At 45.9% G+C, this 115,343-nt stretch carries 95 protein-coding genes, 1 tRNA gene, 2 rRNA genes, 1 pseudogene and 1 riboswitch (1 of these 100 running past the window's edge); of the genes and pseudogenes, 46 read left to right on the forward strand and 53 right to left on the reverse strand.

Annotated features, from left to right (window positions below):
* Positions 1 to 254 precede the first annotated feature (254 nt).
* The 5 genes from LDX50_RS29090 to LDX50_RS29110 all read left to right on the forward strand — a co-directional run bounded on the left by LDX50_RS29090 (position 255) and on the right by LDX50_RS29110 (position 6,180).
* Positions 255 to 3,147, forward strand: a 23S ribosomal RNA gene (locus LDX50_RS29090).
* A 119-nt stretch (positions 3,148 to 3,266) separates the two neighbouring features.
* Positions 3,267 to 3,378 (forward strand): 5S ribosomal RNA (gene rrf, locus LDX50_RS29095).
* Positions 3,379 to 3,570: 192 nt separating this feature from the next.
* Positions 3,571 to 4,737, forward strand: a complete 1,167-nt coding sequence (locus tag LDX50_RS29100; protein ID WP_225699826.1) for an extracellular catalytic domain type 1 short-chain-length polyhydroxyalkanoate depolymerase — start codon at positions 3,571 to 3,573, stop codon at positions 4,735 to 4,737.
* An 82-nt stretch (positions 4,738 to 4,819) separates the two neighbouring features.
* On the forward strand, positions 4,820 to 5,566 hold the full coding sequence (locus LDX50_RS29105) for an SDR family oxidoreductase (protein ID WP_225699827.1): 747 nt from the start codon (positions 4,820 to 4,822) through the stop codon (positions 5,564 to 5,566).
* A gap of 32 nt (positions 5,567 to 5,598) precedes the next feature.
* Positions 5,599 to 6,180, forward strand: a complete 582-nt coding sequence (locus tag LDX50_RS29110; protein ID WP_225699828.1) for a TetR/AcrR family transcriptional regulator — start codon at positions 5,599 to 5,601, stop codon at positions 6,178 to 6,180.
* A 2-nt stretch (positions 6,181 to 6,182) separates the two neighbouring features.
* Here LDX50_RS29110 and LDX50_RS29115 read toward each other — a convergent pair whose 3' ends face one another.
* On the reverse strand, positions 6,183 to 6,851 hold the full coding sequence (locus LDX50_RS29115) for an HAD family hydrolase (protein WP_225699829.1): 669 nt from the start codon (positions 6,849 to 6,851) through the stop codon (positions 6,183 to 6,185).
* Between the two features lie 74 nt (positions 6,852 to 6,925).
* Here LDX50_RS29115 and rocD point away from each other — a divergent pair, with 74 nt between their 5' ends.
* Together rocD and hemB are read left to right on the forward strand one after the other, a co-directional pair.
* The gene (gene rocD, locus LDX50_RS29120; protein WP_225699830.1) at positions 6,926 to 8,209 is read left to right on the forward strand and encodes an ornithine--oxo-acid transaminase; all 1,284 of its coding nucleotides are present in this window, start codon (positions 6,926 to 6,928) and stop codon (positions 8,207 to 8,209) included.
* Position 8,210: 1 nt separating this feature from the next.
* Positions 8,211 to 9,182, forward strand: coding sequence for a porphobilinogen synthase (hemB, locus tag LDX50_RS29125; protein WP_225699831.1), 972 nt, complete (start codon positions 8,211 to 8,213; stop codon positions 9,180 to 9,182).
* On the opposite strand, the gene LDX50_RS29130 is transcribed toward hemB, so the two are convergent.
* Genes LDX50_RS29130 through LDX50_RS29150 form a run of 5 tightly spaced genes read right to left on the reverse strand, consistent with a single transcriptional unit; the run spans position 9,179 to position 13,900 of the window.
* Positions 9,179 to 9,385 (reverse strand): hypothetical protein, encoded by a 207-nt coding sequence (locus tag LDX50_RS29130; protein WP_225699832.1) that lies wholly within the window; start codon positions 9,383 to 9,385, stop codon positions 9,179 to 9,181. The genes hemB and LDX50_RS29130 overlap by 4 nt on opposite strands.
* Entirely contained in the window at positions 9,385 to 9,765 is a 381-nt protein-coding gene (locus tag LDX50_RS29135) for a co-chaperone GroES (protein ID WP_225699833.1), read from the reverse strand. Before LDX50_RS29135 ends, LDX50_RS29130 begins: the two co-directional genes overlap by 1 nt.
* Positions 9,762 to 11,096, reverse strand: a complete 1,335-nt coding sequence (locus tag LDX50_RS29140; RefSeq protein WP_225699834.1) for a DNA recombination protein RmuC — start codon at positions 11,094 to 11,096, stop codon at positions 9,762 to 9,764. The genes LDX50_RS29135 and LDX50_RS29140 overlap by 4 nt, the downstream gene beginning before the upstream one ends.
* A gap of 10 nt (positions 11,097 to 11,106) precedes the next feature.
* Positions 11,107 to 12,264 (reverse strand): homogentisate 1,2-dioxygenase, encoded by a 1,158-nt coding sequence (locus LDX50_RS29145; RefSeq protein WP_225699835.1) that lies wholly within the window; start codon positions 12,262 to 12,264, stop codon positions 11,107 to 11,109.
* Between the two features lies 1 nt (position 12,265).
* Complete coding sequence (locus LDX50_RS29150; RefSeq protein WP_225699836.1) at positions 12,266 to 13,900, reverse strand: S41 family peptidase; 1,635 nt, start codon at positions 13,898 to 13,900, stop codon at positions 12,266 to 12,268.
* A gap of 155 nt (positions 13,901 to 14,055) precedes the next feature.
* Between LDX50_RS29150 and LDX50_RS29155 the strand changes: the two genes are divergently transcribed.
* Genes LDX50_RS29155 through LDX50_RS29170 form a run of 4 tightly spaced genes read left to right on the forward strand, consistent with a single transcriptional unit; the run spans position 14,056 to position 16,584 of the window.
* Positions 14,056 to 14,796: an iron-sulfur cluster repair di-iron protein gene (locus LDX50_RS29155; RefSeq protein WP_225699837.1), complete on the forward strand. Its 741-nt coding sequence runs from the start codon at positions 14,056 to 14,058 to the stop codon at positions 14,794 to 14,796.
* 1 nt (position 14,797) lies between these two features.
* Positions 14,798 to 15,211, forward strand: a complete 414-nt coding sequence (gene ruvX / locus LDX50_RS29160) for a Holliday junction resolvase RuvX (RefSeq protein ID WP_225699838.1) — start codon at positions 14,798 to 14,800, stop codon at positions 15,209 to 15,211.
* A gap of 35 nt (positions 15,212 to 15,246) precedes the next feature.
* Positions 15,247 to 15,801 carry a peptide deformylase gene (gene def / locus LDX50_RS29165; protein ID WP_225699839.1) on the forward strand — a complete coding sequence of 185 codons (555 nt, stop codon included), beginning with the start codon at positions 15,247 to 15,249 and terminating at the stop codon, positions 15,799 to 15,801.
* A 3-nt stretch (positions 15,802 to 15,804) separates the two neighbouring features.
* Entirely contained in the window at positions 15,805 to 16,584 is a 780-nt protein-coding gene (locus LDX50_RS29170; RefSeq protein WP_225699840.1) for an amidohydrolase, read from the forward strand.
* A 31-nt stretch (positions 16,585 to 16,615) separates the two neighbouring features.
* Here LDX50_RS29170 and LDX50_RS29175 read toward each other — a convergent pair whose 3' ends face one another.
* The 5 genes from LDX50_RS29175 to rimO all read right to left on the reverse strand — a co-directional run bounded on the left by LDX50_RS29175 (position 16,616) and on the right by rimO (position 21,533).
* A complete protein-coding gene (locus LDX50_RS29175; RefSeq protein WP_225699841.1) occupies positions 16,616 to 16,921 on the reverse strand; it encodes an isoamylase early set domain-containing protein in 306 nt (101 codons plus the stop codon).
* 144 nt (positions 16,922 to 17,065) lie between these two features.
* The gene (locus LDX50_RS29180; RefSeq protein ID WP_225699842.1) at positions 17,066 to 17,989 is read right to left on the reverse strand and encodes a DUF2167 domain-containing protein; all 924 of its coding nucleotides are present in this window, start codon (positions 17,987 to 17,989) and stop codon (positions 17,066 to 17,068) included.
* 96 nt (positions 17,990 to 18,085) lie between these two features.
* Positions 18,086 to 18,658, reverse strand: a complete 573-nt coding sequence (locus LDX50_RS29185; RefSeq protein ID WP_225699843.1) for a 5-formyltetrahydrofolate cyclo-ligase — start codon at positions 18,656 to 18,658, stop codon at positions 18,086 to 18,088.
* On the reverse strand, positions 18,648 to 20,213 hold the full coding sequence (gene bshC / locus LDX50_RS29190; protein ID WP_225699844.1) for a bacillithiol biosynthesis cysteine-adding enzyme BshC: 1,566 nt from the start codon (positions 20,211 to 20,213) through the stop codon (positions 18,648 to 18,650). Before bshC ends, LDX50_RS29185 begins: the two co-directional genes overlap by 11 nt.
* 6 nt (positions 20,214 to 20,219) lie before the next feature.
* A complete protein-coding gene (gene rimO, locus LDX50_RS29195) occupies positions 20,220 to 21,533 on the reverse strand; it encodes a 30S ribosomal protein S12 methylthiotransferase RimO (RefSeq protein WP_225699845.1) in 1,314 nt (437 codons plus the stop codon).
* Positions 21,534 to 21,621: 88 nt separating this feature from the next.
* Between rimO and LDX50_RS29200 the strand changes: the two genes are divergently transcribed.
* Both LDX50_RS29200 and LDX50_RS29205 read left to right on the forward strand, forming a co-directional pair.
* Positions 21,622 to 22,068 (forward strand): DUF6452 family protein, encoded by a 447-nt coding sequence (locus LDX50_RS29200; RefSeq protein ID WP_225699846.1) that lies wholly within the window; start codon positions 21,622 to 21,624, stop codon positions 22,066 to 22,068.
* Entirely contained in the window at positions 22,043 to 22,762 is a 720-nt protein-coding gene (locus LDX50_RS29205) for a DUF6048 family protein (RefSeq protein WP_225699847.1), read from the forward strand. Before LDX50_RS29200 ends, LDX50_RS29205 begins: the two co-directional genes overlap by 26 nt.
* On the opposite strand, the gene LDX50_RS29210 is transcribed toward LDX50_RS29205, so the two are convergent.
* From LDX50_RS29210 to LDX50_RS29260, 11 genes and pseudogenes are all read right to left on the reverse strand, one after another.
* Complete coding sequence (locus tag LDX50_RS29210; protein WP_225699848.1) at positions 22,731 to 24,302, reverse strand: nitrilase-related carbon-nitrogen hydrolase; 1,572 nt, start codon at positions 24,300 to 24,302, stop codon at positions 22,731 to 22,733. The genes LDX50_RS29205 and LDX50_RS29210 overlap by 32 nt on opposite strands.
* Positions 24,303 to 24,343: 41 nt before the next feature.
* The gene (locus tag LDX50_RS29215; RefSeq protein WP_225699849.1) at positions 24,344 to 25,477 is read right to left on the reverse strand and encodes a helix-turn-helix domain-containing protein; all 1,134 of its coding nucleotides are present in this window, start codon (positions 25,475 to 25,477) and stop codon (positions 24,344 to 24,346) included.
* Between the two features lie 18 nt (positions 25,478 to 25,495).
* Positions 25,496 to 26,323, reverse strand: a pseudogene (gene ftsY / locus LDX50_RS29220) (signal recognition particle-docking protein FtsY); the annotation flags it as partial.
* Positions 26,324 to 26,548: 225 nt separating this feature from the next.
* Positions 26,549 to 26,704, reverse strand: a complete 156-nt coding sequence (locus LDX50_RS29225; RefSeq protein ID WP_225699851.1) for a DUF4295 domain-containing protein — start codon at positions 26,702 to 26,704, stop codon at positions 26,549 to 26,551.
* Between the two features lie 2 nt (positions 26,705 to 26,706).
* Positions 26,707 to 26,889: a 50S ribosomal protein L33 gene (gene rpmG / locus LDX50_RS29230; protein WP_225699852.1), complete on the reverse strand. Its 183-nt coding sequence runs from the start codon at positions 26,887 to 26,889 to the stop codon at positions 26,707 to 26,709.
* A gap of 27 nt (positions 26,890 to 26,916) precedes the next feature.
* Positions 26,917 to 27,156 (reverse strand): 50S ribosomal protein L28, encoded by a 240-nt coding sequence (rpmB, locus tag LDX50_RS29235; RefSeq protein WP_225699853.1) that lies wholly within the window; start codon positions 27,154 to 27,156, stop codon positions 26,917 to 26,919.
* Positions 27,157 to 27,256: 100 nt separating this feature from the next.
* On the reverse strand, positions 27,257 to 28,513 hold the full coding sequence (locus tag LDX50_RS29240) for a M16 family metallopeptidase (RefSeq protein ID WP_225699854.1): 1,257 nt from the start codon (positions 28,511 to 28,513) through the stop codon (positions 27,257 to 27,259).
* A 1-nt stretch (position 28,514) separates the two neighbouring features.
* A complete protein-coding gene (gene porV / locus LDX50_RS29245; protein WP_225699855.1) occupies positions 28,515 to 29,678 on the reverse strand; it encodes a type IX secretion system outer membrane channel protein PorV in 1,164 nt (387 codons plus the stop codon).
* Positions 29,679 to 29,710: 32 nt separating this feature from the next.
* A complete protein-coding gene (gene porU, locus LDX50_RS29250) occupies positions 29,711 to 33,079 on the reverse strand; it encodes a type IX secretion system sortase PorU (protein WP_225699856.1) in 3,369 nt (1,122 codons plus the stop codon).
* Between the two features lie 38 nt (positions 33,080 to 33,117).
* Entirely contained in the window at positions 33,118 to 33,825 is a 708-nt protein-coding gene (gene pssA / locus LDX50_RS29255; RefSeq protein WP_225699857.1) for a CDP-diacylglycerol--serine O-phosphatidyltransferase, read from the reverse strand.
* 1 nt (position 33,826) lies between these two features.
* Entirely contained in the window at positions 33,827 to 34,474 is a 648-nt protein-coding gene (locus LDX50_RS29260; RefSeq protein WP_225699858.1) for an MBL fold metallo-hydrolase, read from the reverse strand.
* Here LDX50_RS29260 and LDX50_RS29265 point away from each other — a divergent pair.
* From LDX50_RS29265 to LDX50_RS29275, 3 genes are read left to right on the forward strand one after another with little or no spacing between them, the layout of a single operon-like run.
* Positions 34,466 to 35,596, forward strand: a complete 1,131-nt coding sequence (locus LDX50_RS29265) for an NAD(P)/FAD-dependent oxidoreductase (RefSeq protein WP_225699859.1) — start codon at positions 34,466 to 34,468, stop codon at positions 35,594 to 35,596. The two genes, LDX50_RS29260 and LDX50_RS29265, sit on opposite strands and share 9 nt — an antisense overlap.
* 19 nt (positions 35,597 to 35,615) lie before the next feature.
* Positions 35,616 to 38,858 carry a TolB-like translocation protein gene (locus tag LDX50_RS29270; protein WP_225699860.1) on the forward strand — a complete coding sequence of 1,081 codons (3,243 nt, stop codon included), beginning with the start codon at positions 35,616 to 35,618 and terminating at the stop codon, positions 38,856 to 38,858.
* A 13-nt stretch (positions 38,859 to 38,871) separates the two neighbouring features.
* The gene (locus tag LDX50_RS29275) at positions 38,872 to 39,750 is read left to right on the forward strand and encodes a YicC/YloC family endoribonuclease (RefSeq protein WP_225699861.1); all 879 of its coding nucleotides are present in this window, start codon (positions 38,872 to 38,874) and stop codon (positions 39,748 to 39,750) included.
* Here LDX50_RS29275 and LDX50_RS29280 read toward each other — a convergent pair whose 3' ends face one another.
* Positions 39,751 to 41,031, reverse strand: coding sequence for a UDP-N-acetylmuramoyl-tripeptide--D-alanyl-D-alanine ligase (locus tag LDX50_RS29280; RefSeq protein ID WP_225699862.1), 1,281 nt, complete (start codon positions 41,029 to 41,031; stop codon positions 39,751 to 39,753).
* Between the two features lie 82 nt (positions 41,032 to 41,113).
* On the opposite strand from LDX50_RS29280, the gene LDX50_RS29285 reads away from it, so the two are divergent.
* From LDX50_RS29285 to ypfJ, 3 genes are all read left to right on the forward strand, one after another.
* Positions 41,114 to 43,249, forward strand: a complete 2,136-nt coding sequence (locus tag LDX50_RS29285) for an FG-GAP-like repeat-containing protein (RefSeq protein ID WP_225699863.1) — start codon at positions 41,114 to 41,116, stop codon at positions 43,247 to 43,249.
* Entirely contained in the window at positions 43,249 to 43,623 is a 375-nt protein-coding gene (locus LDX50_RS29290; protein WP_225699864.1) for a hypothetical protein, read from the forward strand. The genes LDX50_RS29285 and LDX50_RS29290 overlap by 1 nt, the downstream gene beginning before the upstream one ends.
* Positions 43,624 to 43,689: 66 nt before the next feature.
* Complete coding sequence (gene ypfJ, locus LDX50_RS29295) at positions 43,690 to 44,547, forward strand: KPN_02809 family neutral zinc metallopeptidase (protein WP_225699865.1); 858 nt, start codon at positions 43,690 to 43,692, stop codon at positions 44,545 to 44,547.
* A gap of 4 nt (positions 44,548 to 44,551) precedes the next feature.
* Here ypfJ and LDX50_RS29300 read toward each other — a convergent pair whose 3' ends face one another.
* The 6 genes from LDX50_RS29300 to LDX50_RS29325 form a co-directional block, all read right to left on the reverse strand.
* Complete coding sequence (locus LDX50_RS29300; protein WP_225699866.1) at positions 44,552 to 46,018, reverse strand: glutamate synthase subunit beta; 1,467 nt, start codon at positions 46,016 to 46,018, stop codon at positions 44,552 to 44,554.
* A 1-nt stretch (position 46,019) separates the two neighbouring features.
* Positions 46,020 to 50,531 (reverse strand): glutamate synthase large subunit, encoded by a 4,512-nt coding sequence (gltB, locus tag LDX50_RS29305; RefSeq protein WP_225699867.1) that lies wholly within the window; start codon positions 50,529 to 50,531, stop codon positions 46,020 to 46,022.
* A 265-nt stretch (positions 50,532 to 50,796) separates the two neighbouring features.
* Entirely contained in the window at positions 50,797 to 53,868 is a 3,072-nt protein-coding gene (locus LDX50_RS29310; protein ID WP_225699868.1) for a T9SS type A sorting domain-containing protein, read from the reverse strand.
* Positions 53,869 to 53,994: 126 nt separating this feature from the next.
* Positions 53,995 to 54,660 carry a tRNA (5-methylaminomethyl-2-thiouridine)(34)-methyltransferase MnmC2 gene (gene mnmC2 / locus LDX50_RS29315; protein ID WP_225699869.1) on the reverse strand — a complete coding sequence of 222 codons (666 nt, stop codon included), beginning with the start codon at positions 54,658 to 54,660 and terminating at the stop codon, positions 53,995 to 53,997.
* On the reverse strand, positions 54,657 to 55,136 hold the full coding sequence (gene ispF / locus LDX50_RS29320; RefSeq protein ID WP_225699870.1) for a 2-C-methyl-D-erythritol 2,4-cyclodiphosphate synthase: 480 nt from the start codon (positions 55,134 to 55,136) through the stop codon (positions 54,657 to 54,659). Before ispF ends, mnmC2 begins: the two co-directional genes overlap by 4 nt.
* Positions 55,137 to 55,138: 2 nt before the next feature.
* On the reverse strand, positions 55,139 to 56,374 hold the full coding sequence (locus tag LDX50_RS29325; protein WP_225699871.1) for a M16 family metallopeptidase: 1,236 nt from the start codon (positions 56,372 to 56,374) through the stop codon (positions 55,139 to 55,141).
* A 77-nt stretch (positions 56,375 to 56,451) separates the two neighbouring features.
* On the opposite strand from LDX50_RS29325, the gene LDX50_RS29330 reads away from it, so the two are divergent.
* The 3 genes from LDX50_RS29330 (at position 56,452) to ytxJ (ending at position 60,939) form a co-directional block, all read left to right on the forward strand.
* Positions 56,452 to 58,431 (forward strand): alpha-ketoacid dehydrogenase subunit alpha/beta, encoded by a 1,980-nt coding sequence (locus tag LDX50_RS29330; protein WP_225699872.1) that lies wholly within the window; start codon positions 56,452 to 56,454, stop codon positions 58,429 to 58,431.
* Between the two features lie 145 nt (positions 58,432 to 58,576).
* Positions 58,577 to 60,595 carry a hypothetical protein gene (locus tag LDX50_RS29335; protein ID WP_225699873.1) on the forward strand — a complete coding sequence of 673 codons (2,019 nt, stop codon included), beginning with the start codon at positions 58,577 to 58,579 and terminating at the stop codon, positions 60,593 to 60,595.
* A gap of 2 nt (positions 60,596 to 60,597) precedes the next feature.
* Positions 60,598 to 60,939 (forward strand): bacillithiol system redox-active protein YtxJ, encoded by a 342-nt coding sequence (gene ytxJ / locus LDX50_RS29340; protein ID WP_225699874.1) that lies wholly within the window; start codon positions 60,598 to 60,600, stop codon positions 60,937 to 60,939.
* Here ytxJ and LDX50_RS29345 read toward each other — a convergent pair.
* Positions 60,930 to 61,349 carry an OsmC family protein gene (locus tag LDX50_RS29345; RefSeq protein ID WP_225699875.1) on the reverse strand — a complete coding sequence of 140 codons (420 nt, stop codon included), beginning with the start codon at positions 61,347 to 61,349 and terminating at the stop codon, positions 60,930 to 60,932. The two genes, ytxJ and LDX50_RS29345, sit on opposite strands and share 10 nt — an antisense overlap.
* Positions 61,350 to 61,435: 86 nt before the next feature.
* On the opposite strand from LDX50_RS29345, the gene LDX50_RS29350 reads away from it, so the two are divergent.
* Both LDX50_RS29350 and lipA read left to right on the forward strand, forming a co-directional pair.
* A complete protein-coding gene (locus LDX50_RS29350) occupies positions 61,436 to 62,158 on the forward strand; it encodes a hypothetical protein (RefSeq protein WP_225699876.1) in 723 nt (240 codons plus the stop codon).
* Positions 62,159 to 62,221: 63 nt separating this feature from the next.
* On the forward strand, positions 62,222 to 63,100 hold the full coding sequence (lipA, locus tag LDX50_RS29355; RefSeq protein ID WP_225699877.1) for a lipoyl synthase: 879 nt from the start codon (positions 62,222 to 62,224) through the stop codon (positions 63,098 to 63,100).
* 203 nt (positions 63,101 to 63,303) lie between these two features.
* On the opposite strand, the gene LDX50_RS29360 is transcribed toward lipA, so the two are convergent.
* Positions 63,304 to 64,815: a M28 family peptidase gene (locus LDX50_RS29360; RefSeq protein ID WP_225699878.1), complete on the reverse strand. Its 1,512-nt coding sequence runs from the start codon at positions 64,813 to 64,815 to the stop codon at positions 63,304 to 63,306.
* Between the two features lie 188 nt (positions 64,816 to 65,003).
* Here LDX50_RS29360 and gcvP point away from each other — a divergent pair, with 188 nt between their 5' ends.
* The gene (gene gcvP / locus LDX50_RS29365) at positions 65,004 to 67,895 is read left to right on the forward strand and encodes an aminomethyl-transferring glycine dehydrogenase (RefSeq protein WP_225699879.1); all 2,892 of its coding nucleotides are present in this window, start codon (positions 65,004 to 65,006) and stop codon (positions 67,893 to 67,895) included.
* 62 nt (positions 67,896 to 67,957) lie between these two features.
* Here the strand turns inward: gcvP and LDX50_RS29370 are convergent, their stop codons facing one another.
* Positions 67,958 to 68,971 carry a M28 family peptidase gene (locus LDX50_RS29370; RefSeq protein WP_225699880.1) on the reverse strand — a complete coding sequence of 338 codons (1,014 nt, stop codon included), beginning with the start codon at positions 68,969 to 68,971 and terminating at the stop codon, positions 67,958 to 67,960.
* A 148-nt stretch (positions 68,972 to 69,119) separates the two neighbouring features.
* Between LDX50_RS29370 and LDX50_RS29375 the strand changes: the two genes are divergently transcribed.
* The 5 genes from LDX50_RS29375 to LDX50_RS29395 all read left to right on the forward strand — a co-directional run bounded on the left by LDX50_RS29375 (position 69,120) and on the right by LDX50_RS29395 (position 75,957).
* A complete protein-coding gene (locus LDX50_RS29375) occupies positions 69,120 to 69,590 on the forward strand; it encodes a ribosome maturation factor RimP (RefSeq protein ID WP_225699881.1) in 471 nt (156 codons plus the stop codon).
* Positions 69,591 to 69,599: 9 nt separating this feature from the next.
* Positions 69,600 to 70,841: a transcription termination factor NusA gene (gene nusA, locus LDX50_RS29380; protein WP_225699882.1), complete on the forward strand. Its 1,242-nt coding sequence runs from the start codon at positions 69,600 to 69,602 to the stop codon at positions 70,839 to 70,841.
* Positions 70,842 to 70,883: 42 nt separating this feature from the next.
* The gene (infB, locus tag LDX50_RS29385; protein ID WP_225699883.1) at positions 70,884 to 73,628 is read left to right on the forward strand and encodes a translation initiation factor IF-2; all 2,745 of its coding nucleotides are present in this window, start codon (positions 70,884 to 70,886) and stop codon (positions 73,626 to 73,628) included.
* Positions 73,629 to 73,839: 211 nt separating this feature from the next.
* A complete protein-coding gene (locus LDX50_RS29390) occupies positions 73,840 to 74,604 on the forward strand; it encodes a DUF2975 domain-containing protein (RefSeq protein WP_225699884.1) in 765 nt (254 codons plus the stop codon).
* 621 nt (positions 74,605 to 75,225) lie between these two features.
* Entirely contained in the window at positions 75,226 to 75,957 is a 732-nt protein-coding gene (locus tag LDX50_RS29395; RefSeq protein WP_225699885.1) for an SIMPL domain-containing protein, read from the forward strand.
* A gap of 16 nt (positions 75,958 to 75,973) precedes the next feature.
* Here LDX50_RS29395 and LDX50_RS29400 read toward each other — a convergent pair whose 3' ends face one another.
* Positions 75,974 to 76,231: a hypothetical protein gene (locus tag LDX50_RS29400; RefSeq protein ID WP_225699886.1), complete on the reverse strand. Its 258-nt coding sequence runs from the start codon at positions 76,229 to 76,231 to the stop codon at positions 75,974 to 75,976.
* A 112-nt stretch (positions 76,232 to 76,343) separates the two neighbouring features.
* On the opposite strand from LDX50_RS29400, the gene LDX50_RS29405 reads away from it, so the two are divergent.
* Complete coding sequence (locus LDX50_RS29405; RefSeq protein ID WP_225699887.1) at positions 76,344 to 77,573, forward strand: redoxin domain-containing protein; 1,230 nt, start codon at positions 76,344 to 76,346, stop codon at positions 77,571 to 77,573.
* 88 nt (positions 77,574 to 77,661) lie between these two features.
* Here LDX50_RS29405 and LDX50_RS29410 read toward each other — a convergent pair whose 3' ends face one another.
* The 4 genes from LDX50_RS29410 to LDX50_RS29425 all read right to left on the reverse strand — a co-directional run bounded on the left by LDX50_RS29410 (position 77,662) and on the right by LDX50_RS29425 (position 82,780).
* Positions 77,662 to 78,120, reverse strand: coding sequence for a DUF4199 domain-containing protein (locus LDX50_RS29410; protein ID WP_225699888.1), 459 nt, complete (start codon positions 78,118 to 78,120; stop codon positions 77,662 to 77,664).
* Between the two features lie 118 nt (positions 78,121 to 78,238).
* The gene (locus tag LDX50_RS29415; protein ID WP_225699889.1) at positions 78,239 to 79,024 is read right to left on the reverse strand and encodes a glycosyltransferase; all 786 of its coding nucleotides are present in this window, start codon (positions 79,022 to 79,024) and stop codon (positions 78,239 to 78,241) included.
* Positions 79,024 to 81,093: an ArnT family glycosyltransferase gene (locus LDX50_RS29420; protein WP_225699890.1), complete on the reverse strand. Its 2,070-nt coding sequence runs from the start codon at positions 81,091 to 81,093 to the stop codon at positions 79,024 to 79,026. The genes LDX50_RS29415 and LDX50_RS29420 overlap by 1 nt, the downstream gene beginning before the upstream one ends.
* A 106-nt stretch (positions 81,094 to 81,199) precedes the next feature.
* Entirely contained in the window at positions 81,200 to 82,780 is a 1,581-nt protein-coding gene (locus LDX50_RS29425) for a M1 family metallopeptidase (RefSeq protein WP_225699891.1), read from the reverse strand.
* Positions 82,781 to 82,914: 134 nt separating this feature from the next.
* Here LDX50_RS29425 and LDX50_RS29430 point away from each other — a divergent pair, with 134 nt between their 5' ends.
* Both LDX50_RS29430 and LDX50_RS29435 read left to right on the forward strand, forming a co-directional pair.
* Positions 82,915 to 84,762: an outer membrane protein assembly factor BamB family protein gene (locus tag LDX50_RS29430; protein WP_225699892.1), complete on the forward strand. Its 1,848-nt coding sequence runs from the start codon at positions 82,915 to 82,917 to the stop codon at positions 84,760 to 84,762.
* Positions 84,763 to 84,842: 80 nt separating this feature from the next.
* A complete protein-coding gene (locus LDX50_RS29435; protein ID WP_225699893.1) occupies positions 84,843 to 86,174 on the forward strand; it encodes a hypothetical protein in 1,332 nt (443 codons plus the stop codon).
* A 58-nt stretch (positions 86,175 to 86,232) separates the two neighbouring features.
* On the opposite strand, the gene LDX50_RS29440 is transcribed toward LDX50_RS29435, so the two are convergent.
* Positions 86,233 to 87,720: a YfcC family protein gene (locus LDX50_RS29440; RefSeq protein ID WP_225699894.1), complete on the reverse strand. Its 1,488-nt coding sequence runs from the start codon at positions 87,718 to 87,720 to the stop codon at positions 86,233 to 86,235.
* A 121-nt stretch (positions 87,721 to 87,841) separates the two neighbouring features.
* Complete coding sequence (locus tag LDX50_RS29445) at positions 87,842 to 88,246, reverse strand: hypothetical protein (RefSeq protein WP_225699895.1); 405 nt, start codon at positions 88,244 to 88,246, stop codon at positions 87,842 to 87,844.
* Between the two features lie 145 nt (positions 88,247 to 88,391).
* Here LDX50_RS29445 and LDX50_RS29450 point away from each other — a divergent pair, with 145 nt between their 5' ends.
* Complete coding sequence (locus LDX50_RS29450) at positions 88,392 to 88,958, forward strand: Crp/Fnr family transcriptional regulator (RefSeq protein ID WP_225699896.1); 567 nt, start codon at positions 88,392 to 88,394, stop codon at positions 88,956 to 88,958.
* Positions 88,959 to 89,024: 66 nt separating this feature from the next.
* Entirely contained in the window at positions 89,025 to 89,888 is an 864-nt protein-coding gene (locus tag LDX50_RS29455; protein ID WP_225699897.1) for an acyl-CoA thioester hydrolase/BAAT C-terminal domain-containing protein, read from the forward strand.
* A gap of 276 nt (positions 89,889 to 90,164) precedes the next feature.
* Here the strand turns inward: LDX50_RS29455 and LDX50_RS29460 are convergent.
* A tRNA-His gene (locus LDX50_RS29460) sits at positions 90,165 to 90,240 on the reverse strand.
* Positions 90,241 to 90,333: 93 nt separating this feature from the next.
* Positions 90,334 to 91,677, reverse strand: a complete 1,344-nt coding sequence (locus LDX50_RS29465; RefSeq protein ID WP_225699898.1) for a dihydroorotase — start codon at positions 91,675 to 91,677, stop codon at positions 90,334 to 90,336.
* 72 nt (positions 91,678 to 91,749) lie between these two features.
* On the opposite strand from LDX50_RS29465, the gene LDX50_RS29470 reads away from it, so the two are divergent.
* From LDX50_RS29470 to LDX50_RS29485, 4 genes are all read left to right on the forward strand, one after another.
* On the forward strand, positions 91,750 to 93,030 hold the full coding sequence (locus LDX50_RS29470) for a DEAD/DEAH box helicase (RefSeq protein WP_225699899.1): 1,281 nt from the start codon (positions 91,750 to 91,752) through the stop codon (positions 93,028 to 93,030).
* Positions 93,031 to 93,384: 354 nt separating this feature from the next.
* Positions 93,385 to 94,758 (forward strand): M20/M25/M40 family metallo-hydrolase, encoded by a 1,374-nt coding sequence (locus tag LDX50_RS29475; RefSeq protein WP_225699900.1) that lies wholly within the window; start codon positions 93,385 to 93,387, stop codon positions 94,756 to 94,758.
* Positions 94,755 to 95,735: an NAD(P)H-dependent flavin oxidoreductase gene (locus tag LDX50_RS29480; RefSeq protein WP_225699901.1), complete on the forward strand. Its 981-nt coding sequence runs from the start codon at positions 94,755 to 94,757 to the stop codon at positions 95,733 to 95,735. The genes LDX50_RS29475 and LDX50_RS29480 overlap by 4 nt, the downstream gene beginning before the upstream one ends.
* Positions 95,704 to 96,993 (forward strand): Nramp family divalent metal transporter, encoded by a 1,290-nt coding sequence (locus LDX50_RS29485; RefSeq protein ID WP_225699902.1) that lies wholly within the window; start codon positions 95,704 to 95,706, stop codon positions 96,991 to 96,993. Before LDX50_RS29480 ends, LDX50_RS29485 begins: the two co-directional genes overlap by 32 nt.
* Here the strand turns inward: LDX50_RS29485 and LDX50_RS29490 are convergent.
* From LDX50_RS29490 to nqrF, 3 genes are all read right to left on the reverse strand, one after another.
* Entirely contained in the window at positions 96,980 to 97,729 is a 750-nt protein-coding gene (locus LDX50_RS29490) for a DUF6503 family protein (RefSeq protein WP_225699903.1), read from the reverse strand. The genes LDX50_RS29485 and LDX50_RS29490 overlap by 14 nt on opposite strands.
* Positions 97,730 to 97,736: 7 nt before the next feature.
* Complete coding sequence (locus LDX50_RS29495; RefSeq protein ID WP_225699904.1) at positions 97,737 to 98,894, reverse strand: formimidoylglutamase; 1,158 nt, start codon at positions 98,892 to 98,894, stop codon at positions 97,737 to 97,739.
* Between the two features lie 445 nt (positions 98,895 to 99,339).
* On the reverse strand, positions 99,340 to 100,641 hold the full coding sequence (gene nqrF / locus LDX50_RS29500) for an NADH:ubiquinone reductase (Na(+)-transporting) subunit F (RefSeq protein ID WP_225699905.1): 1,302 nt from the start codon (positions 100,639 to 100,641) through the stop codon (positions 99,340 to 99,342).
* Between the two features lie 192 nt (positions 100,642 to 100,833).
* On the opposite strand from nqrF, the gene LDX50_RS29505 reads away from it, so the two are divergent.
* Both LDX50_RS29505 and LDX50_RS29510 read left to right on the forward strand, forming a co-directional pair.
* Positions 100,834 to 102,000 (forward strand): pyridoxal phosphate-dependent aminotransferase, encoded by a 1,167-nt coding sequence (locus LDX50_RS29505; RefSeq protein ID WP_255647450.1) that lies wholly within the window; start codon positions 100,834 to 100,836, stop codon positions 101,998 to 102,000.
* Positions 101,997 to 102,842 (forward strand): prephenate dehydrogenase, encoded by an 846-nt coding sequence (locus LDX50_RS29510; RefSeq protein WP_225699906.1) that lies wholly within the window; start codon positions 101,997 to 101,999, stop codon positions 102,840 to 102,842. The genes LDX50_RS29505 and LDX50_RS29510 overlap by 4 nt, the downstream gene beginning before the upstream one ends.
* Positions 102,843 to 102,845: 3 nt before the next feature.
* Here LDX50_RS29510 and LDX50_RS29515 read toward each other — a convergent pair whose 3' ends face one another.
* The gene (locus LDX50_RS29515) at positions 102,846 to 103,874 is read right to left on the reverse strand and encodes a homoserine O-acetyltransferase family protein (RefSeq protein ID WP_225699907.1); all 1,029 of its coding nucleotides are present in this window, start codon (positions 103,872 to 103,874) and stop codon (positions 102,846 to 102,848) included.
* Positions 103,867 to 105,186, reverse strand: a complete 1,320-nt coding sequence (locus LDX50_RS29520) for an O-acetylhomoserine aminocarboxypropyltransferase/cysteine synthase family protein (RefSeq protein WP_225699908.1) — start codon at positions 105,184 to 105,186, stop codon at positions 103,867 to 103,869. Before LDX50_RS29520 ends, LDX50_RS29515 begins: the two co-directional genes overlap by 8 nt.
* Before the next feature lie 190 nt (positions 105,187 to 105,376).
* Positions 105,377 to 105,493, reverse strand: a riboswitch (SAM riboswitch).
* Between the two features lie 301 nt (positions 105,494 to 105,794).
* Here LDX50_RS29520 and LDX50_RS29525 point away from each other — a divergent pair.
* The 4 genes from LDX50_RS29525 (at position 105,795) to LDX50_RS29540 (ending at position 108,602) form a co-directional block, all read left to right on the forward strand.
* Positions 105,795 to 106,421, forward strand: coding sequence for a DUF4136 domain-containing protein (locus tag LDX50_RS29525; protein ID WP_225699909.1), 627 nt, complete (start codon positions 105,795 to 105,797; stop codon positions 106,419 to 106,421).
* A gap of 3 nt (positions 106,422 to 106,424) precedes the next feature.
* The gene (locus LDX50_RS29530; RefSeq protein ID WP_225699910.1) at positions 106,425 to 107,012 is read left to right on the forward strand and encodes an OmpW family protein; all 588 of its coding nucleotides are present in this window, start codon (positions 106,425 to 106,427) and stop codon (positions 107,010 to 107,012) included.
* 23 nt (positions 107,013 to 107,035) lie between these two features.
* The gene (locus LDX50_RS29535) at positions 107,036 to 107,683 is read left to right on the forward strand and encodes a hypothetical protein (protein ID WP_225699911.1); all 648 of its coding nucleotides are present in this window, start codon (positions 107,036 to 107,038) and stop codon (positions 107,681 to 107,683) included.
* A 187-nt stretch (positions 107,684 to 107,870) separates the two neighbouring features.
* Positions 107,871 to 108,602, forward strand: coding sequence for a porin family protein (locus LDX50_RS29540; RefSeq protein WP_225699912.1), 732 nt, complete (start codon positions 107,871 to 107,873; stop codon positions 108,600 to 108,602).
* Between the two features lie 9 nt (positions 108,603 to 108,611).
* Here the strand turns inward: LDX50_RS29540 and LDX50_RS29545 are convergent, their stop codons facing one another.
* The 5 genes from LDX50_RS29545 to LDX50_RS29565 all read right to left on the reverse strand — a co-directional run bounded on the left by LDX50_RS29545 (position 108,612) and on the right by LDX50_RS29565 (position 112,822).
* On the reverse strand, positions 108,612 to 109,268 hold the full coding sequence (locus tag LDX50_RS29545; RefSeq protein WP_225699913.1) for an arsenate reductase/protein-tyrosine-phosphatase family protein: 657 nt from the start codon (positions 109,266 to 109,268) through the stop codon (positions 108,612 to 108,614).
* Positions 109,269 to 109,270: 2 nt separating this feature from the next.
* Complete coding sequence (locus LDX50_RS29550) at positions 109,271 to 110,107, reverse strand: arsenite methyltransferase (RefSeq protein ID WP_225699914.1); 837 nt, start codon at positions 110,105 to 110,107, stop codon at positions 109,271 to 109,273.
* Positions 110,108 to 110,147: 40 nt separating this feature from the next.
* On the reverse strand, positions 110,148 to 110,477 hold the full coding sequence (locus LDX50_RS29555) for an ArsR/SmtB family transcription factor (RefSeq protein WP_225699915.1): 330 nt from the start codon (positions 110,475 to 110,477) through the stop codon (positions 110,148 to 110,150).
* Between the two features lie 110 nt (positions 110,478 to 110,587).
* On the reverse strand, positions 110,588 to 111,802 hold the full coding sequence (locus tag LDX50_RS29560) for a BamA/TamA family outer membrane protein (RefSeq protein WP_225699916.1): 1,215 nt from the start codon (positions 111,800 to 111,802) through the stop codon (positions 110,588 to 110,590).
* A 96-nt stretch (positions 111,803 to 111,898) separates the two neighbouring features.
* Positions 111,899 to 112,822: a helix-turn-helix domain-containing protein gene (locus LDX50_RS29565; protein ID WP_225699917.1), complete on the reverse strand. Its 924-nt coding sequence runs from the start codon at positions 112,820 to 112,822 to the stop codon at positions 111,899 to 111,901.
* A 581-nt stretch (positions 112,823 to 113,403) separates the two neighbouring features.
* Here LDX50_RS29565 and LDX50_RS29570 point away from each other — a divergent pair.
* The gene (locus LDX50_RS29570; protein ID WP_225699918.1) at positions 113,404 to 114,168 is read left to right on the forward strand and encodes a J domain-containing protein; all 765 of its coding nucleotides are present in this window, start codon (positions 113,404 to 113,406) and stop codon (positions 114,166 to 114,168) included.
* A gap of 319 nt (positions 114,169 to 114,487) precedes the next feature.
* Here the strand turns inward: LDX50_RS29570 and LDX50_RS29575 are convergent, their stop codons facing one another.
* Positions 114,488 to 115,087 carry a hypothetical protein gene (locus LDX50_RS29575; protein WP_225699919.1) on the reverse strand — a complete coding sequence of 200 codons (600 nt, stop codon included), beginning with the start codon at positions 115,085 to 115,087 and terminating at the stop codon, positions 114,488 to 114,490.
* Positions 115,071 to 115,343, reverse strand: partial view of a DUF6588 family protein gene (locus LDX50_RS29580; RefSeq protein WP_225699920.1) — the 3' portion only. It continues 654 nt past the right edge of the window; the window shows 273 of its 927 coding nt (coding positions 655–927); its start codon lies off the right edge, out of view — the gene reads right to left on this strand; the stop codon is at positions 115,071 to 115,073. Before LDX50_RS29580 ends, LDX50_RS29575 begins: the two co-directional genes overlap by 17 nt.

Here is a 115,343-nt window from a genome sequence, read left to right on the forward strand (position 1 = left end):
AATGGCAGAAGCAGATTGGTTTTATCGAAAGAGTATTGGGTTGCCCGGAAGGGGTAACCGCATTGCGTTGCACCTGGCTTAAGGATCCTATGTGAGGGATGCTTGACCTTTGGTGGATAACGGCGCAAAAAAGTTCATTGACATGTTGTGAAAGAATTACGAGCCAGTAATACGAGAGTATTACTGAAATAGGTAGTAACGAAAAAGAAATCTAGGGTTGCGTTGAATTATGCAGACGCAACCGTAAGAAACTAGAGAAAGTAGAGAAGGGCGTATGGGGAATGCCTAGGCTCTCAGAGGCGATGAAGGACGTGATAAGCTGCGATAAGCTGCGGGGATTGGCACATACGAGTTGATCCGCAGATTTCCGAATGGGACAACCCACTTAGTTGAAGACTAAGTATCCGAGCAATCGGAGGCAAACCCGGAGAACTGAAACATCTAAGTACCCGGAGGAAGAGAAAACAAGAGTGATTCCGTCAGTAGTGGCGAGCGAACGCGGAACAGCCCAAACCCATTATGTTACGGCATGATGGGGGTTGTAGGACTGAAAAGAGTATACGTAATAGAACCTGAACCGGTTGGGAAACCGGACCAGAGAAGGTGAGAGTCCTGTAAGGGTAACCTTACGTATGCGATCAGTATCCTGAGTAGGGCGGGACAGGTGAAATCCCGTCTGAACCAGCCGGCACCATCCGGTAAGGCTAAATACTCCTGAGAGACCGATAGTGAACCAGTACCGTGAGGGAAAGGTGAAAAGTACCGTGAATAACGGGGTGAAATAGAACCTGAAACCATACGCTTACAAGCGGTCGGAGCCAGCAAGACTGGTGACGGCGTGCCTTTTGCATAATGAGCCTACGAGTTACTCCTCATTGGCGAGGTTAAGTCTTTTTAAGGACGCAGCCGGAGCGAAAGCGAGTCTGAATAGGGCGCATAGTCAGTGGGGGTAGACGCGAAACTTGGTGATCTACCCATGGCCAGGGTGAAGGTGCGGTAACACGCACTGGAGGCCCGAACCAGTACACGTTGAAAAGTGTTTGGATGAGCTGTGGGTAGGGGTGAAAGGCCAATCAAACTGAGAAATAGCTCGTACTCCCCGAAATGCTTTTAGGAGCAGCGTGGAGAGTGTTTACTAGAGGTAGAGCTACCAATAGGACTAGGGGGAGTCACATCCTACCAAATCCTGATGAACTCCGAATGCTAGTAAATGAATCTCTGCAGTGAGGGCAAGGGTGCTAAGGTCCTTGTCCGAAAGGGAAAGAACCCGGACCAACAGCTAAGGTCCCCAAATCTATACTAAGTTGAACTAAGGCGGTCCAGTTGCCGAGACAGCCAGGATGTTGGCTTGGAAGCAGCCATTCATTTAAAGAGTGCGTAACAGCTCACTGGTCGAGCGACAGGGCATCGATGATAATCGGGCATTAAGTATAGTACCGAAGCTATGGCAGTAGTAATACTGGGTAGGGGAGCATTCTATTTGCGGCGAAGCTGTGGCGTGAGCCATGGTGGAGCGGATAGAAAAGCAAATGTAGGCATAAGTAACGATAAGGCAGGCGAGAAACCTGCCCACCGATAGACTAAGGTTTCCTGATCAACGCTAATCGGATCAGGGTTAGTCGGGACCTAAGGCGAACCCGAAGGGGGTAGTCGATGGACCATTGGTTAATATTCCAATACTACCGTTAACAGCGATGGAGTGACGGAGAAGTGAAAGGCTCGCGTACTGACGGAATAGTACGTTAAAGGGTGTAGGTATTGGACTGGTAGGCAAATCCGCCGGTCTAGCTGAACCTGATAGTACCGCAATCCTTCGGGAGCGCGGATAGTGGCCCTAATCAGGCTTCCAAGAAAAACTTCTAAGTAATGTTAATGGTACCCGTACCGCAAACCGACACAGGTAGTCAAGGAGAGAATCCTAAGGTGCTCGAGTGATTCATGGCTAAGGAACTAGGCAAAATAGCCCTGTAACTTCGGGAGAAGGGGCGCTTCCTCTGTGCTTGCACAGAGAAGCCGCAGTGAAAAGGCCCAGGCGACTGTTTAGCAAAAACACATGGCTTTGCGAAATCGAAAGATGATGTATAAGGCCTGACACCTGCCCGGTGCTGGAAGGTTAAGGGGGGATGTTATTCTAATTTATTAGGAGAAGCATTGAACTGAAGCCCCAGTAAACGGCGGCCGTAACTATAACGGTCCTAAGGTAGCGAAATTCCTTGTCGGGTAAGTTCCGACCTGCACGAATGGTGCAACGATCTGGGCACTGTCTCAGCCATGAGCTCGGTGAAATTGTAGTCGCGGTGAAGATGCCGCGTACCCGCAACGGGACGGAAAGACCCCATGAACCTTTACTATAGCTTCACATTGACATTGTGTAAATGATGTGTAGGATAGGCGGGAGACTATGAACCGGCGTCGCCAGGCGTTGGGGAGTCGTTGTTGAAATACCGCCCTTTATTTATGTGATGCCTAATCCGGCAATGTCGGAGACAGTGTGTGGTGGGTAGTTTGACTGGGGTGGTCGCCTCCAAAAGAGTAACGGAGGCTTCCAAAGGTTCCCTCAGTACGGTTGGTAATCGTACGCAGAGCGCAATAGCATAAGGGAGCTTGACTGTGAGGCCAACAAGCCGAGCAGGGACGAAAGTCGGGTATAGTGATCCGGTGGTTCCGCATGGAAGGGCCATCGCTCAAAGGATAAAAGGTACTCTGGGGATAACAGGCTGATCTCCCCCAAGAGCTCACATCGACGGGGAGGTTTGGCACCTCGATGTCGGCTCGTCACATCCTGGGGCTGGAGAAGGTCCCAAGGGTTGGGCTGTTCGCCCATTAAAGTGGCACGCGAGCTGGGTTCAGAACGTCGTGAGACAGTTCGGTCCCTATCTGTTGTGGGCGTAAGAAGTTTGAGAGGATCTGACCTTAGTACGAGAGGACCGGGTTGGACTAACCTCTGGTGTACCGGTTGTGGTGCCAGCTGCACCGCCGGGTAGCTACGTTAGGAAGAGATAAGCGCTGAAAGCATCTAAGCACGAAACTCACCTCAAGATGAGACTTCTTTAAAGGGACGTTATAGACGATGACGTTGATAGGCTGCAGGTGTAAAGACAGAAATGTCAAAGCCGAGCAGTACTAATTACCCGTACACTTTCTCTGGGGCTACTGCCCTTCTTAATTCTTTCACAACACTGTCATGATTAAAAAATTGTCCCGGGTCTGACCCGGGCACCCTGTAGGTCCTGAAACAAGTTCAGGACGTTGCCAGGGCAACGCTTTATGGTGATTATAGCGTAGGGGTCCACCTCTTCCCATTCCGAACAGAGAAGTTAAGCCCTACAGCGCCAATGGTACTGCAGTAACATGTGGGAGAGTAGGTCGTTGCCAGATTTTATCAAAACCCTGTGAGGTGTTCCTTGCAGGGTTTTTTTATGACTGATATGAAACAGTAAGAACATCAGCGAACATTATTACTTACCAGGAAAGCCAACAACGATTGTTGGTCTGCTACAATAGGGGTTAACGAGACAATATTCAGCCTTTCATCGCAAGATGATTTAATTAATATGTGTATTTTAAGGAATGATTCGTCGCAATATACTCCTCCTCCCCCTGTTAATTCTGCTGTGGACCAGCTCATTTGGCCAGTTCATCCGCAAGACCGTTCAACATGACGGTGAAACACGTACCTATCTGATTCACCTTCCATCCGGATACAACGGTGAAACCAATCTGCCGCTGGTAATCAATCTGCATGGCTTTGGCTCCAATGCAACTGAACAATCAGTGTATTCCCGGTTCAACTTTCTTTCCGATGTAAATGACTTTATAGTAGTCTATCCGGAAGGACTTGTTGCAACTTTACCGCTTGGGACCGGCCAGCATTGGGATGCGTATTTTGGAACAGGGGTTGACGATCTCGGCTTCATTGATTTAATGATTGACCTCCTATGGAACGAATATTCCATTGATCTTTCCAGGGTATATGCAACAGGAATGTCGAATGGCGGCTATATGTCTTTCATGCTGGCTTGTGAATTAAGTGACCGAATCGCGGCAATCGGATCAGTTACCGGCTCGATGGTCAGGGACTCATTCACACAATGTGATCCTCAGAGACCTGTTCCGGTTATCCAATTTCATGGAACTGATGACGGTGTTGTGGCATATGACGGTTCTGATTTTGGATACAGTATACCTGATGTTATGAACTATTGGGTAGAACAGAATACCTGCGCGGGTGATCCGGTCATTACAGAATTGGAAGATACAGATCCGGATGATAATTCAACCGTCACACGAACAGTCTATTCGAATTGTGAAGGTGAAGTGGCGGTCGACTTCTATCGTATCAATGGCGGTGGCCATACCTGGCCGGGAGCCATTATTGATCAACCACAACTCGGTGTTACCAATAAGGATATCAGCGCCCATACACTCATATGGGAATTCTTTACAAATTATACGCACCCTAACCCCAGGGAACCGCGTATTATCACAAGCCTGGACGAAGCGATCGCAAAGGGGACAGCCATATATCCTACACTGGCCTCTGATAGGCTCCGCATTCATATCGAACAACCGGCAGTGCTCTCCATTATAAACCTGAAAGGATCCACCGTTACACAGGATCAGTTATCACCCGGTGATCATTCACTCAATATCATCTCCTGGCCTCAGGGAGCTTATATAGTCCGCCTTATTCAGGCCGACGGATCCGTTTTCTCTGAACGAATTATCAAAATTTAAATTCATCCTGAAAAAAATCGGTATTCATCCGCAACCTTTTATTGGAACGAACGTTCCAATTAGAAACTAAACATTAATATCCATGAGTAATTTCAAAAACAAGATCGTAGTGATCACCGGCGGGAACAGCGGTATTGGATTATCAGCAGCGGTTCAGTTTAAAAATCAGGGAGCCATTGTAGTCACGAATGCCCGGAATGAAGAACGCAAAACCGAAACCCTCAGGGAGTTTCCCGACCTGTTTGATCAGGTGATTACCGCTGATCTCTCAGATCTTGAACAAACACGCCATTTTATTACGGCGGCAGGTGACCATTACAAGCAGATTGATGTCCTCTACCTGAATGCGGGCATCGCCAGGTTCAGCCCGCTTGATCAGATCGATGAGTCACATTATGACGAGCAGTTCAATCTTAATGTAAAATCGTTATTGTTCTCAGTCAAATATGCATTACCCTACCTGCGACACGGCTCTTCCGTATTGCTTACAAGCTCAATTGTGAACCAGATAGGAATGCTCAATTCAAGTGTATACGCTGCTTCTAAAGCGGCCGTCAAATCCATTGCACAGACATTGGCCGCCGAACTCGTTGAACGCGGAATTCGCGTCAATGCAATTAGTCCCGGACCTATAGAAACTCCCATTTTCAGCAAGATGGATCTTTCTGAAGAACAGTTAAAAGCTACTGCAGAAGGAATACTTTCCCAGATTCCTTTGAAGAGATTCGGAACATCCGCTGAAGTGGCCTCACTCGTTCTTCAGGTTGCCGGAAATGGATTTATCAACGGACAGGAATTGGTGATTGACGGCGGTATGGCCGCAAAATAATTTTTATTATATTTGGAATAATCATTCCGAATATGACTCGCACCAAAGCCTTCAATGAAACAGATGCATTGGAACGTGCCATGGACCTCTTCTGGATGAAAGGGTATCATGGCACTTCGATGCAGGACCTTGTCGACGCCATGGGTATCAGCCGGTCCAGTATGTACAGCACCTTTGGTGACAAACATGCCATTTTCCTTGCTGCATTCCAGCATTATAAGCGGGGTCAGCAGCACGCGTTCGACTTTCTTCAAGAATCATCGGGGTTTACCGCAGCACTCGCCTCCTTTTTCAATATGCTGCTCCGTGACATAGTTACAGACGAAGAAAAAAAGGGTTGTTTTATTGTGAATTCATCCACCGAAATGGCGTGGCAAGACAACGCCGTCAAGGCAATCATCCAGGAAAACTACGATGAGTTTGAGTCGCATTTTCTCCCGTTCTTTGAAAAGGCCATAAGCCGTGGTGAAGTAAGGGATACCAATGACCCCCGGGCAATGACCAGATTTTTATACGTGAATATGGTAGGTCTGCGTGCCGTCAGCCGTGCGACTGATGATATTACTTTTCTGAGGGATGCTGCAAAAACTGCATTAAATGCCCTGATCTCCTGATATTATTCGAACAGTTTGCTTACGTCAGCCAGGGTAATAGCAGAGAAATCATCAATTATCATTGATACATTTTCAAATTCTTCATGGCTATGGGTCGTAGCCACTGCGATAACCTTACAACCTGCTCGTTGAGCTGCTTCCACCCCTGATAACGAATCTTCGAAGACAACGCACCCGCCTGGTTCAAAGCCAAGCAATTCACTCGCTTTCAGATAAATCTCAGGATCGGGCTTACCTCGTTTCACATGGGAATCATCCAGAACCAGCCCAAAATAGTTGCCTATCTCGGTATGTCGAAAAACAAAATCAACATTCATGCGGGGAGCGGATGTGGCAATGGCGCGGGGTACATTTTCTGATTGCAGTTCTTTGAGAAATGTAATCAAGCCGTGGAGTGATTTTACATCCTTTTCAAAAATCTTCTGAAAATGAAGCTCTTTTTCCCGTGCAAAACGATCAATCTCCTCGAAAGTCATCTCGCGGTCAAAAAGATTGGGAATCCATTCCTTATTCTGCCGGCCATAGATCTTTTCCCGTAATTCCTGCTCATTCAGATTGTAGCCGTGACTTTTCGCAAAAGCCTTAAGTGATTTCTTATGATAAGGATTGCTGTCGATAAGTACGCCATCCATATCGAAAATTGCCCCAAATGTGTTCGCTTTATGCATCATTCAACTGGTGGATTCAAATTTTTTATGAAGGCCCAATTTCGTAGCTTTGATGTCTGATCCTAAACACAAAATTTATGTCAGTTACCATAACAAAAAGCCAGGAAGCCATCGCTCTCGAAGATAAGCATGGAGCACATAATTACCATCCTCTTCCGGTAGTTTTGTCGCGGGGCGAGGGTGTATTCGTCTGGGATGTTGAAGGGAAAAGGTATTTTGACTTTCTGAGTGCGTACAGCGCGGTAAATCAGGGGCATTGTCATCCAAAAATTATTGGCGCGCTGAAGGATCAGGCTGATCAGCTTACACTTACTTCCCGTGCGTTTTATAACGACGTTCTGGGGCCGTTTGAGGCCTATGTTACTGACTATTTTGGTTTCGACAGAGTTCTGCCTATGAATACAGGTGCTGAAGGAGTGGAGACCGCCATAAAGATTTGCCGTAAATGGGGTTATGAACGAAAAAATATTCCTGAAAACCAGGCGAAGATTATCGTATGTGAAAATAACTTTCACGGGCGCACGACAACCATTATTTCGTTTTCAAGCGATGATAATGCCCGGGATAATTTCGGGCCATACGCACCCGGATTCATACGAATACCCTACAACGATGTCCAGGCACTGGAAAATGCTCTGGAAGATGATAACGTGGTTGGATTTCTGGTAGAACCGATTCAGGGCGAAGCAGGGGTTTACGTACCAAACGATAATTATATTCAGGCGTGCGCCGAATTGTGCCGTTCAAGGAATGTGCTTTTTATCGCAGATGAAATACAAACAGGTATTGCACGAACCGGCAGCCTGCTCAGGATTTGCGGCGACTGCACATGTGAAAATAAATGTGAACGTCAGGCGACATATACTCGCCCTGATATTTTGATACTGGGGAAAGCCATTTCCGGCGGGGCCTATCCTGTTTCTGCCGTTCTTGCCGATGATCATATCATGAATGTGATCAGACCTGGTCAGCATGGAAGTACCTTTGGTGGAAATCCGTTGGGATGTAAAGTAGCCCTGGCAGCACTGGAGGTCGTTTACGACGAAAAGTTAATGCAAAATGCACGCAAATTGGGCGTCATCTTCAGAGAGCGAATGAATACACTCTCAGCAAATTCAGATCTTGTAAAACTGGTTCGTGGTAAAGGTCTCCTGAACGCGGTGGTTATCAACGACAGCGAAGAAAGCAGCACCGCATGGGAAATCTGCATGAAGCTAAAGGAGAACGGACTTCTCGCAAAACCAACTCACGGCAATATCATACGCTTCGCTCCACCCCTTGTTATGACCGAGGATCAGCTGCATGAATGCTGTGATATTATTGAGAAAACAATTCTCAACTTCACCAAATCGACTGATTGAAATGTTTATCAGACCCAGAAGAAACCGGAAATCGGCTGTCATTCGTGACCTTGTTCAGGAAACTCATGTCACCACCAATGATCTGATCTATCCCCTGTTTCTCCTTGAGAGGCCGAACGCTACGCTTGAGGTTGAATCTATGCCCGGCATTTTCCGTCTGGGGATTGATCAAATGCTCATGGAAATTGAATCGTGCATGAAACTGGGGGTTCGTGCATTCGACATATTTCCGGTAGTCGATGAAAAGCATAAGGATAAAATGGCTACCAAAAGCCAGGATCCTGGTTTCTTTTATTTGAAGGCCCTCAGGCGGATCAAACAGGAGTTTCCCGAAGCATGCATCATGTCTGATGTTGCCATGGATCCCTACAGTTCTGATGGACATGACGGGATTGTCGATGAAAATGGCGTGATATTGAATGATGAGACCCTGGAAGTACTTGCTGCAATGTCGGTAGCACAGGCGGAAAGTGGAGTGGATATCATCGGTCCTTCAGACATGATGGACGGACGTGTGGGTTATATTCGACAAGCTCTGGACAGGGAGGGATTTACAGATGTATCCATTATGAGCTATACTGCCAAATACGCAAGTGGTTACTATGGCCCTTTCCGCGATGCGCTCGATTCAGCTCCTAAAAGCGGTGATAAAAAAACATACCAGATGAATCCTGCCAATCAGCGCGAAGCCCTATATGAAGCCTATCTCGACGCAGAGGAAGGGGCAGATTTTCTGATGATAAAGCCTGCATTGCCCTACCTGGATATTATAAAACTTTTGAAGGAAAATGTGCAGCTGCCCATCGCAGCGTATCATGTGAGCGGAGAATATGCTATGGTTTCGGCGGCTGCCGAAAAAGGATGGCTTGACAGGAAGACCGTAATGAATGAACAGCTGCTTTCAATCAAAAGGTCTGGAGCAGATATCATTCTTACTTACTTTGCGAAGGAATTTGCCGGGCAGCAGGACTAACGCAATTCGTCAAAATCAAAATCATTCCCTTTTCCCCATCGGATCAGGTCGTCGAGCTCATATGATTCAAGGGTATATAAATCCTTCAGTCGGTAGTTCTGGTCATGAAGGCGCGACATAACCTCAAAATCGAAAGTCTCGCCAAAGTTTGTCAACCGGTATTTCTTTCCCACCCGGATCGTATCAAATGATCTTGCGGCCATTAAAGATCCTCTTCCCTTTCGAGCATTAAAATGGATGATTGGGGTACGATGAAATACTTTTCACCTTCATATATCACCTCAATGGCCCCTTTTTGTATAAAAATAGCAAGATCGCCCTCCCTGGCCTGTAATGGAAGGTATTTTACCTGTTCTTCCGAACCCTTCCAGAATTCATCCTCATCAGATGGCAACGGCAGAGGATACCCGGGCCCTGTCTTAATTACGTAACCGGTTTGAATTTTTTCCTTTTCCTGAACCCCGGGAGGAAGGAATAATCCGCTTTCAGTTTTTTCCGTTTGTTCCTTGGGCTTGATCAATACCCTGTCTCCAACCACTATGAGCTTCTTGAACCTGTTTTCGGGCGTAAGTTGTGTTGTCATTCTTCCAAATCATCGTTTTCTTCATCACCGGCCCGGTCAATCAGCCGGTTATCCATATTTTTGCTCGTCTTTGCGCCAAGCTCGCGCAGTTTTTCCGCCTTGCGGACCAGGTTACCACGACCTTCACTCAGCTTCTTCATCGCCTCCCTGTAATTTCCCTGCGTCTGCTCAAGATTCTTTCCAACCTTCACAAGGTCATCGGTGAATGCCGTGAATTTATCATACAGCGAACCCGCCTGGCGTGCAATTTCCAGCGCATTCTTGTTCTGCAGATCCTGTTTCCATATGTAGGAAATGGTGCGCAGTGTGGCCATCAGTGTGGAAGTTGAAACCAGCACAATATTATTTTCCAGCGCCCGCTCATAGAGATTCGGGTCCTCCCTGAGGGCAATGGTAAGGGCTGGTTCATTCGCAATGAACATCATTACATAATCCGGCTGGTTGATATCGTAGAGATTCTGATAATTCTTGGAGCTGAGTAGTTTTATATGGCCGTTAATGCTTACCATATGTTTTTGTAAACACTCCTTACGAATATTTTCATCATCTGTATCGAAATACTGTGAATATGCCGTTAGCGATACTTTTGAGTCGAGTACCAGATATTTATCGTCCGGCATGCGGATAATAAAATCAAGTCGCTGGTTTCGGCCTTCCTCGTTTTTGAAGTTCTGTTCGGTAAAGTAATGAATATCCTTCTCCAGTCCGGTCTTAGACAGAATGGCCTCCAGTTGCATTTCACCCCAGTTACCCTGGGTCTTGGAATCACCCCTGAGGGCCTTTGTGAGATTAACTGCTTCCTTTGTAACCTGTTGATTGAGGTCTTTCAGGTGGTTTAGTTGTTCTTTAAGCGCGGTATTCCATTGAATGGATTCCTTGCTTGATCGCTCCACCTTTTCCTCAAATTTTTCAATCCGTTCCTTAAGTGGATTCAGCAGGTCACCGATGTTGCTGCGGTTTTGCTCTGTGAATTTTTTACTCTTTTCTTCGAAGATCTGATTAGCAAGATTCTTGAACTCCAGGGAAAATTTCTCCCGAATGTTTTCAAGTTCCTCCTTCTGTTGCTTCAGCCGTTCTTCGAGGTTCCGATAGTTGGCCTCTGATGTTGACAAATCCCTGTTAAGATCGAGTACTTTCTCCCGTTCTCCGGCTACCTCCTTTTTCATTCCCTCAAGGTCATTCAAAGCGTCTTCATAACGAACACGGTAATTTTCAGCAGCACTTCGTTCCTTGTCGACTTCTTCAGAAAGCCTGTTTTTTGTCCATAGCCATGCCACAATGCCGCCAATCAGCAAACCAACTATTCCAATGGCTATAAGCGTTACATCCATAATTTCTCTTCTATTCTGTCCAACTCATCGGATATTTCTCATCCACGAAAGGCATCGCCTCCTCTGTGAGATAAAGGGGCCTGAAGGTATCTACCATTACGGCAATTTCATGCGTTTCTTTGGCTCCAATGCTTTTTTCGACAGTTCCGGGATGCGGACCATGCGGCAGACCACCCGGGTGAAGGGTGAATGACCCCCGGTCGATTCCCTTTCTGCTCATAAAATTTCCTTCGGCATAGAAAAGTACCTCATCAGAATCTATATTCGAGTGATTATAGGGAGCCGGAATTGCCTGTGGGTGATAATCGAAAAGCCTTGGCACAAATGAACAAATCACAAAATTGTGTGCCTGGAATGTCTGATGTACCGGAGGTGGCTGGTGAATGCGTCCCGTGATGGGTTCAAAATCATGAATTGAAAAAGCATAGGGCCACAGGAATCCGTCCCAGCCGACGATGTCGAACGGACTGTGTTCGTAATAATACGTATGGTGATGATCATCTTTTTTGATGATCACCTTAAATTCACCTTTTTCCGTTTCCGTAATCAAATCATGTGGTGGCCTGATATCCCTTTCGCAAAACGGAGAATGTTCTTCAAGCTGTCCGAGTTCATTTCTGTAACGTCTCGGGGTTTCCACAGGGCTTGCGGATTCCACAATCAAGAGACGAACAGGACCGGATGACCATTCCAGCCGGTAGATCACCGTCCGCGGTATTACCACATAATCTCCCTTGCGAATCTTCAATGCGCCCATCTGGGAATGAAGGATTCCCTCACCATCATGGATAAAGATAACCTCATCGGCTTCGGCATTCTTGTAGTAATAATCCATTGAGAGTTCATCCGGATAGCACAATCCAATCGCGACATCCGAGTTTTTCATCAGGATTTTCCGGCCGGAAAGAAAATCACCCCCTGTACTCTTCAGACCGGATGTATTCAGATGTGTCTGCTTCAGTCCATAATCCTTCATGAGTTTCACAGCCACCGATTTGCTATCACCAACGCGCTTGATCCGTGTTGGCGGATGTATGTGATACAGGTTGGAATAAACACCTGAAAAGCCTTTGGAGCTAACTAATTCCTCAGCATACAGAGAACCATCGGGTTGTCTGAATTGTGTATGCCTTTTGGGCGGTATATTTCCTAATTTGTGATAATACATATTACATCTTTGTTCGGTCCAGTTTGGTGCTCTCGTCAAACAATTTGATGGCTTGTTGCAGCACTTCATTTGTTTGATTGTATATGGGATAAAATCCCTGGTTATCCCAGATCTGCCGTGCGATCTGTGCCTTTATCTGCAATTTGAACAGGTCCCGGTTTTCGTTCAGATCGGAAAGATCAGGCTTCGCACCGTTGGTCTGCCCGATCGAAACCAGTTGATCCAGCATGGAGTTGGACACGGTGAAATTCTTGTAAAAATTCTCGTAGCCCATTGCTTCCAGTTTTTCCTTATTTTCAGCTACATATTTAAAGGTAAATTCCTGTGCCGAATTGTTTGCAAATAACCGGTTCAGATATGCACTTGCGTTCATCGTATCCAGTGGCACAAAATAATCCGGCATAATACCTCCGCCCCCGTACACGGTGCGCCCTGTGCGGGTAGCGTATTTCAGTGAATCATTGAAATGTATGCTGTCGGCACTGAAAAATTCACCCTGTTCATAACGAACCATCATATCCTTCGCATAGTCTTCCCGGTCATCATAGGGTTTCTGAATCGACCTGCCCGAAGGGGTATAGTATCTTGATATTGTAAGCCGTAACTCTGAACCATCTGTTAGGTCGATGGGTGCCTGAACCAGTCCTTTTCCGAAGGTGCGCCGGCCGACAACCAATGCCCGGTCGTTATCCTGGAGAGCACCGGTAACAATTTCTGATGCTGACGCACTGCCTTCATTCACCAGTACGATCAGGTCGCCTTTTTCAAACAATCCCTCCCTTTCGGCATAAAGTTCATCATCATACCTTTTTTGCTTGCCTTTGGTGTAAACGATCTTTTGCTTGTCCGGCAGAAACTCGTCGGTAATCTCAACAGCCCGGTTCATATAGCCACCGGGATTCGACTGGAGGTCGAGCACCAGCTTGGTCATCCCTTTTTCCTTCAGGTCGACAAGTGCAGTTTTGAACTCATCATAGGTTGTCGCCGAAAAACGGCTGATTTTGATATATCCAATGGCATCATCGATCATGTAATGGGCATCGACGCTGAATTGGGGAATCTTGTCCCTTTCAATCTCATAGTCGAGCAGATCCCTTGTTCCAGGACGTTTTACTGTAACCATTACCAGTGAATTCTTCGGGCCCTTGAGGTTCTTACGAACATCCTCATTGGTGAATCCCACACCAGCAACATTTTCACCATCGATCTTTACAATGCGATCTCCCGATTTCAGCCCAACCTTTTCACTTGGGCCGCCGCTCAGTGGTGTTACTACCACGATGGTATCCTTAAATATGTTGAACTCGATTCCGATTCCCTCAAAATTTCCCTGCAGCTCCTCATTAGCAACAATCCTGTCTTTTGCTGAGATATACGCACTGTGCGGGTCCAATTCGGTTAACATGTGTTCAATAGCATTTTCAACCAGCCCGTCCATGTCCACCTCATCCACATAACTGCGGTCGATCAGTGTTAATACCTCCCGGAATTTCTGGACATTGTCACCCAGGTCATTTTGAACTTTCGGACTGTCGGAAAATGTGGCGCCGATAAGAATTCCGCCTGCCAGGCCAATGGCCAGAATAATCGGAAGACTTATTTGATATCGGCTGTTCTTTTTATTTTCTGAATCCATATTACAATCTTCTTCAATAATCAAAAATACGCAAATATTACCTCTATAACGAAGGGTGCAATTTTTTGTTGGTAGTACCGGGTGATCGGTAGAAATATGCTATTAATCAGTCAAATATTTCTTACAATTTACCGCAGACTTCTGTAAATTTGAAAATGGCTTCGGATGTAAAGAAAAAGATAGGCGAGATCGTTGGAGAAAACTATGTTTTCGGAGCCGTTCTCTATTATTTCGGTATTGAATTTTATAACTACAGTAACAAGACCCTTTCACAGGCTTGTGCTGAGCGCGGTCTCGATACCGCCAAAGTAATGGCCCGGCTCGAGTCGGTAGGAAATGTTTCGTGTGAAGAAAAGGTCAGCCTGCAGAATTATCCCATTGAGCTTATTATCGAATATCTGAAGCACACGCATCATATGTTTGTGAAAGAGCGTTTGCCTTATCTGGCCTCACTCATACATAACCTTCCGTCCAGGGAGGAAATAAGTCATGACCTGAAGCTGGTTTTTCCACTTTTTGTGGAAGATTTCATCCATCATATTTATGAGGAAGAAGATACTCTTTTTTCCTATGTGCACGCATTGCAGCAGTTTTTACATGGAAAAGGCAATCCTTCCAGAATTTATTATTTGATGGAAAAACATTCCCTTCAGAAATATGCCATGGAGCATTATGAGCATGACGATGAAATGAAGGGTATTCGTAAACTCACTTCCGATTATCACCTGGCCCCGGACGCATCCCTCCATCTGAAGGTGATTTATTCTGAACTTGGGCTTTTGGAGGATCAGCTTATCACACATGCCCGGGTGGAAAATGAAATTTTATTTCCAAAGGCGCTCATGATGGAGCATAAGGCCCGGAAATTATTCTCAGAGAAAATAAACCTCAACTAGTTTGGGCAGGATTCTGGCCGTCGATTATGGCAAAAAACGATGTGGCCTCGCCGTTACCGATCCCCTTCGAATTATTGCAAATCCATTGGAAACGGTCCCTTCGGATCAATTAATGGAATACATAAAAAAATACCTTTCAACAGAATCTGTTGATATTATAGTATTTGGTATGCCGGCAGATCTGCAAAATCGTGATACACATATTACCCAGGAAGTGCGTGATGTAATTATGACCTATCGAAAAACGTTTCCCGGAGTGCGCGTGGAGTCAATCGATGAACGTTTTACCAGTAAAATTGCGTTTGATAGTATGTTGGCAGGAGGGCTGAACAAAAAGAAAAGGGCAGAGAAAGAAAGACTTGACCGGATCAGTGCGACATTGATCTTACAGTCTTATCTGGAGCAAAATTCCTGATAAATCTTTAATTTTGTACGCTTAGATTAAAAGGTATGATTTATCCCATAGTTGTTTACGGTGATCCGGTGTTGAAGAAACGTGCGCGCGATATAGAACCCGGAGAATTGGATTTGGAAGAGTTAATTACAGATATGTTCGAAACGATGGCGGCGGCACAGGGAATCGGGCTGGCAGCGCCACAAATCGGCAAAAGTATCCGTGTATTTATTGTTGATGGCTCTCCTCTGGAAGAGGAAGGGATGGAGGATTTCAGAAAGGTATTCATCAATCCGGAAATTCTGGAAGAGACGGGCGATAAGTGGCCGTTTGAAGAAGGCTGCCTAAGTATTCCTAATATCCGTGAAGAGGTTCAGAGAAATGCACAACTCACAATTCGATACCTTGATGAGAACTGGGAAGAACATACCGAATCCTATGATGGCATGAAGGCCCGCATCATTCAGCATGAGTATGATCATCTCGAGGGAGTTCTGTTTACCGACTACCTTTCTTCATTGAAAAAGCGCATGCTTAAGGGAAAACTGCAGAATATTACTAAAGGTAAAATGAAAGTGGAATACCGCGTAGCACTACCTGTGAAACGTTGATCCATGGATGACCTGCGGATCACGCTTGTTCAAATTCCCCTTTACTGGAAAACACCCCAGGCCAACCATTCCATGCTGGAAGAAAAAATCACCGATGTAAAAACGGATCTGATAGTACTTCCTGAAATGTTCACAACCGGATTTACCATGGATGCTGAAGAAGTGGCTGAGCCGGAAAATTTCACCACATATCGCTGGATGAAACAGATGGCTGCCCGCACTAACGCCGTAATAACCGGCAGTTGTGTGATCCGGCAGGGTAAGCAATTTTATAACCGGCTATTATGGGTAGAGCCTTCGGGCCACATCCTCCATTATGACAAACGACATTTGTTTCGCATGGCAGGTGAGCATAGTCATTATACCGCAGGAACACAAAAACTGATCTGTGAACTGAAAGGCTGGAAAATAGCACCGTTCATATGTTATGATCTTCGTTTCCCGGTCTGGATCCGCAATACATATACGAACGGATTCGAATATGATCTCGCATTATTTGTGGCAAACTGGCCGGCTCCACGTGCCAATGCCTGGGATTTGCTGCTAAAAGCACGTGCGGTCGAAAATTCGTCCTATGTCGCAGGGGTTAACCGGATCGGCGAAGATGGAAATGGTGTGCACTACCTGGGAGAATCCCAGGTGGTTGATCCAAGAGGAAAGGAAATACTTCAGATGAAGGGGGAGGAAGACGTTGCAACAATCTGGCTAAGCAAGTCTGGACTGTATGATTATCGTAAAAAGTTTCCTGTTCAGGAAGATGCAGATTCCTTCAAAATAGAATAAAAAAAAACGGGCCGAGCGGCCCGTTCATTTTTTAAAGTACAATCACTGAATTTTCTTCCAGTGAAATACCGTTGCTAACGTATTTGTCAGCATCCCAGTCATTTTCCCAGACCTTGTTATCGATCAGGTAGCGGAATTGATACTCAGTTTCAGGCTCGAGGTCGAGCGTAACTTTGTAATTTCCATTTTTCAGTTTAGTCATCGGTACACCTTTTTTCCAATCGGTGAAGTCTCCAACAACCTCTACCTTCTTCGCATTCTCGGCGGCCTGCTTGGGCAGCGTCAATGTAACTTTTACATTGGGCTTGCTCTTAAGGTACTGTTTCTTAATAGCCATTTTCTCTCTGTTTGTTTAACGAAAAATTTCGTACTGCAAAGCAATCAAAGAATATTGAATTATGGTAGCTTTTTTGTAAAGAATTCCGCAAACGTATGCGGTAAACCTTTCTTTTTGAGCGATTTAGGAAGATTTCCCTTTTTCTCAGGAGAGAGCATCCTTTTTTTCCTTTCCGCCACCCGTTAAAGCACGCCGAATAAAGGCACCCGCTGCTGCCAGCGCAAGCAGTATAAATTTCCAGCCCTTGGCAAAAAAGGCCATGGCAATTTTAAAAAAGCCTGTTTTCGCAGCCATTTTTCCTGCTACCAGGGCACCTATCCCATAGGTTGCAGCACGGTCGAATGAAGGGTCGTAATCGCTGTATTTGTTGCCCTCTGCGAAGGAAGTAAAATTCTGTATATCTGTCATGTGTTCACGAACTTCCGTAAACTGCTCCATCCCGGCAACAGCGTTCAATACCAGAACTCCCTCACGACCCAGAATACGCACATTGTAATTGAGCGTTGAAACGGCTTCGTCTTCATGGCCGAATTGTAATTCGAGTGCCCAGTATAATTTATGTGTTGCAGGGTCATAGTGCGGCTGCTCGGCCCATCCTCCCAGCTGATAGGGTTCATAACCTTCCCGAACGCGAATTTCATTTTCGTCCTGAACATCCTCCTGCATGGTCTCGAGTAAATCCTCAAAGTCAATATCAGAAGCATCCTCATCCTCGATATGGCCATCTTCCTCATAGGTGATAACAACGCCCCAGCCTTCAAAACTGTATGGATTTACGCCCGCAGGCACAATCATACCCAGCGTGGTTGTGGGCGGGTTTCCCCAGCTGTCGACAAGAATTTTATTTGTTTCCTGTGGATTGAGATATCGATAGCCCTCAGGCAGAGCAGCTGTTGCAAGGTATTCTCCCAGCAAAACCATTCCGGAATCATATGTGAGCTGTTCTTCCAGCGAATCCACATAGGCATAGTATTCTTCGTATTCCTGAAGAAATACCGAGTCAATCCCGTCCTGAGCCCATGAATTAAAAGTTACTACAGACAATAGTAAAATAAGAATTGATTTCACGTAGACATGAATTAGTGGTCGATTGGCAATTTAGGGACTTCAGTTTTCCGCGAACCTACATTGTAAGGATTCTTCGCTTTCCTGATGAAATGTAAACTATTGAAAGAACTCTGAAAGGTAGGGACCAATACAGGCTGAAAGCCGAACATCGTGATCCTCAGCGGTTTTGATCTCGTCGAGCGGCGGACTTAACGTGAGGCCTACCTGATGAGTGCTGGAAACCTCATTCAAAAACCGGTCGTAATATCCCATGCCATATCCGATACGATGACCGGATCTGTCTGAAATGACCAGAGGGACCAGGATAATATCTACATGACCAGGTGTGATCGGTTCGTAACCGTCCGGCTCCGGAATGCCCCACGGACTTACCCGCAACCGGGTGTCTTCCTCCAGCAGGTAATGATGCAGAATTCCATTCTTCAGACTTTTTGATACATAGATCTGAATATCCGGATTTCGTTTGCGCACTTCATGAATAATCAACCAGGTGTTGACTTCTTTTTTTTCTGTAATCGGAAGGAAGACATGCAGCGATTCGAACGATTCAGGAGGGTAGGTGCGTAGAAAATTTTCGCGGACAAGTCTGGATCGTAGTTCGTATTCCTCATCAGAAAGGAAGATTCTTTTCTCGAGATATACCTTACGCAGTACCGACTTACTTACCATAGGTGATAATATTGAAACGAAGATCAAAAGGATCAAATGTTTGCATCAGCATTTCAATGAAAGAAGGATCATTCTGATAAAAATTCAGGAAATTTTCATACCGCTCCTGTAATGTGCCCCCCGGAAAGAGTGACTCACGAAGCGCCGTGATCTGATTTCTAAGATCAGAATGATGACGTTTTTCAGCACGAATAAACTTCTTTTCAATATTTTCAACTGTACGCTGAAGTCGGGCCTGCTGCGCCTCAACATGCGGTACCAGTGTCGGATCTATGCTGCTGGCCTTTTCACGAATCTGATCAAAAATCTTTTTTAACTCATCCTGGTCCATTTCAAGACTCAATTCCCGGCTGCTGGTTTTTCGAACCTGGTCAGCAATCAGTGATTCGGTATCCTGAAACAGGTCGAGGATATCCAAACCGGTTTTTTCCCTCTTTCTTTCCACATGTTCTGGTAAAATAAGCGCAAAATTTCTGGGAAGAAGTATGGGAAAAGGAACATCATATACCTTGAATAAGCCGCCCAGCTGGAGCCAGTACACCAGTTCAGAGGGTCCTCCAACATATGCCAGGTTCGGAAGTATGAGCTCTTCGTAAAGCGGGCGAAGAACGACGTTCGGACTAAATCTTTCGGGGAATTCAGCAATTTCCTTTTCTATTTCTGCCCGCGTGAAAGATCGGTCACCATCGACAAGAGTGAAGGTTCCCCCTTCTTCAGTAATTCTGAACCGACCATTTTCTGAAATGTAGAAGAAGTTAATGGGGCGCGGATGTATCTGCGTACTGTAACCAAGTGATTCGAGTTGGTCGGTCGTTGCATCTACTACTGGTTTGATCCGCTGATGGAGTATGTCGTCTTCCATTACCTTCTGCAGCAGCGACTTCTGCGCTCGATTGTCCGCATCCAGTATCAGTAAACCATATTCACCGAAGAGGTGGTTCAGGTAGCTCCTGACTGCCTGAGCGAGGGTTGTTTTCCTGCCCTGATATGCCTGGTGGAAAAATGGGGGGACAGCTGATAATTTTTCGAGCAACGGCTTCATATCAGAGGTAAGGAACCGGCCTACGGCTCCCATCTGATCTGTGTCCCAGCGATACGTTTCGCCATTGAAATGAAAATGGTTGATCTCAGCAAAATCATGATCCTCACTGGCCATCCAGTATACCGGGACGAAATTATGTTCAGGATATTGCGCTTTCAAATCCTGACACGCTCGAATAATCGTGACAAGTTTATAGATCACGTAAAGTGGGCCGGTGAAAATATTGAGCTGGTGACCTGTAGTTATTGTATAGGTATTACCATTTCCAAGTAATCCCAGATTCGCCCTAACTTCTTCTTCCAGTTCCATTCCTTCGTATTGAAGGGTGAGTGTATCAACAAGGATTTTTCTGCGGGCCTGTGGAAAGGAAGACCGTTCTATTTGTTTGCCGAAATTTTTGATATCCGGCGTTTCGGTATAAAATGATCTCAACTGGTCTTTGCCGGCCAGGTAGTCCAGAAAAAACCCGGAAAAACTCCCTGTATCCTTTAGATCAACCAGTGTATGTTTCATTTTAATTTAGTTTAAATCGGGACAGCCAAACAGATCGAATTCAGTGGCATCCTGAATTTTTACCTGAACAAAGTCGCCAATTCGAAGTGGTAAATCCTCGGAAGTGATGATCACTTCATTATCGACTTCCGGAGAGTCCATTTCAGTCCGTCCAATATATTTTCCGCCTTCCATGCGGTCGATCAGCACTTTGAAGGTTTTTCCGACTTTTGAATCATTAATTTCCCCGGATATTCCTGCCTGCACATCCATGATCTGGTTTGCCCGGTCCTGCTTCACTTCCTCAGGTACATCATCGTCGAAATTATATGCATGCGTTTGTTCCTCATGACTGTAGGTGAAAATCCCAAGACGCTCAAATCTTGATCTCTCCACAAATCCCAGCATTTCCTCGAAATCTTCCTCTGTTTCGCCCGGATACCCCGCAATCAGAGTGGTACGCAACGCAATTCCAGGAACTTTTTCACGTATGGTCTCTATGAGAGCTTCCTGTTTCTCACGTGTCGTTCCCCGGCGCATATGCTGCAAAATCCTTGTGGAACCGTGCTGTAAAGGCATGTCCAGATAGTTGCAAATATTATCCCGCTCGCGCATTACATCGAGCACATCCAGCGGAAATCCGGTTGGAAATGCATAATGAAGCCGTATCCATTCAATACCATCCACATCCGCCAGCCGGTTCATCAACTCTGCAAGCGTTCGTTTTTTATATAGATCCAGTCCGTAATAGGTGGAATCCTGTGCAATCAACAGGAGTTCTTTCGTGCCTCTTGCCGCCAGGTGCCGTGCTTCATCCACCAGCTCCTCCATGGGTTTTGAAACATGCTTTCCGCGCATGAGCGGAATAGCACAAAATGAACAGGGACGATCACAGCCTTCGGCGATTTTCATGTATGCGTAGTGCTGTGCAGTGGTGAGAATGCGTTCTCCCACCAGCTCATGTTTATAATTTGCCTTGAACCGTTTCAGAAGCAGCGGAAGTTCCATGGTGCCGAAAAAGGCATCCACCTCCGGCATCTCCTTTTCCATATCTTCCCGGTAACGCTGGGAAAGACATCCGGTAACATAAAGCTTATCAATAATACCGTTTTGCTTCGCATCAATGTACTGAAGAATCGTATCGATAGATTCCTGTTTCGCGTTATCAATGAAACCGCAGGTATTAACGATCACAACATTGGCCTCGTCGGCAGATTCATGTACGGCATCAACATTGTTGCCGCGAAGCTGCGTCAGCATTACTTCACTGTCCACCAGGTTTTTGGAACAACCCAATGTGACAATGTTTACCCGATTCTTTTTCCTGCCTTTCGTTTTCAAAATGTTCTCCGTAAATGGTCGACAAAATTAAGAAAAATAAATTTGCTTCAACGTTGCATCAGCAATACTTATATTTGTCGGAATTAGCATGAAGCAAGCCCTGATAATTATTGTATTTTTTATGCTTGTCGGACAAGCCTGTCTCGATGATCCGGATTGTGTAAATACGACGACCGATTTCATAACAGTCCGCTTTTATGACCTGGCCACAAACCTTCCCGATACGTCACTGGTATTGAGGCGTGTTACGGCCATTGGGTCCGACAGTTTGCTGGCTGAACAGGACACCGTTAATTCCGTTCGCCTCCCGTTAGATCCACGGGGCTCGCTAACTACATATGCGTTTGATACCAACCTTGGAAGGGATACCATTGTGTTGGTGTATAATCTGGGCACGCGACTCATTTCAGAAGATTGCGGTATTGAATTTATTTATTCGGAACTGGATTATTCCCGTTGTGACTTCGATTCTATTCGGATCGTCAACCGGATTCCAAATGAACAGGTGAATGAGGATATACAGATATACAATTAGTCTCCTGCTGCTGGTATGGCTTGCGATTCCTGTGATGTCCCAGGAGATCATCCTTTATCCCGATTCAGCCAGGGGAAAATTCAAACCAACCGGACTTACAGTTGGTGTCGATCTGATCAGTGGAGCCAAGACATTTATCAGGGATGACCTCGACTGGTTGAATTTTTATGCCGGGATCGACATTTACAAGTATACATTCAATGTTGAATACGGACAGGAATATCGAAAATTTGAATCCGGCAGCTCGGTTTATGAAGCAGACGGCAGTTATTTCCGAATTGGTCCGGACATCAATTTCCTTTTTCGCGATCCGGATCGAAGCGCGCTCTTCATGGGTTTGCGTTATGCTTTTAATTCATTTTCCGACGAGCTTTCCTATGAACTCGATGATCCCTTTTGGGGTCAAAGTCAGCAAACCCTTCAGAATCCCAAACTTAAGGCAAACTGGTTTGAATTGGTTGCTGGCATGCGTGTTAAGCTTTTCCAGGCGGTATGGATGGGATACACCGGAAGGTTTAAATTCGCAGTTACAACTTTTGAAGATCAGCCGCTGATACCTCAGCACGTTCCCGGCTATGGAAGGGCAGACCTTCGATCGACATGGGAGTTCAACTACTGGCTTATCTTTCGTTTACCCCTATCCAAACCACCTTCTACCGTAGTTATACCGTCTTCCTTGCCACGGACAGAATGATGCCAAGGATCAGGATTAATGAGCTTATCAAAGGGATAGCCATTGGGATTTGACTGTAAAGAGTTGTATTTCCACCAATGGGCAATTGACTCAGGTATATACCATCAAACCCCGAAAAAGAACTGTTTTTACTTAGAATACGACCTCTGCCATCTATTGCCAGGGTATTACCGTTGGCGGTGGGCCTGAATATTGTCAGGTCATTCTCTATGGAACGAATCGATGCCATTGTAGCATGAATCTCCCTTATTGCATACCAGTCTGATGACGGCAGTATCAGCAGGTCAACCTGCTTATTTCCTGTTTGTGATATCAGGTTTGGAAAATCAGCGTCGTAACAGATGGCAGGAGAAATATTTATATCGTTTAATTTCAATACAGGGATGTTCCCGTCACCGGGAAAAGAAGGCTCCACTCCCTTTATTGGCACATTTTTGAAATAGGTGGTGACAGTCTCGCCGTCCGGTGTGATGATCAGAATTTTATTTTCGATAAATGGGATTCCGGGAAGAATTTCACCTGGCCTGAAAACAGCCATCGGAAAATAAATTGTATTACTGCTTTCCATTGCGAACGCCCTGGCTCTGCCGATAAGTTTTTCTTCCAATGGTTTGATCGTTGAGAAGGCTCCCTCAGACCAGGCAATGACCTGGTTATCGGCTTGGGTTATTCTTTCTGCCCTTTCGAACAGCTCATTCGCATTAGTATCAAATGACCGGATCACGGCGGAATAAACCGGATTAAAGGGATCTTTCAGAAAATCAATATAGGCCTCGTTAAGTTTTATAATTAATGGATCGGATTGTGAAATCCTGGGATGAATTTTCACAGTTTCCCCATACTCTGCTTCATAGAGTGCTTCACCAATACTTAGTGGATTGGCAACAATGCCTGTAATGGCGATCGATTTATTATTATCGGCAGGCATGTTTAATCGTATAAGGCCGTATCCCATAATTCCGACAAAGCAGGTTAAATAGACGATACTGCTGCGTTGGCGGATAGATCGACGTTCAATAACATCTATTATAACGGGAGCGAACCAATATATCAGAAAGCTCACACCCCATATCCCGCCAACAGATGCAAACTGCATAAGTATGGGCCATCCACTTTGTGTATAGGAAATATTTCCCCACGTACCGGATGGTCCCTGGGAGAAGAGATATGTACAAAGCGTCATGACTGAAGGAAAGATCAGTGAGTGAAGCACTCGGTTAACCCTTCCTGCCATAAACCTGTCGGAGAGATAAGGAATCAGGGAGATGGCGGATCCAATCAGGTTAAAGGCAATCATTACCGTGAGGGGTAAGGGCATTATATCCAGATTACCGATCGTCGTAATAATCGATTGAAGGATGATAAATACCACGATTATCTGCCACAGCTTTGTCTTCCTGGTAAGATAAAGCCATGCAGCGGGGGAAATCCAGGCCGCAATGAGTATTGTCCACTTTGGGGAAAGCGCTAACCCCGAGATGCAGGCAATGGCCAGCATGAGCAGATTGTGTTTTCTGAAGAGTGAGTTTGTTGTTGTCATGTGACAAAACTATTCAGCAGAATAGTGTTTGTCGACCGGATTCATGAAGTCGAACTCATTTTTTCACGGTAGCTGCTGGGTGTTTCCCGCGTGAATCTTTTAAAAGCGGTATTGAAGGAGGATTTAGAGTTGAATCCCACGTCATACATTATTTCGAGAATGGTCTTATCCTTTTTGGCAGGGTCTGTAAGCATGGAAGTTGCCAGGTCTATTCGTTTCTTATTTACATATTCAAAGAATGTCATACCCAGTTCATTGTTCAAAACCTGCGAAAGTAATCGCGGGGTTGTTTGCAAGTGATTCGCCAGATCATCCAGAGAGAGATGTGCTTTGCGGAAAAGCTCCTTTTCATCCATTGCGGCATATAATGAAATCCTCACATTGCGAATCTCTTCAGGGGTGAAGGTGCTGTCTGCATACCGGATGGCCTTCCTTGGCAGACCTTTGAAAAAATGGGGGAATGTGAGTGCACGGTAAAGTGTTGAGGAGGCAAAAAACAGAATAGCGATCACCAGTCCGATTACCGACGTTTCATAAATATAGGGTTGTTCAGAAAAACCTACGAGGGAGTTGATAAGGGCGATCAGTATAACAAAGCCAAAAAGGCCCAGAAGAACCATCAACCAACGGACATTATAAATCTCCATGCTTGAATACCGGTTGTAAAGCTCTTTGCGATAAATCAGAATCTGATGCCAGCAAAAACCCAGATAAATCATGATATGTCCGTAAAACACAAGGGTTGTAATTACGACCGGCAGACTCGTTCGTTCGGAATTCCGGGCCATTTCGAGTATTTCAAGTTTGCGGTCATCGGGCTGAATGTGAAAGCCGATGATCAGCAAAAGGAAAGAAATGATGAAGGGAACAAAGTGCCAGATAATCTTCTTGTCGTATTCAAAATCGCGATACAGAATATCGTTGGTATAGATCCAAAGAAGCGGACCAAAAAGCAGGGGTAAAGTGTTAGTCCAGAATGCAAGCCATGGACGTTGAAGTACTACATCAGAGATGAACAGCAATCCGCCCGAGAGGTTAAGTGCATTCAGCAGAAGGAATGTTCCCAGGATTCTTGAGCTTGTCGTGCTTTTTTTACTTGTAATCAGTACTGCTGCCAGAAAAATCAGCAGGAAAAGAGTTATCGCGCTTAAGACATCAAGGAAGGAGAAAGCCATTGCTATAGACCCGTGAGATCAGGCGTTCGTAGTGCGTTTGAAGAATGAATCAACAAATTCCATTTTGTTAAAGACCTGCAGATCATCGACCTTTTCGCCGACACCAATATATTTTACCGGGATCTTGAACTCATCACTAATCCCGATCACAACGCCACCCTTCGCTGTACCGTCCAGTTTTGTGATCGCCAGTGCAGTTACTTCGGTGGCTTTGGTAAATTCACGAGCCTGGATTACTGCATTCTGACCGGTACTCCCGTCCAGTACCAGCAGCACTTCGTGAGGAGCCTCTTCATTGAACTTTTGCACTACCCGTTTGATCTTTGAAAGCTCATTCATCAGGTTGACCTTTGTATGCAGCCGCCCGGCGGTATCAATGATAACCACATCTGCATTAATGTCTACAGCATGTTTCACCGCGTCGAAGGCCACCGAAGAAGGGTCAGTGTTCATTCCTTTGGAAACTACCGGAACACCCACACGTTCTCCCCAGAGTATGATCTGATCAACCGCAGCAGCACGAAATGTGTCTGCCGCCCCAAGTACAACGCTTAATCCACTTTTTTTGTATTGGGCCGCAAGCTTGCCTATTGTGGTGGTCTTTCCTACGCCATTCACACCAACAACCATAATCACATAAGGACGTTTGTTTTCCGGAATCCCAAAATCCTTCAGGTCCTCCGTATTATTTTCCGACAATAAACCTGCGATTTCCTCCTTCAGGATTCTGTCCAGCTCTTCAACACCCAGGTATTTGTCCCGCGCCACGCGCTCCTCGATCCGATCGATGATTTTAATGGTTGTATTCACACCCACATCGGATGTGATCAGGATCTCTTCCAGCTCGTCGAGGACCTCTTCATCGACCTTTGATTTCCCGACAACTGCTTTACCGAGTTTAGTGAAGAAGCTATCCTTGCTCTTTTCCAGACCTTTATCCAGTGATTCCTTCTTGTCTTTTGAAAAAAGACCTCCAAATAAAGCCATAGTTCCTTTCTTTTAGCGTCTTAGAAAATTAAACAAAAAAAGTCCCGGAAAGGGACTTTTTATTTACTAAATGTAAGAGTAAAATTATTTTTTGGCCAGCGTATCTTTCACCTGGTCAAGGGGCACCATCTCTTCTTTGAAAGAATAAGCACCTGTCTTTTCAGATTTTACTGCACGGATTACTTTCGCAAAGTTCTTACCTTCTCCCTTTTGCAGGGTTGCAACTACTTTCTTAGCCATGATTATTTAATTTCTTTGTGAACAGTGTATTTGTTAAGTATGGGATTGTATTTTTTCATCTCCATACGGTCAGGGGTATTCTTACGGTTCTTCGTCGTGATATAACGTGAAGTACCCGGCATACCGCTGTTTTTATGTTCGGTGCATTCCAAAATTACCTGCACTCTGTTTCCTTTCTTAGCCATGATCTCTTCGTTTTAGCCTTTCTAAACTTATAAAACTATATTTCCGTTGGCTTTAGCCTTTTTCAATACAGCGGTGATACCATTCTTGTTGATGGTGCGAATTGCTGAAGTAGAAACCTTCAACGTAACCCAACGATCTTCTTCGGCAATATAAAACCGCTTTTTCTGCAGGTTCGGGTAGAACTTGCGCTTGGTCTTGTTATTGGCGTGAGAAACATTGTTCCCTACCTGTGGCCTCTTTCCCGTAATCTGGCAAACTCTTGACATCTCTATATCTAATTAAAATATAATTCCATTTCTAATTTGGGTCTGCAAATATCGGAAAAACAACTTTAAATATCAAAATGCAATGCAAATTAATATTTCATCAGCCGACAGATATTTCTGTCATTGATTCCGGATCGAGGTATTTTTGGGCCATTTCCCTGATATGCTGCGGGGTGATTGTTTCGATTGTTTCAATGTAACGATCATAATAACTGTAATCCAAGCCGAACAGGTAAACCCCCTTAAACTTCTCAGAAAGAGCAAAAGGGGAGGAGAGGTCCGACTGAAATGATCCCAGCATATGATTCCGCACCATCTGTAATTCTTCCTCCCGCAACAGTTCATCCTGAAGCAGGCGGATCTCCCTGTTTACCTCATTGATGGCGTCGGTCCGGTTGGCTTTCTGAACATCCGAGCCAATAACCAGGTAACTGGCAAAACGTAGTGGTACCATGCTGGCATATATGCCATAGGTATATCCTTTTTCTTCACGGATGTTTTTCATCAGCCGGGATCCGAAATATCCACCTAACGCATGCAGACATATGCGAAGCGGTATATAATCCGGATCCGATTTATGGGGTAAAAGTTTCCCGATCCGCAGCGAGGTCTGCAAACTGTTTTCTTTTTCCTGATAGACAGACGTTGCTTTTGGCTCTGGGATGTCATGGAGTCTATCATCTTTTATAGGTTTGCTGAAAGCCAGCTGATCCCCCAGAAGGCGGGTAAGTGATTCATCAGCATCTCCGGTTACTATGATCTCGTATTCACGACACTGTTCCATAAAAAATGCTCTCAGTTGCCGGGCATCCAGCATATCCAGGTCTTCGGGCTTCATAACCTGTCCGTAAGGATGACCTTCCCCGAAGAGGGTGCTTCGGAATAATTTTGAGGCGAGAACGCTGTTCCTTGAATTCTGAATTCTGATTTGTTCGGCACTGATCTTCTGTACCAGCGCAAAATCTTCATCCGGAAAAATGGAATGCCTGATGATATCAGCCAGAACCGGGATCACATCGCCGGCATTTTTATTCAGGCAGTAAAGCTCCAGTGAAGGATCATCGAAAGAAGGATTCAGTTTTACGAATGCCCCATAGCGGTCAAATGATTCCACAATGTCATGGTGATTTCTTGACGGGGTACCATAGGTGAGCATTTTATTGGTCAGGTATGCAAGCCCCGGCAGTGAGTCGTAATAGCTGCCCCCTTTCGGGAAAATTATTTCTATTCGTGAAACAGGTTGTTTCCCGGCTGCTATTGCATGAAAATTGGTCTGATTTCTTAATTCTGATTTGGCCCGGGGAATATGCAGCTCAAATGTCTGCGAATAGGCCGGCGGCCGTGTCCTGTCAAGCATATTAGTCTGTTACAGATTCTTCGGCTTTTTCATCGAAGTTAAACAATAACGTAAATCTGAGGGTCTCCGCCAGTGGATGTTCCTGGTCCTTTGGTACCAGGTACGCAAAATCAATTCCAAAAACCTGGTATCTGAAGCCCAGACCCATTGTCAGGTATTGACGACCACCTTTTGCATCCGATTCATAGAAATATCCTATACGGCCTGAAAAAGTATCATTGTACCAGTATTCTGCTCCAAGCGACAATGTGATCTCCTGCATTTCCTCCTTGAATCCACCCTCTGCATCTGCAAATGAACCAAACATGCCCCCGATCAGGGATTTATCCTGGTCTGAACCGTCAAATTGAGGACTGGGTACCATCAGCTTATTGAGATCGAGACCGAATGTAAGTGTGTTATACGGATCCAGGTTGGTCTTGAACGCTGAAGCTAAACGCAGGTTTGTGGGGATAAAATCCTTGTTCTCCTCATTCGAGTAACTGATCTTAGGACCGATGTTCGTAATGGCAGCGCCCAGGGACAGATTCGAATTCGTCCCATTTAAATCCTTCGTGTAGTAAACGGCAACATCAGCGGCAACGCTGTGCACACTTCGTGAGTCCTCGCCTCCGGTAGTGAAACTTCCGGTAAGGTTGGAATGAATATATCGGGCAGATACCCCGAGGCTGAGGTTCTGGCTTAGCATTCTGGAATATGTGACATCGAGGGCCAGTTCACGCGGATTAAACTGTCCGAGTTCAACGGGATTTCCCTGATCTTCTCCGGTGAAAAAGATTTCACCGAGGTCGAAATAGCGCATGGATACAGCGACCGCCTGCTCTTTGGTAATCTTATAATAACCCGATAAATAACCGATCCACATGTCGTTGATCACTTTACCTAACCAGGGGGTGTAGGAAATAGCAAAGCCTTTTTGCTGTTCTACGAACACAAGTTTGGCAGGATTCCAGTGAACTGAATTGGCGTCGGGTGAAGTTGCGCCGCCAACATCTCCCATTCCGCCTGCGCGTGCATCAGGAGTGATCATCAGAAAGGGTACCGCCGTCGTAATTACGCGAAAGGTTGAATCCTGGCCGATTATACCTTGTGCCTTACTGCTATTGGGAAACAGTGTGACCAAACAGATTAAGGTGAAGGTTACAGATAGGATGTGTTTATTCATATCTTATAATTAGCGTGTAAAGATAGCTATTTTTAATTAATGAGCAGTAATTTTTGATACTTGAGATCCGTTGCTCCATCCAGTCTAGAACGTACCCTGATGCCATATAAGTATAAACCGGACGGAAGATTTTTTCGATTTGCCGGCACAGTCCATAAAGGCAACTGTACGTTTGCCCCGCTATTTTGCTCCAAATAATAGCTTTCGCTGATAATTTGTCCATTTCGATCAATCAGTGTAATCCATATATCCAGGTCTTCTCCAGCCCTGTTGTGACCGAAGCGGAATGTCGTTTCTGTTTGTACCGGGTTGGGATAATTGCCTAGTTCCTTAATGATCAACGTACCCGGATTGGCTACTTCAAACTGGACAGTAACTTCTCCCGGATTATTGAATACATCCCAGGCCTTAAAGGTAAGTGAATGCAGGCCCTCACTCAGATCATCGAGTGGAAAGATTACCCAGCCCGACTGATATGTATTTTTAGAAGCATGGTAAAATTCATTCAGAACAATTTTTCCTGAGCCATCCAATATTGCCTGAATATCATTTCCAACACCGAATCCTGTCGTATTTATCCCCGAATTATCCCGGAGCCTGACGTACACCAGGGTGTTATGATTCACATCCTTCCTGCTCAAATTGGTACTGTCTCCAAAATAGATCTCAATTTCCGGACCTTGCAGATCCCCGTTATTGGAAACACTCCCTCCGATAAAGACATCAGCTTCACCGCCGGCTGCATCTGTCAGTTCATCGGATGAATATGCGTACATATAGATCTGACCGGTTCCCTCCTTGTTTGAAATATTTCTTGGTACTATAAATTCAATTTCAAACTGGCCATTAACCACCGATGCCGATCCGCTGAACAGGGTGTTCAGTCGTTCAGAATAACTGTATACAGGGTTAGCAATCGTGGCTGTTTCGACAGCTTTATCACGAAGCCGGATGTCTATTGTTCCATTAAATTGCGGTGCATTCCTGATTTCCCCACGCAACGAAACCAGGGAGCCCGACCGAATTGAATCGGAAGGAATGCCATTTTCCAGAACAGAAGTAATATGCACCTCATTTTCAGGAAACGCCAGTTTCATAGAAGGGTCTCCCAGCAACGTGAAATTACGGTTGCCCACCTTTTTAGAATCTGTTGCCAGATCGACACTCTCGTTTTTGGTCACCCTCATTACGTCACCCAGCCGTCCAAAGCCCTCTTCTGCAAAAAGGGCGTTGTAGAAGGCTTCATTCAGATTAAAATTTGAAGACGAAAAAACAGGCCTGCAGGTACTGAGAATGCCTATTCCGCCCCCGGATTGCTCCTTCAGAATAATTTCACCACCCGATATGATCCGGGGATCATCGTACCTTCCGAATTCGCATGTTGCCGTGACGAATAGTGGAAGACGATCCCTGTTGCGCCAGTTACGGATCATTGAACTCGTCAGGATTTGTTCCTGCGTCCAGCTGGTTTCATTGCCATGACCGGTATAGTTTACAATAAGTGCTCCGGCCCTGATTTCCCGTTCCAGTGCCGCGGAAGCATCGGGGGAAGTCTCTCCTCCGCCGGATGGCACCTGCTTGAATGAACCAAGGAACAGTCGCTTGTCCTGAAATGAAGAATCCTTTTCGATTACAAGCTTGGCCAGGTCATCTGCCTGGCGGTGATGAAGATTGAAATCAGCATCATCTGCAACAAAAAGTAATCGGGTCCGCCAGTTTCCCAACCCCCGTCGTTCGGTATTGTAAGCGATCAATTTGTCAACAACAATTTGCGCCTCTTCGGGGCTGATAACGGGTATTCGGCCAATACCTATTTCCAGCGTGTGATTTCCTCCAAGCTCCTCACGCCACTCTCCTTCGCCTTCTTCCAGGAAACCGAAATAATCGTCGGATGCATAGGTATCAAGCGGATCAAGTGAATTCCTTGACTGGTAGACAGGCACAAAATTCGATTTGAAAGGGAGGACACCTAAGTAGTCAAATGAGCCTTTTCCAAAAAGAAGCAGATATTTAAGATCGCCGTCCTCATAATGTCGCCTGGCGAGGTTCCGGATGGCAGATGGGTCTTCCCGCCCGCTGGCAAAAACATTGTAAATATCGTCAGTCTCAAGTACTTCAACATTCAGGCCGTCATGTTGCATCCGGAAGCCGGCAAGGCGGTCTGCTGCTGATTTAAAATCGGGATGGGTAATGATCAGCAAATCCACATTGGAAAATTGGATCTCTGAGGTGGAAACCGGCCCGTAAAACGCTGGAACGGGCAGCATATCCGGGTTGAATGCGACATATCGTTTATCCGGGGTGCCCCGATCATTGAATCGGATAGTACTGCCGTCAAACTCCAGGTCTTCAATCGCGACGGGCAGCATTCCGTTTGATATATCCCAAATTTCCAGTGGCACAGCGCTTGAAAGGGAGACCGTGTAATCAATCTCCTCAAGGAAATCAGCACTTTGAATTATGGTGCCCTGCATTTGTGAAATGCGTTCGCACTCAACCTCCAGCAGGAAATAATCAAGATATCCCACAGAGCGTACACCCGCGGCTTTTTGAAAGGTATAGGAAACCTCAACATTTTCATTACCTGAATTCACAGGAAAAACAGCCAGCCGTTCCCTGCCTTTAACCGCATAGCGAAAAGGATTATTACTGGGTGGGTCCAGATAATCCGGAACCGGATCGATCACCTGTTGGCCTGCAGCAGTCCCATTTACCTGTATATCAAACTGGCAGGTCCCAAAACTTTGAGCCATTACCTTGCTGGTAAGACGGGCAGAACCTCCGGGAACAGCGCCGGGAAATTCCATTGAAAAGTTGCGTGTCGTGATCGCGTCAAATCGTTCTCCATACCAGTTTCTGCCGGAAGACAGCAGGTTGTTTTCAGTAATTTCGTGGGCCTTGAGTGAAACGTACCTGTCGATAACGGGGCCTTCTGTATTTACAGGTACACGCCCGGTGATACGTGTATTGGGATTTCCGTCGGAGCCCACAAAAATATAATTCAACCGGGCATACGGGTTGTATGAATAATTGGCGCCTGTATTGGAAAGGCGCAGGATGTCAGGACCTTCAGCAAAGAAAATAATGTAATCACTGCCATTCATAATGCCGTCGCCATCATCATAGACGGTTACGGACAGATCCTGCAGCAGGGCGGGTCCTGAGGCACTGTTAATCTGGGGCAGCGGTCCGCCCGGCATTGAGAGCACACGGATCTGATTTTCCGAAATACCACTTAGGCCCGCATTTTCAAGTTCACTCGCCGTAATCCGGTACATCCCGTCTGTGGGAATGGAAAATTTGGCCCATATGCCTGAGGTAAGCGGGTTTTCCTGCGCATACAGGGATGATGCCAGTAAAATCAGCAGTAGAAATAAAATATAGCGCGAACGGGTCTTCATTTAAAAATTGATCAGCGATAATCAAACACCTCAACCTCTTAAAACGTTTCGGAGCCCGCTTCATTGCCCCGATGATTTCTTTGAGAGATCAGTGATAACAGCAGGTATGCAAATATGATCAGTGGAATGCCAGCCTGCTTAAAAAATATCAGACACAATATACTTATTAAAAGGAAAATGATACGCATTTCATTTCCTTTCCACCCGCCGGATTTCACTTTCAGACTGAACATGCGCAAGGGTGATACCAGCAAAAAGGAGAAAATGAATGCAATAGCTACCAGCACCCAGGCATGCGTGAGTACTTCCAGCGTGGTACCCTTAAGAAAGAACAGCGATGAAATAAAGAGTGCATTGGCCGGTGTTGGTAAGCCAATAAAATCTGTCTGCTGGCGGTCATCAATGTTGAATTTAGCCAACCGCAACGCAGAGAAAATGGCAATAAGAAATGCAAAAAAAGCAATATAAGATGGCAGTTCAGTTTCCCCGATTAATTTAAACAGGATAAACGAAGGCAAGACACCGAAGGTCACCATATCTGCGAGACTGTCAAGTTCTTTCCCGATAGGTGAGGAGACATGCAGAAGCCGGGCAACAAAACCATCCAGAAAATCAAATATAAGGGCTGCATAGATCAGGTACGCAGCACCGATGAATGATCCACGTTGAATATAATATATACCAATGCACCCGCAAAGGAGATTACAGCAGGTGAGGAAATTAGGAATATGTTTTTTGATGCTCAATTCAGACCTCTATAGCACAGAACGGATTATATCGCTTTTCATGACCGAGTGTGGTTTCAGGGCCATGACCGCAATAAACGACAATTTCATCATCCAGGGTGAATAACTTTTCGCGGATGCTGTCCAGTAACGTATTGTGGTCACCACCGGGCAGGTCTGTTCGTCCGACACTTTCACGGAAAAGAACATCTCCGCTAACCAGGAGTTTTTGATCCCTGCTCAACAAACCGATATGACCAGGTGCATGTCCGGGCAAAAACATAATTTCCATTTCAGTATTTCCAAAACGTATGAGGTCTCCCTCGTTAAGGAATGAATCCGGTTCGATGGGCTGATATTCATTAAATCCATAACTGGGAGCATAAGACTCCACTGCTTTCAGAACGGGAACATCAAGTTCATGCATGCGCATCTTCACACCGTATTTGCGGGTGATAAAATAATTGCCGAGAACATGATCGATATGGCCGTGGGTGTTGATCAGATCAATCACTTTAAGCCCTTCCTGTTCAATATATGCAGCCAGCATTTCCTGCTCATACTCTTCATAGCATCCGGGGTCAACCACTACCGCCTCACCCGTTTCGTCGGACAGCACATAGGTGTTTTCCATAAAAGGATTGAAAACAAAGGATTTTACATGTATCATTATTGCCTGTTTATTATTCGGACCACTATTTCCAAAAATACAGGAAATCTCGCTAAAACAGCTACGATCTTGGGAGGATATGACTACTTAATAATCGGACAAGGGCTGGCTGGCACCGCACTTGGGTATCAATTGCACAAAAAAGGTGCAAAGGTGTGTATTTATAATAGTGAACACATACATTCCAGCAGTCGTGCAGCAGCCGGTCTCTACAATCCGGTAACAGGAAGGAAAATGGTGAAAACCTGGATGGCCGATTTATTATTTCCTTCCCTCACAGCGTTTTATCATGAGCTGGAAGATCGATGCAGCTGTCAATTCCTTCATCAGATTCCGATTTACAGGCCATTTTTATCTGTTGAAGAGCAAAATGAATGGATGGGTAAAAGTGCCACAAATGAATTTGAGCATTTCATTCAAAAAATCAGAACAAAATCAGAACTCCCCTGGGGTAATGATCCCCTTGGCGGCATTGTCCTTGCCCAATCGGGATACCTCGACATTCCCACCTATCTGAATGCAATGCGCGAGTGGTTTCAGAAAGAGTTGGATTATTATTCTTGCGAATTCGATATCAGTCGTTTACAGATAAATCCCGGCGGCGTTCGTTACGAAGAAATCAATGCTAAAAAAATAATATTTTGCGATGGGACAACAGCCGGACAGAATCCGTTTTTTTCCTGGTTGCCGTTTCGGCCGGTTAAAGGAGAGATCCTGGAGATCGAGATGGAAGCTTCCTCCAATGAAATATTCAATCGCGGAATTTTCATTCTGCCCCTGGGAGGGAAACGATTTCGGGTAGGTAGCACCTACGATAACCATGATCTGTCCTGGGAGCCCACCAGGGAAGGAAGAGGCAAAATCGAAGCCCAGCTGAAGGGGCTTGTAAACATTCCCTATACCGTTGTGAATCATTATGCCGGCGTGCGTCCTGCAACTGCAGACAGGCGGCCAATCATCGGGGATCACCCAAACCATGAAACCATATGCATATTTAATGGGTTAGGTACTAAGGGAGTGTCGCTCGCACCGTATTTTGCAGGCCAGCTGACAAATCACCTTGAAGGTTCTTCGGAACTGATAAAAGAGGTCAATATAAATCGCTATTTTTCGTTATATTAGAATCCTTGTAAAGAAGCGAATGAAGAAAATTGGAATTTTAGGCTTGCTCCTTTTTACTTGTTTCTCCGCAACAAACGGAGTATTTGGGCAGCGGGCATTGGAGACGTTTGGCAAGAACAGGCTGCAGTATGAGCAATTCGACTGGCGATACCTGGAATCCGAGAATTTTGATGTCTATTTCTACCAGGGAGGGGAGGATATTGCGCGGGAGGTAAATGCTTTCCTGGAATCTGAATTTGAGCGTATCACCGATCTCATCGGATATCCGCCCTATGCAAAAACGCGCGTTTTCCTTTACAATTCCATGGATGACATCCAGCAGAGCAATGTAGGGTTGAATAATAATGGGTTGTCTGCCGGTGGTGAAACAAAATTTGTAAAATCCTATATCGAGGTAGCCCACCCGGGATCAATGGCGGAACTAAAGGAAGAATTGCTTTACAAGGTTTCTGAAGCTATTGTGAATGAAATGATGTATGGCGGCAATTTGAAGGATATGTTCCAAAGTGCCGTTCTGCTTAATCTTCCGGATTGGTTCATTGAAGGAGCTTCCCTCTATGCGGCAAAAGGATGGAGCATTGAGATGGATGATTATGTTCGTGAACTGATAAAAACCCGCCGCCCTAAAAAGCTAAGTCGCCTCTCAGGTGATGAGGCTATTCTTGCAGGCCAGAGCGTGTGGAACTTCATCGCCGAGCGATACGGAAAATCAGCCATCGCGAATATTCTTAACTATACAAGGATTATCAGAAATGAAGAGAAAAGTGTCACCATAACACTTGGCATATCGTTCGATCAGCTGATGCAGGAATGGCTTATGTTCTACACCAATGTATCCGAACAGATTGATCAGCATTACGTGGCTCCGCCGGAGGATGCCCAATTCACGAATACAAAAAAAGACCGTAAACTAAATAGTGTTTCCATCTCCCCTGATGGCCGGCAACTGGCCTATACCCTCAACAATCATGGTAAATTCGAGGTGATCCTCAGGACGATTTCTTCCGGACGTGAAAAAACGGTCCTGACAGGCGGTTACAAGGTGATAGAACAGCCGTATGGAACTAATCTGCCGTTGCTCGACTGGGCTGATACCACACGGCTTGGCATTATTCACAGCAAAAGAGGCCGTATGACCTTTACCCTCTATGATGTTGTGTCTGATTCAAAATTACCCAGGTACCTGGATCGGTTTGAACAGGTCAGGGATTTTAGCTTTTCTTCCAATGGAAGGCTGCTGGCGGTGAGTGCAATCGTAGACGGACAGAACGATCTTTTTCTTTTAAGTACATTGCGCGACCGCACCAAACGTCTTACCAACGATATTTTTGATGATATTACGCCGGTCTTCATGCCGAATTCAAATACGATTGTATTTTCTTCAAACCGCACTTCAGACACTCTTTCAGTGGAGGCAGGGCTTTCCGAGGTAGGCAAGAATTACAATTTGTTTTCCTATAATCTCGATACCACACAAACCGTAGTGGGCAGGATAACAAATACCATCAGCAAGGATTTTATGCCGCGAGCGGTAGACGATGATCAGATTCTATATCTGAGTGATCAGAAAGGGATCGTGAATATTTTCAATTATAATTTAACCACGGGTATTTACACGCAGGTATCTAATTTTTCGAGCAGTATAGGCAGTTACGACTACAATCGTGAAACCGGAGCACTGGGTTTAACCATCCGGAGTGAAGGGGAAGACCAGGTGTTCTTCGTGGATCGATTTAATCCGAACAATCAGACCTTTACGCCGCAAACCTCACGGCAACAAATCAAACAGGCGCGGGAACTTCAGGAACGAAGACAGAAGCAGGTAAACCAGGGCGTTACGATTGAGGAAATTGTCCGCAGAAAAATGGCGGAAAAAGCACCTGTCCCTGTTGACACAGCGCAACAGCAGCCAAAAATTGAGCCTGAGAATAAGGATGATGATATTATTAATACCGATGATTATACGTTTGATGAGGAGGTAGCTCCTCCGCGGCCGCAGGAGCAGAGCACTGCCGACAGTTTTCTGGCCCAATACCGGAAATCAAGAGGTGAGAAGACCATTTCCGGACCGTTTCCCTATGAAACCCGATTCAGTGCCGAAACCCTGGTTACTTCTTTTGTAATAGATCCGTTGAGAGGATTTGGAGTGCTTTTGCAAACGGAAATGACCGATATGCTGGAGGATCATAAATTTTCAGGAGGGGTTATGATTACGACAGATTTGCGCAGCGGCGATATTTTCGGTGAATATAATTATCTGAAATACCTGCTCGATTTCAATGTTGGGTTTGAACGCAATGTGATTTTATGGGATCGCGGAGCGAATCTCCATAAGTATTCGAAAAATACACTGAACTTCGGGGCATCATACCCGATCAGTCCGCGTGCACGCGTTTCGGTCAAGCCATTTTACATGTTCACCCGGTTTGACGATCTCGAAGCAATACCCAGTACTCCGCCGGAGTTTGATCCTTCAGTGGTTGATCATTATGCAGGTGTTACCTCTGAATTTATTTTCGATAACTCGTCTGTCAATGGCATGAATCTTATCGAGGGTACCCGCGCAAAAATATCACTCACCAACTACGGTGGCATATCAGACGGGAATTTGAGTTTCAGTAACCTGGCAGTTGATATCCGCCATTACCAGAAAATCTACAAGTACATTATATTGGCGACCCGTGTGTACTACGGCTCTTTCTTTGGAAACAGTCCCAAGCAATATCTGCTCGGCGGAATGGATAACTGGATGTTCAATGATGAGAACACTTCGGGAACCAACAATCCGCTGGATCCCCGGATTGAACGAAACAACAGTGATCTCCTATTCGTGGAATATGCAACAAACCTGCGCGGATTTGATTATGCCACGCTGGTTGGAGAAAATACACTTTTATTTAATGCAGAGCTGAGAATACCATTGATCAGGACCATTCAGAACGGACCCATCGCTTCAAATTTCTTCAAGAATCTGCAGTTCATAGGATTTTTTGATATTGGATCTGCCTGGACGGGTGTTTCTCCTTTCAACAGCGACAATACCATATCTACAGTTGTAATTCCCAATGACCCGATTTCAAGGGATCAAAGTAATTTTGTGATCGAACTCAAAAATTTCAGAAATCCCTGGTTATACAGTTATGGATTCGGACTGCGTACCACAATGCTGGGTTATTATGTTAAATTTGACCTTGCATGGCCCGTGGAAGACTACGTCACCGGAAGTCCGCAGTTCATGGCCACTTTGGGTTTTGATTTTTAATTAACAGAACAATATGCTTAAGTCGATGACTGGTTACGGATCTGTTCACCAGCATGGTGAAGGTCTGGCAGTTCATGTAGAATTGAAAACACTCAATTCGAAATTCCTCGATCTGAATGTGCGCATGCCGCACGAACTGTATGATCAGGAAGCCACAATCAAAAGGCTGGTTTCCGACCGGCTCGTTCGTGGCAAGGTGATGTTGAATATTGACATCGTTCAGGAGGAGGATCCTGAACCCAGCCAGGGATATAATGCCACCCTGTTCAAGAAATATTATAATAAGCTTCGTGAATTGGCTGAGCTCGTGGGAGACAGGGGTGATGATCTTTTTCGTCTGGCGCTCGAATCGCCAGATGTCATTATTAATCAGGAAGAACATCCTTTTTCAGAGGCGCAACTTAACCTGATCCTGGGTGCGGTAGACAGGGCCATCGACCAGTGTGATTCATTCAGGAAGGAAGAAGGGAACCGGCTGAGGGATGAACTTCGCCAGTATGGTCTTGTGATAAAGCAGAATCTTGAGGCACTTGCCGCGATTGATCCGGATCGCATAGAAAGGATTGGAACACGAATTAAAAATAATATTTCCCGGCTGGTGGAAGAAGAAGGTCTGGATGAAAATCGTCTCGAACAGGAGTTGGTTTACTACATCGAAAAACTTGACATCACAGAGGAAAAAGTACGCCTTTTCAGTCACATAGATTTCTTCCTGGAGACTCTTGAAAGTAATGAAAACAGTGGCAAAAAACTGGGGTTCATTTCACAGGAGATGGGGCGTGAGATAAATACGATCGGTTCCAAGGCTAATGATGCCTCGATTCAGAAACATGTGGTTGCCATGAAAGAAGAACTGGAAAAAATTAAGGAACAGGTCCTGAATATCGTTTAGTTATAAATCTTCAAGCACTTCTTCCAGTCCCATGCTACGCGAGCCCTTCAGCAGGATCAGATAATCTGTGAAATCTTCGTCATGCAGAGCTAATTTCAAGGCAGATTTTTCATTGAAATGCTTAGCTGCGCCACACTCCTCAGCAGCATAGGCCATGTCGTTTCCATAAAGATATATGGTGTCGATCCCTGAGGTTTTCAACCATTTGCCAATATTCCGGTGTTCCTCCTCACTTGTAACACCCAGTTCCTTCATATCACCCAGAATGACCGCCTTTTTCTTTCCTTTCATTGAAAGCAGATTTTCAAGGGCCGATTTCATGGATGAAGGGTTTGCATTATAGGCATCCATGATGATGGTAAAGTCTTCTTTGGAAATTACCTGCGACCGGTTGTTGACCGGGTTATAGGAGGCAATGGCTGATTCTGCGTCGCGGGCCGGAACATTAAAATATTTTCCGATGCACAAGGCAACTGCCATATTCTCAAAATTGTAGGATCCGATAAGTTGAGTGTGTACAGTGTTCCCAGACTCTGCCTTCAAAACAATATGCGGATTGGCTTCAATGAACTCGCAATGATAGAAGTCCCCCGGATTTGGATAGAACAAAGGCGTTTTAAAGCGTTTTGCCATATTCGATAGAATAGGATTATTTGAATTTATCCATACAACGCCGTCATAATTAATAAGATGCTGATAAAGCTCGCTCTTTCCTTTTATGACACCTTCAAAGCCCCCAAACCCTTCAATATGTGCTTTGCCAATGTTGGTGATCAGCCCATGATCCGGTAAAGCAATCTCACATAAGCGTGCAATCTCACCCTGGTGATTGGCACCCATTTCTATAATGGCTATCTCGTGCTCTGGTTTGATCGATAGTATTGTAAGTGGCACACCGATGTGGTTGTTCAGATTTCCGCGGGTCGCCAGTGTGCGGTATTTTTTACTTAGAACAGCATCAATCAGCTCTTTCGTTGTTGTCTTTCCGTTCGAGCCGGTAAGACCAATTACTGGGATCGTTAACTGTTTACGGTGATGCGTAGCCAGTTGCTGCAACGTGCTTAACGTATCCTCGACCACCACGTATCGCTCATCCTGGGCATAGGCCTCATCATCAATCACAGCAAGCGATGCGCCTTTATTCAAGGCGTCCTCCGCAAATGCGTTGGCATTAAAATTCGGACCTTTCAATGCGAAGAATATATCCCCTTCACTAATCTTTCGTGTATCGGTGGAAACCCCCCGGTATTGCAGGTAATTAGTGTACAGTTTTTCGATCATACACGTATATTTATAGTTACGAAGATAAAAATTTTAAATTTTGACTGTGCGGAGGGTATCTTTTTTTCTGATAATCTTTTTGATGTGCCAGGCGGGAGTGCTCCATGGTCAGAATTATCTGTCTGTTCCGGATATCCCTGTCTCGGAAATGGGATCGACGCTAAAAAATCCATGGTCCGGCGGATTAACTGCGCCTCAGTTCAGTATGGGTGATTTAAACTTTGACGGTGTTGAGGACCTCATCCTATTTGATCGTTATTCTGATCGAGTCCTTCCATTTGTCCGGCAAGGTGACCAATTCATGTATGCGCCGCAATATGTTTCCCAATTTCCACAATCGCTTGACAACTGGGTCCTTTTGCGGGATTTCAATGGCGACGGTAAGAAGGATATTTTTACGAGTACTTCTCTCGGAATGGAAGTATACGTGAATGTTGGCAATGCCGATGAAGGTCTGAAATGGCGCAGGTATAATGATAAGTCGCCAGCCCCATCTCCCTTGCTAACAAAGGGATTTAATAGTATTATCAATTTACAATTGAATGCTACCGATATTCCGGCCATTGATGATATCGACTCGGATGGTGATCTTGATATCCTGGTATTCCGGTTCGCAGGAGGGTCTACAGTGGAGTGGCACCGGAATTTTGCCGTAGAGCGTACCGGTTTGATTGATTCAATGCAGTTCGAGCGGGTTACCAGTGCCTGGGGCGAATTTCGTGAGTGTATCTGCGGCACTTTCGCTTTTAATAATGAGGACTGTCCGATACCCGGGGGTCGGCCTGCCCATGAGGGAGGCAAGACGCTGCTGACAATTGATATGGATGGCGACGGTGACCGCGATGTGAGTGTAAGTGAGGAAACCTGTGATGAGCTCTTTTTCCTTCGGAATGACGGCACAAGCAGCGACGCTTTATTTTCCACGTTGCTGCAGAATCCGTTGGAAGAAAATGGTCCGTTTTTCCCTGCAGCTTATTACGAAGATTTTTCAGGTGATGGAACCAGGGATTTGGTGGTTGCCACTAACTGGCCATCAGCGCAGGAAAATCGCCTGGAGCGTGTGAACCTGTTCTTAAATTCGGGTAGTACCGATAACCCTGTACTTACTCCCTCAGGAGATCGTTTTATTCTGGATCAGATGGTTGATATCGGATCCATGTCTCATCCCGCGTTTATCGATTATGACGGCGACGGAGACCTGGATATGTTCGTTGGGAATTATTCTGACGGGGACAATCCTGAACCGGTTGGAAGTGTAAAACTTTATGAAAATATCGGGACATCAGTCCAGCCGTCTTTTCAAAAAAGCAATGATGATTTCCTGCAACTTGGATCCCTTCAACTCTTTAATATTCGGCCATTCTTTCGTGAAGTGACGGGCGATTCACACCTTGATTTTTGTTTTCTGGCAAGAAATGCCGGACTCGGGAACCGGCTCTATGTAATTCCTGGAAGCGGCAATACAGCCAATCCTTTTCCCGGAAATCCAATAGTCGTATTCACAGAACTGGGTGATCAGGATGTGGTTTCTATTGAGGATGTGAATGGAGATGGCATCCGGGACTTACTGGCTGGTCGTGTTACGGGCCGTGTAGAATTATATACAGGTAGGCTGGCAGATGGTCTGATCAGCTTTTCGTTCGCGGAGTCAGATGTATTTGGTTTAGGCAATGATAATTTCCGCGGCGCTACATTTCTCGTAAAGCAGGATGTGGACCAGGATGGCACAGCCGATCTTGTTCGCGTGGATAGCCGTGGCGGACTTGCATGGTTGCCGGAATCGGATGTGCAAAATCTGTGGGAAGAGATGCGTCTGTTCTCAGTTGAGGATAACCAGATGTTTGCCGGCAGAAACCTGGCCCCGGTCTTCGTAAATCTGCTCAATCTCAACGCGGATCAACTGGTACTTGGGTCGGGTGCGGGAGGACTTCAGGTTTATAAAGCGGAATCCTCCGTGGTTAACCCTCCCGGGGAGCGGTCTTTTGTGATATTTCCAAATCCCGTTGTTCAGGGCAGCAGAATTACTGTCAGGTCTTCCGTACGTTCGGAGCTGCAGATCATCGATGGTATAGGACGTGTCCTGGGCCGTTTCAATGATGTGCCGGCTAATACAAATTATGAAATTCCGGTAAGTCGTTTTGCCGCCGGTATTTATTTTCTGAAGGCCTCTTTTCAGGATGGAGGTACAGTTACAAGACAATTTGTAATTACGCGGTAATGCGCTTGTTGCTGTATATCCGTATTTCATCAAATAATCTGGAATTGCCACCGGAGTTTGTTCAGCAAATGCGGTCGGATAGATTCATTATCACCGATATCGATAATCAAAGTGGAAAAGAAGTAATAGATATTGCTTCGCGTGCAATTCACGAAGCTGAAAAGTGCGGTGTTCTGATTGATATCAGAAATCAGGAGGCACCTGTTGAAAAACTCTTTCCTGTTTTTAAGGCGTTAACCAGGGGAGGCCAAAATGTGCTTTGGTATCAGAGTGAGTATTCAGATAATCTGGAAAAATTCCGTTTGAAAAATTCCGGTCATGTTCTGGATTTACCTTCCGCCGGCTCTTTCATATTATCATTTTTAACAGATTAGTTAAAAATTTGATACTCAGTTATCAACCCATTTTGTATTTTCATGAAAAACTAACTTTGGAAAATTATGCGCTGGCAAGGACGTAGACAAAGCGGCAATGTTGATGACCGTCGGGGGATGGGTTCAATGGGCAAAAGAGGTTCAATCGGTTGTGGTGGACTCATAGTAATCCTTCTTATTTCATGGCTGCTTGGCGGAAATCCACTTCAGCTTCTTGAAACGGTGGAGATGGCAGCTCCCCAAACCAATACACAGAACTATCAGCCATCGGCCGAGGAAGAACAACTGGCCGCTTTTGTAAAAGTAGTTCTTGCAGATACGGAAGATGTTTGGAATAAGATATTCATGGAGACATACGGTGAAGATTATCCGGATCCCACCCTGGTATTGTTTACCGGGAGTGTTCAGTCCGCCTGTGGTTTTGCGAGTGCCGCAACCGGCCCGTTTTACTGTCCGCCCGATCAGCGCGTATATATCGACCTGAGTTTTTATGATGATCTGAAAAACAAGTTTGGCGCACCGGGAGATTTTGCAATGGCCTATGTGGTTGCTCATGAGGTGGGTCATCATGTGCAGAATCTGTTGGGATATACCGACAAAGTGCATCAAATGCGCGGACAAGTAAGTGAACGGGAATACAACCAGCTTTCTGTACGCCTCGAACTGCAGGCTGATTTTCTCGCTGGTTTCTGGGCTCATCATGCCCAGGAGATGAATGATATACTGGAAAAAGGAGATATCGCCGAGGCGCTTAATGCGGCAAATGCGATAGGGGATGACCGCCTTCAGCGACAATCCCAGGGCAGGGTAGTCCCGGATGCCTTCACACACGGGACCTCCGAGCAACGGATGCGATGGTTCCGGCGAGGGTTTGAAACCGGGGATCTCTCACAGGGAGATACCTTTAGTGCAACCAGTTTATAAAGGGTTACAGCGAGAGGTATGACCTGTCACGTCTTTCCAGACGCGATTGACCACTTACACTTAATACCTTGTCTACTTCCGCAGCGGCCTCTCTGCCTTCTGCGATTGCCCAAACCACGAGTGACTGGCCTCTTCTGGCATCTCCTGCAGCGAAAATTCGCGGATCTGACGTTCGGTATTTTTTCGTCTTTATGTTTCCCCGTGGATCTGTTTCCAGTTTAAGCTGATCGGGAAGTTCGCGCTCAGGAGAGACAAATCCGATGGCAAGTAATGCAAGGTCGCAGGGAAGGATTCTCTCCGATCCCTCTTTCTCCCGGAATGTACGGTTTCCCTTATCATCGGTGAACCACTCAATCTCTACAACTTCAAGTCCGCTAACCGTACCGTCGCCATTATCGATGAACTTCCTGGTGAGCATAGACCAGGCACGTTCGCCGCCCTCTTCATGGGAGGAGGAAGTTCGTACAACCGTTGGCCATTCAGGCCATGGATTTTGATCCGCATCGCGTTGCGAAGGTGGTTTTGGAAGCAGCTCGAGCTGTGTAACGGATGCTGCACCCTGGCGATGGGATGTACCGATACAATCAGATCCCGTATCACCACCGCCAATCACAATTACATGTTTTCCTGTAGCCTTGATGGTGACCTCGGGTGCGTCATCGCCGGCTACCTCCTTGTTCTGAAGCGAAAGAAAATCCATGGCAAAATGAACGCCATCAAGTTCCCTGCCTTCGATCGAAAGGTCCCGCGGCTTTGTTGCGCCTGTGCACATCAGAAGAATGTCGAAATCCTCGAGTAACTCATCCGGATTGATATTAATGCCTATGTCTGCATTCACTTTAAACCGAATGCCCTCCTCTTCCATGATTTTTACACGCCGGTCCACAACCCATTTTTCGAGTTTGAAATCGGGAATTCCATAGCGTAAAAGACCTCCGATGCGGTCACTTCGCTCAAAAACAGTAACCCAGTGCCCGGCCTTGTTCAACTGTGCTGCCGCCGCCAGTCCGGCCGGACCGCTTCCAACAACAGCCACTTTTTTCCCAGTCCTGAATTCAGGCAGCTGGGGCTTGATCAGACCTGTTTCAAAGGCTTTTTCAGCAATTGTTTTTTCAATATGCTCTATAGCTACCGGTGGCTTATTGATGCCGAGTACGCAGCTTGCTTCACAGGGGGCGGGACAAATCCTGCCTGTAAATTCAGGAAAATTGTTTGTTGAGAGGAGGATAGTTGCGGCCTTTTCCCACTGTTCATTATAAACGGCATCATTGAAATCCGGTATAATATTTCCAAGCGGGCACCCGTTATGGCAGAAGGGGATTCCGCAGTCCATACAGCGTGCTGCCTGTTCTTTTGTCTTGGTTTCCGGGAAAGGCTCGTAAATTTCCTTGTAGTCGCCAATCCTCACTTTGGGATCCCGGCTGTGCGGTAATTCACGATTAAATTTCAAAAATCCATCTGCATGTCCCATACTATACTGCTATTTTAAGATTGCCTTCTTTTTTCTTTTTGTTCAATACCGCCTTATAATCAAAGGGTATTACCTTCACAAAATGCTCCAATTCGGAGTCCCAATTTTTAAGTATCGACGATGCCACCGTACTATGGGTATACGCCATATGTTCTTCGATCAGCGTACGCAGGAGGGTAACATCATCACTGTCGAGCGGATCAAGATCAACCATTCCACGGTTACACATGGCAGGAAATTCCTTGCCCGGATCATAGATGTACGCAATGCCGCCACTCATTCCTGCAGCAAAGTTTTTCCCTGTTTTTCCTAAAATTACCACGCGACCACCGGTCATATATTCACAGGCATGATCGCCTACGCCTTCCACGACCGCCTGAACACCTGAATTTCTCACGGCAAACCGTTCCCCGGCCATACCGCGGATGAATGACTTTCCTTTAGTTGCACCGTAGAATGCTACATTTCCGATGATTATATTCTCCTGGGAAGATTCGAGTTTAGAATCTTCTGTAGGATGTATTATGAGCTTACCGCCGGATAACCCCTTTCCGAAATAATCGTTTGCCTCACCCTCCAGCTGGAATGTAATGCCAGGTGCCAGGAAAGCTCCAAAACTCTGGCCTGCAGATCCGCGGAATCTGTAACAGATCGTATCTTCAGGGAGGCCAACACCTTTATAGATTTTTGATACTTCATTTGAAAGCATCGCGCCAGTCGTGCGATCTGTATTTCGAATATGAAATGATTCAGACACTTTGGATGCGTTGGACAGGGCCTCTTTTGCAAATTCGATCAGTTTCCAGTCGAGAACCTCATCAAGTTCGTGATCCTGCTCAATTTGCTTGTAGATGCCGACATTGGCTGGAACCGATTCTTTATAAAATATTGGCGAAAGATCGAGGTGTTTGTATTTCCAGTGTTTGATATCACTTCGCATTTTCAGTACCTCGGCGTGTCCTACCATCTCATCGATTGTCCGGAATCCGAGCTGTGCCATAATTTCACGCAGATCTTCAGCGAGAAAGCTGAAATAATTTACCACATGTTCCGGATCACCTGTGAATAACTGTCGCAATTCCGGATTTTGTGTGGCAATACCCACAGGACAGGTATTGAGGTGGCATTTACGCATCATGATACATCCCTCAACAACGAGTGCGGCTGTAGATATTCCCCACTCCTCGGCCCCCAGCAGGGTAGCAATGGCAAGGTCTCTGCCGGTGCGCAACTGTCCGTCTGTTTGCACCACAATCCGGCTTCTCAGGTTATTTTTCACCAATGTCTGATGTGCTTCTGCCAAACCCAGTTCCCAGGGGAGGCCGGCATGTCGTATTGAGCTTAATGGTGAAGCACCGGTACCACCATCTGCACCTGAAATGAGAACCACATCCGCATTTGCCTTTGATACCCCTGCCGCTACAGTACCTACTCCTGCTTCAGAAACGAGTTTTACATTGATTCTTGCTTCACGGTTGGCATTTTTCAGATCAAAAATGAGCTGAGCCAGATCCTCAATTGAATAAATATCATGGTGAGGCGGTGGCGAGATCAGTCCGACACCCGGTGTGGAATGACGCACACGGCCGATCCACTCGTCTACCTTATGACCTGGCAACTGACCACCTTCTCCGGGCTTTGCTCCCTGGGCCATTTTAATCTGCAGTTCAGATGCATTTGTCAGGTAGTAACTGGTTACTCCGAAACGGCCTGATGCCACCTGTTTAATGGCCGATCGCTCCCAGTCACCATTGGGTTTCCGTTCAAATCGTATTTCATCTTCACCTCCTTCACCACTGTTGCTTTTTGCTCCAATGCGGTTCATGGCAATGGCCAGCGTCGAATGGGCTTCATGGGATATAGATCCGAAGGACATGGCCCCGGTGGCAAAACGTTTGAAAATAGATTCCTTACTCTCTACCTCTTCAATGGGGACCGAAGGGCGGTCCTTGAATTCAAAAAGGCCGCGCAGCGTGAGTGCCTGTTTGGCCTGGTCATTGATCTTTGCAGCGAACTTCTTGTAGAGGGCATAATTATTTTTACGGGTTGACTGCTGGAGCAGATGTATTGTTTCCGGATTGAACAGGTGCCGTTCACCCCTCCGTTTCCATTGGTATACGCCGCCTACTTCCAGGGTGTTATCTTCCGTCTGATAGGCATACCGGTGTCGAACCAGAATTTCTTTTGTGAGCTCTTCAAACCCAAGACCCTCGATCCTTGAAGTAGAACCCTTGAAGCATTTGTCAACAACGCGGTTCGACAATCCGAGTATTTCGAAGATCTGCGATGACTGGTACGACTGGAGTGTACTGATTCCCATTTTTGACAATACCTTCAGTAATCCATACCCGATAGCTTTTTGATAATTCCGGAATGCCTCTTCCATCGTGAGTTCCTTCTCAATCAGACCCGACTTATTCATGTCGTGAATTGTTTCGAGGGCCAGATACGGATTGATCGCACTGGCTCCATACCCTATTGCGGTGGCGAAATGATGCGTTTCACGAATATCACCAGCTTCCAGAATCAACCCGGCACGCGTGCGCAGTTTTTTACTCACAAGGTAATGGTGAACCGCCCCGATGGCCATTAGTGAAGGTATGGGGGCGTGCTGCCGGGTAATCTGCCGGTCTGAGATGATCAGAACTTTTTTACCCTGACTGATCAGGTTTTCTGCCTTCCTGCAAATCGCATCCAGTCCGGCTTCCAGTCCGTTGGGATCCTCTACATCAAATGTTGAATTGATAATGCCATAGTCGAAACCCTTCGATGCAAGGTTCTTGAATTTTTGGATATCACTGTTCAGCAGGACTGGCTGGGAAATGTGTATCTGTTTGGTGTGCAGCGGACTTTCCTCAAGTATATTCAGGCTTTCCCCAACCCTGGTAAACAGTGACATGACCATGCGCTCCCGGATGGGATCAATAGGCGGATTACTTACCTGCGCAAAGAGCTGTTTAAAATAGTTGCTGATATGCTGACTTTGATCTGAAAGTACGGCCAACGGGGTATCTGCACCCATAGATCCAATTGGTTCTGTGGCTGAAGCAGCCATAGGCCCCAGGATCAGACGTAGTTCTTCTGACGTATAGCCAAAAACTTTCTGACGCCGGGTTAATGACGCTTCGTGGAAACCCGAGTCCGGAAGCGTAGGCTCCGGCAGGAGGCGTAGCTTTACCCTGTGCTCCTTGATCCAATCCAGGTAAGGCTTCTTGTTTACGATTTCCGCTTTGATCTCATCGTCATAGACGACCCGTTTTTTCGTAAGATCGGCCATCAGCATTTTTCCGGGCTGGATACGGCCTTTTTTGATAATCGTTCGTTCATCAACCGGCAGGGCGCCAGCTTCGGATGCCACAATAAGGCGGTCGTCATTTGTGATACAGTATCGGCCGGGGCGCAGTCCGTTCCGGTCCAGTGTTGCGCCCACCTTTTCTCCATCGGTAAAGATGAGTGCCGCCGGACCATCCCATGGTTCCATTAATGATGCATGATATTTATAAAAGGCTTTTCGGTTGGTATCCATCAACTCATTGTCTTCCCAGGCTTCAGGGACAAGCATCATCATCACATGAGGAAGTGGCCGCCCGCTGAGTACCAGCATTTCAACCAGTGCATCGAGATTGGCAGAATCCGAATGGGTGGGATCGGTGATAGGAAGTAATTTGTGAAGTTCATCATCGGTGAAAAGCCCGGATTTCATCATGGCTTCCTTTGATTTCATTTTGGTAACATTTCCGCGGATCGTATTGATCTCCCCGTTATGGGCCAGATAACGAAAGGGCTGAGCCAGCTTCCAGTTAGGGAATGTATTGGTAGAGAAGCGGGAATGAACGATTGCCAATGCTGATTTCAGCGTTTTTTCCTGAAGGTCGAGGTAATACGGTCTCAGTTGATTTGTGCGCAGCTGACCTTTGTAGATAATAGTTTTGTAGGAAAGACTTGTTACATAGAAATCACCGTTGTTACCGGGGATATTGTGGCCAATATAATGGGTGGTATAATTGCGCAATACAAATAACTTACGTTCCAGTGCTTCGCCCGTAAGCCCCTCAGAATGCCTCAAAAAAACCTGTTCAATGACTGGTTCAACGCGGCTGGCACCGGAACCCGGAATGTTACGGTTTACCGGAACTTCCCGGTATCCCAGGATTTCAAATCCCATTTCACTGGCATGATCTTCAAGGGTGGCGCGGCATTTTTCACGCACCTGCTGATTTGTGGGGAAAAAGATCATTCCGCAACCATAGGTTCCAGGCTTGGGTAGGTCAAAACCCAGCTCCAAACATTTTATACGCAAGAAATCATGGGGTAACTGAATGAGGATACCAGCCCCATCGCCAGTTTCAGGGTCGCTGCCCGTTCCTCCGCGATGTTCCATATTTTCAAGCATATCCAGCGCGTCCTGGATGATCTCATGACCTTTAATGCCCTGTATATTGGCAATACATCCTATTCCGCATGCGTCATGTTCAAACTCAGGACGGTATAATCCTTGGGGCTTGTTATTCATCGTACGTCGTTTATTGGTTGGTGTCGTGCTGTTGTACCGGATGGACCGAGACGCGGGTAAGACGCCGGCTAGTGGTTTTTTTTAAAACAGCAATGTTAAAGTTACTAAAAACTTAGCAAAATTCCGCACCATAATTTGCTGTGCATTATGGTGCACGGTGAGTGTATTTATTATTTTTTCAAAAAAAATTTAAATAATTAAATTAATTGTAAAACCGGATCGATCAGTGTTTCATGATCTGATATTTTCACAAAAACAGGAAGGATTATTTTTTTATAAATTTTCTGGATATAATCTCGTTTTGATGTGTCATCAGTAATATGTAAGTACCTGCAGGGAATAAAGATATGTCAAATCGCAGTTGGGATTGGCTGCTTCTTTCCTCATACATCATTCGTCCGTTCATATCCACGATACGTACCATCACTTCCCCGATAAACGGATGTTCAACCGATAACTGCCGCTCTGCAGGATTCGGGAATACACGTAACCCTGAGGAGATGTCTTCACCTGCCGAGGCTACCGGGTTGCCGCTGCACCATTGAGGATTCGCCTCCCCGAAGTCAAGTATTATTTCATTGGAGAGGTCTGACTGCCCGTTCACTGCATTAGTTATTCGTACCTGGTACCGGCCCTCCGTGGTTGTGCTTATCCCGGGCCCGTTTAAGCCGTCGCCCAGAGACTGCCCGTTAAAAAACCATTCGTATTGAAGATCGAATTCATTTTCCACTCCCTGGAACTGGATATTGGTTTGAAGAATAGCGGTTCCTTCCCTACACAGAATGTCGAGGAGTTGTAATCTGGCCTGCAGAGGCACATTGATTCGTGCTTCATAAATTCCGTTTCCATGGGTTGCCACCCCGATATAACCATCGATAGGACGTACCCGCACCATATCGATGGGAACCGTTCCAATCGTATTCACGGCTTCTCTTTCCCATACCGTGGAGCTTCCGGAAAGTTGTGTGGTGGAAATCAGTCCGACACTCGTTCCAAGCAGATAAATATTACCATTTCCGCCATTGGGCATCATGGTCACCCAGCGAACCGACGGAGCCCCGCCACCAGACAGTCCGGCATTCGAAAGGTTTCCGCTGACGGCATCCCAGCTTGTACCGCCGTTTGTCGAATAAAAAAGGTTTGTCACATTATAGTTGGAAAAGGCAACAACGACGCGGTTGGCATTTGCCGGATCCACGGCAATACTGGTTATGTAGCCGTTGTTTGGAAAACCTGAACCAGTTACGTCATTAATCTGATTCAGTGATGTTGAATTGTCGACCCGAAACAAGCGTCCCCGTTCTGTTCCAATGTACATGATACTCTGGGGAGATTCAGAAGCTGCCATTGCACTCACTTTCTCATTCGAGGGAATCGTAGGCGTTCCGAAAGAAAACCATTTTTCATCCCTGGGATTGTCCCGAACATCGAGAGTATAATAAATACGCCCCTTACCCCCGACAAATACTTTGTTAGGGGCAACAGGATCCGCTAAAATGGGATTTACAAACAGGTTAAATTCCTGGTCGCCACCGTTGGGCGGACTTATATTAAAAGACTGTGGGGCGTTATTCACAAATCCGATTCTGAACACATTTGCATACTGTGCAGTAAAAATCACTGATTGGTTATCGTAATAACAGAATCCACCGTCACCAGCACCAATATTGATCCAGTCGGATGTCCGCGCAGGATCCTGCAGAATAAAGGTTGAATTGTCCTGCATCCCACCCATGATGGAAGGATCGCCTACATTTTCCTCTTCGAATGCCAGGCTGTAGAACTGAGTGGTGACATAACCATTATTCAGATTCTCCCAATCGATCAGGGTACGCTGAACGACCTGGTTATTCTCATTACGAATTTCCGTTTCTGTGTTCTTTAAATTATTGTTTGTAATACTCAGACCTCCATCATGTCCACTGATCATCCGGTTCGGATTCGAAGGGAAAAATGCCAGTGTATGCTGATCTGCATGATGATTGAAATACTGGTTCGCATTATTGTTCCTCGAATAGCCGCCGACCCAATCGATCTGCGTATCATCTGCGAAGGCGTTCCTGGATCTGTACAGGTTTGTACCACCAATGTACACGATGTTGGAATTTGCCGGGTGAACTTTTATGAGCATATTATAAGAGCTCTGGGCGTTATAATCACCTACAATTCCTCCGAACTTAGGCAGTGAAGACGTAAGGTCGGTCCACTCACTTCCATCAGGCGCCGAATCGTCATACCGGTGCAGGCTGTTATTGTCTCCTTTGTTTCCCAGAAAGTATACTATGTTCTCATTAGACGGATCGATACCGATTACCGTTCTGCGGAAGTCGGTCCCGAAGCCGGAGGGTGGGGTTATTTCTACCCAGCTGCCAGCCAATCCTGTTTCAGATCGAAAGATCCCTGAAGGTGCCGTTTTATTTCCTGATGAGTTTGATAGTGTCGCATACACAATACCGGTAGAGGTTACGGCCACCTCGGTCCATATGGCGTCGTTATTGGAAACGATATTACTATGGCCCAAAACCAGCTGTACGGAACTGAAACCATTTGTTGACCTGTAAATTCCACCGAGTGCGGCAGCATATACTTCATCCTGCGTTGTGTTGGAACGGTCTGTTACAATATCATGAACATAGTTGAATGGGGAAGAGAGGTCATTGATCGGGTCGGTGGCTGTAGAAGGAATCCTGTTCCAGGTAATTCCGCCATCCGTCGATTTATAGATGCCGTTTCCGCGATAAGGAGCACCGACGGTGCTGGCCGAACTTCCTGGTAAAATTTCGCCCGTGCCGTAGTACCAAATATTTTCTTTGCCCGGCCGGGTGTCCTGGGTGATACTCCTGATGTTGGGAAGTTCAGTTACCGGTGTAATTCTTGTCCAGGTGTTGCCCAGATTGGTCGATCGCCACAATCCTCCTGAAACACCTCCGGCAAGAATCACATTTTCGTTGGTGATGTCAATTGCTACAGCCCTGCTTCGGCCCCCCACATTGGATGGTCCGGCCGATGTAAAATTAGCCTGAATATTGCGCGCTATTCCATTTTTATCACGAACCACAAATCCCTTGCTCACCGGGAGGCGGGCGGCAAAGGCAAGTTCTTTCTCACGGATATTTTCGGGGATCCGGCCGGTAACAGGGTCTCGGAATCTTAGCAGGTCAAACTCAAACCGGTCAGCGGGATTGTCCTCCGATCCCGTTTCATTTTTTATGGAAGGCAGGTTGAATGCTTTGGCATCCTCGGCGGTTATACGATTTGGCAGGGGCCGCTGAGAATCATTTTCAGCATTACAGGCAACAAGTACAGACAGAACAAGAATGAAGTATCGTAATTTCATAGGGTAGAGAATAACCTGAACATTAAAGATAGGCGATAATGTCCTTTGAGGTGTTGCCTTTTTAGTAATTTTCATCCCGGAATTGAGGGGATTTTTACAAGATTCACCCGTTATGTCTTCCGTATGTCAATTTTTTATGGCGCGCACCATTTCCTTTTTCCCCGGCGGGCCTGGAAGTGTTTCTACGGTCATTCCCGCTTTGACAAGATCTCTCTTCAGTTGGCCCGTGGCCGAATAGGTAACAAAAACCCCCTGTGGATTAAGCGCATCACATGCCTTTTTGATCAGCTCAAAACCCCACATTTCCGGTTGTTTTGAAGGGGCAAATGCGTCATAAAACACAACGTCATAAAGGGCTTCAACCTGAGTTTCCTGCCAGTTTGCGAGAATTTTTTCAATTGAGATCCCGTTTTTATAATCAACACGTTCATTCCAGCCTTGTTGATGAATTATTCGGAACCATTCTTCAGAATCCAGGAGCTTGCCATAATTCAGTGATTCAATCACTTCTGCTGTCAGGGGGAAGGCCTCAAAACTGCTAATGATTACCGGATGATTTGATTTCAGGGACCAAATAACAGTAAGGAGTACATTGAGCCCGGTGCCAAAACCGATTTCCAGGATCCGGATAGGGTTGGCCTGGCACGTCTGAAGGCCTGCATTGATGAAAACGTGCTCAGATTCCTGAATGGCTCCGCGGGTGGAATGATAGGTTTCCCTGAGATCGTCGTTATAAAGACTGTGCGAGCCATCCTCAGTAATAATGAGCCTTACCTGGTTGTCGGTATTCATCCCGAAGTGATCAGTGCAGTTGCATACGCAGTAATTCCTTCTTCCCGGCCAACGAATCCCATTTTTTCTGAAGTCGTAGCCTTAATAGAGACCTGATCGGCATTCACACCCATAACCGCTGCAAGAACCTCTTTCATTTCAGGGATATGCGGATTAACCTTCGGGCGCTGCAGGCAGATGACCGTGTCTACATTCTGAATTTCCCAGCCCTTCTCACTGAGCATATTTACTACATTTTTCAGCAGTATTTTACTGTCGATGCCCCTGTATGCCGGATCTGTATCAGAGAAATGGTATCCTATGTCCCGTAAATTCGCTGCACCCAGCAAGGCATCACAGATTACGTGAATGAGCACATCTGCATCTGAATGTCCTACGGCACCTTTTTCATGGGGAATTTTGATTCCGCCAAGCCACAGGTCATAGCCTTCGGCAAGCTGGTGAACATCATATCCAATTCCGGTTCTAATTTTCATAGTCAGGCATTATGGTAATGCAGCGCACTGCAATTATTTTTCGTCAGGTATTTTTTGGCTGATTCCAGGATGTGGTTCATCTGCACGTTGCGTATATGATCGACTTCCAGGTTTATCTCTTCAGTATTGCCATGGAGGGTATGAATAGCAAGGTTCATTGCCCTGTTCAGCACCTCAACCTCTCCAAAAACCAGGGTTGATTCTGCCTGGTTTTTCACTTTGTCAAGTTCCTCTTCTGTGATGCCCTGATCAATCAGATGATTGATCATTTCAAAAACGGCGGCTTCAGCATCATCTGTACGGGTTCCGGGTGTTAATTGTCCGCTAATCACCAGTAGTCCCGGGTCAAGTGAACCTGTCATGTAGGCATTGATCCCTGAGAAGAGCTTTTTTTCATGAACCAGTACCTTGTGAAGTCTGCTGGATTTACCTCTTCCCAGGATATCGCCCAGCAAATCAGCTGCATAATAGCCGGCATCGTACCGGCCCGGAACATGGAAACACAGGTAAAGCGCTTCTGCTGGTACTTCCGCACTGCAATCGATCCTGCGGTATTCAGTTTGAGGTGGTTCTGCCGGCAATTGTCGCTGATACCCTTCTCCTGATGGAATCGGTCCGAACCATTTTTCAGCCAGTTCCCTCACTTCTTGGGTATGTACATTTCCTGCCACGACAAGGATGGCCTGATCAGGCCTGTAGTGTTTGTAGAAAAACGAGCGGACCTGTTCCATTGTGGCATGTTCGATGTGGCTGATGTCTTTTCCAATCGTGGGCCACTGGTAAGGATGATGGTGGTAGGCCACGGGCCGTAATTTCAACCAGACATCGCCGTATGGCTGATTCAGATATCGCTGTTTGAATTCTTCGATCACTACTTTTCGCTGAACCTCCAGAACATCGGGATTAAAGTTAAGGGCGAGCATGCGGTCTGATTCAAGCCAGAAGCCTGTTTCCAGACTGTGGGATGGAAGTGTCATGTAATAGTTGGTAATGTCGGGACTGGTGAAGGCATTGTTTTCACCACCCACTTTCTGAAGTTCACCGTCGTAGTCGGGGATATTCAAAGATCCGCCAAACATGAGGTGTTCGAACAAATGCGCAAATCCGGTTTTATCAGGGGATTCATCTCTTGATCCAACGTCATACAGAATGTTTATGACCGCTACCTGAACATCATGATCTTCATGGACAATTACCTGCAGGCCATTATCCAGCCTGAACTTCTCATATTTCACCATTGATTGTAAAAATAAAAAGAACCCTTCACTTTGCAGAAAGGGTCGAACCTTTAATTTTGTCTCCAACAAATATCCCCATGAAATTCGACAGAAAAAGATATTCCCAGGAAACCCTTAGAAGTTTATACAGAAATCTGCTGATGCCGCGGATGATCGAAGAAAAAATGATCATTCTGCTGCGGCAGGGAAAGATCAGCAAATGGTTTTCCGGGATTGGTCAGGAAGCGATCTCAGTTGGCGCCGCCATGTCGCTGAATCCCGATGAGTATATACTGCCGATGCATCGAAACCTGGGGGTTTTTACTAGCCGGGAGATTCCGCTGAACAGGCTTTTTGCACAGTTTCAGGGAAAATTGTCCGGTTTTACCAGCGGTCGTGACCGGTCTTTTCATTTCGGAACCAATGAACACCATATCGTTGGTATGATTTCCCATTTGGGGCCACAGCTGGCCGTGGCAGATGGTATTTCCCTGGCTTCGCGTCTTTCCGGTGCCAATGGGCTGTCTTTGGTATTTTCCGGAGATGGGGGAGCGAGTGAGGGGGATTTTCATGAGGCGCTGAATGTTGCGGCAGTATGGGACCTGCCTGTCATCTTTGTTATTGAGAATAATGGTTACGGATTGTCGACACCGAGCAATGAGCAATTCCGCTTTCAGTCTTTTGTTGATAAAGGTCCGGCCTATGGCATGGAGGCAGTGCAGGTAGACGGTAACAATGTCCTTGAAGTATATGATACCATCAGCCGGCTGGCACGTTCCATTCGCAAGAAGCCGCGACCCGTACTGGTGGAGGCACTTACATTCCGAATGCGCGGTCACGAAGAGGCCTCCGGCACGAAGTATGTGCCTGACAAACTGATGAAATCATGGGCAAAGAAGGATCCCGTTGAAAACTATGAGAAGTTTCTGATCAATGAGGGAGTCCTTGATGAAGCGCTCATTGGTGAAATCCGGACGGAAATTGCAGATGAAATCGAGGAGGGATTAAAACAGGCCTATGCGGAGGAGATCCCTGTGGCAGATACCAATAAAGAGCTCGGGGATATGTACTGTCCGTCAGATGCGGTTGCTGTAAAACCTTCTTCGGGGAACGAATCGGAGAAAAGATTTGTGGATGCCATATCAGATGGGTTGCGGCAGAGTATGGAGCGATTCGACAACCTTGTTCTGATGGGACAGGATATCGCAGAGTATGGAGGAGTGTTTAAGGTTACCGACAAATTTGTAGATGCATTTGGCAAGGATCGCGTACGAAATACTCCTTTATGTGAATCTGCCATTATCGGAATAGGCCTTGGACTTTCCATTGCTGGTTACAAAAGCATGGTGGAGATGCAATTTGCGGATTTTGTTACCTGTGGATTCAACCAGATCGTAAATAATCTTGCCAAGGCACATTACCGATGGGGACAACGTGCCGATGTGGTGATCCGCATGCCTACCGGGGCAGGTGTTGGTGCCGGGCCCTATCATTCACAATCGAATGAAGCGTGGTTCTTCCATACACCGGGATTAAAGATCGTTTATCCCTCAAATCCTTATGATGCCAAAGGACTGTTGGCGGCTTCAATCGAAGATCCGAATCCGGTCTTGTTCTTTGAACATAAGTTTCTTTACAGATCTCTAACGGAATCGATTCCCGACGATTACTATACACTTCCTATGGGGGAGGCGAGGGTTGTTTCAGAAGGAACCGATGTGTCGATCATTACCTACGGCATGGGAGTGCACTGGGCGAAGGAAATTCAGGGGTCATTTGAAGGCAGGTCAATTGAAATTGTCGATTTGAGATGTCTGCTGCCCTGGGATAAGAAAACAGTCGAGGCATCTGTGAAGAAAACAAACCGGGTACTTGTGCTTCATGAGGATTGTTTAACGGGAGGAATTGGAGGTGAGATTGCTGCATGGATCGGGGAGAATCTTTTCGAATATCTCGACGCACCGGTTATGCGTTGTGCAAGCCTTGACACAGCGGTTCCTTTTTCGACAAAACTTGAGGAAAACTTTCTTCCGAAAGGTCGGATCGCTCAAAAAATAAAAGATTTGCTGGAATTTTAATTAATTTGTTGCGTTAAAGTAATACAAGCGGCTGCTTACGGAACATTTTACTGAATTGTCTTACATCACTTTTGTAAAGCAGTTTCCTTTTAGCTTCTTGTGGTATTCACCCATGCGGTGAATTTTTTGAACGAGCTCAGATTTTTTGCAAAAAGTAACTACATATAACTATCCGTATCGTAAATCCGGAATTAACTGGCTATTTGGTCTTTTCCTGATCCTGTGCATGGTATTGTCTTCGGTACCGAAGGAAGTCCATGCCCAAAAGAAGGATAAGGCTAAAAGCAACAGAAAGGAGTTGCGTGAAGTGCGATTTAAGACCCGCAGCCGGCAGGGTGAAAAGGCCTATAAAGGTGACATTTCCGGGCGCAGGGTACAATCCCGAAGTCCGCGAATCCGGAGTACGGCAAAATATGCCCAGCCAAACCCCTATGCCGGGCGAAAAAGTATGAATGAGAAGCAGCGGATGAAATATATCCGTTCTTCCCCCAGGTTTTCCAACAGAAATAATGAGAAGGCAGGCCGTGGTGCTGTGTTTACCGATAAGTCGAAACGTGTTACTTTCACAGGGAAAAATGCGTACCGACACCAGGTGGTGAATTCGGCCAGCAGGGGTTCCGAGAGAAATGTTGTTAAAAAAAGAATTGTTCCGCGAACCACTTCAGGTGCGTATGTGATCCGAAAGCGCAAGCGGCCGTATGCATGGAAGGATAAAACGTTGTGGGAAGATGCCTACAAGGGTGATATCGCCGGCCGGCCGGTACGTGTCAAGCGGACTGTAGACAGGCCCTCTATTCAGGGGGCGCCAAGAACGGCAAACCGATCCTATACCCGAAGGGGCGATAAAGCATATTCCGGACGTATGCGCAGTGGATTTTTATCGGTTTCTGGTGGGCGTCGTGAGAAAGCATACAACGGACGTGCGGCAGGAAGCTACATGTCTGCTACTAAGCCCTCTGAAAGAGCATGGAAAGGTGACATTGCCGGATTCAGGATCAGCTCGGTCCGTTCCAGGACACCAAAATGGAATAAGGCCGATGGCCAGCAGTATTATAAATCGGCCCCGGTGGATGATAAACCCTATAAAGGGAATATCAAAGGGCGGAATTTTATGACTTCAAAACGTCAGACGGAAAAGGCGGGTAAATCCGCCGGTAAAGGTAATCTGACTATTTCTCTCAAATCGTCGGTAGGGAATTTCGCGGGAAATATGAGATCGCGAAAACGACTCAAAGGTGGTGGAAGTGTTTCCAGGAACCAGTGGAATAATGGGGGCAGGCCTGTCGACAATCGAAAAATTCAATCGCAGGATCTGAAGGTTGCCGGCTTTACCGGTTCGATTCGCGGCAGGAGGAAAGCCCCGACTAAAGGAGGAGGGTCCATTTCCAACAGCGGATGGAACAATGATGGCAAACCGGTGGACAACCGAAGAATTCAATCACAGGATGTAAAGATTGCCCGGTTTAGCGGCAATCTTAAGTCGCCGGGCAAGCCCTACAAGGGACGGCGAAATCTGACGGTAGGATTCCGAATGCATAATAACGATGGCAAGCCGGTTCCATCTATGGGGCACAGCAAACAGGATTCACAGATCGAAGGTTTCTCCGGTAATCTGAAAGGCAGTAAAAAGCCAAAGGGTGCCGGGGGTAGTATATCGGTGTTGCCATGGAATAATGATGGCGAGCCGCTCGAAAGAAGGACTGTTTCTGCTGAGGCCAGAAAGGCAACGGTATCTACGGGTACATTCAAAAGAACATTTAAATACACCCGAAATCCGCAGGCACATGAAGATGCCCTTAAGAAGCGTCCAGCAGGTAAAAATTACTATGAAGCAGGCAAATATGCGGGCAATGTGCGCATGACACAACGTTATGAGAAGAAGCCCTTCGCAGCGGATGGAGCCCTGAAAGGAATCGGACCGTCCCGTGCGATGATTCAGGCCAGTGCGTACCAGGGAAATGTGAAAATGTCTAAGAATAACATTCGGAACAGGCATCCGTCATATAAGTTCGAGGATGACCGTGCCAGTGCAAAATCAAACTTCAATTTGAAACTTTTCTGGTCAAAATTGTTTAAGAAACAGGAGAACCAGCCTGCTGTCGTAAAAGAAAAAGTGCGTGAGCCACGATTCGACAAAGGGGAAAAAGGTCTCTGGAATGATTAACTATGCATTGGAATACAATCAATTCTGTCGTTCAGATCGGCGAAATACTGGAAAAATCACATACCCAACCAATCGTTATTTTTAAGCACAGCTACCGGTGTGGCATCAGCAGCATGGCCTTTGACAGGCTGAAACGTTATTGGAATGCAGAAGAAATGGAACATGTTGAGGCTTATACGATTGACGTGATCGGTGACCGTGAAGTGAGTTACGCAATCGCGGATGAACTTGGCGTTCGTCATGAGTCTCCGCAACTTCTGGTAGTAAAAAATGGTCAGGTTGTTTATCACGATTCCCATATGGGCATTCAATACGATCCCCTGAAAGCGGCAGTTCAGGGTTGAATCCGGTTGAAGTTAAAGGTGACATCCTGAATCAAATCAGCCGAAACACTTAATGCTACCGGACATGTTCTTGCGGCTTCCGTAAGAATTTTTTCCTGTTCTGCCGTCCCGACCAAACCTGGATGAGTGAAGGTGATGCGAACCTTGCTCACTTTGCGAGGGTTGCTGGCCATTATCTTTTCAATCTCTGCCTTAAGACCCTTAAGATCAATGCCTTCACGATTTGCGGCAATGCCCATGAGGGTCATCATACATGTACATAGCGCTGTGCAAAGTGTGTCTGTGGGCGAAAATGCTTCTCCTTTTCCCTGATTATCCGTAGGTGCGTCGGTAATCAGTATACTGCCCGACTGAAGGTGCTCTGTGCGGGTCCTTAATTCTCCCAGGTACTCAGATGTCATTGTGATCATACCGCGAATTTTAAAAATCTAAACTAAAATCAGATACATTATGTTAGTATTTCGCTAAATTAGTTAATCATTCGGCAATTCATTGTATGTCCAGAGTACTCATACTTATTCTGATTTTCCTCATTCCTTCGCTGCTTTTTGCGCAAGAACAGCCGGACGTGTATGACAATGAGTTTGTCTGGGGAGTTAGTAAGAATACTTCAGGTGGGCTCATCGGGGGATTTATGGCAAGGAAGTCAAGGAGACTGAATGACCGGATGTTTGAAAGTTTTGGAATCGAGCTGGTGAACGTGAAGCATTCACAGGAGATCAGGCGAAATTCAATCACCGGAAATTTTTATATCTACGGAAAGAGTAATTATCTCTATTCGATACGGGCACAATATGGCAGGGAATATATTCTTTTCCGGAAAGCTCCTTCACAAGGGGTTGAGATCAAAGCCATTGGAGCAGTAGGGCCTTCTATTGGTATTCTGGCACCGTATTATATTGAATACACCACAAGCCGGTCTGCAATCATCAGCCGTACCGAGCAATATAATCCCAATAATGAAGATCACAGTATCGATCAAATACTCGGGACAGGCCGACTTTTCCAGGGATTGTTTGAATCGAAGCTTCGGATAGGAGCAAACCTGAAAGCCGCATTAAGTTTTGAATTGGGTACTTCCAAATCGAATGTAACCGGTTTTGAAATCGGGATGTTGCTGGACGCATATGCCGGTGATATCATTTTGATGCCCACAGCGGAGAACAAATCTGTCTTTCCGACCGCATTTATCACTTTATTTTACGGATCCCGCAGATAATCGGAAACCCTTTCTGCTTGTATTGGGTTTAATACCTAACTTTGAGGAACAAATTCAGGCATTATGATTGAATTACCCGTTGTAGAAAAAAAGCAAATCAGGAAACCTGACTGGTTGCGCGTTAAACTTCCGGTAGGGAAAGAATACGCGAAGGTTAGAAAGCTGGTTGATGACCATAAACTTCATACTATCTGTGAAAGCGGCAATTGTCCGAACATGGGTGAATGCTGGGGAGCCGGAACGGCGACGTTCATGATCCTTGGTAATGTATGTACAAGGAGTTGCACATTTTGTGCAGTCGCTACCGGCCGCCCGCCGGAGTATGATGAGCAGGAGCCGACACGTGTTGCTGAAGCGATCAAACTGATGGGTGTGAAACATGCGGTTATCACTTCTGTGAACCGTGATGAGTTGAAGGATCGAGGCGCTGAAATCTGGTATCAGACGGTCGTTCAGACAAAAAAACTAAGTCCGGATACAACTATTGAGACGTTGATTCCTGACGTAAAGGGTAATTGGGATGCCCTTCACCGAATGATTGAGGGTGGCCAGGAAGTTGTTTCCCATAACATGGAAACTGTAGAAAGGCTCTATCGAAGGGTTCGCCCGCAAGCCAAATATGAGCGAAGTCTTGAGCAGATCCGCCGGACCAAGGATGCCGGTAAACGTACCAAGTCGGGTATTATGCTGGGTGTGGGTGAGACAGTGGATGAGGTCCACAAGGCGATGGACGATCTTGTAGCCAACGGCCTTGATATTCTTACCCTCGGTCAATATCTGCAGCCTACAAAAATGCATCTCGAGGTTGCGGAGTTCATTCACCCCGATCAGTTTAATGCATATCGGGAAGAAGGATTGAAGCGCGGTTTGAAATATGTGGAGTCTGGTCCACTGGTTCGCTCATCCTACCATGCCGAGCGGCATGTGAATGTTCCTATTTGATTATAATTAAGAACTAAAGGACCCCTACTACAGACGTCATCCCGGTATAATCTCCTGGCCTTGTGCCGGGAGTCGAACCGGGATCTTTTGTGAGCCATTCGATAGTATGGTAACTATCTTACCCGTCTATCTGTCTTCCATCAGGCCATAAAAAAAGCCGCCCTTTGGAGGCAGCTTTTCTCGTTTGATGTCGCTAACCGATCTTAATTGGATCCGCTTTCGGGGGTAATGTCGACCTTGATGCGGCCGTCACGATTTGCGAGTTCCCAGGCAGTAAAGAATACCAGCTGGGCACGCTTTGCAAGCATTTCAAAGTTGATCTTATCAACCGTGTCAGAAGCCTGATGGTAATCTTCATGCACACCATTGAAATAGAAAATTACCGGAATGTTGTTCTTGGCGAAATTCCAGTGGTCGGAACGGTAGTAAATTCTGTCCGGATGATTCTGGTCATTGTAGGTATAATCGAGATCCATCTGCGTATAGGTGCTGTTTGTACTTTCGCTGATAATATGAAGTTCAGTCGAGAGCTTGTCAGACCCCACCACATACACATAGTTTGGATTATCCTTGTGTTCCGGGTCTACCCGGCCGATCATATCGATATTCAGGTCCACCACGGTATTCGCGAGAGGGAAAACCGGATTAGCCACGTAGTATCCTGAGCCGAGCAGCCCTTTCTCTTCACCTGTGACGGTCATGAACAATATGCTGCGTCGTGGTCCGTGTCCTTCATTTTTGGCTGTCACGAATGCTTCGGCAATTTCCAGGATTGCACTGGTTCCGGAACCATCATCGTCTGCACCGTTGTATACCTTGCCGTCGTTCACGCCAACATGATCAAAATGAGCTGTAAGAACGATTATTTCATCTTTCTTATCTGTTCCTTCCAGGAATCCCAAAACATTTTCCGATTCAACGGTCTTCAGTACTGAGCTGACGCTGTAACCGATTTTCTTGGATTTGATCTTCTTGATGGAGCCTTCCTTCAACTCAGGGAGCTGTTCAAGGTTGAGGTTTAAAATATTTGCCGCGGTGGAAGGACTTACAAAAAATACTTCCAGGTTGTCATTTGAGGAATCTTCAGGCTTGTCGATGGAGAGCCGTCCTCCTGAAAGATATCCTTTCAATTGCACTGCCATGGTTGCGAAAACTTCATCGCTCGGTGCATTTAGGATCAGCAAAAGAGCAGCACCCTCTTCTTTCAGCCTTTCGGCCGATGCACGCCAGGAACGCATTCCCTGCGCTTCGATCATTACCGCTTTTCCGGCAACTTTCAAATCAGCAGTAGCTTCTTCTGAGCCATCTCCGCCGTAAATCACCTCGAGTCCTTCATTGGTTTTTGTTCCGCCGGAGCCTATGTGAACAACATCTCCAAAATTTTCATAATTCTTATCACCTACAGTCAGGAAGGTTTCACCCGGAACGTTCGTGTATAACGGCACCGACTGGTAAAAGGACCTTCCTCCTTCAATGGAAACGGGGGCTTCCAATCCCAGACTTTTGAAATGCTCACGAATGTAGGCTGCTGCCATTTTCTGACCTCTTTCACCTGTTTCACGTCCTTCAAGTGCATCAGATGCCAGAATGGTCAGGTCATCAGTAAGATCTTCTACTGTAATCGTTTCGGCATATTTCACAGCCGTTTCATCTTTCTGTGCATGTGCAGTCATGACCAGACCGAATGCAACAATAAATGGAATAATTTTTTTCATAATATAATTTGCAAGTAAACGACAAAGATGCGCTACATTTTATTAATAGTTCAACAAACTCTGGGTAAAAGGCTGCATGGTTATTTGAACGTTATACTTTGTTTTTGGTTAGATATGAAAAGGAAAATTTATCCTATTTTTGCACAGCCAAACGGGCGGCAGATACACTAAAAATTCTACAGACAAAAATGAAATTAGAGGTTAACGATTTCGAGCGTTTTGACAGCAGGCATAACGGAGCCGATCAGGAGCAGATCAATGACATGCTTTCCTTCATTGGGGCATCATCGATGGAAGAGCTGATCGGTCAGACCATACCGGATGCAATCCGTATTTCAGGGGAAATGAATCTTCCTGCCGCACGGCCGGAACATGTGTTCCTGTCGGATTTCAAGAAACTGGCATCAAAGAATAAAATTTACAAATCCTACATCGGTGCGGGTTACTATCCAACCATTACTCCTCCGGTTATTCTGCGTAACATCCTTGAGAACCCGGGATGGTATACTGCCTACACACCTTACCAGGCAGAGATAGCCCAGGGCCGGCTGGAGGCACTTATTAACTACCAGACCATGGTGTCGGATCTCACGGGAATGGAGATTGCGAATGCTTCACTTCTGGATGAGGGGACTGCTGCTGGTGAGGCAATGGCTATGTTCTTCGGAAGCCGTAAAGGATCGCGTAAAAATGCCATGACGCTGGTGGTCGATGACAGCATGTTTCCACAGACGATCGATGTACTCAAGACACGTGCCACACCGCTGGGCATTAATCTTATTATTACTGACATCACGACTGTGGATCTGACGAATCCTGATCTGTTCGGTATATTGCTGCAATACCCGAATGACAAGGGAGCTATTTCAGATCCTTCTGCACTGATAGCAGCCGCAAAGGAACAGGATCTTTTTGTCGGTGTGGCGGCAGATCTGCTCAGCCTGGTTCTGCTTAAAGCACCGGGTGAAATGGGTGCAGATGTGGTCTTTGGGTCTAGTCAGCGTTTTGGCGTACCCATGGGTTACGGCGGACCACATGCCGCTTTTTTTGCTACCCTGGAGTCATTCAAGCGCCAGCTTCCCGGAAGGATCATCGGTGCGTCTGTAGATAAGAACGGGAATCCCGGTTACAGAATGGCGTTGCAAACGCGCGAACAGCACATCAGAAGGGAAAAGGCCACTTCCAATATATGTACAGCCCAGGTATTGCTGGCTGTAATGGCAGGAATGTATGGTGTTTATCACGGGCCGGATGGGCTGCGTCGCATTGCAGGACGTGTGCATGGATTGACAAGATTACTGGACGCAGGTCTTAAAAAATTGGGGGTTCCGCAGTTGAATGACCATTATTTTGACACGCTGTATGTGGAGCCGGGTAATGATCAGAAACTCAGAATGGCGGCTGAAGCGGCTGAGATGAACTTCCGTTATTTCGGTGACGGACATGTAGGAATCTCACTGCATGAATTAAGTACGGTAGAAGATGTTCAGGAGATACTTGATGTATTTGCAATGTCTGCCGGAAAAGAAAAGATAGAAGTTGCTGGTATGGCGGGCGGACTGGAACTGAACTGGCCATCGGCCCTGGTTCGTTCATCGGATTTTATGACACACCCGGTATTTAATACGTACCGTTCTGAACATGAAATGCTCCGCTACATGAAAAAACTCGAGAACAAGGATCTTTCGCTGGTTCACAGCATGATCTCCCTGGGCTCATGTACGATGAAATTGAATGCAACTACGGAAATGATCCCGGTCACCTGGCCTGAATTTGGAAATATTCATCCATTCGCACCCGTTGATCAGGCAGCAGGTTATTGGGAGATGTTTGCTGATCTTACCAACTGGCTGAAAGAAATTACAGGGTTTGCAGGCGTATCCCTACAACCGAATAGCGGCGCGCAGGGAGAATACGCGGGACTGATGGTTATTCGCGCTTATCATGAAAGCAGGGGTGATACACATCGGAATGTTACCCTGATCCCTTCATCCGCTCATGGCACAAACCCTGCCAGTGCGGTAATGGCAGGAATGAAGGTAGTCATTGTGAAATGCGATGATCGCGGTAATATTGATGTTGATGATCTGCGTGAAAAAGCGGAAGCCAATAGTGATGAACTAGCAGCACTAATGGTAACATATCCAAGTACACATGGGGTATTCGAAGAAAGCATCCGCGAGATCTGTGATATTATTCATCAGCATGGCGGACAGGTTTATATGGATGGCGCGAACATGAATGCTCAGGTGGGTCTTACTTCTCCTGCCAACATAGGCGCCGATGTTTGTCACCTGAATCTCCATAAGACATTTTGTATTCCTCACGGTGGTGGCGGACCCGGAATGGGCCCTATTGGGGTTGCCGACCAGCTTGTGCCCTTCCTGCCCGGAAATCCATGGGTAAGAACCGGAGGGGATCAGGCGATCACTTCAATTTCTGCGGCGCCTTTTGGTAGTGCAAGTATCCTTACCATCTCCTATGCCTATATCGCGATGATGGGGAGAAAAGGGCTGACGCGGGCTACTGAACTGGCAATTTTAAATGCGAATTATATCAAGCAACGCCTGGCAGATCACTACCCGGTGCTTTATACCGGAAAACACGGTCGGGTTGCACATGAGATGATCATTGACTGCCGTGAATTTAAGAAAGCCGGCATTGAAGTGGAGGATATTGCCAAGCGTTTAATGGATTACGGCTTCCATGCACCGACTGTTTCTTTCCCTGTAGCCGGGACTATGATGATCGAGCCCACTGAAAGCGAAGCAAGGGAAGAACTGGACCGTTTCTGTGAAGCAATGATTAGTATTCGGGAAGAAATCCGGGAAGTTGAAGAGGGCAAAGCCGATGCGGAGCAGAACGTGCTGAAGAATGCACCGCATACTTCTGTTGTTATTTCTGCCAATAGCTGGGAATTCCCTTACAGCAGGGAAAAAGCAGCCTATCCGCTTGAGTTTGTCCGTGAACACAAATTCTGGCCATCAGTGGGTCGTGTGGATAATGCATACGGAGACAGAAACCTGATGTGTTCATGTCTGCCTGTGAGTGATTATAATGACGAGGTAGCGGCAGTATAAGATTTAAGTATACATTAGCCGGGCAAATTCACGAATCTATGTCGCTGAGTTTGCCCGGTTTTTTATGTGGCTGATTCAAATAATACATGGAGGACTGTTTCACCCACTGCGTCCAGTGTTTCCCGGCTGATGATTTCCATATTGTCCTTATGGGTGTGGTGAAAATCTCCGAATGAATTGTCATTCACATCAGTAGGAATAATATCGATCATCGGGATATTCCTGTAGAGATTCACGAAAACATGGTCATCTGTAATCGGACCGCTGTTCCGGGGTATGAAGTGATTGCTGTAACCTAGCTTGGCTGCAGTTTTCCATACCTTATCAACGATAAGCGGGGCTACTTCCATGGAATATCCCTCACGATAAAATGTGGCGTTTTCACCGCCCACCATATCAAGGAGAATGCCAAAATAGGCAGAATAGTTAGGCTGATGCGGATTCTTCGCCCAGTATTGGGATCCCAGGCACCACCAGCTGTCCAGTCCTTCCGGCAAGGGCACAGATCGCTGCGTTCCGGTATCATTACCCCAGTCTTCGCCATCGAAAAGAATTATATCCACTCCTACGCCCGGATCCTGAGCAGAGATGATCCGAGCGATTTCCAGCAGCACACCCACACCGCTGGCACCATCATTGGCACCATCGATTGGTTCGTCCTGGCGCTCACTGTCCTTGTCGGCAAACGGCCGTGTATCCCAGTGTGCCGCTAACAGAATGCGGCGTTTATTCTCCGGCCTGAATGAAGCAATGATATTTTTCAGGTTTACCTGTTTTTCATCGAAAGTTGTGGCCACAAAATCCTGTTCAGTTACTTTGGCTCCATAGGACTTCAGTTTGGCAACGAAGTAGGTCGCTGCCTGCCTGTGGCTTTCGGTGTTGGGAACCCGCGGACCGAAATTTACCTGTGTTTCCACGTAGTGATAGGCGCTGTCGGCGTTAAAATCAGGAATATCCAGCGCAACGGTCGATGCTTCTTCAGAAACGGAAACTTCTTTGCTTGCGTTATTGTTATTACATCCTGCAAAGGTGAAACTCAGGACCAATGCCGGTACGAAAAAAATATGTTTGTTCATAAAGCGATTTTTTTCACTTGGGAGCAGAAATCGTTCCAATCATTTAGTGATCGGTATTTGTAAAGCAAATGAAATTGGTTTAACTTTGCCTCCGAAAATACGAAATTAGTTTGAGGGGACTAGCAGTCCCCTCTTTTTATATCGTGGAATGATGTCGGTAGACCAGAAAATCAGGGAATTGTGTGAAAGTCTGTTATCGGATGCCAGTCACTTTATTGTGGAGGTGGATGTAAGCAGTTCTGGAAGCCGTTCCAAAGTGAAGGTGTTGCTTGATGGAGATAATGGTGTGACAATAGATGATTGTGCATCGATGAGCCGGCAGTTGGGTTCGATTCTTGAAGAGCAGGAAGTCCTTGACGGCGCGTACACGCTGGAGGTATCATCTCCCGGGGTGGACTATCCACTTTCTTCGGAACGACAGTACCGCAAGAACATTGGCCGGAATCTTAAGATCAGAAGATCAGATTCAAAGGAGATCAAGGGCAAACTGATTTCAGCGGGCAAGGATGGTATCGAAATATCCTATACCAGTGGTAAAGGGAAAGATAAAAAGGAAGTACAGGAAGAAATTCCTTACAAAGAAATAGAAAAAGCGATTGTTCAGATTTCATTTAAATAAAAGTAAAAGATGGATGCGTCAGTATTAATTGAATCATTTGCGGATTTTGCGCGGCAGAAGAACATAGACCGTCCGACCATGATCAGGATCCTGGAGGATGTTTTCAAGACAATGATTCGGAAGAAGTTTGAGACAGACGAGAACTTCGATGTGATTATCAACGCCGACAAGGGTGACCTTGAAATCTGGCGTTTCAGGGAAATTGTTGACGACAACTCCGAGGATATTTGGGATCACGATAAGATAAGCCTTACTGAAGCCCGTAAGATTGAGCCTGATTTTGAGATTGGTGAAGAAGTGGCTGAGGAAATCACGCTGGAGGATTTTGGACGTCGGGCTGTCATGACGGCGCGTCAGACATTGATTCAGAAAGTGAAGGATCTCGAAAAAGATATTCTCTTTCAGAAATATAAGGACCTGGTGGGTGAGATCATCAGTGGCGAGGTTTACCAGATCCTGAGCCGTGAGGTTTTATTGATCGATGCGGAAGGAAATGAGATCTCAATACCTAAGAATGAACAGATCGGGAAAGATCGTTTCCGTAAGGGAGATCAGGTTCGTGCGATTGTGGACAGGGTGGAAATGGTGAATGGAAATCCGAAGATCATTCTTTCGAGAACAAGTCCGGTATTCCTGGAAAGGTTGTTTGAAAGTGAAGTTCCCGAAGTATATGACGGATTGATCACCATTAAGAAGGTGGTTCGTGAGCCTGGTGAACGCGCCAAGGTTGCTGTTGAATCGTATGACGACCGTATTGATCCTGTAGGTGCGTGTGTTGGTATGAAGGGATCACGTATTCACAGTATTGTCCGTGAATTACAAAACGAAAATATTGATGTGATCAATTTTACTGAGAACATGGATCTGTACATCAGTCGTGCACTTAGCCCTGCGAAGATCAGCAGTATGAAGATCAATCAGGATGAAGGCCGTGTTGCGGTATTCCTAAAGCCCGACCAGGTTTCGCTGGCCATTGGTAAGGGTGGACAAAATATTAAATTAGCCAGCAGGTTAGTTGGATTGGAGATCGATGTATTCCGTGAGTTGGATGAACTTGAGGAGGAGGATGTGGATCTTGACGAATTCAGCGATGAAATTGAAGATTGGGTAATTGATGAACTCAAGAGAATTGGTTTGGATACAGCAAAGAGTGTGCTTACCCTAACCAAGGATGAACTGGAGCGGAGAACAGACCTGGAGGAGGAAACAATCCAGAATGTTCTGAAGATCCTTCGTCAGGAGTTCGAATAATCAGATTTTTCATTTAATAAAATAAAAAGGAGATATTTGAGTATGGCAGACGAACAAACCATGAGGCTTAGTCAGGTAGCGAGAAAACTGAATGTGGGAAGGCATACCATCCTGGAATACCTTACGGATAAGGGATTCGAGGTGGATAGCAGTCCGAATTCGAAGATCACTGCTGAGCAATATGCCATGCTTTCCAAAGAATTTGCTGCCTCTGCACATGAAAAGGAAGAAGCGTCGAGTATGACGATCGGAACCAAGCATGTGGAAAATGTGGTGATTGATTCTGATTCTGATGTTCAGTCGAAAGGTGAAGATGAGGAAAGTGTCCTGATCAAGAATCTTTCAACCAAACCTGGAAAGAAGGAAGAAGAGCCTGCACCTGTAAAGGCGGAAAAGGAAGAGAAAGTTGAAGAAGTTAAGCCTGAAAAGGTTGAGGAGAAGGCCAAGGAAGAAGAGAAGGTAGAGGAAAAGCCGGCTGAACCGGAGGAAAAAGAGGATGATGCCAATAGGCTTAAGGGCATTAAGGTCCTGGGCAAGATCGATCTCGATCAGAAGAAGGAACCTAAGAAGGAGGAGCCCGTAAAGGAGAAACCTGCAGAGGCTAAGAAAGAAGAGAAACCTGCAGAGAAGGAAGCTCCGAAGGAAGTAAAAGAGACCAAACCTGCTCCACAGAATGATGTGATCGAGGCAAAGGCAGATAAATTGCAGGGATTAAAGGTCGTTGGAAAGATTGATCTTCCCGAAAAGAAAGATAAAAAATCCAAGCCTGTGGCGTCATCAGACGACCAGAAGGAGCGAAAGAAGAAAAAGCGTCCACGTAAGCGTATTGCCCGGGATGATTCCAAGGACAGTCGAAGAAGAGGACGTGTGGAGAAGGAAGAGCCGTCTGACAAGGAAATTCAGGATCAGATCAAGGCGACTCTGGCCAAATTGAGTGGTGGAGGAAAGAAAAGCACTGGTTCGAAATATCGCAGGGAGAAGCGTTCTGCTATGGCGGAAGCCAAAGAGGAGCAAATGCTTCAGGAACAGGAAGAATCAAAAACACTGAAGGTAACGGAATTTATTTCCGCGAATGACCTTGCTTCGCTGATGGATGTATCGGTGAACGATGTCATTTCAACCTGTATGAGCCTTGGGATGTTTGTTTCCATTAACCAGCGTCTCGATGCAGAATCCATTACGATCATTGCGGATGAATTTGGCTACAACGTGGAATTTACGACTGCAGATGATGAAATGGAGGTGGAAGTCCAGGCCGATGATCCGGAGGATCTGAAAGGCAGGGCTCCCATCGTTACGATCATGGGTCACGTTGACCACGGTAAAACCTCATTACTGGATTATATCCGAAGCTCTAAAGTTACCGCCGGTGAAGCCGGAGGTATCACGCAGCACATTGGTGCATATGATGTTCGTACCGAAAAAGGCGAGAAGATCGCATTCCTTGATACACCTGGTCACGAAGCGTTTACTGCGATGCGTGCCCGTGGTGCCAAAGTAACGGATATTGTAATTATCGTGGTTGCGGCCGACGATGATGTGATGCCACAAACGAAGGAAGCGATCAATCATGCCCAGGTAGCGGGTGTTCCCATTATCATTGCGATCAACAAGATTGATAAGCCAAATGCCAACCCTGATAAGGTGAAGGAATCGTTGGCAAACATAAATATCCTGGTCGAAGACTGGGGAGGTAAATATCAGTGCGCTGAGATATCGGCTAAGACCGGTCAGGGTATCGATGATCTCCTGGAAAAAGTCTTGCTGGAAGCAGAATTGCTTGAATTGAAATCCAACCCTGACAAAGCGGCGAATGGAACAGTGATCGAAGCGAGTCTTGATAAAGGTCGTGGTTATGTAGCGACAATGCTCGTACAGAACGGAACGATGCACGTGGGTGATGTGGTTTTAGCAGGAGCCTACTATGGCCGTGTGAAAGCCATGTTCGATCATACCGGGAAACAGATGAAAGAAGCCGGACCGTCAACACCGGTACTGATGCTGGGTCTTGATGGTGCACCTCAGGCAGGTGATAAGTTCAATGTGATGGAATCTGATCGTGAGGCACGTGAAATTGCCACCAAGCGTGAACAGATCCTTCGTGAGCAAAGCATACGAACCAAGAAGCACATTACGCTGGATGAAATCGGGCGCCGACTTGCGATTGGAAACTTCAAGGAACTGAATGTGATTGTAAAAGGTGACGTGGATGGTTCTGTGGAGGCCCTTTCCGATTCACTGTTGAAGTTGAGCACGGAAGAAATTCAGGTTAACATAATACATAAAGGTGTAGGTCAGATTTCTGAATCAGACGTATTGCTTGCCTCCGCATCGGATGCTGTAATCGTAGGTTTCCAGGTGCGTCCTTCAAACTCTGCCAAGAAGATTGCAGAGAATGAAGAGATTGAGATCAGGCTCTATTCTGTGATCTATGATGCCATTAATGATGTGAAAGATGCCATGGAAGGTATGCTTGATCCTAAGGTGGAAGAGGTCATTGTAGGTAATGTTGAAGTAAGAGAAGTATTTAAAATCTCTAAAGTTGGAACCGTAGCCGGTTGTATGGTGATCGACGGATCAATCAAGAGAAATAATCCGATCCGTTTGATTCGGGATGGTATTGTAGTCTACTCTGGTGATCTTGGTCAGCTGAAACGCTTCAAAGATGACGTTGCAGAGGTGAAAAATGGCTATGAATGTGGTATTTCGATCAAGAATTTCAATGATATCAAAGAAGGAGATGTGATTGAAAGCTATGAGGAAAGAGAGACCAAACGGACACTTTAATAAAAAAGTTGAAATTTTTTCAAAAAAAAGGGAGCCAGGGTGGTTCCCTTTTTTGATTACGCCGTATTAACATGGCACATGTATGATTTGCGGGCAATTAGTTCCTTTTTTAGTTAAAAAAAATATTAAAATTGGACAATGAATTGTAAATTATTAGTGCGATAGAGCATTTTTTTAAACTAACTAACTTTTTTATTTAAAGATTCAGGCCATGGAAGAACTCTCAGTACAATCATTTGAGACCTGGAACACCTGGGCACAGTACATCGCAATGGCATTTACGGCATTGGCAGGATTAATAGTATTAGGCCACATTTTCAAATTAGGTGCAACCAGTGATGCCAAAAAGAAGTACGACTACATTAACCGCAGTGAAATCAGTGTATTATTATCTGCCGGCATCGTACTAATTATTGCAGGCGGATTTTATTTTAACTCCAATATCGTAGAACTCACCGTTCTCATGGTGTTCGTGCGAATTTTCGTAACGATCATGATGGGACTTATTATGGGTGTGATTATCCATAATCTCCTGAAGTTCTACTATCCTTTCTATATCGAAAAGCGTCTCAGAACGCTTCGATTCAAGCCCAGGATTTCTCCTAAGACAGGAAAGCCTATGAAACTTCTTAGTGAAGACGAGGAAGATGTTTACCTTGATGAAGGTATGCAGGCTGAAGAGGAAATCTACTCTGTGGATTACGATGTTTGGGTGGATGAAGAAACCGGATATACAAAAATTGAAAAATATGCAGGTCACCTGCACGCACTTCAGTGTCCTGAGTGTAACTACCAGACATTTAAAGTGAATCGTGAGGAGATCGTACGTCAGCCTACAGTGGCAGACGAAGGAGAGTTGATCAAACATTTCGAGTGTCAGTACTGCGGATATAAGGCGCGTAAGAGCTATCATATCGCTACGCTGAACAGCCCGGTGAATTCCGGCGCAGAGAAATCAACTCCTGCTACGGCATAATAAAGGATATACTTGTAAAAAGTGAAAGAGGCTGTCTCAAAAGGGCAGCCTTTTTTTTACCCATCCGGCGTACCTAACGGCACGCGTCAATGGCCGTTTGTTGTTTGATTAATTACCCATCCGGCGTACCTAGCGGCACGCGTCAATGGCCATTTGTTGTTTGATTCATTACCCATTTGGCGTACCTAACGGCACTCTTCAATGGCCTTTTTTGTTTGATTAATTACCAATCCGGCGTACCTAGCGGCACGCGTCAATGGCCTTTTTTGTTTGATTCATTACCCATTTGGCGTACCTAACGGCACTCGTCAATGGCCTTTTTTGTTTGATTCATTACCCATCCGGCGTACCTAGCGGCACGCGTCAATGGCCATTTGTTGTTTGATTAAAGACCAATCCGGCGATTCTACAACCTTTCCCATCGTCATCCCCGCCTGACCGGCAGGGATGACGGCTTTGTGAGGGTGGTTCTAGTCCGTTACTAAGATATGAGGTTCCTGCCTACGACCTACTCCCAGTTTTTTCGGTCATAAAACCCTTTCTACCACCAATTCTTTGTTTTATTGAACAAGAAAATTTACCAACCAGATATTTTTTTTCGAAGAACGACGTTATGCGCTTATGAAGAAGTCTGTAGTTGCCATCATTATTCTTGCCGGTGCGGCGGTGATCTGCACGGCAATGCTGTCCTATTCCTTTCTTAACAGGAATGAAAATTCAAACTCAATCCAGGTGACTGGATTGGGAAGACAGGATTTTACCTCAGATCTTATCGTCTGGAGCGGCAATTTTTCCAGGCAGGCGATGAATCTCGATGATGCCTATAATCAACTGAAGAATGATCAGCAATCCGTCCGTTCCTACCTGGTCGGCAAAGGGATTCCCTCAGATTCCATCACTTTTTCAGCGGTGGATATTAATCAGCAATATGACTATGAATATGATAATCGCGGTCAGTCGGTACGAAAATTCAACGGTTATCTGCTCACTCAGCGTGTGGAAATAGAATCTGACGCGGTTGATCTGGTTGAACAGATATCCAGGGAAGTGACGGAGCTGATTAACCAGGGACTGACTTTCAACTCATACCCTCCGCAATATTATTATACACGGCTGGCAGATCTGAAGCTGGAAATGATTGCCGAAGCAACACGTGATGCGACTGAACGTGCAGGTCGGATTGCCGAGAATTCGGGTTCAGGACTCGGATCTTTGAAATCAGCTCAAATGGGCGTCTTTCAGATTATTGCAAGAAATTCAAATGAGGATTTTTCCTGGGGCGGTACCTATAACACTTCATCAAAAATGAAGACAGCCACGATCACCATGAAGCTCCGGTTTGGAGTCAGGTAAGCAGGCCTTCTTTTTTTCAGGCAACAAAATCCGCCGGCAGCTTGATCTGATCAGAATAAAATTTCATCCTCGTAGGATTTCCCTGTAAAGGTTCAATCCGTTCGATCAGATCCAGCTTATGATTATAGAACACCTCAATGTAGTTTTCGTCGTACAGGTAAAGGTTGATCTTATAACCATAGTATCGGATAGAAACAATAAACGTTCCTTCCTCATAGAGGCGGCGAATTTTATCGCGAAAGGATAACGTATTAAATTCTTCCATTCTGGTCATACCCTAACTTACTAAGTTCAACGGTAATCTAAAAGCGCAATCCTTCAATAAATCCAGGGAAACTTACAGAGGACAAAAGTTATTGAGTTTATCCGCTGGATTTCTGTAACTTATGAAAAAACGTAACCAAGTGATGGATCAAAAATTGTCGTTTATTGCATTTTTACTGTGTACAGGGCTCCTGATTTCCTGTTCAATCAAAACAGAGGTCACCGATGAATCTGCCGAAGAGGTTCCTTCGGAAGTACTAACCCCGGCATTTGTAGCCAGTCCCCAACCAATTAAGGAGCAGGAAGTTCAAACACTTACATTGGGCTCGCCGGCACCCGACTTTAATCTGCCCGGTGTTGATGGTAAATATCACAGTCTGAGTGACTACGATTCGGCCCGGGTCCTGGTGATCATCTTCACCTGTAATCACTGTCCGACCGCCCAGGCATATGAAGACCGGATGATAGCCCTCACCAATGATTATCGTGACGCAGGGGTGCAGGTGGTTGCGATTTCACCCAACAGTCCGATCGGTTTACTCTTCGACGAGCTCGGCTACTCAGATCTGGGTGACACATATGAGGAAATGATTATACGTGCTCAAAACAAGAATTTCAATTTTCCCTATCTCTATGACGGCGATACCCATGAGGCATCGCTTAAATATGGTCCGGTTGCCACGCCACATGCATTTGTTTTCGACAGTGATCGTAAACTTCGTTATGTAGGCCGGCTTGATGCATCGGAGAAACCGGGTACTGCGAATGCCGAGGATTTACGTAATGCGATTGATGCTGTACTTAATGGGTCAGAGATGCCTTTAACTTCCACCAAGACATTCGGCTGTTCGGTTAAATGGGCCTGGAAGGATAAATACAAGAAGGAGGTTTATGCCGCTTGGGATGCCGCGCCGGTTACCCTGGAAGAAATCACGACGGGTGGTATCACGGAATTGCTGAAGAATGACTCAAAAAAGCTGCTCCTGGTAAACCTGTGGGCAACATGGTGCGGACCCTGTATTATTGAATACCCTGATTTTGTGGAAATTCATCGCATGTATGATGACCGCGACTTCGAATTTATATCCATCAGTGCCGATAACCTGGAAGCAAAGGAAAAAGCACATGAATTTCTGCAGAAGAGTCATTCAGCCCTCAGGAACTTTATCTATTCTGAAGGGGATAAATATGCACTTATCGAAGCGGTGGACCCGGAATGGAATGGCAGTCTGCCGTACACGATGCTCATTGAACCCGGAGGCAAGGTTATCTACCGCATTCAGGGGAGTATGGATCCGCAAGAGGTAAAACGTATGATTGTTGAGCATCCGATGATCGGAAGATATTATTAATAGTTCGTTCAGGATATTTTGGGATGTCCGTCTCCTTGTGTTTATTCCCCACTGTCAGGGGGTTTGGGGAGTAGTGTAATTTTAGTTCCTAAATATTCTCATCATTATTGGTGAGCATCATCATCGACAGGAAGGAAAAAACCATTCCCGCGAAAATGCCTTCAATCCATAAGGTTGCCGCGATGATATAGGGGTTCAGGTACGGACCAAAAGGTGCATTGGCTTTCAGGTCGGCCATGAAACCTGGATCCAGGAACAACAAATAGGCCCAGATGAACACACCGAACAACGCGGAAGCCAAAACGGCTGTGAATGTTCCTGCCAGCAGCCCACGGATATAGGTGAAACGGTCGTCGGATTTATCCCTGAACCGGCGTACCGACAGGAATACACCCACCGCAAGAATGGCAAAATTAACCAGGCGCAATGTCTGGTTTTCCGCCAGTCCTACAAATCGGATGATCAGAAAATATACGATCAGTGCCAGTGCGAGAAGAAAGGCTGACCTCCGGGCCACGCTTTCAAAATGTACTTTTACATCTTTCATGACTCAATCGGATTTAAATGCTAAGGAATAAGGTAGATTGACTGATTCACAATTCCTATGATGCACGTCATGCAGTTCTTATCGCTTTTTTCTGGATTTTATCCCGGAAATCAACGGTTCAGGAGGTGGGTGTTTTCTGACTGTACCTGTTTCTGATCTTAACCAGGTCTACCATCATTCTGAAGAAATAGGTTGGTCTGACTTTCGAATCTCCCTGATCAATCCATTGATTCAGCGGAATTTCCATCATTTTTCTGATGCCGTCTTCCCTTCCGTGCAACTGGAGGATGCGAAAAAATATCTCCACATCAAAAAGCCAACGCGAAATGAAGGGCTCATTGAATATCTGTTTTGCCAAATCCCTCCGGAATAATTTACAGCCGCACTGTGTGTCATACACCTTGAGCCGGAGTATTTGCGATATCACCGTGGCAACAGCCCGGCCAATGATAAAGCGGGAAGGTTTCCTTTCTATCACAGAACCAATACGCAGGATCCTCGACCCGAAGCAAAAACTGATGTCATCTTTTAGCGCGCCGGAAATGGTATCACATTCTTCGAGCGTTACTGCAAGGTCGGCATCGAGGTAGGCGATGGCGTCACAAATATCTGTATCAAGGGTATACAGAACCCCGGCCCGCACAGCTTCTCCCTTTCCCACATTCTTTTTCAAATCGACAACACTGATTTGATCAGGCATTTCATGCTGAATTCTGTTTAGTATCTCCAGGGTAGCATCTTTTGAGCCGTCATTGACAAATACGAGTTTAACCCGCGGGTTTTCCCGGAGGTAGTCTTTGAAATGGGATAACTTCAGCTTGCTGGCTTCATTATAGCAGGGAATAACGATACACAGGCGCGTTGACTGAACATCCTCAGGCGGTATGGTAGACGGATCGAACATTATTCCATGAAATAGGGCCTGAGCATACCTACACTCGCCATGTCTTCAGCATTTTTAATTTTTTCTATTTGTTCAAGAATAGCCACCTTATTGGGATCCTCACCGTATATATTATCTGCTGACTTTTGGTATGCGGCAATCGCCTTATTACGTTCACCGGTCATCACATAAGCGTTTCCAAGTATCAGAAATGGATTCGATCGTTGTTGTGTATATTCCGTCACCTTTTCCATGCGCTTCGCAACGAGTTCCCAATCAGTATTTCCCTTTGATTCAGTGATATATTCCAGAACTTTAAAACTCATCGATATTGCCCAGGCTGTTGTATCCCTTAATTCGCCATGTGCAATCATTATATGACCAATACGTTTTTTTTGTACAAGTCCCTCAATTTTCTCAGGATCCCATTCCGGCGTTTTATTATAATCACACATGTCAATCAGGAAATATCCATCAACGTTGGCGAAAGAGGCTGTGTCGTTGATATCCTGCACACCGTCCCTGAAATTTAAACTGGAAGCATCCTTTTCTTCTTCCATATACCAGGCCCAGGCATGGACCGGTTCAGAAGAATCCACTTCAGGGTCACTAAAGAATTCCTCAGTTTCATAAAAACGCTGACCAAGATAATTCCCTTCGTCGCAGAAGCACTTGTATGCATTTTCTGTACCGCCCACGATCTCATTATAGTATTCCCAAATCCGTTGTTCTCCGATAGTTGTCACAAAACAGGTTAACAGAAGTGCACCTGGAATTATATATTTCAATGCATGATTTCGTGGGAATTGCCATAGAATTGCTCCTCCTGACAATATTCCCATTATCGCAACTATGGGTAAGGCATGCCTGATTCCGCCATAGGATGTACGTCCCGACATCAGAGCCAATGTATGCGCCACCATAACAAGTACAAGCGCAATAATTACAAACCATTGCTTACGATCGATTGCTCTAATTTTTTCTGAATGAGGTCGTGCAAATGCAATCAGGATGGCAGAAATTCCAATAAAATAAAGCAGAAGAAGAGCTATAGGAATCTTCGAAAGGATCACACCCGGAAAATACAGGAGTGGCGCCCTTCCATATACAATTGTTCCAAAAAATAAATGTTGATCATCTCCACGTCCTTCAATTCCTGCCCGGATGGTATCGGCCAGCCCCCAGATATACGCTTTCGGTAAAAGCTGTGATTTGTCCATAAAGGTGAGGAGTACGCGCCACCTTTCGGTATTCAAATCAGAGATTTTTAATTCCAGGCTTCGGTTGAATAAATCCTGTCCGCCTTCTGATGAATGCGAATTGAACCCATATGCGGCCCATAAGGTAGCCAGCATGATAAGGCAGGCTGCTGCCCATTTCAATACCCGTCTGCCCGCATTGCTCCAGTTTTTCTGAAGTATCGGATATATTGCCACCAAAGCGCTCACGCCGATCATCATCGCTAAGCCAGGCAATGCGGAATGTTTTACGGCAAAGGCCATTCCCAATGTGACACCAAACGCAATTGCCCATTTCCATTTCCAGCTGTAACAGAACATTCCTCCTGTGAGTGCTGCAAGTATCAATGTGAATGAGAGTGGGAGATCTGTTAAAACAACCGGCTGATGTGCCCCGATTGAAGGTTCAAGTGCCAGCCAAAGTAAGCTCACCACCGCCCATCCAAATCCGAAAATTCGCCAGAGCAACAATGCAATACCCAGCCCCAGGATGAAATGAAAACTATACATGGCAAGTCTCGATCGCTTTTGCGAAAGCCTGGCATCGTTGTCGAAATACATGATCTCCTGCAGCCACTCACGTTCATGATCCTTGTCATTGAGTACTTCCATAGGCCGAAGTTCGAGGTGCTGGTTAAACAGTCCGACCCAATCCTTTGACAAGGGAGGGTGCTCCGGGTTTAGCCTGTAATCACCTTCTGCCACGTAGTAGGCGGCTGAAATGATATGGAATGGTTCATCATTCGCGAATGAATCGAGCCGTGTACCATACCAGGATCTCACGATCCCCAGCAGTAAAATGGCAATGAGTATCCCGAGTTTCGCGGATTTGGTTAGGTTGGGAATTTTCATGTAGGGAAAATGCTTGCAAGGACAAGCTACAAAAATGAACCCGCATATTCAATCACTGAAAATAGGTAATTCGCGAGATATCAGGCATTCAGGGAACGCCACAAAATTATTTCACTTCCTTAAACAGCATCCAGACATCCGGATCGAATATCACATTATCCGGTTCTGTGTCTGCAGGTAATTCGAATTCCATCGACCGGCTGTTGATAGTGATTGTTTGCTTTTGAATTTCCTCGCCGTAAACGAGACCTATTTCAAGCGGGAAATCAAATGTAAAATGGTCCTGAACCTGTTGGGTTTTTAGCATTACCTTGCCCTTCTTATATTTCCAGCTGGTCCTAAGTTCCGGGTATCCCACAGTATATACCCATTGCCTGAAGAATTCTTCCAACGATTCTCCGTAAACCTGTTCCATGATTTTCTGAAAATCTTCAGTTACAGCATTGTCGTTCCTGTAGGTTACGTAATAACGCCGGATGCCATTCCAGAAAACCTCATCACCAATCTTGTGACGAAGCATGTTCAGCACCCAACCGCCTTTCTGATAAGTATTGGTACTAAGCACGTTCATAGCATCTGTTATCGAATAATCGACCACCGACGACGGATTTTTACCATAATATTCGATAATTTCCCTGCGGTCCTTCACGAGTTCCTGCCTTCGGGTTGCGTCGCCATATTTGTTTTCCAGGTACAGGATTGTGAAATAGGTAGCGAATCCTTCGCTGAGCCAAACATGGTTCCAGCTGTCTTCCGATGCAGAATTTCCAAACCACTGATGTGCGATTTCGTGAGCAATCAGGCCCTCGACTTCATTCTTCCCGGTGACGGAACTTTCCCGGTAGGCAATGGTACCCGCGTTCTCGAGTCCGCCCCACTGGGTTTTGGCCTGCATGTTGGCAAGCTTGGCATAAGAATACGGGCCGATATTTTTAATAAAATATTCCATGACCTCCACAGCTACCGCATAATCACTGAAGCCTTCGAGGCGGTTCTCCGGGTACACCCAGGCAGATATTTCGATATTATCGACATAGCCCAGCACTTCAGAGGCAAATTCGCATACACCGATGGTCATTACTTTTGTAGCAACCGGGGCCGGTTCATAGTACCGGGTGAGTTTATAACCGGTCGTAATGTAGCTTTCCTCAATTTTTTTCCCTGTGGCAACCACATCGTAATGTGCCGGCGTATGGATCTGGAATTCTACCGCGGCTTTGTCGTACGGATGATCCACACACGGGAGCCAGTGCCGGGCCAGGGTAGGCCAGTTATCGCCGAAGAAGGAACGCTTCCCGAATTTGGTTTTATCAATTACAAGCCCGCGTTCAGGTATTCCGGAATAGCAAATTGTGAATGAAGCAGTGGAAGCGCCGTTGGATGGATAAATGATCACTTCATCTTCCTCGAATGTCCAGTTAGCCGCAGATTCTCCTTCTCTCACTTCATTGATTTTCATGCCATATTCCCCGTTCGATCCGATCAGGTCAAGCTTGAATTTTTCCGGGGATTCCGAGAATGTGACATCGATCGTCGCCTCTCCTGAAATGACATTACTCGAATCATTCAGCGAAAGCCGGAAAGTGTATTTGGTAACATCGGCACCTTCATTGCGGTCATAGACCACTTGCGTAAATGCGGTATGTGAGAAAATCAATACTATCAGTAGAAGAAGTAATCGTGGCATATCAGTAAACTATTCAGACTGACAAATTACAATTTTCCGCAAAAGAACACTACTATCAATTTGTGTATGGTACCCCGTTCCCGCTGGATTTACCAAACAATTTTGTCTATATTGATTTATAATCAATCACTTATATGAAATACATCTGCCCAAAACTGACAGCCATCCTCGTAGTCTTTTCTCTCTTCTCCTGCGAACCAACCAGAACCACATCAGAAACCCCTATGACCGAAGTCCTAACCGAGGAAGTAGTTCAGGGATTATTCACCAATAACTGCGCATCCTGTCATATGGATAACGGCACCAATCAGGCGCCGGCATTATTTCAACTAAGTATGTTAAGTCCGAAAAGTGTCGTTGCCACACTTGAAACCGGAAAAATGCAGGTGCAGGGTGCGGTGCTCAGCAAGGCAGAAAAAATTGCCATCGCAGAAATGATCACCAACAAGAAGTACAGTGAAGAAAAGCCTCCCCTAAATTATTGCTCTGAGAATGTTCCCTGGGTAAGCCAGGTGAAATACAGCGGATGGGGAGGCGTTCGTGAAAGTACCGGATTCATCCCGGCTGAAAATGCGGGAATTAATAAGGAAAGTGTTCCTTCACTGAAGCTGAAATGGGCTTTCGGTTTCGATGGAGGAGGAAATACCCGAACAAAACCAACCATCATTGGAAATCACATGATATTCGGCAGTGAATTCGGTGAAGTCTACTGTCTGAACAAGGAAACAGGTTGTGTGAAATGGATGTTTGAGGCGGATGCCAATATTCGCGGAGGAATTGCCGTAAACCAGGACAACAACGGTGATCTGATCCTTTATTTTGCAGATTTCAGCACGAATACCTACGCAGTGAAAGCCGAAACGGGTGAGCTCCTTTGGAAATCATTCGTTCGTAATAACGCCAATAATGCGGTTTCCGGAACACCAGCCTATCATGACGGAATGCTGTATGTTCCGCTTACCTCCATGGAAGTAGTGGCGGCAGGTAATGAGAATTTTGAATGCTGTAAATCATCCGGACAGGTAGTCGCACTGAATTCTACCACAGGAGAAGCAGTCTGGAGACATCGGGTTGTAAGTGAAGAGGCCGTGGAAAATGGAGTAAACAGTATAGGAACAAAACGTTTCGGGCCTTCAGGGGCTCCGGTCTGGAGCAGTCCGACCGTCGATGCGAAACGCGGCGTCCTGTACATTGGCACCGGGGAGAATTATTCAAACCCGCCTACACTTACGTCTGATGCGATTCAGGCACTCGACCTGAAGACGGGGGCGATCAAATGGTCTTTCCAGGCAACTCCTAAAGATGCGTACATTTCAGCATGTACCGAAGGCGGCGCGAATTGTCCGGATCCTTCAGGTCCTGATGTCGACTTTGGAATGGCTCCCATCCTTACAACCAGGCCGGATGGTAAGGAAGTGCTGGTGGTCGGACAAAAATCAGGAGTTGTACACAGCCTGGATCCGGATACAGGTAATCCTATCTGGCAGGAACGGATCGGAAGGGGAGGAGCACTCGGAGGTATTCACTGGGGAATGGCCACGGATGGCAAGCTGGTATATGCCGCTAATTCCGACTGGTTTGAATATGGTGGTGAGCCGGGAGTGGACCCGAATCCTGGTTTGTTTGCCCTGGATATCATGACGGGAAAAGTAGTTTGGAAAAATACACCGGACCCTGCATTATGCGAAGGTAAAGCCGGATGTTATAATTCACACTCCGCTGCACCAACCCTGATTCCGGGTGTAGTTTTCGCAGGGGCGCTGGACGGACATGCACGGGCGTATGATGCGGCAACCGGTGAAATTCTCTGGGATTTTGATACTAATCGGGAATATGAAACGATCAATGGCGTGGAGGCGCGCGGCGGATCTATCGATGGTCCGGCACCCGTAGTATCGGATGGAATGGTCTATTTCAACAGCGGATATGCATTGTTCGGCGAGATGCCGGGCAACGTTTTACTCGCGTTTGAACTGGAGTGATTTGGGTGCTAATTGTGTTCATTCTGCCTGTCATTCCTTTTTTTAGCATAAGATATTTCCACATGAATCTATTTTGAATTATGGAGCATAAACCTCCCGGGGAATCTGATTACAACAGCAGTTCATTCCGTAAATGGCTGGATATTCTACAGCAGGAGAGCTGGCAGCTGGAATTGATTATCTCAGGATTTTCATTGTATGCACTCTTCACTTCCTTTACGCCCATTTCACTAGAGATAAAGCGGGCAGTTGCATTTGAAAATAATGTGAAAGTCTATTTCATGACCTTCCTGCTGGCAGCAGTGTTTATTTTGATTCTGAACCTGACCGCCCATGTGATCCTTCGGGGTCTCTGGATTGGCGCGATAGGTCTGCGGTATGTGTCGGGTGAAATTGATTATGATGAACTGAAGTATACCACACGGGTTAAAGGCTTTCTTGAAAAAAAGGTCGGCCCGTATGACAGGTTCATCGCCCAGCTGGAAAAATACTGCAGTGTAATCTTCGCTTCGGCGTTCCTGACTGTATTTTATATTTTGGCAGTATTTATGGTGTTTGCCTCCCTGTACTTGAGCAGTTTTCTTGTTACAGCCTTCGATCCCGGGCCGATAAGAACAATTGTTCAGGTGATTGTGGTTTTGATTCTGGGCGTGGGTGCCTTACTTACCTTTATTGATTTTGTGACGCTGGGCGGACTGAAAAAGAAGCGGATTCTTTTTATGATCTACTACCCGTATTACCGACTATTCAGTATCCTTACTTTATCGTTTGTTTACAGGCCAATTGTTTATAACCTCCTTGATCACAGGTTTGGCCGGCGCCTGGCGATGACCCTCATTCCCACTTATATCGTCGTGATCCTGCTTACTTCTGTTAATACGGTCAATTCCAACTACGTGCCGTTTAATTTTGAAGATACTTTCTTACGGCTTGAGTTGTTTGGAACCGTTGCAAGTCCGCTCAACTATGAAGACGAGCTGGGGGATGACAAGTTTGCGCGCTTTCTGTCAATTCCGTCAAAAACCATTACCACGGATTACCTCGAAGTCTTCATACCGTTCGGTGAGCCGATTGAAGAATCGGTTTACAAGGCCTATCCTGATATGATACCAGAAAACGATCAGCGCGGGATCATGACCTCTGTCATCAGGTTTGAGGAGCGTACATTGCAGGAAAAAAGGGACATGACGGAAAAATATCTTCAGGCAATTTCAGAGCTATACCGGTTTCGGATAGATTCCGTCGAATACAAGGGTGAATTTGTTATTGCTCAAAACAGTAAGGAGCAGGCGGGCTTTGAAACGATCCTTTCTATTGACGACCTTCCAAGCGGGCTTCACCTGCTTGAATTATTTCATGTTTCAGAAGAAAAGGAAAACACAATCGCGTTGGTTCCTTTCTGGTCCCTGTAAAATTATTCTTCGTATTTCGGAGATGCGACATCCCCTGCTGCCCGCCGTATGATATTATTTAAATTGAAATCGAGATTGTTAAAAACACCATGCAAATAATGGTCAGGATCACAATGAGGGGCCAGACAAATTTCAGGAACCGGTCGTAGCCTATTTCCGCCACTCCGAGAAAAGCAAGGACAAGGGAGGTTGGATTCACCAGGTTGAAAATTCCGTTTCCGAACTGATAAGCATTCACAACGCTTTCCCGTCCGATGTCTACCGTATCGGCCAGCGGGGCCATGATGGGCATGGTAAGGACTGCCGTCCCGGATGTTGATGAAACGAAGAATGCCAGCACATTGTACACACCAAAAAGTGCATTGATGAAAAGCGCTTTGCCCATCCCGGCGGTGAAATTACTGGCATAGAAGAGTATGGTGTCGGTAATCAGCCCGTCGTTCATCAGAATCGAAATGCCCCTTGCTATCCCGATAATAAAAGTTACGCCAAGAAGTTCTCCTGCACCTTTTGTGAATGCATGAATAAAATCATTCTCTTTCATTTTTCCGACGAGTCCGATCAAAATGGAAGCGAACACGAAGACGGATGTCATTTCAATGAACCACCAATCAAGCATGATTACACCGGAAACCATCACTACGAAGCTTAGAATGAATATGAGCAGAATGAGCTTGTACCGAATTGAAAGAGCGGGCACGTCGGTTTTCACGGATCCAAACATATTCTCCATCTGTTGTTTTTGATCGAAGATTACCGATTTGGATGGGTCGGCCTTAATTTTTTTTGCGTAGTGCAGCAGAAAGATGATCGTAGTCGTCATACAGATTACGAACATTACGATCCGGCCATCCAGTCCGGTTGTCCATGTGATTCCTGCTGAGTCTGATGCAATAATGGTTGAAAACGGATTGGTTATGGATGCCAACACACCTACCTGGGATCCTAGGAAAACGGTTGCGATGGCTACCAGTGCATCATATCCTGCTGCGAGGAAGACAGGAATCAGAATTGGGAGGAAAGCAATACATTCTTCTCCGAAGCCGAATGTTGTTCCCCCAAGCCCAATCAGTAGGGTGGTCGTAATGATCAGGATATATTCCCGGCCTCTCAGGAAATCAGACAGCCATGCGATGCCGGAGCTGAATGCTCCCGACTTATCTACAATACCCACCAGACCCCCAATAATTAGAACCAGGAAAATGATATCCGCGGTTTCAACGATTCCTTTCACAGGGGCCTGAACAAGTTCGAAAAATCCCTGCGGATTTGACTCGAGGCGCTGGTATGTTCCCGGAATGCCTATGGGTTTGTAAATCGCCCCGGAAGTGAAATTTTCGAGTGGTATCTGAACATTCAGCTCATCAAGCGTTTGACGGGTAGCAGGAAGCTTCTGGGTTGACCCTTCGGACGACTTCAGGAATACTTGTTCTGAATTGTCATAGGACAGTGATGCGTACTGTCCGGCTGGAATGATCCAGGTAAGCAGGGCAACAAAAGCGGAGATGATAAGAAGAATCGTCTGGGCAGATGGAAATTTTTTCATAAGTGCTAATCCGGACACAATAAACACAAAAGTTCATTTATTACCTTGGGATGGGTTTGATTTTTCAGAGTGGCAGCGAGGTAGGAATCTATGACCAGTGTTATTGATCAAATACTATTTGTCAGTTGCCATCCGGCTTGGGATAATATTGATTTTTTGTAGGGTCGGGGAATCCCTTTTTATTCGTCGTTTCCGGTAGTGTAATAACAGGGGGGATATTCTTGTTGATGTATTTGAAATAGTCCCGGTTCACCGTATAGTCGCCAGTGTTAGTATTATTGGCAGGCATCATTAATTGGCCATGGCTCATTCCATTATTTTGAGTGATCAGAAAATCAGGGCCGCCCGGTACGGCCTCACTGCTCAGAGGCGATACCATCCTTTTGGAATATACTATTTCCAGTTGACCGTCGGCTACCTGCATCAATTCGATCTGGAATTTCCATCCCGAATAGTAGGTCTGACCTATGGAGTGGATATTGATCAGCAGTGAGAATAAGATCAGCAGTAAGGAAACACGAGCCATGGTGAAAATGGGTTTCAATTAAAATACGAAATATTATCCAATTCTTTGACAATCATATGCTTTGATTGATGCTCCGATTATGTTTGTTTTAATTGTGGCATTACCACAATTATAAATAGAAAACAAATGTTGCGAATTGTTACAAATGAAGAATGATATAATTGAGCACTTCTCTGAATTTATTCCTGTCTCTGATAAATTAAAAAAGGAACTTGAAAGCAGGCTATTCACAGCGGTATTCAAAAAAGGTGAATTGGTGTTAGATGCTAACCAGGTATGCACAAAAAGTTATTTCATCAAGAGCGGGATACTCAGAGTTTACTTCTTGAAGGATGGTAAAGAAGTGAGCGAGTATTTCTGTGGTCGGAATGAATGGATAAACTCACCGATCAGCTTCATCCAGAGAAAAAAAGACATATACTACATTGATGCGATAGAAACAACAGAAGCTTACTTCATTTCAGCCAATGATTTAGTTTTTCTGTTTGATCATTTTCCTGAGATGGAGCGTTATTCACGCTTATCGATGGGAACTGTTTTCGGACATATAATGGAACATATGAAATCGATGCGTTTTACAAGTGCGAAGGAAAAATATGACCATTTTTGTCAGACCTATTCCCATATTTATCATCGTATCCCGCTGAATATGATTGCTTCATATCTTGGTATTACACAAGAGACTTTGAGCAGGGTTAGAAACATTAAATGATTATTTGATTTATATCAATTGTCATTTTGATAATTGACATCAAATTGCAGGCATAACTTAATGGACATGTCGAAAAAATTAATCAAAGCTCTCTTTTGCGTTATTGTAATTGTTGTAATACTGGTTGTTTTTTTAGAAACGTATATTCCACCGCTTTCAAAAAACTATGGTAAGGTTGAAACAAAATTGTATTTGGGAGAAACGCTAAATCAACCACTAATTGTTGGATTTGGCGGTTCAGAAGGCGGGAATGCCTGGGACAGCGATTTTTGGAAGCCTACCCGGGATCAATTTCTTATTAAAGGATATGCATTTCTTGCGGTTGCCTATTTTGGTACTGGATCTACCCCTGAGAGTTTAGACAGAATTTCTTTAAATGCCGTTCATGATGCAATATTGGAAGCCGCAGAGAATCCAAAAATAAACTCACAAAGAATATGTTTAATCGGCGGTTCGAAAGGTGCCGAACTCGTTCTGAATATTGCATCGTACTTTGACGATATTGATGCCGTGGTTGCGATGTCACCAAGCCATGTGAGTTTTCCCGCGATCACAATGATGAGTAACACTTCATCTTGGACATTAAACAACGAGGAATTACCCTTTGTGCCCGTGCCATATTCGGCCGTTCCTGCAATGGTCTCAGGTGAGCAACTAAGGGCATATTCTATTATTCTTGAAAATTATGATGCTGAACAATCAGCTGCTATCCCGGTAGAAAAAATTAATGGGGCTATATTATTGATATCACCCACGTACGATGAATCTTGGCCATCTGGTAAAATGTCGGAAAAAATTGTTGATCGTCTGAATAGTCATGGTTTTCCTCATTATTATGAGCATCAGATTGTTGAAGGCGGACATACGGAGCCGATCAGGCATTTTGATTTGGTTTTTAATTTTTTGGAGAAAACATTCCCGGTAAAGTAAATCTACCGTTCCAGACTTTCGAGAATCTCGTATTAACTGCGCAAACCATATGGACTGAAAGCTGCCTCTAAATCTCAAATTCTGGTCGTGGGTATCCCAACTGGACGAACCTATAACCAGTTTTAATAAAAAAAGCCCCATCAAAAATGGAGCTTTTTACTCTTTAAGGACCGACTTCGCTAATATCCTTCGCCAAGGCTTAGGATATAACGGAGCTTCTGAAAATGGGGCTTCTTAATAAAAAAGCCCGACTTCGCTAAAGCTACGTCGGGCGGAGGGTGGGAGACGGGACTCGAACCCGCGACCTCCTGAACCACAATCAGGCGTTCTAACCAACTGAACTACAACCACCATTTTCCCTATTCTTATCCATCACTCAATCGATGTACGAATAAGGACTGCAAATGTAGATACTTGCTCCGAATTTTCAAACATCCGGACTTGTTTATTCATCAACGAGGAACGCGAGACGTTCGCCCAGCGCACCTTCATGAATTCGTCCATTTCGGTATGACCAGTTGCCCGAAACAATGGTATGATGAACCTTCGACTTGAATTCCTGGCCTTCGAAAGGAGACCATCCGCATTTGTAGAGAATATTATCAGGTCGTACTGTCCAGCGATCTTCCGGATGAACCAAAACGAGATCGGCATAATACCCCTCGCGAATATATCCCCTACGGTCGATCTTGAACATCTTCGCCGGATTATGGCACATCTTCTCCACAATCTGCTCCGGTGTGATCTTGCCCCGATGGTACATTTCCATCATCGCCACCAGGCTGTGCTGTACAAGCGGTCCGCCCGATGGGGCCTTGAAATACGTATTTTCCTTTTCCTGTCTTGTATGTGGAGCATGATCCGTTGCCACTACATCGATTCGCCCATCAAGTACTGCCTGAAAGATTGCATCCCGGTCAGAAGCCTTTTTTACCGCTGGATTCCATTTGATCAATGTTCCCTTTTCACGGTAGTCTTCGTCACTGAACCACAGATGATGAATACATGCTTCGGCCGTGATCCGCTTTTCCTCCAGCGGAATGTCATTTCTGAACAGGGATAGTTCCTTTGCCGTCGATATGTGCAGTATGTGTAGGCGGGTATTGTATTTCTTCGCCAGCTCCACAGCGAACGACGAGGATTTGTAACAGGCCTCTTCGCTCCTGATCAGCGGGTGACATTCGATCGGAACATCCTCCCCATACTTTTTACGGTATTCCGCGGTATTTTTTCGGATCGTTGCCTCATCCTCACAATGCGTGGCAATCAGTAAAGGAACCTTTGAAAAAAGTCCTTCGAGTGTCTTTCCGTCATCCACCAGCATGTTTCCGGTGGAAGATCCCATAAAGATTTTCACGCCGCATACATGCCGCCCGTCAGTCTTCAGAACTTCTTCCAGGTTATCATTCGAGGCCCCCATGAAGAAGCTGTAATTCGCGAGGGATTTCTGACTAGCAGCATGGTATTTTTGCTCCAGCAGATCCTGCGTTAATGCATTGGGAACCGTATTCGGCATTTCCATAAACGAGGTAACGCCACCGGCCACCGCAGCCCTGGATTCAGTAAACAGGTCTCCTTTGTGGGTAAGTCCGGGCTCACGGAAATGTACCTGGTCATCGATTAGTCCGGGCAATGCCCACAATCCCGAGGCATCAATTACCTCGTCGGCCTGAACATCTGAAATCGTGCCTTCGATCTTTTTAATGAACTGTCCCTCGATCAGGATATCGGCATAAAACGCATTGCCTTCATTGACAATACGGGCATTAGTAATTAATATGCGTCGCATGCTCCAAAAATACGGTTCATCGCAGAATTATACTAATTCAATTTGAAAGCCCGGAAAGGCGTATCATTGCACATGGATTCATTTCAATCATTTAAACTGAATGCCCAACTGATCAGGGCTACCGAAGACGCCGGCTTCGGTGAACCGACGCCCATTCAGCAAAAGGCTATTCCACTGGCCCTTGCTGGCCATGATGTGCTGGGAATCGCCCCAACTGGCACCGGAAAAACCGCCGCTTACCTGCTGCCCCTGATGATGAAAGTTAAGTATGCACAGGGGGATGACCCTCGGGCGCTGATTCTTGCCCCAACCCGTGAACTGATCCTGCAAATTGAGGAAACATTCAAACAGCTGGCCGTTTATACCGATCTCCGGCCTGTTTCGCTCTACGGAGGCGTTGGAATGAAATCCCAAATTGAAGCCGTAAATGCCGGTGTGGATGTGATCATTGCGACGCCCGGAAGGTTTATGGATGTATACCTGAAAGGAGAACTCATCACCAAACAGATCAAAACGCTGGTGCTCGACGAGGCCGATAAAATGATGGACATGGGGTTCATGCCGCAGATCCGCCGCATACTCGAAGTCATTCCAGTCAAACGGCAAAATCTCCTTTTCTCCGCTACCATGCCCGAAAAAGTGATCAGGCTGTCGCATGAATTCCTGGAATTTCCGGAAACCGCCGAAGTGTCGCCACAGGCCACAGCCGCGGATACTATCGATCAGGTAGTATTTGAAGTGCCAAATCTGAAAACCAAAATTAATTTCCTTAGGCATTTACTTCAGGACCCTGCCCTTGAACGTGTCCTCATTTTTACGCGCACGAAAAAAGTGGCCGACAACGTTTATAAATTCATCGACCGGAAAGACCTTGGGTCCGTACGTGTGATCCATTCCAACAAGGGTCAAAACAGCCGGATCAACGCGATGAACCAGTTCAAGGAAGGGGATCTGCGTATTCTTGTTTCCACTGATGTCTCTGCCCGGGGTATCGACGTTTCCAATGTTTCCCACGTTATCAATTTTGAGGTACCGGTAGTCTATGAAGACTATGTCCACAGGATCGGGCGGACCGGCCGCGCGCTTCAGGCGGGAATTGCGATTACCTTTGCCAACAAGGCCGAGATGATGCACATTCCGAAAATTGAAGCACTTATCCGCGAGGAAATTCCGGTAAGAAAACTACCCGCTGAAGTGGAGGTAACACCCACACCCAAAGAGGAGCAAATTGAGATCGAACGCGCCATCGATGAACTCAAGCGCAAGGAAGATCCTTCGTTTAAAGGCGCGTTTCATGAGAAGAAGGAGCGAACATTTAAGAAAAAAGATACCAGGAAAAAGAGACGGAGGTAATTGTAGTCAGCCCCGAAGGGGTCCCTTCGGGATAGTCAGTAGTCAGTAGTAGCCCTTAAATCCACCGTCATCCCTGCCTTCCATTTATTTTGTCGTCATTCTGAACAGCCTCTGGCAAGGCCGGAGCCGTCCCAATGGGATCCCTTCGGGGTTTCAGGATCCCCTATTTGTCTGCATCCAATCAGGAGATCCCGGCGGTACTCCCTGATTATCCCCGGCTATCGCCGCGGATCTCAGGGAGTACCCCTGGGATGACGGTAAAGAAATATTGTCCAAGCCACCCCTCTCTATGAATTTCATGGAGAGGGGACGGGGGTGAGGAAGTTTTCCTATATTTATCCAAAACCTTACCCTATGACCAAATACCTTTTCACCCTCCTTTTATTTCTGCTCTGTACAGCTGGCTTTTCCCAGGATAAAAACGAAGACATGATCCGGAAGATTTATGATGAGGCCCTGGCGAACGGACAGTCCTATGAAATGCTGGAATACCTTACCACCAGAATCGGGCACCGTCTGAGTGGCTCGCCACAGGCTGCCGCTGCTGTCGAATGGACCCGCCAGCAGATGGAGCAGCTCGGGTTCGATACCGTGTTTCTTCAGCCCGTGATGGTGCCCCACTGGGTGCGCGGAGAAAAGGAGGTCGTTCGACTCATCAACAGTTCCACTTATGGCTCACGTGAGCTCCATTCACTGGCCCTTGGAAATTCGGTTGGCTCAGGCCCACAGGGCGTTTCCGCCGAAATCGTGGAAGTTCAGAATTTTGATGAGCTGGATAAACTCGGAAAGGCAGGAATTCAGGGTAAGATTGTATTCTTCAACCGTCCGATGGACCCTAAACTCATCCATACATTTCAGGCCTATGGCGGTGCTGTGAACCAGCGCGGACAAGGAGCAAGCAGGGCGGCAGCCTACGGTGCAGTCGCCGTCCTGGTAAGATCCATGGCCAGCAACAATGACGATGTTCCCCATACCGGGTCGCTTCGATATGATCCGAATCAGCCCCAGATTCCCGCTGTCGCCATAAGCACCAATGATGCAAACCTGTTAAGCGACGTGCTGAAAAAGGAAGGAAGTGCACGTGTTTACCTCGAAACCCATTGTGAGATGCTGCCCGACATCCTCTCCTATAATGTAATCGGTGAGATCAGGGGTACACAAAACAAGGAAGAATATATCGTGGTAGGAGGTCATCTTGATTCCTGGGACGTCGGCCAGGGTGCCCATGACGACGGATCGGGTTGTGTCCAAGCCATCGAAGCCGTACGAATTCTTAAAAGCCTTAATTATAAACCCAAACATTCCATTCGCGCTGTAATGTTTATGAATGAAGAAAACGGCCTGAGGGGTGGAAGGGAATATGCTGCCCAGGCCTCGACACTCGGACAACCACATATCGCCGCCATTGAATCCGACGCCGGAGGTTTTACACCACGTGGCTTTACCATTACAGGGAACGAGGCCCAGACGGCAAAACTGAAATCATGGGGACAATGGCTTGCTCCATACGGACTTCATGACCTGGGTTCACCCGGTGGGGGCGCAGATATAGGGCCGCTGCGGGAATCCGGGACGGTGCTGTTCGGTTTGCGGCCAGACTCCCAGCGGTATTTCAACTATCATCATACCGAAGAGGATACGTTCGACAAGATAGATAAACGCGAACTTGAACTGGGGGCAGCCGCGATGTCGGCATTGATTTATCTCATTGATTCCGAAGGCCTATGACCATCAAAACCGAATTGACCGAAATGCTGGGGATCGATTATCCCGTCATCATGGCACCCATGTTCCTTGTGTCGAATGTCGCCATGGTGAATGAAGCCAGAAAAGCCGGCATCACTGGCGCCATTCCGGCGCTCAACTACAGGACCGATGCTGATTTTCGTGCAGCACTGGAAGAACTCCGGAAAGCCGGTGACAAACCGTTCGGAATCAATCTGATCGTCAACAAATCGAACTACCGGCTCAAAGAACAGCTTCAGACCTGCGTTGATTTCAAGGTTGACTTTATCATCACCTCTCTGGGAAATCCGGCAGGAGTTATTGATGCCTGTAAGCCGCATGGCATGAAGGTCTTCTGTGATGTTACCGAAGAAACCTATGCTGAAAAGGTAACTAAACTAGGAGCTGACGCCCTTATTGCAGTAAATAACCGGGCTGGCGGACATGCAGGCAAGTTACCGCCGGAGACCCTTATCCCGTTGCTGAAGAATCATTCTGATCTCCCTGTCATCTCTGCTGGTGGGGTGGGCGATGGTCAGGGACTGCACGAAATGCTTACTCTGGGAGCGTGTGGAATATCGATGGGAAGTCCGTTCATTGCCTCTTCAGAAGCACCCGTAACTGAGGCCTACAAGGAAGCTTGCGTGACCTACGGAGCCGATGACATTGTGATGACCGATAAACTTTCGGGAACCCCCTGCACGGTGATCAACACCCCGTATGTCCGGGAGATCGGCACCAATCAGAGCTGGCTCGAATCGGTTCTGAATAAGAACCGGACACTGAAAAAATATGCTAAAATGCTCACCTTCTACAAGGGCATGAAGTCGCTTGAAAAAGCCGCCTTCGGGGCAACCTATAAAACGATGTGGTGTGCTGGTCCTTCGATCGAACATGTACGGGAAGTTCGACCGGTAAAGGAGATTGTGGGTGCACTGATCTCGGAATATGATCAAGTGGTTAAAGCGCATGCCGGTTAGAAGGCGCTTACTATCTATACTGTTCTGGTCGGTGATAGCCGCCGCATTTATTGGTCCGGGTACCCTTGTTACCGCTTCATCCGCTGGATCACTTCATGGCTTTTCACTTGCCTGGACCCTGATTTTCGCCACAGTAGCCTGCATCGTATTTCAGGAAATGGCTGCCCGTCTTACCCTCGTTACAAAAAAAGATCTCGCCACGACCGTATCCGGCTTCCGTCATAAATGGCTGATCGCCATCATTCCATTCAGTGTTGTTCTTGGCTGTATAGCGTATGAAGCAGGAAATATCCAGGGGGCAGTGGCAGGAATGAGTCTACTGTTGCCATTTTCTTCCGGTGTGAATTTCATGCTGGTCGGCGTGTTGGCTGCGGCTCTCCTGGCCTTGTCGGCCTTCCAGCGGCTGATACAAGTTCTGGGTGCGCTTGTGGCAGTGATGGGCATTGCCTTTCTTGTCGTTGCTTACCAGGTTGCACCTGATCCTTCAGGCCTGATCCGGCATATAGCATTTCCCGAAATACCGGAGGGTTCTGCCTGGCTTGTATTGGGGTTAATTGGCACAACCGTTGTTCCCTATAATCTCTTTCTGGGTTCTGGAATTAGTCGGGATGATTCCGTTGGCATGATGCGATTTGGACTGATCATTTCCATAGTGCTGGGAGGCATTATTTCACTCGCTATTCTTGTGACCGGAACGCTCATGAATGGTGCCACGGGATTAGCAGACCTGATTTCTGTAACAGGGAAGGTCCTGGGTAGTGGTAGTGAAAAACTGGTTGCCCTTGGACTTTTCGCAGCAGGATTCACATCATCGATTACCGCCCCATTTGCGGCCGGATTGATCGTGAAGGGGTTTCTCTTCCACAACATTAAGGATAATGGAAGAATCGTTCGAATTACCTCACTGTCAGTTTTGTTCATCGGAGTATTAAGCGGCCTTCTTGACTTTCGACCTGAAGTGATTATACTGGCAGCACAATCTGCCAACGGGCTGGTCCTTCCTCTGGTCACCGCGTTGCTTTGGGTTCTTTCAAACCGATACGCACTTATGGGTGATCAGCGTTCTACCACCATCATGAACATACTTGCTTTCCTTCTTCTGAATGTTTTGCTGATCCTTGGAATGCGGAATATGCTTAGTGGCGCCTCGGGAATGCTGGGCCTGGAAATTGATGCGCCCCTGCTATGGCTAAGTCTTATTTCATTGCCGATGACTCTCGTGCTTGGGTTATACGTTCACCGGATCAGAGCGGCTTGACATTGATCTCTTCGAGTTCAATAACAGAGAGCCTCTCGAGTTCTCCCGCCATGAATGCATCATCGATAACATCAAGTTCCAGCGAATCTATGGGTTTGTAATTATTGAAATCCATGAACCGGATTCCTCCCTCAAAACGTGGGTTATACGCTTCCCGAAACCGGATTCCACCCTCGTCTGTATAGTACAGATATGCCATGTAGTCGAAAAAGCCGGTTTCAGTATTGAACCAGTAGATAAACACATCCTCAAAGTCATCTCCTCCGCCTTCCTGATCAAAGGTTACGCGGATCTTATGGTAGTTTTTTCCATTTATTTCCTTGGTTCCAAGATATTCCCGGTTCACGGCAGGGTCACTGAGCCCGTCCGGCAGCAGGGCGAAATAGATGACCGAGTTGACAGATCGCGCATATTTTCCGGCCATGGAGTCAATCACATCAACCCGTATGCCGTTGACCTCACGATAGTATTCATCGTTGTTCAATACATCCCGTATTACCCCGGTGCTATCGGTAGTGATTCGTACGTATTCAAAAAGTCCATCCTGCTGACGTGCGCCATAATCGCGGTCACGGAACCGGAACGAAAGATCCATATTATTATAGCGTTCCCCGCCACTCTTCTCAATGGATTCCATCACAATTCTATCGGCTTCGCTCAGTGTATCCTCCGAATTTTGCCTGCTGCAAGAAATCAATAACAGTCCGAGAAGTAGGGGAGTAATAAAGTATTTCATAATCCGATTAAACAAGTTTTGCCTGCGCCTGTACATAGCGGTCGGGTACCTCACCCGTCGTTGCCGTTGTGTAATCCGAATAGCTGCAAGGCACAATTATAGTACGGTCATATCGCAATGATGGATGCGAAACCGGGATTTCAAGCCACCATTTGTCGCTCAGCTTACTTTTATAGAAGGTAATGGTCGCCGGTGATGAAGGCATGGAAACAACGAACTTCAAATAGTCATTCTGCCGGAATACCAGTTCATTCTTTCGATGGTAAAACCCCTCAATGAAGTACCATACCATGGTTGCCACTACCGAGGCGGTTTTCATCATTTCATCGTCAAGGTCGGGGTTATATTCATAGAAGCCCGCGGAGCTCAGCTTTTCATTCATACCGGCGTACCAGCAGATCTGACAGGCTTCCTCGCCCGTTAGTCCGAATGGCTGTGCCAGTCCGCTTCCGGGTGCATCGGCCGACTTGATCGAACTGACATCAAATGTAAGCATGTCGGCATTTCTGATGATCGGCTCTATCTCAGTAAAGTTATGCCGCAGTTTTCCAAGCCGGTGGCATTCGAAATACAACATTTCAAGTACCTGAGGTGTATTCTGGTCAACCAGGTAGGTCTGATATGCCAGGTGGCTGTAATGAAACAGGAAATTGGGTTCATGCACCATCATTTTATGAATGTGCTTCCTGCTCATATCTGCAGCGGTTTCTTCCATATCCAGGAAAGCATCCACATTCAGTACGCTCACCAGTTTTTCCAGGTCTTCGTAGCCCCTGAACTGACCGTAGTCCAGGTCCTGGGATCCACCGATGATCACGGGTAGGATATTTTTTTCCAGCAAGAACTTACAAACTTCCTGAAGTCGCCCAAGTGTCTCATCAAGGTCATGGCCGGGCCTGAGATTTCCCAGGTCTACAATTTTGTAATACCCATAGCCTTTTTTAAGGGCATATAATTTTTTACGAACCTCATCCGGACCTTTGGCGGTTCCGATGTTTTCACTGGTACCGCGTTCCTCAGGAACTCCGATAATGGCAATATCCATTCCCCGGATCTCCGGCATCTGTTCAATGTTCGATCTGATATTCTTAAAAAAGCTGTTCGAGTGCCTGATATGTCTGAACAACGATTCCTCCAGCGGCGAAAAAAATAGTTTGAGGTTCATGCCACCAATTTAGGAAAAAACTGAAACTAGTGATATAGTGTCGTGTGAGAAGTTGACCTCACGCCAGTGGCCCCTCTCCACCCCGGCGTCAGCCAATTAAGAACTACTGACTACCTGCAAACCCACTTTAACACGTCATCCCTGCCTTCCGAAGGCTGGGATGACGGTGGTAGGTGGTTATGTCCCCGGTACCACCGTGTCCCTCATGGAGTACCGCAGGGATGACGATAAAAAGAAGCACCCCTGTCTATGCGAAAGCATGGAGATAAAAATATCAATTTAAAACAGGATACCGGTTACAGGTGAATCAAATTCCCTGTATCCGGTATACTCAAAATCAAACTGTTTTTACAGGGGTGAGGTCCAACTGACTACTGACTACCTGCCTGCCGGCAGGCAGGCTGACTACTGACTAAAAAAGGCTGCCCTCAGGCAGCCTTTTTTCTTATCCTCCGAAGTCATCGAAGCGGATGTTCTCGGGTGGTATTCCCATATCATCCAGCATTTTTAATACAGCGGCGTTCATCAATGGAGGTCCGCACAAATAATATTCAACTTCTTCCGGATCCGGATGGTCTTTCAGGTAGTTGTCGAACAGACACTGGTGGATGAATCCGATGTATCCGTCTCCTTCGCCATTGAGATCCTGCTTCACCTTCCATTTATCCTCTTCCAGCGGTTCTGAAAGTGCGATATAGAACTTGAAGTTCGGGAAGTCTTTTTCGATGTTGCGGAAATGATTCACATAGAACAATTCCTTTTTAGAACGTCCACCGTACCAGTAGGAAACCTTACGATCAGTCTTTTCTGTATGGAACAGGTGGAAAATCTGTGCACGAAGCGGGGCCATTCCGGCACCACCACCGATGTAGATCATCTCACGCTGCGTAGGGTTAATCGCAAATTCTCCGTAAGGTCCGGAAATAGTTACTTTATCACCCGGCTTTCTCGAGAATACATAGGAAGAACAAATACCAGGATTTACATCCATCCACTTGCCGGCATCGCGATCCCATGGTGGAGTAGCGATACGAATATTCAGCATTACGATGTTTCCTTCTGCAGGGTGGTTGGCCATGGAGTAGGCACGGAAGATCTGCTCGTCATTCTTCATAACAAGATCCCACAATCCGAATTTATCCCAGTCCGACTGAAATACATCATCCGGGTGACCGAGTTCCGGCTTTGGCATGATGTCCATTTCAGAGAACTTTACCTCAATCGGCGGTACGTCAATCTGGATATATCCACCAGCCTCAAACTCAAGGTGTTCACCTTCCGGGAGCTTCATAACGAATTCCTTGATAAAGGTGGAAACGTTGTAGTTGGAAACTACTTCACAATCCCATTTCTTAATTCCAAAGATTTCTTCCGGAATGCGGATATGCATATCCTGCTTTACTTTTACCTGGCATGAAAGCCTAACGTGCTCTTTTTGCTCAGATCGGCTCAGGTGACCCACTTCCGTAGGTAAGACCTCGCCACCGCCCTCTTCAACCACACATTTACACATCGCGCAGGTTCCCCCTCCACCACAGGCGGAAGGAAGAAATATTTTCTCTGATGAAAGCGTCGATAGCAGCGTGCTGCCAGCTGAAGTCACAATGGGGTTCGCCTCATCACCGTTGATATAAATCTTCACCGGACCTGACTGGACCAGTTTCGACTGAGCAAACAGCAATACGAACACCAGTAAAAGGATGATCAGCGTGAACGCTACGATCGAGGTTAATACAATGGTACTCATTGAAATATTTTTAGTCTTAAAAATCCCTCTTGTAAAAGGACTACAAATATATTTATCAATTGTTTAAAACTATAAAGAACACTATAAAATTTGGTGTATTCCGACAGTGTTCATCCATTTTATTCATTTAACAAACTTTGTCGCCAGCAGTTTCGCCGGGAATGATTATTTTCGACTTTTAAACGATCGTTGATGATAATCCAGGAAGCAACACGCATACAGAAGGTAAGTGAATATTATTTTTCAGGTAAACTGAAGGAGATCAGCGCATTGCGTCAGCAGGGGCGGGATATTATCAACCTTGGGATCGGAAGTCCCGACCTCAGTCCGGATCCCATTGCAATAGAAACACTTGCCGGGGCAGCTAAAATGCCATCATCTCACGGATACCAGAGTTACATCGGAGTTCCGGAATTACGGGATGCGATTGCCGGTTACATGAAGAAACATTACGGGCAACACTTTGATCCGAATACCGAAATTCTTCCACTAATCGGATCAAAGGAAGGGATCATGCACATTACAATGGCTTTCGTCAATCCCGGAGACAAGGTTCTTGTTCCGAATCCTGGATATCCTACTTATACCTCTGTAACCCGTCTGGCCGAGGCGGAGCCGGTACAATATCTGCTTGATGAAAGTAATGCATGGAACATCGACATTGCATACCTTGAAAAGCTACCGCTCGATGAGATCAAACTGATGTGGGTGAATTACCCCAACATGCCTACCGGTGCGAAGGGGTCGCGAAAGGATTTTGAAAAATTGATTGCATTAGCCCGCAAACATCATTTTCTCATTGTGAATGATAATCCCTATGGACAGCTTCATGAGGGAACCCAATTCAGTATTTTTCAGATTGAAGGTGCCCGTGAGGTTTGTCTCGAACTAAATTCATTGAGCAAGTCACACAACATGGCAGGATGGCGTATCGGGTGGCTTTCAGGTGAGTTTGATTACATACGAATGGTCCTTCGTGTGAAGAGCAATATGGATTCGGGGATGTTTCTCCCGGTACAGAAAGCCGCAGCCAAAATGTTGCAGATGAATGCCGACTGGTATGAAAAGTTGAGGGGTGTGTACGCCAGCCGCCGAAAGGTAGCGCAGTTAATCATGCAAACGCTGGGATGTTCGTTTCAGGCTGATCAGCAGGGGATGTTTGTATGGGGAAAAGTCCCCGACAGTGTGAAGGATGTAACGGTCTGGACTGATGAGATACTTGAAAAGGCGATGGTCTTTATTACCCCGGGATTTATTTTTGGCACCGCAGGAAATCGCTACATTCGTATTTCACTGTGTTCTTCCGAAGACATTCTGGAGGAGGCACTTCGGCGTATTCAAAATATGGAAACGAAATGAAAATTGGTGTTATTGGTTGCGGATTGATCGGCGGTTCGATGGTGATGGATCTCAAGGCAAAGGGCTGGACGGATAGGGTGTATGGTGTAGACGCGAATGAGCGTCATGCCGACAGCGCCCGGGCCTATGGCTTTATTGATGAAGTAACGGATCTGGATCATATCGCGGAACTTACCGATGTGATTCTCCTGGCGATTCCGGTTCAGGCTATACAAACTGTTTTGCCCGTGTTGCTGGACCAGCTGAATGATGAACAGGTGGTAATTGATATGGGTTCTACAAAAGCCGCGATCTGTGAGCATATAAAAACACACCCGAGGCGCAAACAATATGTAGCCGCACATCCCATCGCAGGAACTGAAAATACGGGTCCGTCAGCAGCCCATGAAGGTCTTTTCAAGGATAAAGTCAATATCATTTGCGACAGGGAACGAACCGGAGCTCATGCCATGGACGTCGCTGCCAGCATGTTCCGCGCACTTGGTATGAAAACGGTATTTATGGATGCAGCTGAACACGACCGCCACATTGCCTACGTTTCCCATCTCTCCCATATTTCCTCCTTCATGCTCGGGCATACTGTATTGGAAATTGAGAAGGATGAAAAGAGTATTTTCAATATGGCCGGCAGTGGCTTCCAGTCTACCGTTCGTCTTGCCATGAGTTCACCGGATATGTGGACACCCATCTTTATGCAGAATGCACAAAATGTGACGAACGCGCTCGACGAATATATTGATCACCTCGTACAGTTCAGAAAACTTCTGAATGAGGGTGATCGCGAAGGACTGCAGGAATTACTTCTCAGGGCAAATCAGATTCGCCGGATTCTTAAAAAATAGGATTCATACGGTGAGCTCCAGGAATGATTGGATTATACCGGTGAGCTTTTCGGTTTCAATGAGAAATCCGTCATGCCCGTAGAGTGAATCAATTGTTGCATATTTTCCATGACGACAACTCCTTGCAATCAATTCCTGCTCTTGCGGCGGGAACAGAAGGTCGGAGCTGATTGAAATAGCCAGCACATTCGATTCGATCTGTCGGAGCGCAAGTTCGACAGAGTTTCTATTTCTTCCCACGTTATGGGAATCCATGGTTTTACTAAGTGAATAATATGCGTGTGGATTGAACCGCCGTGAAAGTTTCACGCCTTGGTAGCGCTGATAGCTGTCCGCTGAAAATCCGCCAACCCGATCGTCCTGATCTGTTTGAGTTTTGTTATAGGTCTCCTGATTCCGGTAGGAAAGCATGCCTATGGCCCGTGCCGCCTCCAGGCCTTTATGACCTGCATCCGGATTTTTACTGTTCAATGTAGGATCTGCTTCGAGTGCCATCCGCTGTGCGGTGTTGAAGGCAATACCCCACGCCGAATGTTGTGCATTGGTTGCAATGGGGATGATCAGATCGAAGAGCTGAGGTTCTCGAATAGCCCATTCCAGCAGCTGCTGTCCGCCCATCGAACCGCCGATACCGCAGCGAATTTTTTCAATCCCAAGGTGGTGCTTTAATTCCTGGTGCAGCCCTACTATATCACCGATTGTTATTTCGGGAAAATCCATCCCGTACCTTTCGCCCGTTGCAGGGTTAACAGATGCGGGTCCGGTTGTGCCATAGCAGGATCCAAGAATATTCGCGCAGACGATGAAGTGAGTAGCCGGATCAAAGAGGAATCCCTCACCAACGAGTCCGGGCCACCATTCCACCGGGTTGCTGTTTGCAGTAAGTGCGTGAAAAACCCAGATCACATTGTCGCCGGATGGCGCTAGTGTTCCGAAGGTGTGATACGCAATGGTCACTTCGGGTAATAAATCACCTCCCTCCAGCCTGTACGGCCGGGGGAGATGAAGTTGCTTGGCTAAAGTATCAGACATTGACGCTCTTGCTGATTTTGCTGAATGCATGTTCGAGATCTGCTTTAATATCATCAATGTGTTCAATTCCAACCGAAATCCGCAGCAAGCTTGGCAATACCCCGGAAGCCAGTTGTTCTTCGTCATTCAGCTGCTGATGGGTGGTAGCGGATGGCTGAATAATGAGCGTCTTCGCATCACCTACATTGGCCAGGTGACTTACGAGTTTAAGGTTGTCGATGAACGTTTCCGCATCTTCTTTCTCACCTTTAAGAATGAATGAAAGGACACCCCCAAATCCGTTTCGAAGATATTTTTTGGCTAAATGATGATAGGAAGAACTTTCGAGCCCCGGATAGTTAACGGTCTCCACCTGCGGATGCTGTTCAAGCCATTTGGCCAGTTCCAGGGCATTGTCTACGGTTCGCTGCACTCGTAAAGATAACGTTTCGAGTCCCTGCAGGAGAAGGAAGGAGTTGAACGGACTGATAGCCGGTCCGAAATCGCGGAGTCCTTCAACGCGGGCACGAATTGCAAAGGCAATGTTGGGAAGTCCCAGTGGGTTGTTAAATCCAAATGTGTCCCAGAAATTCAGGCCATGATAACCTTCAGACGGCTCACTGAATTGAGGGAATTTTCCATTGCCCCAGTTATAATTTCCACTGTCGATGATCACACCCCCAATGGATGTCCCATGACCACCGATCCATTTGGTTGCGGAGGCAGTAACTACGGCTGCGCCATGCTCGATAGGGCGGAATAGGTAGCCGGCAGCACCAAAGGTATTGTCAACCACCAATGGAATATCATATTTTTTGGCTACGGCAGCAACGGCATCAAAATCCGGAATATTAAACCCGGGATTACCAATTGTTTCCAGGTAGAGGGCTTTGGTGTTTTCATCGATAAGTTTTTCGAAATCCTCTGCTTTGTCACTTTCGGCGAACCGTGCTTCGATTCCCAGGCGTTTGAACGCCACTTTGAACTGGTTGTAGGTACCCCCGTAAAGGAATGACGTGGAAACCAGGTTGTCTCCGACGGTCAGAAAATTATTCAGCGCGATAAATTGCGCTGCCTGTCCGGATCCTACTGCCAGTGCAGCCACCCCGCCTTCGAGTGCTGCGATGCGCTTTTCAAAGACATCGGTAGTGGGATTCATGATTCGTGTGTAAATGTTGCCGAACTCTTTTAACGCAAAAAGGTTGGCGCCGTGCTCGGCATTTTTGAAGGCATAGGAAGTGGTTTGATAGATCGGTACTGCCCGGGATCCGGTAGTTGCATCTATTTCCTGGCCCGCATGGAGCTGTAATGTTTCAAATTTTAATTCAGACATGACTTTTGTGTTTTTTGGTTATAAGAAATTTAATGGATCTGGAAGGGTCCATCGATCGTTTACCGCAATGGAAAAAATATTAGCGACAACAACAGCCAGCCAGGAATGGAATGGCATGCAATGGCATAACTATCCGTTTGCTGGATTGATTAGAGCGAAAATTGAAATGTGTAGAAATCATAGATACCAATTTATATTCTCCCGCTGATCACCTGAGCAGCAATTGGGATCAGGATTTAGCACCTTGACAAATTTCGTCCGGTTGCTAGCGCTTCACAGAGCCTGTCTCTCCACGCTTCTTTATAAATCGATCGTTCCTGACAATAGGAGGATTCGAATGAAGGGATAAACGTAAGAACGGATTTGAAGGTTTCCAAATTTTATACGCAGAAAAATTTTGTATCCCGGAGGGATCAAAAGGAACCCGTTACGGTAAATTACTCTCCATTACTTCCTTCATAGCCAGATAAAGCGACATATTTGAAATATAATATCGGAATTATAATCTTAAACGGTAATTATCAATAATGTACACTGTACAATTTCAAAATGCGTTATATTTGATACGTCAAAAGCGCAAGATTTATATTAAATAAATGGGAATAAAAATGAAAAAGCAATTCGGAATGGTGATGATGCTGGCAATGCTCATGTCATTTGCAGGGTGTTTTCCGGGAGGACCGGAATTCGTTGATCAGCTGGATGTGGTGTATACAGATTTCGACGAGGAGTTTGATTTTACCAATAGTCTTACTTATTCGCTACCGGATGGAGTGATTGAAATTACAGATAAGGACCCTGGAAACAATCCACCAGAATTCATTGATGAGGTTTTCAGTGATGCGATTCTTGATCGTATACGTCAAAACATGACCGCCTATGGATTTACAGAAGTGGATGAAGACAATGATCCGGATATTGTTTTCCTGGCATCGGCCATGTCAAACGACTTCTATTACTATTATAATCCATGCTACTGGTGCTGGTATTATCCGGGATGGGGACCGGGATATGGATGGGGCTATCCCTGGTATCCGGGTTATGTTTCCGGCTATTCAACAGGAACCATATTTTTGCAGATGGTAGATCCTGCCAATGTGGTAGGGGAAGAAATTCCGGTAGTTTGGACAGGCGTGATAAACGGACTTCTCCAGGGTAGTGACGCGAGCATTGTACAGCGTATCAATGTTACCGTCGATCAGGCATATTCTCAGTCAACCTATTTAGATAAGTAAGAGATGAAAAAGATTTTAATTATAGCTTTGCTGAGTTTCGTGGTTTCCTTTGGTGCAAGTGCGCAAAATATGTCCACGATAATGTACAATGTTGCCATTCCCATGGGTGATCTGAAAGATTACATCAGCCCGGTAAGCGCGAGGGGCGTGTCATATGATTATCAATTTTTCATGACAGACAACTTTGCTCTCGGTGGCGGAATCGGCTGGCAGGTATTCTACGAGGATATCGGATTTTTCGAATCAACGGATGGAACCGCAACGATTTCAGGATACCAGTACCGCTATCTCAACAGTTACCCTGCACACATTACCGGAACATATTTCCTGGATAACGGTGGCACCCTGATTCCATATGCCGGATTGGGAATTGGTGTCATTCATAACAGGAGGGAAACAGATTTCGGCATATTCGCAATACAGGATAATGCGTGGCACTTCAGTTTCAGACCTGAAGTCGGCCTTATGTTCGACGTGAATTACCGCTTCGCGATGAAGGTAAATACACGCTATGTACAGGGCTTCAATACCAAGGATCTGAATGGTCAAAATTACCTTGCACTCGGACTTGGGTTTGTATTTAGAAATTAAATAAGAATAATATACTCACTACTATGAAAACAGTTTCAAAATTACTTCTGGCATTAACCTTTATCGCAGCTGGGTTCTATCTGCAAAATTGCGGAACCACGACAAAGGTTATGGGTAGCTGGACTAATCCCGAAACATCGGGCAATTCCTACAGCAAAGTAATGGTTGTCGGACTAACTTCTAACATCGTGGCGCGCCGAAATGTAGAGGATCAGCTTGTAGCTGCATTGCAAAAAGAAGGTATTAACGCCATGGCGAGTATTAACGTCTTTACACCGAATTTCATGCAGAAGCAGCCATCTAAAGAAGAGATTCTCAACCAGATAAGAAAGGATGGATACGATGGTGTATTAACCGTAGCATTGCTTGATGAGCGTACAGAATCACGTTATGTTCCCGGATCTACCATGTATGCGCCGGTATCGAGATACGGTTATTATGGATCATTTGGCGGATATTATTCTACCATGTATGCCACACATTATGATCCGGGCTATTACACGACGGATAAAACGTATGTGGTGGAAACAAACCTGTATGATGCTTCATCGGAAACTTTGGTTTGGTCAGCCCAAACAGAAACCTATGATCCGTCTAACCCGGAAACAGGGGCGAGAAGTCTCTCGTTGGCGATTGCGGATAAAATGGACCGCGACGGTGTTTTGAAATAATCTAAGGACGAGTAAAATTGACAAAAGGAAGCAGGGTATCAGTGCCCTGCTTTTTTTGTTTGATGACTAAATTCAGGTGCAGAAATTTATATGAAAAACCATGAAAATCTGTTTCTGGATTTTGCGGAATACAGAATTTATCATTGTAACTTGTTGATGGCACAACGAATTGACTAAATTAAGGTCTATGAAAAATTTAAAATCCCTGGCCGTCGCAATATTAATATTGCTTTCCGGAATTTCATTCAAAGCTCAATCACAGGCGGCATTACTGGTTCTTGTTTTTGGGGACAAGGCTGCCACTGAAAATTTCCATTTCAGTATTGATGGAGGATTGAATTTCGTAGGAATGACAAATCTTGTTGGCAAAACCCAGGTTATGGCCAATTTCGGATTGGGGACACATATTCGCCTGAATGACAGATGGACACTTGCTCCCGAGTTTAAGCCTTTGTCGGGCAGGGGAGAGCGGCGCATTGAACCTTTTGTAGATATTCCGGAAGACATTGCCGATGAGGTGACGTCTGCGGAATCAAGTGTCAGATTGAAATATCTTGATATTCCGGTATTGATCAGATACAAGGCGAGTGAGCATTGGTATTTTGCTGCTGGTCCGCAAATAAGTTTCCGTACAGGCGCTGAGGCACTTACCTACGTTACCCTTGACAGCGGAAGGGAGATTGAGTTGAATGATCCCATTAAAGACATTACTGAATGGTATGATTTCTCGTTTCCTGTAGAGGTTGGATATAATTTTGCCCAGAATAAGCATTTGGGGGGAATTGATATCAGGCTGCGATTTGCACCGGGATTTGTAACTGTTTACGATGCGCAAGGCTCGCAGCTCAAGAATAATGTTACACAATTTATCATTTCATTCCCCTTCCTGAAGAAACAGGTAATAGAAATTATTGAATAAAGGTGTAGTTTATCTTAACTGATTTTGGTCAGTTAAGGTGACCACCCTATCCATCACGTAATACATCTCACAGGCAATCTGAAATGTTCGTTCATCGTACCGTTCAGTCTCGTATGGAGTTCCATCAGCTACTTTAGGATCCTCATATTTAACAGAAATCCGGGCACTCGTGCCAGGGATATAGGGGCAATTCTCTTCCGCATCCGAACAGGTCATCACGGCGGCAAAATCATCGGGTGGATTGGACGGGTCATCATATGTTTTGGAAAATACGCTAATGGGTTCGTCCAGATCATTGTAGTGTATAGCGTAGACCGGGTTTGATGCAGTTCCTCCCGAGGGTTTTATTCGAAAACCTGCACGTTCGAGCGCTTGCACAACCCTGGGATTCAGGGCTGTGGCCTCGGTACCGCCGGAATACGTATGTATATAATTCAATCCGGAATCATATGCTGCTAACTGTGCGAAGAGCTGACTTAAATGGCTTCGTCGGCTGTTGTGGGTACAGATGAATACCAGGTGGCAATCCTTATGGTCTGAATTTTGAATATATCGAACCAATTCATCCAGATGTCCTTTGCGTTCATCGGGAATCCCTGAAATATTCATCTGCACCTTCTTCCAGTAGGAGTCAAGATCAGGATAAAATGCAAGGGTTCTTTCCATGATTAGCAGCATCCGGAACCCTTGACACATTCTTCCGGCTTTCTGGCAAATACAGAGATGCTGAAAATGCCTGTTTTACCCGATTGAAAATCACTGATCTCTTCTTCATTGAGGTATGATTTCAATATGTCAACGGGTATATTAATTACCTTCTTTTTTTGGATCGTAATATCTGTAAATCCTGTTCTCTTGATCATATTCAGGTAATCCGACATCTGAATGGCGCCCGACACACAGCCTGCATACATTTCAGCATCTTTTTGAAGCGCTTCGGGCAATTCTCCTTCCAGTACAATATCAGAAATGCTAAAATGTCCACCGGCTTTAAGGACTCTCATTATTTGTTTGAGAACAGCCTTTTTATTAGGAACCAGGTTAAGGACACAGTTGCTGATTACCACATCAACAGATGCTTCATTTACCGGTAGATCTTCAATATCTCCTTCTCTGAATTCCACATTGTTCAATCCCAGTTTGTCGGCATTGATCCTTGCCTTTTGAATCATTGAAGGAGTAAAATCCACTCCAATAACCTTACCTGTCGGTCCGGTTTCATGACGTGCGATGAAGCAATCATTTCCCGCGCCTGAACCCAGATCAAGTACTGTATCGCCGGCCTTGATCTGTGCAAATTGAGTGGGTAATCCGCATCCCAGTCCGAGATCTGCGATTTCCTGGTATCCTTCCACATCACCATAATCGTCGGTCATGATGTTGTATACCTCCTGTGAGCATTCGCCGGCACCACAGCAGGATGACGCATTTTGCTCTTTATCCTGTCGTGCGATCTGATCGTATTTTTCACGAACCAGATTTTTTAATTCCTGATTTGTCTGCATGGTTATATCGTTATATTGCGATGATTGATGATAAATTTTTTTAACAGCAGTTGGTCTTTGAAGAATAGCTGCTGAACAGTTCGTTAAAGAGTTCCTTCACTTCATTCCAAACCTCCGGGTTGATGCAATAACTAACTGACACGCCTTCAATAGTTCCGTGTATGACACCAATTTCCCGAAGCGCCCGCAGGTGTTGTGAAATGGTAGGTTGTGCCAGGCCGATCTCATCTACCAGGTCACCGTTGATGCACGCATTTGTTTTTAGCAGATGCTGCAGAATGGCAATGCGTGCAGGATGACCAAATGCCTTGGCCAGCTGGGCAAGCTTGTTCTGCTCGTCGGTGAATAGGTCTGTTTTAGTTACTCCCATAATTACATTGCAATATTACGATAAATAAAAATATCTGCAATATTTTGTCAAAAAAAATTATCGGTAAAGAAACAATATGCTTTTTATGTTCAGGGAGTAACTTACAGCAATCAAAATGCCTCATTAAGTCCGAAGTAGAAACCTTTGGCGCCATATTCTCCCCATGCATAGTCCAGGCTCAGGTTTGCCCTGGATTTTTTCATGATCATTATCCGTAGTCCGACTCCATATCCGAAGTCCATATATTCATACAGAGAAATTCCTGCTTCCCGGTTTGTGGCAGTTGTTCCATTCACAAACAAGACGGCTCCGAACATATCTTTCTCACGTTGCAGCGGAACGCGGTATTCCAGCTCGGTATAGATCAGGTCCTGGCCGCGGAATCTTCCCTGTGTATAGGCCCGGCCTGATCTTCCGAACTGATCCCAGCCAACGGCTGGCAGTGTCATGTAAGGGAGGGTTCCGCTTGTCTGGAACCATCCGTAACCCCAAAAACCGATCAGGTGACGCGGCCGGTTTTCGGATAAATGAAAATAGTCACGGTATTCAAGCCAGAGCATTGTGGAACCTTTTGTGCTGCCCAGAAATGCAGGGTTGACGCGGATATTTGCAAGTGCGTATCGGCCTGAATAGGGGTTTACCGCATTGTCACGGCTGTCATAAAGCAGGTTGAATGAAACCCCGGAAAGCCAGTATTCTTCAGGGTCAAAATCGTTGCTGATGCTGTATTCGTAATGGCTCGTTATGATGGGCGGAACGGTATCCAGATTCAGAAGATTATCCTGTATTTTGGAATAAAAATCCAGGTGGTATCCCAGGCCGTAGAAGAAACGTGTGTCCTTATAGCGCTTGAGCAAGGTATTGTAAATTCGCAGATAATTGAACTCCATCATTTGTTTTGAACCCAATGTTGGATAATCATCGGGCAAACCAATATTTTTCCCCAGCGATTTGGCAGCAGGCGGGCCCGTACCCAACCCGTAGGTGGGTTGAGAATTGATAAAATACCGAATATCGGTAAGCATATTCCAACGGTCTCCGGCAAAAAATGTATTTGCCTTGAGTGTGAACAGTATCTGTTTTTTCTGTGTGAAGATCGCCGTTCCCAGGGCATTGGATAGGGAGGTGTTCGAGGCGTCGCCCATCATCCAGTAAGCGCCGGGTGCGACGCCGATCATCCAGCCGGTAGTAGGAGTTACGGCAAAGGCCGGGAGCGGAAGAAACCTAAACTTTTTTTCCTTTTTTTCAGCAGTACCCGTGGAGTCCTGAGCATTAACAGTGAATGCAAGCAGTAATAAAATGAGTGCAGGTATTATCTGTTTCATTTATTGACAAATGAAAGTTGATCGTAATAAGGCATGCAAATTCGATTTTATTGGTCCGCTGCAGAATATAGTCATAATATGTCGTGAATTCTGTTTTTATATCGGCGCTTTTTTTGCTGAACGTTTAACGCGTTCCATTCGTGCAAGATTCGATTTATATTCCCCGGGAGTTACATCATTTTTTCGTTTAAAGAATTTTACAAAGTGTGCAGGATCCTTGAATCCAAGGTGATAACTGATTTCCTTAATTGTATGGGTGGTATAGTACAGCGACCGTTTTGCCTCGAAATTAAGCCGTTCGTCAATGATATGCCTGGCCGAATGATCGGTCATGGATTTAGACGCCCTGTTCAGCTGCTTTTCACTCGTCCCCAGCATCTCAACATAGTCAGAAACATAATGTGTTTCCCTAAAGTTTTTCTCAATCAGGTCCAGGTATTCCCGGTAAAGGTTCTGGTATTGGAGTGGTTTGCGCCGCAGTTGCGCATTGTTATTATGAATACGGATGAGATGAAGTATGTATGCCTTTGTGAGTGCAGCCAGAATCCATGGGTTCCTGTCTGCGGGACCCATTGAAAATTCTGCCTGCAAAAGATTGAAATAGCCCTCAGCGACCGATTTATTGGTTTCGTCGAGTCGTATCTGCCAGTGAGAGTTCAATCCGCTTAAAAGGGCCATTACATCTTTTTCGAAACCCATCAACGGAATGAGTTCTTCGTTGAATGCTACCAGCCGTACGGTAAATTCAGTTCCCCTGGGAATATCTGTGCGGCTTATTTGCGAAGGCGTCGCCAGAAAAATCATGTCCGGCTCAATTTCGTAACGGATATGATCAATGTAAATAGCGCCGGATCCCTGTGTTACCCAACGTATCGCAAAATGACCTAAATGGTGCGGCTGAAACAACCCAAGATCACCAGCATCGGCAATTACCTCCTGAACGTGAATCGGTTTTTCTGCTGAAAGATCCCAAAAACTGATGATAGGAAACTCCTCCTTTTTACGAACATTTCGCGCCATACCTTAAGTTACTAAATCTCTTCTTTCGGCCGGCCTGTTTCATAAAAAAAGGGACCACATGCGTGATCCCTTTAACTCCTCAGTCAACCCACGGCCTTCTGCACGAATCTCCCGCACTTCATCCCTGCTGTCAACTTCACAAACTCAACTTAACTCAAACAACAACTTCTTTATTTGTCAAAACTCTATTATATTTAACGGACATAATATATCTTCATTATGGTATATATAACCTTTTTAATAGCATATATCGGACATTTATCATCAAATCATAAAAAAAGAGCCGTGTGATATTCACACGGCTCTAAATCCCCTCTACATTCTCGCGGCTTTCTGCCTCAACCAACTGCACTTCGTCCCCTCATCAACTTCACATAAATACAACCTCAACCTAACAAAACAATCAACTCTCTTTTCAACTTCAATCAAACTCTATTATCTTTAACGGTCAATATATTGCACGGATATGGTCTGAATTAGCCAATAAATTGTCTATTTCGGACAGTTAGACCGAATCCTACCTTGGTTGGTGCTTTTCAATCGTTTCTAAACATGTATTTTAGGCACTTCACAGGCAGTTCATGGATGAGATTTTAAGGCATTATCATTTACAGGTACTGGGGCTTCAGCCGAATGCCTCACAACTCGAAGTGAAACAGGCGTACAGGGCTCTGTCAAAAAAATATCACCCCGATATCAGCAGGAATTCCGAATCCTCAGAATATTTTCTCCGCGTCAAGGAGGCATATGAATTTCTAGAGCGTTACGGAACAGCAAGCTATGCACCGCCCAGGCCTGCAGAAGATCCAAGAGCCAAATGGCGCGAAGAGGCAAAGGCGCGAGTGAAAACACGCAGGTATGAAGAGGCCATGGCCAGGAGAAAACAAATCGAAACAATTGTTGGCGGACTTACCTATGTGATTTTCATCATTCTTGCCTTTAATGTGTTTCTTTCAATCGACTATTTACTGCCGAAAAGATCTTATCAGCCAAAGTCATTCATCATTCTTCAATATCAGCAGACCGATGTCCTGAAGGCGGACGACCTGAAGCTCGAATTCCCTGAACATACGTTTGATACTTCACAGGGTATACGAAACCTGCAGATACTTTTTACCCGGATATTGAATAAGCCTGTTGGCCTGGATGTAACGTATGAGGATGGCAGTGATGTCTTTACTCCTAAAGTGGGTACCTATGCCTTCTTTGGATTTTTGATCCCGTTTACTTTCATACTGGCATTGATTTATTTCAAGGCGGGACTTTCCCCGGAGAACAGACTCACCCTGGGAATATTTATAATGATACCCTTTATCATGCAGATCATTGCCATTGCCAAATACTAAAAAAGGCCGCAAAATCTGCGGCCTTTTTTCCCTTCTTCCAACTTCACATAAAACAGGCTCTCAACTCAACCCTTTTCGGAATATTCTCCTCAAGTCAACCAAACCAAACAACCAGTCCAACTTCACACTATCCTATTCCGATAGTCGACCTGTTTCATTATATTTAACGGACGAATAATATGGCAATTGTGGTCAATTCGATGATTATGATTGTCTATTTTAGACACTTATCATTATAACCCACTCATTATCAATCAAAAAAAGCTATTGCTTCACTGGCAATAGCTTTTCTGGTTAATTGAGTTTGTTTCAGGATCTGTTATTGGTTACCCAGGAAATAGGGTACATCAAGTTCTTGCGAATAATTAAAGCTCATATGAAGAACAACGGTCAGGTCCATGTTAAGCGGCGTGTTTGCCGGGGTTGAATTTCCTGTTGATACCAGTGTAAACGGATCAAATGCCTCGTTGAGCGCGTAGCTTTCCAGTAAATCCTTCAGGGCTTCAACACCTTCCCGTGCCAGTCCTGTAACCACCACCTCTGTTCGCTGCTGTCCGGCAGGAATTGATATAGCTTCACCAAGATAAATGGAGAAGGATTGATTAAAGGGATCGATAAGCGTGAGGTTCACGTTCTCAACACCGGTGAGTGCAGGATCCTGATTTTTGATAATAAGGCTGACACCCTCGATACTGATACTCTGGAAATCGATATCATCTTCCAGGTCGTCCAGCGCATCGGCGACATCATCGTAAGTGATAATTTCCGATTCAGACCATGAACCATCCTGATCATTAATCACAAAAGTTGGATCAATCTCCAGGGGTAGAACAAAATCGAAGGGTTGCGTCTCAGTGCAAGCTGCTATCACCAGGCAGGCCGACAGCACAAAAGCGGAGTATTTATTCAGAGATTTCATTGGTAGCAGATTTAGTTTTTTTCTTGTTTCCAATTTGTACACCGATACCGGCTGACAGGCTACTTTGTTTTGCGAGGTTATAATCGACATTCATTACGAAAGCCCCAAGATTCAGCGCCAGTCCGACAGTCATTCGAATGGTGTTCTCACCGGTCAGGTTGATGGTTTCACGCTGTTCCGAGCCGCCGGGAACGTAGGAAAAATCCATGTCAGTAAACTCAAACCCCGGACCTCCATAGATCTCGAGGATACCCTT

The organism is Fulvivirga sedimenti, from assembly GCF_020328055.1.

Coding starts and splice junctions, on each gene's coding strand:
- LDX50_RS29525 (WP_225699909.1), top strand. CDS start 105,795: ATGAAAAAGCAATTCGGAATGGTGATGATGCTGGCAATGCTCATGTCA.
- infB (WP_225699883.1), top strand. CDS start 70,884: ATGGCAGACGAACAAACCATGAGGCTTAGTCAGGTAGCGAGAAAACTG.
- LDX50_RS29170 (WP_225699840.1), top strand. CDS start 15,805: ATGGATGACCTGCGGATCACGCTTGTTCAAATTCCCCTTTACTGGAAA.
- LDX50_RS29205 (WP_225699847.1), top strand. CDS start 22,043: ATGAGGATATACAGATATACAATTAGTCTCCTGCTGCTGGTATGGCTT.
- LDX50_RS29375 (WP_225699881.1), top strand. CDS start 69,120: ATGATGTCGGTAGACCAGAAAATCAGGGAATTGTGTGAAAGTCTGTTA.
- LDX50_RS29395 (WP_225699885.1), top strand. CDS start 75,226: ATGAAGAAGTCTGTAGTTGCCATCATTATTCTTGCCGGTGCGGCGGTG.
- LDX50_RS29410 (WP_225699888.1), bottom strand. CDS start 78,120: ATGAAAGATGTAAAAGTACATTTTGAAAGCGTGGCCCGGAGGTCAGCC.
- LDX50_RS29200 (WP_225699846.1), top strand. CDS start 21,622: ATGAAGCAAGCCCTGATAATTATTGTATTTTTTATGCTTGTCGGACAA.
- LDX50_RS29140 (WP_225699834.1), bottom strand. CDS start 11,096: ATGGATGTAACGCTTATAGCCATTGGAATAGTTGGTTTGCTGATTGGC.
- LDX50_RS29490 (WP_225699903.1), bottom strand. CDS start 97,729: ATGAAATACTTTATTACTCCCCTACTTCTCGGACTGTTATTGATTTCT.
- LDX50_RS29535 (WP_225699911.1), top strand. CDS start 107,036: ATGAAAACAGTTTCAAAATTACTTCTGGCATTAACCTTTATCGCAGCT.
- LDX50_RS29240 (WP_225699854.1), bottom strand. CDS start 28,513: ATGCTTGACAGGACACGGCCGCCGGCCTATTCGCAGACATTTGAGCTG.
- LDX50_RS29440 (WP_225699894.1), bottom strand. CDS start 87,720: ATGAAAAAATTTCCATCTGCCCAGACGATTCTTCTTATCATCTCCGCT.
- LDX50_RS29330 (WP_225699872.1), top strand. CDS start 56,452: ATGAAATTCGACAGAAAAAGATATTCCCAGGAAACCCTTAGAAGTTTA.
- LDX50_RS29300 (WP_225699866.1), bottom strand. CDS start 46,018: ATGGGACATGCAGATGGATTTTTGAAATTTAATCGTGAATTACCGCAC.
- rocD (WP_225699830.1), top strand. CDS start 6,926: ATGTCAGTTACCATAACAAAAAGCCAGGAAGCCATCGCTCTCGAAGAT.
- LDX50_RS29310 (WP_225699868.1), bottom strand. CDS start 53,868: ATGAAATTACGATACTTCATTCTTGTTCTGTCTGTACTTGTTGCCTGT.
- LDX50_RS29420 (WP_225699890.1), bottom strand. CDS start 81,093: ATGAAAATTCCCAACCTAACCAAATCCGCGAAACTCGGGATACTCATT.
- LDX50_RS29225 (WP_225699851.1), bottom strand. CDS start 26,704: ATGGCTAAGAAAGTAGTTGCAACCCTGCAAAAGGGAGAAGGTAAGAAC.
- LDX50_RS29350 (WP_225699876.1), top strand. CDS start 61,436: ATGTCCAGAGTACTCATACTTATTCTGATTTTCCTCATTCCTTCGCTG.
- LDX50_RS29470 (WP_225699899.1), top strand. CDS start 91,750: ATGGATTCATTTCAATCATTTAAACTGAATGCCCAACTGATCAGGGCT.
- LDX50_RS29400 (WP_225699886.1), bottom strand. CDS start 76,231: ATGACCAGAATGGAAGAATTTAATACGTTATCCTTTCGCGATAAAATT.
- LDX50_RS29455 (WP_225699897.1), top strand. CDS start 89,025: ATGTCGAAAAAATTAATCAAAGCTCTCTTTTGCGTTATTGTAATTGTT.
- LDX50_RS29265 (WP_225699859.1), top strand. CDS start 34,466: ATGTATCATTATTGCCTGTTTATTATTCGGACCACTATTTCCAAAAAT.
- LDX50_RS29270 (WP_225699860.1), top strand. CDS start 35,616: ATGAAGAAAATTGGAATTTTAGGCTTGCTCCTTTTTACTTGTTTCTCC.
- ytxJ (WP_225699874.1), top strand. CDS start 60,598: ATGCATTGGAATACAATCAATTCTGTCGTTCAGATCGGCGAAATACTG.
- rpmG (WP_225699852.1), bottom strand. CDS start 26,889: ATGGCTAAGAAAGGAAACAGAGTGCAGGTAATTTTGGAATGCACCGAA.
- LDX50_RS29105 (WP_225699827.1), top strand. CDS start 4,820: ATGAGTAATTTCAAAAACAAGATCGTAGTGATCACCGGCGGGAACAGC.
- rpmB (WP_225699853.1), bottom strand. CDS start 27,156: ATGTCAAGAGTTTGCCAGATTACGGGAAAGAGGCCACAGGTAGGGAAC.
- LDX50_RS29520 (WP_225699908.1), bottom strand. CDS start 105,186: ATGTCTGAATTAAAATTTGAAACATTACAGCTCCATGCGGGCCAGGAA.
- LDX50_RS29115 (WP_225699829.1), bottom strand. CDS start 6,851: ATGATGCATAAAGCGAACACATTTGGGGCAATTTTCGATATGGATGGC.
- def (WP_225699839.1), top strand. CDS start 15,247: ATGATTTATCCCATAGTTGTTTACGGTGATCCGGTGTTGAAGAAACGT.
- LDX50_RS29370 (WP_225699880.1), bottom strand. CDS start 68,971: ATGAACAAACATATTTTTTTCGTACCGGCATTGGTCCTGAGTTTCACC.
- lipA (WP_225699877.1), top strand. CDS start 62,222: ATGATTGAATTACCCGTTGTAGAAAAAAAGCAAATCAGGAAACCTGAC.
- LDX50_RS29480 (WP_225699901.1), top strand. CDS start 94,755: ATGACCATCAAAACCGAATTGACCGAAATGCTGGGGATCGATTATCCC.
- LDX50_RS29390 (WP_225699884.1), top strand. CDS start 73,840: ATGGAAGAACTCTCAGTACAATCATTTGAGACCTGGAACACCTGGGCA.
- LDX50_RS29425 (WP_225699891.1), bottom strand. CDS start 82,780: ATGCCACGATTACTTCTTCTACTGATAGTATTGATTTTCTCACATACC.
- LDX50_RS29450 (WP_225699896.1), top strand. CDS start 88,392: ATGAAGAATGATATAATTGAGCACTTCTCTGAATTTATTCCTGTCTCT.
- ispF (WP_225699870.1), bottom strand. CDS start 55,136: ATGAAAATTAGAACCGGAATTGGATATGATGTTCACCAGCTTGCCGAA.
- LDX50_RS29475 (WP_225699900.1), top strand. CDS start 93,385: ATGACCAAATACCTTTTCACCCTCCTTTTATTTCTGCTCTGTACAGCT.
- ypfJ (WP_225699865.1), top strand. CDS start 43,690: ATGCGCTGGCAAGGACGTAGACAAAGCGGCAATGTTGATGACCGTCGG.
- LDX50_RS29515 (WP_225699907.1), bottom strand. CDS start 103,874: ATGTCTGATACTTTAGCCAAGCAACTTCATCTCCCCCGGCCGTACAGG.
- LDX50_RS29495 (WP_225699904.1), bottom strand. CDS start 98,894: ATGAACCTCAAACTATTTTTTTCGCCGCTGGAGGAATCGTTGTTCAGA.
- LDX50_RS29550 (WP_225699914.1), bottom strand. CDS start 110,107: ATGCAGACAAATCAGGAATTAAAAAATCTGGTTCGTGAAAAATACGAT.
- LDX50_RS29415 (WP_225699889.1), bottom strand. CDS start 79,024: ATGTTCGATCCGTCTACCATACCGCCTGAGGATGTTCAGTCAACGCGC.
- bshC (WP_225699844.1), bottom strand. CDS start 20,213: ATGAAACATACACTGGTTGATCTAAAGGATACAGGGAGTTTTTCCGGG.
- LDX50_RS29285 (WP_225699863.1), top strand. CDS start 41,114: ATGTGCCAGGCGGGAGTGCTCCATGGTCAGAATTATCTGTCTGTTCCG.
- LDX50_RS29560 (WP_225699916.1), bottom strand. CDS start 111,802: ATGAAACAGATAATACCTGCACTCATTTTATTACTGCTTGCATTCACT.
- LDX50_RS29405 (WP_225699887.1), top strand. CDS start 76,344: ATGAAAAAACGTAACCAAGTGATGGATCAAAAATTGTCGTTTATTGCA.
- LDX50_RS29100 (WP_225699826.1), top strand. CDS start 3,571: ATGATTCGTCGCAATATACTCCTCCTCCCCCTGTTAATTCTGCTGTGG.
- hemB (WP_225699831.1), top strand. CDS start 8,211: ATGTTTATCAGACCCAGAAGAAACCGGAAATCGGCTGTCATTCGTGAC.
- LDX50_RS29155 (WP_225699837.1), top strand. CDS start 14,056: ATGGCTTCGGATGTAAAGAAAAAGATAGGCGAGATCGTTGGAGAAAAC.
- LDX50_RS29465 (WP_225699898.1), bottom strand. CDS start 91,677: ATGCGACGCATATTAATTACTAATGCCCGTATTGTCAATGAAGGCAAT.
- LDX50_RS29210 (WP_225699848.1), bottom strand. CDS start 24,302: ATGACAACAACAAACTCACTCTTCAGAAAACACAATCTGCTCATGCTG.
- LDX50_RS29485 (WP_225699902.1), top strand. CDS start 95,704: ATGATCAAGTGGTTAAAGCGCATGCCGGTTAGAAGGCGCTTACTATCT.
- LDX50_RS29145 (WP_225699835.1), bottom strand. CDS start 12,264: ATGTATTATCACAAATTAGGAAATATACCGCCCAAAAGGCATACACAA.
- LDX50_RS29530 (WP_225699910.1), top strand. CDS start 106,425: ATGAAAAAGATTTTAATTATAGCTTTGCTGAGTTTCGTGGTTTCCTTT.
- LDX50_RS29290 (WP_225699864.1), top strand. CDS start 43,249: ATGCGCTTGTTGCTGTATATCCGTATTTCATCAAATAATCTGGAATTG.
- gltB (WP_225699867.1), bottom strand. CDS start 50,531: ATGAATAACAAGCCCCAAGGATTATACCGTCCTGAGTTTGAACATGAC.
- LDX50_RS29435 (WP_225699893.1), top strand. CDS start 84,843: ATGGAGCATAAACCTCCCGGGGAATCTGATTACAACAGCAGTTCATTC.
- LDX50_RS29325 (WP_225699871.1), bottom strand. CDS start 56,374: ATGGTGAAATATGAGAAGTTCAGGCTGGATAATGGCCTGCAGGTAATT.
- LDX50_RS29570 (WP_225699918.1), top strand. CDS start 113,404: ATGGATGAGATTTTAAGGCATTATCATTTACAGGTACTGGGGCTTCAG.
- LDX50_RS29430 (WP_225699892.1), top strand. CDS start 82,915: ATGAAATACATCTGCCCAAAACTGACAGCCATCCTCGTAGTCTTTTCT.
- nusA (WP_225699882.1), top strand. CDS start 69,600: ATGGATGCGTCAGTATTAATTGAATCATTTGCGGATTTTGCGCGGCAG.
- gcvP (WP_225699879.1), top strand. CDS start 65,004: ATGAAATTAGAGGTTAACGATTTCGAGCGTTTTGACAGCAGGCATAAC.
- LDX50_RS29445 (WP_225699895.1), bottom strand. CDS start 88,246: ATGGCTCGTGTTTCCTTACTGCTGATCTTATTCTCACTGCTGATCAAT.
- LDX50_RS29275 (WP_225699861.1), top strand. CDS start 38,872: ATGCTTAAGTCGATGACTGGTTACGGATCTGTTCACCAGCATGGTGAA.
- LDX50_RS29345 (WP_225699875.1), bottom strand. CDS start 61,349: ATGATCACAATGACATCTGAGTACCTGGGAGAATTAAGGACCCGCACA.
- LDX50_RS29175 (WP_225699841.1), bottom strand. CDS start 16,921: ATGGCTATTAAGAAACAGTACCTTAAGAGCAAGCCCAATGTAAAAGTT.
- LDX50_RS29280 (WP_225699862.1), bottom strand. CDS start 41,031: ATGATCGAAAAACTGTACACTAATTACCTGCAATACCGGGGGGTTTCC.
- LDX50_RS29575 (WP_225699919.1), bottom strand. CDS start 115,087: ATGAAATCTCTGAATAAATACTCCGCTTTTGTGCTGTCGGCCTGCCTG.
- LDX50_RS29260 (WP_225699858.1), bottom strand. CDS start 34,474: ATGATACATGTAAAATCCTTTGTTTTCAATCCTTTTATGGAAAACACC.
- LDX50_RS29215 (WP_225699849.1), bottom strand. CDS start 25,477: ATGGCTTTCTCCTTCCTTGATGTCTTAAGCGCGATAACTCTTTTCCTG.
- LDX50_RS29540 (WP_225699912.1), top strand. CDS start 107,871: ATGAAAAATTTAAAATCCCTGGCCGTCGCAATATTAATATTGCTTTCC.
- LDX50_RS29545 (WP_225699913.1), bottom strand. CDS start 109,268: ATGGAAAGAACCCTTGCATTTTATCCTGATCTTGACTCCTACTGGAAG.
- LDX50_RS29130 (WP_225699832.1), bottom strand. CDS start 9,385: ATGGCCGCAAGATCATTTGATACGATCCGGGTGGGAAAGAAATACCGG.
- nqrF (WP_225699905.1), bottom strand. CDS start 100,641: ATGAGTACCATTGTATTAACCTCGATCGTAGCGTTCACGCTGATCATC.
- LDX50_RS29555 (WP_225699915.1), bottom strand. CDS start 110,477: ATGGGAGTAACTAAAACAGACCTATTCACCGACGAGCAGAACAAGCTT.
- LDX50_RS29110 (WP_225699828.1), top strand. CDS start 5,599: ATGACTCGCACCAAAGCCTTCAATGAAACAGATGCATTGGAACGTGCC.
- LDX50_RS29510 (WP_225699906.1), top strand. CDS start 101,997: ATGAAAATTGGTGTTATTGGTTGCGGATTGATCGGCGGTTCGATGGTG.
- porV (WP_225699855.1), bottom strand. CDS start 29,678: ATGAATAAACACATCCTATCTGTAACCTTCACCTTAATCTGTTTGGTC.
- LDX50_RS29135 (WP_225699833.1), bottom strand. CDS start 9,765: ATGACAACACAACTTACGCCCGAAAACAGGTTCAAGAAGCTCATAGTG.
- mnmC2 (WP_225699869.1), bottom strand. CDS start 54,660: ATGAATACCGACAACCAGGTAAGGCTCATTATTACTGAGGATGGCTCG.
- porU (WP_225699856.1), bottom strand. CDS start 33,079: ATGAAGACCCGTTCGCGCTATATTTTATTTCTACTGCTGATTTTACTG.
- LDX50_RS29150 (WP_225699836.1), bottom strand. CDS start 13,900: ATGGATTCAGAAAATAAAAAGAACAGCCGATATCAAATAAGTCTTCCG.
- LDX50_RS29505 (WP_255647450.1), top strand. CDS start 100,834: ATGATAATCCAGGAAGCAACACGCATACAGAAGGTAAGTGAATATTAT.
- LDX50_RS29360 (WP_225699878.1), bottom strand. CDS start 64,815: ATGAAAAAAATTATTCCATTTATTGTTGCATTCGGTCTGGTCATGACT.
- LDX50_RS29565 (WP_225699917.1), bottom strand. CDS start 112,822: ATGGCGCGAAATGTTCGTAAAAAGGAGGAGTTTCCTATCATCAGTTTT.
- LDX50_RS29185 (WP_225699843.1), bottom strand. CDS start 18,658: ATGGTAAGTAAGTCGGTACTGCGTAAGGTATATCTCGAGAAAAGAATC.